The organism is Vibrio hyugaensis, from assembly GCF_002906655.1.
Classification (GTDB): Bacteria; Pseudomonadota; Gammaproteobacteria; order Enterobacterales; family Vibrionaceae; genus Vibrio; species Vibrio hyugaensis.
Genome location: NZ_CP025795.1, coordinates 1,844,015 through 1,959,357, shown reverse-complemented (window position 1 = coordinate 1,959,357; position 115,343 = coordinate 1,844,015). Strand labels below are relative to the sequence as shown.

Below are 115,343 nucleotides of genomic sequence, written 5' to 3'. Positions count from 1 at the left end.
CTTATGGCGGCTTGAGTGCTGGCTTTGGTATCAAAGCGCTCGTCTTGCTTATCGCTCACTTGCAAGCCAAAGCGCGTCGCTGTAGCAGGAATCAGTTGCCATAAACCGGCGGCATTGGCGTGTGAGACTGCTTTCGGGTTGTAGGATGATTCCAGCATGGGCACTAACACCAAGTTGGCGGGCAAAGACTTTTGCTTAAGCTGTTTGAAAATATGTTCGAGAAGCGGGCTAACGGAATCGAGACGTTGGGTAATTTGCGTTTGATATGGCGCGAGCACTTGATATTGTTGATTGATAGTGACTTCATGCGGCTTGGCCATCGTCATTGGAGACAAGCACATCACGCACAAAACAAAAAAGCCCACAGCAATCGACCGGGATGGCGGTAGACTCTGCAGGCAAGGCGAGAATCGTTGTTTAGAACGAACGCTCTTCATAAGTGTGTTGCACAGGTTGTTTGAGTTGACTGACTAACTCTTGGAACGCTGCAGAGCTTTGGCCATTGCTCTGATTGTCCTGTTGGCATTGTTTCACCAAGGATTCCAACAGCGTCCATTGTTTTCTCGCTTGCGTACCAATCTTGGCTGGCAAGGCATTGAAAATACGATTCACACTGGTCTCATTACAAGGCAATCCGAGCTTACGCATTAACTGGCTTCTTTCACTTGCAGAACGACCAAGCTGATTCAAAATCGGCATTTGTTTTTGAATGTTCTCGCTTAGTGCCTCACCATCGAACTTCAAATACAGTGCTTTTTGCTGCTGAATCAGCCCCAACAATTGCTGGTAGAGTTTGATGTCTTCCGAAATAGAACGAACAAACTGCTGAATATGCTGTGATGCCGCCGTTGCCATGCATGACTCCTAATGCGCTGCGTTACTCGTGACCGGTGTGAAATTGCATTACTGCTTTGGATAATGCTTTGGTATCTAGACTCAGTTCACCACGTGCTAATGCATTACGAATTTGCTCAACCTTTGCCATGTCTACGTCTGGCAGGGACTTCATTTCTGCTTGAGCGCGATCGATCGCAGCAGTGTTCGCTTGGAATGCTGGCTCGTTAATTTTGCTCTGTGCGATGGTGTCGATTGGCTTTTTACTCGCCTGCTGGAATTTAGTTTGTGGGACATGACCGCCCGCGACTTTGTCGATTTTCATGCTGTTGTCCTCAATCATCATGTTCTAAATCGAATAGGCGACTAGGGTGTGATGAACATTAAATATTTATTTTTTGTACTCGAAGTTCACCTGCGCTGACGAGTGCCTAAATCGAAAAATGATAACCTGAGTCCAAAATCAAAATTGGGTATGCACCTGATTGAGCCCCGTTACAACAGCGCGTATCACCTTGCCAGAACTGGTGTTTTCTACCTCAATCTGCTGACCTTTCTTACCTTGTTCTAAAGCGACCCCCTTGGTGCTGGCACTAAATCCATCTTTGCTGGCGATGATGATCACTTCGTTGCCTTTCTCGATCAGCGGTGGAGAGCTTAAGTTGGTTGGGTCAATGATTTGACCTGCTCGAATGCGGCGGGTGGTCACAAGTCCAATGGCTTGGTTTGCTTTCGTGTAGAAATCGTCTTGGCGTGAAATCGTGCGTGTTTCTGATTTTAAGTTTGAGGCTGAGAGGGTTTCGTTGCGGTCAATTGTGCTGGTGGCGACCAAAACAGGAAGTGTCACCGCCGATTTGATTGTGACATTGATGCGCCATGGAGAGCTCACCGCCTCACAACTGACAGCACGTTTTAAATTGCCAACAGGCAACGGGCGATTATCGCGTCCTGTGATTGCCAAAGGTGCGTCACAAACCGGTAGATGATTGGCAGAGCTTGGCACCCATATTTGATAATCGAGTTGGTAGTTTCCCCATTGACGTGAGTGTGCTACTTGCGCCACTTCTTGCTCAAACTGCTCGCCGACAATGGCTTTTAACTCGTCTGCGGTTAGGTTTTTCTCATTCGCTAAAGCACTGACTGAGCTTGCACTCAAAGCCAAACCGCAAAGCAGCATGATTGAGGAAAATCGACCTTTCCCCTTGGTTTGAATGGTTTCCGTAAACCGGAAGCGAGGCTTCCTTCCTTGTTTGTAATTCATTGATATATATAACTAAATTTTATGGCATGCATCTTGTTTTGATCTTGGCGTATTCGAGCCGACTTTAAGGAAAGATGCATGGCGATCACATTCGAAAATGCGTTAGGTGTACATCCAGAGGCACTCAATTTTCGCGTTCAGCGTACCAAAGTCCTCGCCAGTAACCTAGCAAATGTTGATACCCCAGGGTACTTGGCAAAGGACCTAAGTTTCACCACCGTGATGAACCAAATGTCAGCGGGCAGTGTGAACAAACCGGTGCCGAAGTTTCAGGTTGAGGCGCAATATTCGGTGCCTTACCAAAACAGCAAAGACGGCAACACTGTGGAATTGGGCGTTGAACAAGCCAAGTTCACACAAAATAACATGGACTTTCAAACTAGCCTGACGTTTCTCAACATGAAATTCAGTGGCTTGGCGAAAGTGATTGAGGGACGTTAAACATGTCATTTACTGATATCTATTCGATCACTGGCTCGGCGATGACGGCGCAAACCGTTCGCCTGAACACGGTAGCCAGTAACCTTGCCAACGCAGATGCGGTGTCTGCCAATCCGGATGATGCCTACAAAGCACTCAAACCTGTGTTTGCCACTGTGTATCAGAAAACGCAGATGGCGACGGAAAACGGTGTTTATCCGAATGCGGAAGTGCGCATTGTAGATGTGGTGCAAAACGCAGGTCAGGCAGAAAAGCGCTTCGAACCCAACAACCCGTTAGCGAACGACGAAGGCTACGTGTACTACCCAGACATTGATGTGGTGTCAGAGATGGCCGACATGATGTCCGCAACGCGCAGCTTTGAAACTAACGTGGAAGTGCTGACGAATGTGAAAAGCATGCAGCAAGGTCTGCTTCGACTAGGGCAGGGCAATTAATGAGTCTCGCACAATACACCGCGCTCTCTTCTGACGCACCAGTCGCAACTACCGCTAGTGGTGATACTGGCGGCATTTCAGCGAACCCATCGGATATGAACAGCGCAACGTCACTGCAAAACGAGTTTATCTCGCTCATGGTGGCGCAAATTCAAAACCAAGATCCACTTAACCCGCTTGATGGCACTGAGTATGTCAGCCAGCTAGCGCAATTTTCGCAAGTTCAAAGTACTGAAAACATGTCGATGCTGATGCAAAACAGCATGGTATTGCTCGACAACATGCAGGTGCTTTCAACGGCTGGTTTGGTTGGTCAAACCGTGTACGTCTCTTCAAACGAGTTTGAACTTGGTGAAGGCGTGCAAAGTGGCAAGGTCGAGCTTGAACACGGTTCGAACCAAGTGACATTAGTCGTCAAAGATGAGTTCGGCCAATCAACCAAAGTGCCTTTAGGTGCACACGGTGCGGGTGACGTCGAGTTCTCGATCAATCCAGAAGAGCTTGGTTTGAAACCGGGTAAATACACCGTTGCGGTGGAAGTTCAAGAAGGGCAAAAGAGCCCAAATGTTTTGCTGGCAGGCACGGTTGAGCAGGTACGAATTCCTAGCTCAGGTGGCGCAGCACTGGTCAATGTTCAAGGCGTTGGCAACGTCCCTTTCTATCAAATCACTCAGTTTGGTGCTTAACCAAATAAGGAAATCAGAGGTTATTTATGAGTTTTAACATCGCACTTAGTGGTCTGGACGCGACCAACACAGAGTTAAACACCATCAGCCACAACATTGCCAACGCATCAACGTACGGCTTTAAAGGTGGACGCACAGAATTTGCAGCGGTTTACAACGGTATGCAACCGGGCGGCGTAGAAGTGGCGTCGATTTCTCAGAACTTCGATAAAAATGGTTCGGTGACAGGCACAGGCCGTGCAATGGACTTGGCGATCAACGGCAGCGGCTTCTTCGTGACGAAAGATCACATGGGGCAGATGCTTTACACTCGCGCAGGTGTGTTTGGCACTGATAAGAACAACTTTGTGACCGCAAATAACGGTGCCAAGTTGCAAGGTTACAGCGTAGACAACAATGCGAACCTTCAAACTGGCTCTGTTGGTGATATCAAAGTTTCGACGTCTTCACTTAACGCAAAAGCGACCGACAATCTGGACTTTGTGGCGAACTTCGACGCAAGCGCAACGGCAGTCGACCAAGCGATTTACCCATTCGATTCTTCCGATCCAAACTCATTCAACTCTTCTTACACCACTAAGGTGTACGACTCACTTGGCAACTCGCACACAGTCACTCAGTACTTCACGAAGACATCAGATAACGAATGGCAAGTGAACGTGGAAGTCGACGGTGCACCAACGACGCCAGCAACGTCTCAAACGGTTCAGTTCAATACTGACGGCACGCTAGCTTCTCCAACAGGTTCTTTCAACGTTGCATTCCCAGCAGCGGGCGCAAACGCAATGAGCATTGATATCAGCTTGAACGGCAGCACTCAGTTTGGCGCTGCGTTTGGCGTGAGCACCAACAACCCGAACGGTTACACCTCTGGTGAGCTTGCGGGCGTTCGAGTGGAAGACAACGGCATGGTTTACGCGACTTACACCAATGGTCAGTCTCAGCTGCAAGGTCAGGTTGTGCTTGCGGATTTTGCTAACACGCAAGGTCTATCGAAAGTGAGCGGCACGGCTTGGACACAAAGCTTTAGCTCAGGCGCGCCAATTATGGGTGTTCCGGGTACGGGCACATTGGGTGACTTAACACCGGGTGCGCTAGAAGGCTCTAATGTTGACTTAACCAGCGAGTTGGTTGCGCTTATGACGGCGCAGCGTAACTACCAAGCGAATGCGAAAACCATTTCGACCAACGACAAGCTAACTCAAGCTCTGTTCAACGCGGTGTAATGGGAGAGTCGCATGGATAGCTTGTTATTTACTGCCACGTCGGGTGCGAGTCGAGTTCTCAAAGCTCAGCACGTACGTTCGAACAACTTATCGAACGCTGACACCGCAGGTTTCCGTGCCGATATGGAACGCGTTCGTAGCGTTGAGCTACAAGGTGCTGGCTTTGATGGCCGCACCATGGTGGTGACCAACTCAGCCGCAACGCGTTTTGATTCTGGCGACATCATGAAAACCGGTCGTCCTCTGGACGTGGCGATCATGGGCGAGGGCTACCTCACCGTCGAAACGCCAATTGGCAATGAAGCTTACACCCGAGCGGGCAACATCAAAGTCGATACCTTTGGCGCAATGAGCATCAATGGTTTCCCTGTTGTCGGTGAAAACGGACCAATCGTTGTGCCTGATTTTCAGAAGATTGAAATCAGTGAACGTGGCCGCGTTTCTGTGATTCCTCCGGGTGGTGGTGCAGAAGTGGAAGTGGGCACCTTGAAGATGGTGAAACCACCAATCAACCAACTGCAAAAAGAGAGCGACAGCTTGCTACATAGCGTAGATGGTGTGCCTTTCCCAGCGGATGAAACCGTGCAGCTTTCTCCAGAGCACATTGAGGGCAGTAACGTGTCTGCCATTGATGAGTTGCTGAGCGTGATGTCGTTGACACGTAACTTCGAAATGCAAGTCCGCATGATGAAAACCGCAGAAACCTTGGCGCAAGCCGGAAACAAATTGATGGCGGCGAGATAACCCCTTTATACCCAAGTAACCTCAAGATGCTAGGTTCAGCGAGAATGACTTGGTTTGTAGACGCGGCGGCGATTTAAAGGTCTAGTGGGCCTAAATCAAGAATCGGCAACAAAGTATACAAGCCAAGACAACTCGCCCTTCGGGAGCGTGTCATTGACCCGACTTCTGCGTCAAACAACTTGGAAAGAGCTGGCTATTACACTGCGTTGTTTTCCTTGATCTCGAATCAATGACAGCGCTCTGAATCCTGCATCTTGAAGTCACTTGGGTATATAAAGGAATTCTCGTCCAAAGGAGATAACCAATGCATTCAGCATTATGGGTAAGTAAAACGGGCATGGCAGCTCAAGATACCAAAATGACTGCCATCTCTAACAACCTAGCGAACGTTAACACGGTCGGCTTTAAGCGTGACCGCGTGGTGTTTGAAGACTTGTTTTACAGCATTCAGCGTCAGCCGGGCGCGCAAGTCGACCAAGTGAATGAACTGCCAAGCGGTGTTCAGCTTGGTTCCGGTGTTCGCGTAGTCGGTACGCAGAAAGTCTTCACTCAAGGCAACACACAAAATACCACTCAAGAGTTGGATTTAGCGGTGATGGGGCAAGGCTTCTTCCAAATCGAAAACTCTGACGGTCAGATCATGTACACGCGTAATGGTCAGTTCCACATCAACTCAGAGGGTTTGATGGTCAACAGCCAAGGTTTGCCACTAGAGCCACAAATTCAAATCCCAGACAACGCGATTTCGTTCTCTGTGGGTGTGGATGGCACGGTAACAACCACATCGGCTGACGACCCAACGCCGCAGCAACTGGGTCAAATCACGCTGGCGAAGTTCATCAACCCAGCCGGTCTAGAAGCCGTTGGCGGTAACTTGTTCCGTGAGACAGAAGCAAGTGGTCCTGCGGATGAATTAATTGCAGGCGAAGACGGTGCGGGCAGCATCAAACAGGGCGCTTTAGAAGGCTCAAACGTGCAGGTAGTGGAAGAGATGGTCGACATGATCATCACTCAACGCGCGTATGAGATGAACGCCAAAGTGGTTTCTGCCGCAGACGACATGCTGAAGTTTGTCGCGCAATCGATGTAAGTAAGAAATTGGTGATGATGAAGGAAAAAGCAATGAAATGGCTTTCGAAGAGTTGGGCAGTTGCCGTCGTGTTGCTGGTGGGATGTGCAGGGCGTCAGGAGTTTATTCCACCTGAGCCAAACACAGAGGAATACGCGCCGCCAGTGCTGGATTACACCTTGCCAGAAGCCAAATCCGGCAGCCTTTATCGTCACCAATACACCATGACGTTATTCCAAGACCGTCGCGCTTACCGCGTGGGCGATGTCTTGACTGTGCAGCTTTCTGAAGAGACCGAGTCCAGCAAGAAAGCGGGCACCCAGTTTGGTAAAAGCTCTACCGTCGACTTTGCTACGCCAACCATTGGCACCAAAACCATTGATGAGTTGGGGGTGAGTATTGATGGTAGCCGTAACTTCGATGGCAGTGCATCCAGCTCGCAAGGCAACAAGTTACAAGGGGCGATCACCGTGACGGTGCATGAGGTACTGCCAAATGGCGTGCTTCGCATTAGCGGTGAAAAGTGGCTCCGACTCAACCAAGGCGACGAGTTTATTCGCCTAACGGGCATTGTGCGTGTTGATGATATCAACCGCAGCAACCAAGTGTCTTCTCAACGTATTGCGGATGCTCGCATTACCTACGCTGGTCGTGGCGCATTAGCCGACAGCAACGCAGCCGGGTGGCTGACTCAGTTCTTCAACAGCCCATGGGTACCATTCTAATGAAGCCAATCAACGCATTCTTTACTTCTTTCCTATTGGCTCTGACCTTGGGACTTCCTGCCACTTCACAAGCTGAAGTGGAAATTCCGATCATGGACTTGGTGGATGTGCAGGGCATCCGAGAAAACCAATTGGTCGGTTACGGTTTAGTAGTGGGCTTGGCCGGTCAAGGCGACCGTAACCAAGTGAAATTCACCGCCCAATCGATAACCAACATGCTGCGCCAATTTGGTGTTCAGATTGATGACAGCATGAACCCAAAATTACGTAACGTTGCGTCCGTAAGTGTTACCGCATCCGTTGACCCAATGGCGGGACCGGGGCAGACATTGGATGTAGTGGTTTCTTCTATCGGTGATGCGAAAAGTTTACGTGGCGGCACGTTACTGCTGACGCCACTGCGCGGTATCGATGGTGAAGTGTATGCCATTGCTCAAGGTAGCGTGGTTGTTGGCGGTTTGTCAGCCGAAGGCAGAAGCGGCTCTAAAGTAGAAGTAAACACACCAACCGCGGGTCGCATTCCAAACGGAGCTACGTTAGAGCGAGAAATCGAAACCGACTTTAACCAACGCGATGAAATTACTCTGAACCTGCGTAAACCTAGCTTCACCACGGCGAAAAACATTGCCCGTGAAATCAACAATACCTTTGGTCCAAACGTAGCGAAAGCGATCAACAAAGCGCGTGTCGAAATGCGTGCACCAATGGACACCCAACAGCGTGTCACCATGATGTCGATGTTGGAAGAAATGAGCGTGGAAGAAGGTCGCAAACCAGCTCGAATCGTCTTCAACTCACGTACGGGTACGGTGGTAATTGGTAAGAACGTTAAGGTTGGTGAAGCGGCAGTAAGCCACGGCAACCTGACTGTTCGAATCTCCGAGTCTCAACAAGTCAGCCAACCGAACGCGTTTGCTGATGGTGAAACCAAAGTCGTGGATCAAACCCAAATCGAAGTAAACGAAGAGCAAGCGCAAATGGTGATTTGGCCTCCGGGTACGGAACTGAACACCATCGTCAATGCCGTAAACAGCTTGGGTGCAACGCCAACGGATCTGATGTCGATTCTGCAAGCATTGAACGAAGCGGGCGCGCTGAATGCTGAGCTTGTGGTGATTTAAGGAGTTAGCGATGAAGTTAGATACAAGCGGCGATCAAGCACAAATCAATACCATGATGTATCACGACAACAGCGCCCTAGCGAGCATCAAGAAAAGCCGCGATCAAGAAGGTGCTCTTGAAGTGGTTGCGGGTCAATTCGAGGCGATGTTCCTACAAATGGTGCTACGCCAAATGCGCAGCAGCAGTGATGTATTGGCCGACAAAGACAGCCCGTTTGCCAGCCAACAACAAGGCGTGTTTCGCGATATGTACGATGGGCAGTTAGCGATGGAGTTGGCGAAAAAACAGAACTCCGGCATCGCCAATATGCTGATCCAGCAACTTAGCCCTTCAATGCGCGAAGTGGCGTTCGACCAATCACGTAATGTGTCTCCGGCGAACGATGGAAAAGTGGTCAGCCTTGAACGCACGTCACAACTTGAAAACGATGAAATCGCGATGAAGACCGACGCAGTTAATCCCACGCTGCAAGCGGTCGCCTCTGTTAAACAAGTGCTCGGTGAAGCCGGAATGACGACCGCGTTTACTCAGCCGCTGATCAGGAAAATGGAGCTGTAAATGAACCTTGTTAATATCGCCCTTTCAGGCTTAAACGCGAACCGTGTGGCGTTGGATGTGACCGCGCAAAACGTGGCAAACATCAACACGCCGGGATACAGCCGACAACAAGCGCTAACCGCGTCTGTCGGTGACGGTAAGTACAACAAGCTCAGCCCAGGCATGGGCGTTGAAGTGACGAGCATTCGCCGTGTCACAGACCAGTTCTTGGTGAAGCAAACGTGGTCCACCAACAGTTTAGCGGCTTATTCAGCGGGTTATACCACCGCAATGAGCCAGCTCGAGAATACGCTTGGCGCGGATGGATTCAGTGTTTCTGCGGGGTTAGATTCCCTCAATGCTGCGCTTAATGATGCCACAGTAAAACCAGAATCAATCCCATACCGTCAGCAGATCATTAATGAATCGGAAGCGTTGGCGCGCCGATTCAATACGTTAACAGAGTCTCTTCACAATCAGCATAAAGACATGAGTGACCAGCGCACTGCGGCGTTGAACCATGCCAATAGCTTGATGGCGAACATTGCGGATGTGAACAAGCAGATCGTAGAGATGCAAGGCACGGGCGGCAATCCGGCTCAATTGATGGACACTCGCGATGTGTTGATTGGCGAGCTTTCTCAAATCGTTGAAATCAAAACTACCGACCAACCAGACGGCAGCATGCAGGTGACACTCGCTTCTGGTCAGCCTTTGGTAATGGGTTCGGATTACGGTCAGCTGACAGCGAAGCCAGACCCAAGCGACCCATATCTTGCGGATTTGAGTGTCGATTTCGCCTCGCAAAGCTTTGTCATTGACCATTCGGTAGGCGGCAAGTTGGGCGCGATTAACGATTATCAAACCGAAGTGCTAAAGCCAAACCAAGTCGCTTTGGATGACATGGCAAAAGCATTGGCGGATGAATACAACGCTGTGCTGGCGACAGGGCAAGATCTTAACGGCAATCCGGGCAAGCCATTGTTTAGCTACGATCCGGCAAACCCAGCAGCAAGCCTAACCATTACTGATATCAGCGCGGAAGAGTTGGCGTTCTCCAGTGATGGCACTCCGGGTAATGCAGATGTGTTGAATGACCTAATTCAACTGAGCAATAAGCCGGTTTCAGTTACTGGCTATGGCTCGCTGAGCTTAAACGATGCGTTCACCGCAATGGTTGGTGAAACGGCGATCAAAGCCCGCCAAGCAGAAGCGGATTATGAAGCTAAAGCAGCAATGAACAAACAAGCGCATGCCGCGCGCGACAACGTCAGTGCGGTGAACAGCGATGAAGAAGCGGCGAACCTGATGACATTTGCTAACGCACACAACGCCAACATGAAAGTCATTAGCACCGCTAACCAGCTTTTCGACTCTGTATTGCAGTTATTCTAAAAGGAACCCGAGATGCGAATCAGTGACAGTCAATTTAGCCAAATGATGCTGCAAAGCCTGCAAACCAACAATGCAGGTTTGGGGCATGTTCTTCAACAAATGGCCACGGGTGACCGACTAACCAAGCTTTCTGACGATCCTATGGCGTCGATTAAGCTGCTGAACCTTGAGCGTGAAAACAGCGCAATTGGCCAGTATCAGAGCAATATCGCTAATCTGAAAACCACACTTTCTGCTCAAGAAACCCACTTGGATTCGGTCAACGAGAGCTTGAAGAGTGTGCGTGATTTGGTGCTTTGGGGCGCGAACGGCACATTAACTGATGAAGACCGTAGCGGCATGATCATCGAGCTTAAAAGCTACCGTGATTCCATTGAATCCTCATTCAATGCTCAAGATGAAGAAGGCCACTACTTGTTTTCTGGTACTCAGACGGACACGCCTGCGGTGAGCAATGCTGGCGGTGCGTACCAAGTTGATGGAAATAGCGATAAACGCGTGGTAACCGTCGCAAAAGGCGTGACCATGGATTCCAACATGACGGCGAAAGAGATTCTGGAGCTTGGTGGTGGCGATAATGTTTTGAACCAAATCGATGCGTTGATTGCAGAATTTGAGAACCCGAGTCCGAATTTTCAAGCGGAAGTAGACGCTAGCTTATCTGCCATTGATGATACCTTGGCGAACGTACTGGGGGCGATGACAGAAATTGGTGGTCGCCATAATAACCTCGACCTAATGGACAGCGCACACGGTGAAAACAAGCTGTTCGTTGATAAGGTGACCAGTGACTTATCTGCATTGGATTACGGTGAGGCGTCAGTACGTTTGAGCAACTACATGGCCGCGTTACAAGCAACGCAAGCTAGCTACGTGAAGATCAACGATCTCAACCTGTTTGATCGTATTTAAGGAAGTTTTGTATGGTGATGAGCACAGTAGAGGTAAGACCCCATAGCATACGCTTAGGTGGGCAAGAACAAGCCTCTATCATGCCAACCCGCTCAGCGGATTCGAGCAGTGCGATTAAACCGCGTCCTACGCAAGTTCAGGCTGACACCGCGTCAGCCTATTCCGTTTCCGGTATTCAGCTTACTCAAGGTCAGCAACAAGCAACTGCGGTGCAAATTGCCTCTAAGTCGTTGCAAGTGATTGGTAAAGAGCTGACTCAAATCAAGCGAGGTTTGACCCAAGCTGTCAACCAAGGCGTGCAGAATGTTCCCGGTTTGCAAGAAGGGCTAGTACGTTCTAAAGCATCGATTCAACAAGTGGTTGAACAGGCGCGCTTTGACGGGCAGAAAGTGATTGATAATGAGCTGCACCTCAAACTGGATAAAGCGGATATTCGCCGTTTCTCCATTCCCGGTTTGAACGTGCATCGTTTGAGTGAGAAAGCCGAGCAAATCCGCTTAGATTTTCCGCAAGGTCAATCGGTGATGATCCAATTTGATGGTCAAGCCGATGGTGCGCGCACCGTGAAAATGCTCGACCGCAGTTTGATTGCGATGGGCATGCGAGCGTCACTGGCAGAAGACGGCACCATTTTGTTTGAAGCGCGCGATACGGCATATCAACAAATGCAGCAAAAGGTGCTAGTGACGGGCGAAGGTCATCGCTTTCCTGCAGGGCAAGCGAATGTTCTGAACCTAAAATCAGAACCGGATGGCATCGCTGAATTGAGCTTTGATTTAGGCTCTCGTGATGGCATCAAGCAAACCATCGCCAAAGTGAATCAACACATAAGGCAGGTGCAAACCAGCTTGGATGAAGCCAAAGCGTTTCACGGTGAGCTGAACTCGCAAATGCGTACTGTGCAGAGCCAATCCAAGCAGTTAAGTGTTGCTGATGTGAATGCGAAACTCGATGGCTTTATGGCCACTTCCGGTCAGTTCAGCTCGACGTTCCAAGCGCTGAATGCACAAGCGAATGTTCGTCGTCATACGGTTGTGGCGTTGTCGAAATAAGTCTTCAGTTGAAATAGCGCGTTAAGAACACTCCAAGATTCCCTTCTCAATTCACCAGTGGTTGCGTAACCCAGAAAAGAGTTGGGAATCACCTTTCTTTAAAATGTCGTGATACCTTTAATGAAAAGGTTGGCAATGCGTGTTCTTTGCGTTGTCAAATAAGCAAAATTTTCAGCGTTCTGACATACGAAATCTAACTTATTGAATGATATTAAGTAGATGAAAGAAAGGCGAAAGCGAAATGGGTAAAGACTACAACCTCTTACATGTATTGTTGGTATTGGCTGAAGAAAGGCAGACGGTGCTTGCCGCCAAGAAACTGAATTTGAGTCAGCCGACCATCAGTGTCATGCTGCGTAAATTAAGAGAACAGTTTGATGACCCTTTGTTTGTTCGCGACAAGAACACCCTAGAGCCAACACCTAAGTGCGAGAAAATACTACAAACCTTGCCGGCCGTATTGGATCAATTAGATTCCCTTTATCTAGAGAATACCCAATGGGATATCCACTCTGAAGAGGAAGAAATCGAGCTCTATTTTGCTCCGCCACTTATGACTCTACTTGGTGTGCCCCTGATCAAGCGATTAACGACGCTTACGCCGAATTTGACCGTACAATGTCAGCAATGGGATTTGGGGACAGCGACCAAGCTTGATACACATCGACGTAGTTGGGGGGTGACTTATCTTCCTTTAGAAACCAATAAGAGTTTGGTGCAGCGAGATTTAGGTGCGGATAGATTTGGCTTATTGATGCGTGCTGAGCACCCTCTAAAAAACAGTCTTGTTGAAGATATTGTGGAGTATCCCATTTGTATCTGTGCTATTCCGGGTAGCAATGCGGCGTCTCAAGCTGAGAAGGTATTGCACCAACACCGAATTGATAAAAACATTAATGCTCGAGTGGGTGACTTAAACCTGATGCTCCAATTGCTCGAACAAAGCGACTACATTGGTATTCTGCCACAACGGTTTTTAAGCGTACTTGGGGAAGAGTTCCGCTTTATGCCATTCCCTGAGCAGATTATTCCGAGTGGTCATCGCCGTCATATGGCGTTGTTTACCCACCAACGTCATCGTCGTCACCCTCTGACGGAATGGCTGGAGAACCAACTCAAACTGATATTGGAAGAAACCGAGTTTTAGGTGTATCTGCAATAAGTTAATCGCTTAACTCAATCCCTATTACGTTTCTTAATAGATGGTATAGAAAAAGGAAAAAACGAATTTAGATAAAGTGTGCTGAAAGAGGAGAAATCTTATGAAACACACTTTAGCCAAATGGGTGACGGGAACACTATTGGTATGTAGTTGTTCAACCTATACCTCTGTTTATGCCGCAGAAGCGACACCGACTCCGGTGGCAGAACAAATAAGCCAAGCACTGAATACCGAATCCTACACACTGGGAGTCAATGCTTACCTTTGGGGATCAACCCTAGTTCGACTTGAGCGCATTGCTCGCCAATATACTGATGTTTCTAAACCGCAAGCCTCAACAAGTTATCGAGCACCACTCAACCAATTTGGGCACGCGCGTCAGTTGCCTGGCCCTGCCGATACCGACATGCCGACAGCAAACCAAGACACACTCTATTCCAGTGCAATTCTTGATTTGAGCCAAGGCCCAATCGTACTTTCAGTACCAGAAGTCAAAGACCGCTACTACGTGATCGATCTGTTTGATATGTGGCACAACCTATTCAAATACGTGGGGACAAGGGCTACGGGTAGCCAATCTCATCAATACCTTATTGTGCCTCCGGGTTGGGAAAAGCCAAAAGATCTTCCCTACGATTTGACTGTGGTCGAAGCACCAACGACTAAAGTTTGGTTATGGGGACGCACACAAGTCTTTGGTGAACAAGACTATCCTGCGGTTCATGCGATTCAAGATGGTTACAAGTTAACGCCGCTTGCGGTCTATGAAGGAAAAGCGAAGCACGTTAAAACTAAAGCGTTGGCGAAACAGCCTGGTGATGAAGCCGATCCACTGCGCTTTTTTGTCGAGCTTGGGGAATACCTAAAAGCGAATCCAGTCGATGAACGTCAACGCGCGTTATTGGGACAGTTTGCCAAGATTGGTTTAACCAAAGATGGTTTTGATCGTGAGCGCTTAACACCTCAAGCGCAGCAAGCCTTAGCAAAAGCCATTAAGGACGGTGAAAATATCGTCAGTGCGCAGATTGGTAATCCAGCCAACGTCATCAACAAAAACGGTTGGAATTACTCGTTTGTTCTTGACCAATTTGGTGATGACAATGCGCTGCGTTCCATGATTGCACATCCTTATTTAGGTGGCCAAGGGGCTATTGAAGCGCTTTATCCATTAGCGTATACCGATGCCAAAGGTGCGCCGCTAACCGGTAAAAAGAACTACACCATGCACTTTGATCAAGCGCCGCCGGTTGGAGCTTTCTGGTCGGTCACGGTATATGACGCGAAAAGCAAAATGCTGATCGATAACTCCTTGAAACGTTATGCACTCAATAGCCAATCCCCTTTACAGAAAAATGAAGATGGGTCGTTTGACCTGATCTTTTCTCATCAAAAACCAACGGGTGCGAAGCAAAGCAACTGGCTTGCAACGCCTGAAAGTGGCTTCTACGTCATTACTCGTCTCTATATTCCATCAAAGCCGATTCTTGATATGAAGTGGACAGTTCCAGCCATCACCGCCGAATCATCAACACAATAATTGAAAGGTAGGGTAGTCGTACTATGAAAAAATCCTTGTTAGCGCTCGCAATTGCATCGAGCGCATCGTTAAACGTTATGGCGGCATCAGGCCAGCCGAATATAGTTACCATCATGGTTGATGATGTGAGCCCTGCAGACATTTCTGCTTACCACCGAGGCTTAGGCGCGATTGATACACCCAATATAGATCGCATTGCGAAGAGCGGTATGATGGTCAGTGATTATTACGCCCAAGGTAGTTCTACTGCTGGTCGTTCTGCTTTCATTACGGGTCAATATCCGATTCGAACTGGGTTAACGACAGTAGGTCAGCCGGGTTCAAATATTGGTATTCAGGATAAAACCCCCACTCTGGCGCAAATGCTCAAGGACAAGGGCTATTCAACCGTTGCGGTGGGGAAAGATCACATAGGTGATCGCAACAAGTTCCTACTGACTCGCCATGGCTTCGATGAGTTCTTTGGCTTTCTTTATCACTTGAATGTGATGGAAATGCCCGAACAACCAGAATTTCCCCAAGATCCTAATTTTGTTGGTCGACCACGTAATGTCATTCACTCTGTTGCAACGGATAAGTTCGATAACACTAAAGACCCACGTTGGGGCACGGTTGGTAAACAAAAGATTGAAGACAAAGGTCCGCTAACCAGTGAACGTATGAAGCATGTCGACGATGAGTTTGTTGATTTCGCCACAAACTGGATAGATGAGCATCAGGCAAACGCGCCGGATAAGCCATTCTTCATGTGGTTTAACCCATCTCGTATGCACCAACAAATTCACGTTAAAGACGAATATCTTGGCGCGAGTGGGCACACCGAATATTTCGATGCATTGAAAGAGTTGGATGATCAAGTTGGTGTGCTATTGGATAAACTGGATAAAGAAGGTTTAACCGATAACACCATTATCATGTTCACGGCGGATAACGGTATCAACTTGGATCATTGGCCGATGGCTGGCTCAGCACAATTTAAAGGTCAGAAGGGCACGACATGGGATGGCGCATTCCGTGTGCCAATGCTCGTCAGTTGGCCGGGCCATATCCCTGAAGGTCAATACACTGGCGAATTCATGACGTCGGAAGATTGGGTTCCAACTTTAATGGCGGCCGCGGGTGAAGATAATATCAAGCAAAAGCTATTGAACGGCACCAAAATCAACGGAACAAGTTTTAAAGCGCACCTTGATGGTTACAACCAGTTGGACATGCTGACCAAAGGGGAGAAGAGTCCACGTAAAGAGTTCTTCTACTTTAACGAGACAGATCTGAATGCGGTTCGAGTTGGTAAGTGGAAAGTGCATTTGAAGACCAAAACAGAGTGGGTTGAGCCTGCGAAAAATTGGCCTTTAGGTATCTTAATGGACATTAAAGCGGACCCATACGAGCGTACGCCGGAAACTCGTGGTTGGTTCTTGTGGATGAAAGAGCGCTCTTGGGCCGTACCAGTCATTCAGAAAGAGATGGTTAAATTCCAGAAATCGATGAAAGAATTCCCACCTGCGCAAAAGTCAGGTGGTATCGGTATGTCTGACCACAGCATTGTGGATAGCAAGAAGTAGCGACGTAGTGTAAAAGCGATAATAAAAGGGGAAGTGAGTGGTTCACTTCCCCTTTTTCTTATTCAATCAATATGTTTTTTTAACGGTGAACACGATCATCTTTAAAATCAATCACCTAAAACCAATTACCTAAAACTGACCATCTAAAAAGCCATGTTCACGAGTAAACCAAAGAATTGATTCTGGTTATCGAACTGGCCTTGCATGGTGTCTGTAGCAATATCAGGGTCGCCATAATCGACATAGCTGTAATAGCCGCTTAAGTCGATTGTTGGACTCCATTGGTAGTTCATCCCAATGCTGTATCTGTGTTGGCTATCGACCGGAAGGTCTGGTGACTGTATCGATGCATCATCAAGTGGCGAAGAGGCATAGCCAACACCCCCTTCGAGTCTTAATTTTGATGTGATTTGGTATCTCGCACCAACAGCCGCTGACCAAACGTCTTCAAAGTTTCGTGGAATTTGAGTGAATCGGTCATCGTTGATTTCAACATGAGTGGATTTATTCTTACTCCATTGTTCAAAGCCAAGGCTCCAAACCAAACTGAGTGGTGTCGTGATTTGATGTAAACCAGAAAGCTCGAGTTGGCGAGGGTTTAGGACTGTCACACCAGCTTGACCAGACATTGCGGGAATGTCTTTATAAATCGGCCCTGCAATATGATAACGGAATGCATCGGTATTGAGCTTACCGGTTAGGTCATGGTTCATCTCAGAACGATAGGCCAAGCCGAGGCGGTTATCTTCGTCAATCTGAAACATAGCACCTAAGTTATAGCCGAGTGTCCAAGAGTCCGTTTCTAAGTGTGCGTGATCAATGAGGAGATTTTGTTCATAAGTGGCGTAGTCTATTTGCAACCCCATCCCCACAGACCAGCGCGGATTAATTTGATAAGAGAGGCTTGGGTTAAACTGAAGCACGCTCAAGCGTAAATCGTTCAGCTCCATTTTCCCTGCGTAGTCAGTGCCATAATCTAGTGCACTGCCGCCTTGAGCAGAAAAGCTCATTCCAACATGAATTTTATCCGACAAAGGCTGTACATAATAAATAGAACCATAAGGCTGAAACCCGCCTGCGTCATTCGCACTCTGGCTGGAATCATTGTCGTCGTAGTTGATGTCAAGCGCCATCGCAGCCAGATTTATCGAAAGAGATGGAGTATCTAGATAAGACATGCCGGCAGGATTACTGAAAGCGACGGATGCATTCTCGGCGACAACAGCACCACCTGCGCCTGCGGTACTGACGGACATTTGGCTCATTTCAGAAACAAGCGTACCTGCTGCATCGGCTTGAAAGGCGAAGAGTAAGCCACTGGCAATAAGGGAGAGTGAAAAGGGTTTGTTCATTGAAAGCTCGTCCTCTTAAAACGACACTACCTCGCTTAACAGAGTATTCGCGAGGCAGTATCGTTAGAAAAAGTGGTTTTATTATTTTTGAGTTTTGGTCACTTGTGGCAGTGAATATTGGTTGTTAAGAACCTCTTTTGATGGCTCATACAAACGCATGTGTAAGTAAAAATCGCCCTCAGGTGCAGGTAGCCAGTTACATTGTTTATCGCTTGGCTTGTTATGTTGAATACAGACGGTGAGTGAGCCATCTTGGTTGTATTGCAGTTCGTCTTTTCTCAAGCTAGAGATGGAGTAGCGATCAATTGGGTTATCAACCATGAACAGATGTTTCGCATCGTACATTGTTAAAGACCAAAACGCGTTTGCCGGTGGACTGGCTGGCATGGTCATTCGGTATTCATTTTGACCATTGAGCTGCTTGTTATTGGAATCGGTATAGCGGTTTGGATACAAAGCACGTTCTGGTGTATTTAAACCAATCGCGCGGAAGTTAATGGTTGCGCGGCTAAGGTAATCGCTGCCATAGCGGCCACCTTCATACATCATCGACCAACCGTTGTTCTTAGTTCCAACAGAGCGGCTCGCCCATTTAACAATGTTTTGTGAGCTTTCTAGTGCACGCAATAAACCATGTTTTTGTGCGTCAGACAACGCGTTAGCATTAAAGGGTTTCTCGCCGCCAATGCCAATGTATTTGAATTGCTCAACGATAGCTTTGTCTTCCGGCAATGGGTTGTGACGCATTTCATTATCAATCGCGGCGTACCATGCAAGACCTACAGGGAGAGTTGGTGCAGGCATCCCCTTATTGGTTGGCGTCTGTTTTACTGCTTGGTGGGTTTGCCCCAGTTCGGTAAGAGGGTAATTAACGAACTTCGAATGAACCCCTTTTGCTGCTGCGAGGTCTTTTTCTCCCGCAACGGCGGTACGTTGGATATACCAAACATTGGGTGTGCGAGATTCTACAACCTTATCAATACCTTTTGGTACTTTGCCTTTCCAGCCTCTATTGACCAATAACACCTTGCTACCTTTTGTTCCAACGTTGCTGGATATCAAGTTGTCAATGGCTTCAGAGTAACTGTCCAGTAACTGAACGATGAAATAGCGATCGTCGGTTTCGGGGATTTCAAGCACCAAAGGACCCGTTTGATCTAAGTTAATTTGCGATTGTGAGTAAAGTGTGTCGTTGTTCACTGTTGGAACAAGTTTATCGTCAGGCCCCATGAGTCGATAGGTTTTGCCCATTTGGTTCATCGGCGCCATACCGTTGCTTAAAGGACGGTCGGTGTCTGTTGAGGTTTGTCTTACCATAGAGATTGCCAGTGGGCCTGCACCATATAACATGGCTTGCACACCGAGCGTGTAGGCGAGTTCTTCTTCAGCAGACGGTTTTATTTTCTCTTGTGGAGCGGCTTGTACGGAATAACTGCTAACGATCGCAAGCGTTAGTGGAAGCAATGGGAAAGATCGTTTCGATAGCATAGAACCTCTCTAATATTGAGTAGATTTAGGTTAAGTGGGATAAATAAAACCACGATATCAACCCCATCAAACAAACGAAAATTGAAAGAGTTAATACAAGGTATAGGGATTTATAATTCGGTTTGAGTAAGGGTGTTTTTTATACTGGCGAGGTTATGCCATTTAATAAGTGGTTACCGTTTTTCTTTGTGGGGTTTCGCCATGTCATCGTCATTGCCTTATAGCTTGTTCATTAAAGCCGAGGGAGGAAAATGCAATCTGGATTGCCACTACTGTTATTACTTAAAACATGAAGATCCCAATGCACCGACGATGGACCGTCAATTGTTAGAGACACTGATTCGTGACCATATTGATGCTCAACCTGAAGGAGCTCCGCAAGTCGATTTTGTTTGGCATGGAGGCGAGCCTTTGCTCAGTGGATTAGGGTTTTATCAAGAAGTCGTCGATTTACAAAAGCGCCACAATAAAGGCAAGAAAATCATCAATACATTGCAAACCAATGGCACCTTGATTAATGCGCGTTGGGCCGAGTTCTTCCATCAAAATAGCTTCATGCTCGGCATCAGTATTGACGGACCTAATTTGCTCAATGACATCGCTCGTATTGATAAGCAAGGAAAGTCTTCGTTTGAACGTACCATACGTGGCGTTAAACATCTCAAGCAGCAAAAGGTCGAATTTAACACGTTGACGGTAGTGAATAATAAGACCTATCAACACGGCAAAATGATCTACCAGTTTCTCAAAGAGAACGGCAGTGACTATCTGCAATTTCAACCGTGTATTGATCATGAACTGGATCGCCGAAGTGATCATGATTGGACATTAACTGGCAAACAGTGGGGACGTTTTCTTTGCGATGTGTTTGATGCGTGGCGCGAAGAAGACGTAGGTAAGGTTTACGTCCAGTTCTTCGAAAATTGTCTGATGGTATTAATGGGCTACCAAAGCCAAATGTGTCATCACAGTGCGACATGTGGTCAGCAATTAATGACCGAATCTAACGGTGATGTGTTTAGTTGTGATCACTTTGGCTATGATGACTACAAGCTTGGTCAACTGCAAGAAACCTCACTCCGTCAGATGGTAAACAGTGAAGCGCAGTTAGCCTTCGGACAAGCAAAGCAAGAAGCGCTTTCCAACCAATGCAAGCAGTGTGACTTTTTGCCGATGTGTGAAGGTGGTTGCCCGAAAAATCGTCTGCTTAAAACGCCTCAAAGTGAGCCGCATAATGTGTTATGCGAGGGGTATGAGATGTTCTTTCAGCATGCATTACCACACTTATTGCGAATGGTCGATGCAATGCAAAAAGGTCACTCACCCGCTTATTATCACTTGTTTTAAGATTGAATTCGCAACAAGTGCTTGTGATTCAATTCAAACGTTTCCCGAAAGCAATGATAACTGCAATCGGGAATCGCTACTTTGATTGAGCGTTTATTCAGTGTGCTCTTCGGGTTGTGCCTCGGTTGACTGGGCGAGTGAACGGTTCAGTTTCTGGAACAACCAACCCAGCGCAATCAATGAAGCCCCTAAGCCCAAGAAGCTGATGGCTCGCCAGAATCCGTCCAGCGAGCGAACATCCCATAAGAACACTTTAAGTGCGACACAAGCCAGTACAGCCAAACCGATGCGTTGAATCGTCATCGTTTTACGCGTTACACCTCCCCAGGTTAGCAAGCCACCAACAATCAATCCTGCAATCGAGTAGGTGAACAGCTCTGCCATGCCCGTTGGTTGGTCAAGCGTCATTGAGATGGGTTGCCAAAACTGACGAATCGACATGCCTAGCCACACTGCAGTCAGAGTAAGACCAAACCCAGCGACGAAGGTGTATGGAATCTGTAATGTGTTCCAACGTTTGTAAGTGGTAACAAGTAGGATAGCAGCAGGTAGCAACCAACCGAGTGACAGCATGTTAAACAGTGGCATAGCATCGGCAGAAACGTTGTTGACCATCAATGGCGACTCACCACTGTTGAGTAAGGCGATAAACAGAACAAAAGCACTCCACAATAAGTAACTGTATGCTTGATAAACGCGCTCTAATTGCTGTGCGAATTGGCTGCGATAGCTATAAACTAAGCCCATCACCAGCGCTTGGTTGGCAAACACAACGGCTGATGTGAAATCCATATCGCCGAGATAGCCATAATGCCCTGTTAACCAGTAGTTGGTTTGGGTAAATATCGCCATTAAGAACACGTGTAAAAATGCCCCTTCAAACCAATTTGCTAAGTCAGTATCTGAACGATGTAGAACTGTACGAGCGTAAGCAAGAATCACCAACGAAGGTAAATAGCTAATTAATACCCAAGCCCAATGCTGTGAATCAATAGGTTGCCACTCTGGAATGAGTGGTAATAAGGTTAGGCGCACCACCAAGATCCCCATCGCGACTTTGACTGCCCAACTTGCAGGGCGGAATAGATTGGATTGAGTTTGTAACGCCATCACCGCGACTTGAATCGAAATAGCAGTAGTGAGCCAAGTGCCACTCAGCCAAACGAAAGCCGTCCCTGCTATGATTGCGTGCATGATGGCAGAACATTCCAGCGCTAACGCTTTGAATCTTTGTCCAAGTAAAGCGTAGTAAATTGCAATCAGTGCAGTGAAGAATGTCCAGCCTAAAACGTGGCTGCTCATAAACTCGTATATGTAGAGCAGGGTAATTAACGTCATTGACGGTGCAAGTACAAGGAACAAAATACCGGTGAGCTTTGAATGATCGCCGGCAAGGGTTTGGCTCAGTGTTCTGAACGTAATGAGCACAATACTGATGCCAAACGCGATAAGCACAGGTGTTTTCCCCTCAGTCATGTAGATAGATTCTAGGGCGACAGACAGCAGCATGATCGCGGTAGAAGGCACCAAAATAGACGGTAAGTAGACTCTTAACGACCAGCTTTGGCGAATGGCAGGTAGCCAAATCATAGCGACAAAGAAGGTGTAGAAGTAAACCATCTGCATCGTTTCGATGGTAGACATGCGGGCCAGTGCTGATAACACCAATAACGTAATTGCAAGCGCAATGCCTGTTGGTGGATGCATCCATTTCCCTAGGCAATGACGATAACGCGGTTTGAGCATCCACCCCATTCTTGGAACCGCAAACAGCAGGTACAAGGTGAGTGACAGGAACATAGTTAGCCAAGAAAACAGCTGTTCAAGCGGCATGCTTTCAATCAGCAGCAACATCCACAAAATGTGCGGGATGGTAATCGATGGTGAAATCCAAGCGTGTCGGATTTTTTGCATTAACAGCGTTGCTGCGACGGAAATAGCCGTGATGTAGCCTGCGAGCAAGAAATAATTTGGTTCTGTGCCACTAATCCAAAGTGGGGCAGAGTAACCGCCAATTAAGCCAAGCACCGCCATTAAAGGCCCTTGGCGCAAGGACAGTGCCAAACTAGAGAAAGCTGCACCCGCTAAAATCAACAGCGATGCACTGGGCGATAAGAGCTGATAGAAGACAAACGCAAAGATCACCGTGCAGTAGATACCCGTTAAGCCCGTTCCGGTAATGGCGGCTGGGACATAAGTGAAGCCTTTTGCTCGCTTTGCTCGGTCTGGGCTTTTCTGTTCGCGGCGATGGAACCACTCCCCTGCCAGCACAGTAGCAAGGGAGATGGAGAACGTGATGGTGACACGCATGATTGGTGAGAATTCAATGTGGCTACCAATCACTTGCACGAGATAACCGCCGCCAATCAACATGGCGAGTGCACCCACCCAAACTAACCAGTTTTCTTGGATGTTCGTCAGTAGCTTGCTAGCTTGTTTCTCAAATACCGATTCGCTGCTCTGTGCCAGGCCCCCAATGTGGACTTCATCCAAGGAAGGTAAAGTCGGTTCTACTATCGGTGGTGGTGCTTCTTTGGCCGATTGTGCCACGACGATGGGTTCTGACACTGGTGATGGTTCAGACTTCGGAACGTTTTGCACCGCTGATGTGTTTGGCGCTTGAGGCGGTGATGCTTGATCTTGTTCAGAAGGTGTTGTTCTCTCAAACCAACGCGCGCGCAGTTCTGCCAGCTCTTTATGCAGGTGGGAAACCTCGTTTTCCAACTGCGATATTCGTCCGACCGCTTTTAATGTGATGAGTATGGCGACAATCGCCAAAATAACCGCCAATGAGGTAAACAACTGTTGCACTCCCTTCCTTGTTCCAGAATCCTTAACTTTGAGCAACTTAGCTAAGTTTAGTTCACTGTGTGACAAGCTAACGCGATATACAACAATGAAAGAGAAATTTGAGAAGGAGTCGCATATTTGGACGAATACTGGCAGTTTGCCTGCCATCTTATTCTTATTGTTGGGGAGTGTTATTGGACCGATTCTATAATGGTTTAATCCAGACAATATCCAGAAGTCGGTCCAGCAATTGTTTTTGCATGCATAGGAAGATGCTACTCGTCATCATTTGGAGGTTAGTTCGCGCCAATTCTGCGTCAACAGCAATTGCAAAGAAAATTAATAGCTGTTCCGGAATATCCTTAGCTTTATCTACAGTATGTCTTTGGGGACGATTCTTCTGATCTGTACTCTGAGCCTTTTTGTCAATGGCTCTTTGTCATCGGGGTTAAACTCTTTTGTGATTTGCCAAGCATTCTCTGGCTTGATTTCCTCAGCAAAGGATTTGTCCATTGATTGAGTAATCGCTTCTGAAGAAACTACAGTAATGCTTTCTGTGTTTAAGTTTGCACTTCTTGGGTCAAAATTATAAGTGCCTATAACCGCTATCTTGCCGTCTATCGTCATGCTTTTCGCATGGAGTGTGAAAATAGGCGTCTTTTTAAGTTTTTTATACATATGTTCGGTCATTACTTTCTGACGAATCTTAGCATCGGGCCTAAATTCATAAATTTCGACACCTGTTTCTAGTAGGGCTTCACGATCTCTTTGGTAGCCGCTAAATGCTTCCAGGTTATCATTAGAGGCAAGGCTGTTGGTTAGAATCTTTATACTCACGCCTGTATCTACCAAATGCTTAAGTAAGGCTCTGTCTTTTTCGGTGGTAACCAAATATGGGGATTGGATATAGAGCGTCTCTGTTGCGCTCTTAGCCAGTTCGGCAAGTCTTTTTTGAGTAGGACTACCACCACCTAAAAACGTACTTCGGTCGTTCTTTCCTGGATTATCTGAAAGGTATTCAACATTATCTAGCCAAAGAAACTTCCCATCTTGATACAGTTGTTTAAATGTAATTGGTACATTGGCTATCTCTTTTTGAATCTCAGGATGAAAGTTTTCGCTATCACAAGCATAGTCGTGCAATGGTTTGTAATCTGGCTTTTCTTGGTTCGATTTTTGACTAACAATCTCTTCAACAGGTACGCTAAGTTCATAATTCCAAAATTCCTCAAAAGATTGGTTAATGTTTGTTACTACCTTTCCTGCTAGAAATACATCACGATCGCGGAAGTTAAACTCGTGGTCGAATCCAAAATACTCGTCTGCAATATTTCGACCGCCAGTGATAGCAAGTTGGTTATCAACAACAAAAACCTTGTTATGCATTCTTTGATTGAAACTATGAAAGTCAAAAACAAGATTTCCGAGTTTTTGCATAATGTTTTTACCTAAATTAGCGTTCGGATTGTAGACCTTAATCTCAATATTTTCATGCGCAGCAAGAAAAACGAGTTCCTCACCATCGGCTTCAAGCATGATGTCGTCTACAAGAACACGTACTTTCACTCCTCGTTCCGCTGCCTTAACCAAATAGTCAGTAGCGATCAACCCAACATTGTCCACGGAGAATATGAAGTATTGAATATCAATGCTCTTTTCTGCTCGTTCAGTCAGCCATGCTCGTGACATCATCGCTTCCGCTCCTTGCTCTAGAACATAAACTCCTGTTTTTGAAGCGAGTTCTTGTTCAAAAGCATCAAGGTAGTGAGAAAGTGGACTTGGTTTCTGCCCAGAACTAACGCAATGACTTTGTTCTAACACAATTGGCTTAGCTGTGGTTACTTGAGGAATTATGAAGCTCAGTGCCAACCCAACACTTGCAATTGAAATTTGGATTGAATTTGTTTTTCTTTCAGTCATTTGGTCGAAAGCTCCGGCGATTCATTATCGTTCTTGTTCATTCAGTTTCTTGTCTTCTCTGGAGGGTACCTCAAACTACAGAGGAGATTCTTTGAATTTTTCATTGATGCACTCATAATTACGTTCTCCTTCAAATTTATTATTTTCCGATAGTACCGAGTTTTGTTCTTAGGCTTTATTTCTCGCGTGGTTGAGGTCATTTATTTGAGATAAGTTCCATTATTAACTTGAAAGAACAATGGCGGCTTGCTTGCTCTACACTATATTCATAATAGTTTTCAAAGTCTTAAATTGTGTTGAGCGTAAGCTCACCAGAATGACAACAAATTAGGTGATGATAAATGCAAGTGGGAAATGAAGCGCTGGTGCTGTCGGCGGTTGGGGTAATTGGTTTAGGTTGTCAGTGGTTAGCATGGCGAATGCGGTTGCCTGCTATTCTGTTCTTATTGTTGGCAGGGTTGATTGTTGGGCCATTTTTACAGTGGCTCAATCCAGATGATATTCTCGGAGATTTATTATTTCCTCTAATATCCCTCGCGGTGGCCGTGATCTTATTTGAGGGGAGTTTAACGCTTAATTTTAAAGAAATTAGGGGCGTTAGTGGGTCGGTTTGGAGCATTGTTTCTGTTGGTGCCATCATCTCTTGGGTGGCAACCAGTGTAGCGACGCATTACTTTCTGGATTTCTCATGGGAGCTCGCGATTCTGTTTGCCAGCTTAACCGTTGTAACTGGCCCTACTGTCATTGTGCCCTTGCTCAGAACGGTTCGACCAAACTCTAAACTTGCCAATATTCTGCGCTGGGAGGGGATCTTGATTGATCCATTAGGCGCACTGTTTGTCGTTATGGTTTACGAGTTCATCGTTTCCCACAATGCGGTAAATAGTGTTGAAGTTTTTGGTACGCTTATCACGGTGGGTTTGATTCTTGGCGTCGCTTCCGGCGCTGCAGTTGCAACCGCATTGAGACGAGCTTGGTTACCAGAATACCTTCAGCCCTTTGCTGTCTTGATGGTGGTACTTGGCGTTTTTTCAGTCTCCAATCAATTGGAATCGGAGGCGGGATTGCTTACTGTTACTGTGATGGGGATGTGGCTTGCAAACGCAAAAGGCATCAACATTCAACAAATTCTACATTTCAAAGAGCACCTGACCATTTTATTGATCACTGGTTTGTTCATCTTCTTAGCCGCGCGAATCAGTTTGGATGATTTTGCTGCGCTTGGTAGTGGAGCCTTGATGCTGTTTGTATTCATGCAGTTAGTCTCACGTCCTTTGTCGATCTTTCTATCGACCATACGCAGTAACTTATCATTCAAAGACAAGGTGTTTCTATCATGGGTAGCACCACGCGGTATTGTAGCTGCCTCTATTTCTTCATTATTCGCGATTAAACTGATTGAATACGGTATCAGTGAAGCCACTTTACTCGTGCCTATGACGTTTATGGTGATCATTGGTACGGTCGTATTGCAAAGTGCGACGGCACGGCCCGTAGCGCTGGCTCTCGGCGTCGCTGAGCCAGCCCCTCGTGGTTTCTTGTTGATTGGCGCAAACCGTGTCGCGCAAGAGATAGGTAAAGCGTTGGCGAGATACGATCGTCGCGTCCTACTCACCGATTCTAACTGGGATTACATTAGTCAAGTTCGTATGTCTGGGATGGATCACTACTATGGCAATCCAATTTCTAGCCATGCGGATGACAACCTCAATTTGATTGGTATTGGGCAGGTGGTGGCGCTTACGCCAGATCAGCACTTTAACATTATGGCTTGTATGCAATTTGTCGGCGAGTTCGGCGAAGATAAAGTACATTGTCTACAGAAAACCAAATCTAACGGCAGTGAGAAGCACTCGGTGGCGGAAGAGTATCATGGTAAGTTGCTTATGGGGGGAAATGTCAGTTACACCCAATTGGCGAGTTTGTTGAGTCGAGGTGCCGAAATCAAACACACCAAACTCAGTGAGAGTTTCACTTATCAAGATTACTTAGAGCACCATAAAGAGAATCTAGTGATTCCACTTTTCCATGTTGAAGAGAAAGGCAAAATTCAATTCTGTGATGATCCAGAACAGTTCGACCCTTCTATAACCAGTACGGTTGTCGCTCTGATTCAAACTGACGCCTCTGCTTCTGTATAACAGAGCTAGAATTGCCACTCTTGGCTATTGGAGTGGCAACATTTCCAATCGTTACTCAAGCTTAATAGAGCTGTAAGGTGTTGTGTTTGAAGCGCACCTTGCTCGTTTGCAGTTTTTGTCACAAAGCGAGACCCTGCAAGGCTCGATTTGGCAATTAATTGTTCAATTTACGAATTTTCGCATTGACGTTAATGACAAGGATCGCAATACTGCGCGACTGTTTTACTTTAGGGTGGCATTATGGCTCCGCAATCTAATCGCAAAGACTTACATCTTGATGCTGTTTTACATCATGACATGAGTATGAAAAGCAAAACGGCGGGCTTTGAGTCTGTCGAATTTGAGCATTGCGCATTGCCAGAGTGCGACTTTAACGCCATCGATCTTTCGAGTGTTTTTCTCGGTCATCCATTGACGCTGCCATTTTTGATAAGCTCAATGACGGGCGGCGCAAAAGATGCGGAAACCATTAACTGCCGTTTAGCAGAAGCGGCAAGTGAAATGGGCATCGCAATGGGTGTTGGTTCACAACGTGTTAGTTTAGAAGACAGCAAGCATTCTGGATTGGGTAAAACGATTCGAGAACTCGCCAAAGGTGTGCCTTTATATTCCAATTTAGGTGCGGCGCAACTTAGAGACAAACAACGTTTGGATAATGCTCAGCGTGCAGTCGATTTTATCCAAGCGGATGCCTTATTTGTGCATCTGAATCCGATGCAAGAAGCTTTTCAGCAGAAAGGTGACCATAATTGGATTGGTGTTCTAAAATCAATTGAACAGCTCAAACTGCGTATTGAAGTGCCGATGATCATCAAAGAAGTTGGTTTTGGTATCAGTGGTGTGGTGGCGAAGCAATTGGTCGACGTTGGTGTTGATGCGATTGATGTTGCTGGCGCTGGTGGTACAAGTTGGACAGCGGTAGAAGGCTACTGCCAAACCGACGACAAAATGCAGTGCGCCGCAGAACTCTTCCGTGATTGGGGTATTCCGACAGCCAAGTGCTTAGAACAAATTCGTGCTCAATATCCAGACTTACCTTTGATTGCTTCTGGTGGCGTGCATAACGGCTTAGAAGCAGCGAAAGCGATACACCTTGGCGCAAACTTGGTTGGGCAAGCAGGCGGGGTTCTAAAAGCAGCGACCATCAGCACACAATCTGTAGTAGAGCACTTCGAGCAAATGGCACTAGAGCTACGTTTAGCGTGCTTTGGTACCGGTTCGGTCAATCTTCAGGCGCTGACGAAAGCTCGCCGACTTTGAACCAAGTTACTAATGGTTTCCCTCTTTATCGATGCAGTTAGATTGAATTGGCAGAATTTCGTTTCTTTACGGAGTGTTAGTCGATAAATTGTCGCGGGCTTAACACGAGCAGTGATATTTTGGGTATAGTTCATTCATCAATTGAAAGTGGAACCTGAATTTATGAAAAAACTGGTAATGCTACTGCTAGCGGCAACAGCGCTAACCGCATGTTCTGACGAAGTAGGTACAGAAGCTTGGTGTAAAGATATGCGTGACAAGCCAAAGACAGAATGGACAACAGACAATGCGGTTGATTTCGCGAAGCACTGTGTTCTTCAAGATGGCATTGGTAGTGAGCAGTGGTGTAAAGATCTAAAAGAGAAGCCGAAAGGTGAATGGACGGCAAACGAAGCGACAGGTTTCGCTAAACACTGTGTGTTCTAAGTTGACCGAACGAGGAAAGAGAAAGCCGAGCATTACGCTCGGCTTTCTTGTATCTGAAGGTCATCAACACCAACACTAAAATCGATATCTACGTCGGTGACCTTTTGTAAAGTGAGCTCAACGGCATTCTTATAGGTTCTCTTGGTGACGTTCTTCTGTAGCAAGAGGTTATTTGGGTAAGTCGAAAAGTCGCCGTCTTCATGTTTTATCAAGGTATGAAACAAACGAATGTCTATGATCATCCCTTCAATTCCTGCGCCATCATCAATACGAATGTTATCGCCTACGCGGTAAGGGAAAACGAAGAAGATAAGAAAGCTGGCAGTGATATTGCTCAGAATTGACCACTGAGCAATAAAGCTCACGCCCAGCACGGTAAATACAGAAGAAAGGAAGATAGAAAAATTCCCGTAGCCAATACCACTCACGAGCAAAAACGTAGCAAATAAGAAGACGAACAACAAAATGTTCACCGTTCTGGTAATGAATAATATTCTTGGTGGTTTGACTTTTTTATTCCGCGCTAACGTAGTGAGTGCTTTCGTCGCGATCTTACTGAAGATTTGATAAGCCAAAATGAAAATCAGACCGAGCAGTATGTCGTAGTCACTCAGGATTTGTAGAAATTGTTCAGTCGATGACAGCATTACGTTCTCCTCTTTATAGGGCGAGTGTACGGTCAACCATCAGAAAAAGCGTCAAGTCTCTCTCAGCAAAAAATCATATCTCTCTCATGCCATTTTATAAGCCAAAGAAACCGTTTCTTTTGGTACGAATTTCTCACCTTTGGCGGTTTTTGTCTTATTTAAGATTATGAAATTAAAGTGTTTATTTGTTTTATATTTTCTTTATCTTTTTCTAAGTGCTTTGTGATGTGGTTATGAAACTGGTGAATACAATAGCCCTCCACTGATTAACTACAACCTTGGAGAAAATGATGACACTTATCGCGATTAAATTGCTTTACGTGTTCTACAAAGCAATGAAAAGACGCTACTCATAATCGCGTCATTAGGGAACAACTCACCCAAAGCACCTAAGAACGGAATACAGACTTCCCCATGTTAGAGAGGGGATTTGAGCGCAAGGTAGTGCCTGCTTAGGAGAGAGTGGATATTGAATAACTATTCTTTCGTACTTTGCACAGAGAACTTAAATAATGAATCTCGACTACTTTATCGCCTTCGGCACGTTACTCATGTTAGAACTCATTCTGGGTGTCGATAACATCGTCTTTATTACCATCATGACTGAGCGTCTTCCTGCTCATTTGCGCCAACGCGTACGTAATCTCGGTATCGGTTTAGCAGTGTTAAACCGCATTGCGCTGGTATTTTCGGTATCTTGGTTGCTGTCTTGGAAAGAACCGTTTGTCGAATACCAAGGGGTATCACTCTCTTGTAATGATCTTATCTTTATTGTTGGTGGTGCATTTCTGTTGTTTAAAGGCATCAAAGAGCTTTGGGCGTGGGTCGTGCCTATTGAAACTCCACCACATCAATTCTTTGCTGGGCAAGTTGGCACGGTAATATTGCAGATTATTGCGGTGGACGCGGTGTTTTCTCTCGATTCATTGATTATCGCGGCAAGCCTTACGCAGGACATTACCATTCTTGCTGGTGTGATCATCTCTTCAAGCGTGATTCTGATGTTGATGGCGAATAAAGTTCAGGCTGTGATTACTCGCCATCCTGGATTGAAAGTGCTCGCGCTGCTATTCCTCATTGTCTTAGGTGCGCTGCTGATTGTTGAAGGGTTGGGGCTGAACATCGATAAGCACTACGTTTACAGTGCGCTCGCGTTTGGTTTGCTGCTTGAGCTATGCCATATCTTAATCAGCCGACAACCTTCTTCTCGACGTGTGGCAGGACAGTACTTCTAAACTTTAATGCGAAGCTAACCACTATGGGTTAGCTTCGCTTTTTACGCTTTGCAATTCTTTAATCATGGTGTCCAAGTTGCTGTCAAAGAACAATGGACCCGCAAGTTTCAGTGCAATTGGCGACGACGTATTTTGTGTCGCTTGCAAATACAGTTCTTTTGCCCCGCTTGTGTGACCGCGAGCTTCTTCCGCTTTCGCTAGTAATAGATAAGTTAAGGACGTTTGCTGATTGTACGGAATCGACAACAGTATTTGTGATGCCTTATCCGGATTGTCTTCCGACAGCGCCAAGATTGCGTTGGCTTCACACACTCTTGGGTTATTCCCTCGCTTCAAAACTTCAGACAAGGAAGAGGAATATTCCTTGTTGAGTGCTTCAATCACTTGCTGCTTATTGGCTTCGTCTTTGGTAAACACCCTTAACACTTCACCGATGTAGCTTACCGAAATGGTGTAGGCATTATCTGGTGCGAGGGCTTTTGCTTGACGAAAATACGCCATCGCATTTTCATAGCCAGCGTTGTTGTACAAAGCGCCCGTCCCAGACATCAAAGCTTTTACTGCTTCTGGATCTTTAGGGAAGATTGACACATTGTGTTCCAACTCTTCTTCCGGCACCTCAATGTACATCGCGCGTAGCATGTCATCTATCATGGATGGGAAAGTTTGATGAAAACGTTCAAAGTTGGTCGAGTAACGACGATTCAAATGAGTCTGCCCCGATACGCGATTGTGATACTGGAACAACAAACGCAGCTTTTTACCATCGCTGCTCTTGCTGGTGGAGATGTTGAACTCTACGGCGGCGAGTTTTCTGTGTTCTTTAGATTTGACCACACGAATATTGCTGTAAAACCCTATGTGTTCCATGAGCTTAATGACGATACCGTACAGTTCTGGTCGTGCTTTCACATCCTCACTGACATTCAATACTGCATAACGAAATTCGTAATGGCTTAAGTGCCCGGTGTGAGAATCAGGGCTCGGCTTTGGGTCGTCTGCGCTAAACAGTAAAAATGCCGCCTGAATAACAACAATCAAAGAAAGTGCGCCAATTAAGATGGGTTGTTTGCTCTTTTTAGGGCGAGATTCAACGGCCTCTACTGCGGGTTTCGAGGCTTCAGTTTGTGACTCTTCCTCTTCAATTACCTGATCTTCAGGTTTCTGTATCGCGATTTTTTCCAGTTTTACTTCGCCATCAAATCGATACCCACGCTTTGGTACGGTGACGATGTAGCTGCATTCCTGTTGGCTGTGTTTTTTCAGCACTTTTCTGAGTTCAAATACCGCTTGGGTGACCACTTGATCGGTCAATACACTGCCGCCCCAGACTTGCTCGATAAGTTCATCGCGCGTGTGAGTCAGTCCTGGATTCAGACATAAGAACTCAAGCAACTTTGAGAGACGGTTATCAATCGTAATGCATGAGTCAGCAAACTGTATTTGCCCCTCATTGGGCACAAAACGCCACTCATCTACGATAAAACTGATGTTTTTGTCAGGCATTCACGCTCGCTCTTCTATTTTTTATTCATCTCATTGAGTAAATGTAGTCTCAATTGAATGATTTTGCTGACAATTTAAAGTGCGAGTCACGTGATTTTCTACACATTTCGTTATCGGAACGCCGATTTCCGCTCCCCACCTCGAATGCCTTCCTTTTCACATAGGAAATCAACACTGAATGGAAGAAAAGCTCCAATTAATTTGTTTGTTTTATCCTCTGTTTTTATGTTTAAGTTTATGTATTTATTGGTTTTATATTTTGTTTATATGCCAGTGATGAAGTTTTATTAACTGCTGAGTTTTACGTTATGTCACAGCGGCGAAAACACAGGATGATGCATCCCACACCGCAAGTGAGGGGCGAGCTTCTTAAAAGAGAAAAGGCGCAACGTTCCCTGAAGTCACTTGCAATAAGGAAATAAAAAATCGATGCATGAGCATCACGTACTGAAGGATTAGGGAATGTTAGTCAACCTTTTATATTGAGAGTTATTAAGAAATGAAACTGAACAAATTTATTCTTCCAATCGCTGCTATCTTCTTTGCTACACAAGCTGCTGCTAACCCATACATTGGTGCTAGCTACCTATATTCTGAATACCAAGTAAAGAACGAGAACACAGACTTTAGTGATCAAAACAGCGGTTACAACCTTTACATCGGTTACCAGTTTAATGACCTACTATCGATTGAAGGTGGATATGCAGATTTCATCGATACGCACAAAGACTTCGAGCACATCTACTCTGATGCTTGGCTAGCAAGTGCGAAACTAACACTACCAATCACTATTTTCGACGTTTACGGTCGTGTCGGTATGGGTCACTTCCAAACTAACCTTGGTGATTCAAACGACATCTACTACGGCGTAGGTGCAGGTGTGACATTGGGCCCAGCTCGCGTTGCACTTGAGTACACCATGTACGAAGCAAAAGTTGTTGAGAACAGCTACGCGCTAAGTGCAGAGTTCCGCTTCTAAAAAAAAGCAACGACTTGTCCTAGTTGTTTTCCACTGCGCTTATGGAAGAGTGCGGTGGTTTTCTTCGTTCCATTTTTGCAAACCTGACTTACTTGTCTTTATTTCGTCGTGTTGGACTGGCATGGTGATTCGGTAACTGACATTCCAATAAAGAGAAGGACTTAACAATGGAAGTACTCAAAGGCTCATGCCTGTGTGGCAAGGTGAAACTCGAAGTCGCGGATGAATTCAAATACATGGGCAATTGCCATTGCTCTGAATGCCGCAAATTTACCGGATCCGATTACTCATCAGCGGGTGGCGTTGCAATGGATAAACTGATTGTGATTGAGGGACCGGAACACATCCAAACCTATCAGAAGAGCGCCAATACCGAACTCTCATTCTGCCGTCACTGCGGCTCTAGTCTTTATTCGAAGAAGAACAACGGTATCGTCAATGTGCGCTTGGGTATTCTTGATGATGTGCCTTCCCATAAGCCAAGTTTCCATATTTTTGTTGCATCCAAAGCACCTTGGAATGACATTACTGATGACCTCAAGCAATTCGAAGCTGAACCCAAGCTATAAGCTGGTTTCAGGCTGAGCGCTGTACCACATCAGAAAGCGTTTAAAGTTGTGAGATAGAGCTACTCAAATGAGTGGCTTTTTGCTTTTGAGTGGTCGTAATATCCGACACTATACCCAAGTAACCTCGAGATGTTAGGTTCAGCGAGAATGACTTGGTTTGTAGACGCGGCGGCGATTTAAAGGTCTAGTGGGTCTAAATCAAGAATCGACAACAAAGTATACAAGCCAAGACCCTTACTATTTGCAAAGAGTGCCCTTCGGGAGCTTGTCATTGACTCGATCTCTGCTTCAAACAACTTGGAAAGAGCTCGCCATTCCACTGCGTTGTTTTCCTTGACCTCGAATCAATGACAACGCTCTGAACTCAGCATCTTGAAGTCACTTGGGTATATACAGTTGAATAACATCGACAGGTTTTGGGAGAACATCAGTGAGCGAAGAATACAACCAAGCCATCTCTAAGCATTACGCGGCGTATCGCCCGCCGCTGCATCAAGTCATCCTGCAAGCAAACTTAGGTGCGTTACCCCAGTTCCAATTGGGATTAGATATTGGCTGCGGTACGGGCGTATCGACACTAGCATTAGCCAAATATTGTCAGCAACTGCATGGCGTGGACCCAAGCACGTCAATGATTGGGCAAACTAAACCATCAGCAGGTATTGAGTATCATGTCGGCGATGGTGAGCATGTGCCACTGTTAGACAACAGTGTGGATGTGGTGACATTTGCTGGCTCACTTTCTTACGCAAAATCTGCGGCTTTGGTGACGGAGCTTCAACGCGTCTGCCAATCTGGCGCGCACGTTATGGTATATGATTTTGAAGTGCTGCTAGAAAAGCCCCTCAAGCTATTAGGCATAGAGATGGAACTGACGGAATCCAACTATGACCACGCGATCAACTTCAGTGATTGTGACGCTTTCCAAGCGATGAAGGTTTACAAGGAAACCGTAGAGCTAGAAGTCAGTGCTGAAGAGTTGGCGCATGTGCTGTTTTCTTCTTCAAAGCGTTACACCAAGTTAGTTGAAGCGTTCGCAGGGGGTGACCCGTTCGCAAACGCTGTTGAGGCTTTGAAGCAACTTAGCCAAAAACACGTTATTCAAGCCGATACCTATTTCGCGATGTACCAAGTTAACGCCTAGCTAAGCCTCAAAATAGTGAAGAGGTGAAGGTGATAAAGTCGTGATCTTCACCTCAATACCCTCATCCCCCTTGTTTCACTTCTTGTTATTGTGAATATTGAGACAACTGTTTCATCTGTAAGTTAATCCGAGTAAAAGTGAGAAAAGCCTCTAATTTTGATGGTCAATGCCTGTGATAGGCTCAATTCAATTTCGGGCAGTATTCGCACGCCTTCCAAAGTGAGTAATGTCATGCTGCCAAATTCCACTTTATTCGTTGTTACTGTAGGAATACATCATGTCTAAACCGTTAAATAAGGCGTTAAAAATTGAATCGGGTCGCTATCTGAATATGGATCACGTGGTGACGTTTGAACTCGCTCATGACGCCATAAAAATCACCTCGACGATTCAAGCTTTTTCGGCGGTTTACATTGGCATTGAAGGTCGAACTGACTATGCCGATTACTTTGTATCGGTGCAGGAGTTTCACCGAATCAAACGTGAACTGTGTGACTACATGGGTATTGATGAACCAAGTACATTAATTGACTGATCACTCAAAAATAACAACAAAACTGTGAGTGCAGTATGCGATGTTGAACCTTGTGGTCTAACGTTTACTCATCACTGGCTATGGTGGGCAATAACACAGTGGCGAAGATCGCGCGTTCACCAAATACAATAAGGGACGCTATGTCTGACAATTATTACCTGATGATTCAAGATTTTTTTAAGGTGTATGAGGCGCTTGATCGATACGTAATGAATCACTACGAAGAGGGAGCCGTGTGGGATACACAATTGGTTCGACTCGATATTGATCATGGTACTCAAGAGAGCTCTTACGATTTGGCTCAAGCAACAAAAATGCTTGCGCTAACGGAAGGGCAGGTCAAATCCTTCTTTGTGGTTTATAGTTTTTTAAGCCACAACCTTTATGACTTAATCGGCAACAGAGACTATGAAGATTGGAGCTCTGATGGTAATAACTTGCTGGTTGAATACTCTGATTTAACGATAGAAACGTTTAGCGCCGAACAAATCGCACCTCTTATGGTGCGTCGAGCGTATTTCGAATGGACTTATGAAGCGCTGCAACAATCTTACGACAAGCTAAACGAGTTCAGTCATACTCGTATCGCTTAATAATTAAAACAGCCAAGCCGCACAATGCGGCTTGGCTGTTTTTGGGATAATTACATTACTTTGAATTTATTAATTAAGGAGAGAAAGTCGATTTCAGACTGGAATGAATAGGACGAACCTTGTTTCTTTCCGTATTGATAAGCTTTTAACAAACTTACTAATGAGTCACTCTCATTGGTGAGAACTAAGGTGTCTAAATTCAATTGTTAGAGTGACTTCATATAACTCTTCGAAATAACTGTGCTTTTGATTTTTAAAGGTCTCGCGGCCTTTATTCATTTTTCTGTTTCCTCTTCTTACAACTCTTGAATTAAAATCTTAGGACTAATCACGTATTGTGCGTGTTAGCTATTCACTTGTTTTATAAGAATGAAAATGAAAAAGACGATCTCAACAATGGTATTGGCGATGGCTCTCGTAGGTTGTGATGATGCAACAAAAGCGATCGACCAAGCACAAGAAGCAGCAAATAAAGCGATTGATACGGTTCAAGAGCAGATGGAATCGGTAGAGGCTGCATTCAACCTCGATCAATTTGGCGATGCCGCGGAATCAGCAGAAGAGTTAGCCGCATCGGTTGAAGAAGCGATGAATGTCGATTTCAGTGATCCAGAAGCGCTTATCGAAGCAAAAGAACACATCGCTAACGCTTATGCTTGTTTGGTAGAAGCGTCGTCTGAATCGACGGTTGACAAGGTGATGGACAAAGTGATGTCGACCATCGGCAGCGAAGAAACCAAATCTCTGATTGAAGAAGGCATCGAGAAAGCACAAGCAGCCAAAGAGTGCGTGATGTAATTCACTGATAAATATAAGCCTGCGCATTTGCCGAAGGTTTTTTATGATTAGTTAGAGCCTGTTGATCTTTCGTGGTTAAATTTTGTTCGGATGGGGACGCCTAGTCAAAATCGTTTTAGGTGAGGCAAGGAGTGTGTCGCCTAGTCATTCTAAGCAAATACTCCTTAACAAAGCATAAAACGATTTTTGCGGGGGCGCCTAGCTCGAACCCTTTGGGCAGCGTTTGTTGGTCATTTCTACTGCGTTATCGACTTTTTATGTAGGCTAACTACACATCACAGCCTTGTATAAATACCCAACAATTCGCTGCAAAAATCAGCTCGAAAGGTCAACAGGCCCTAATAATGAACTCAAATTTTAAGGTTGGAGATCACATAGTTTTACTAATCACGCATGTTAGAGTTGATGCATATTCCGCTTTAAGTTAACTTACTGTTTTTATTAAAAATAGTTGGTTATGACATGACAAAGTTTACAGAATACAAAGTGGTTCACATTGTGGAAGGTGGTTGCGGTACTATCCTGCTTGGTGCGAGTGGTTTACCTGTACAAAAGATGGAAGCGGAACTTAACTCTTATGTTCAGGATGGTTGGCAAGTTGTCTTCCAAGTTGTTGAACAAAAACGCTTTATGCTATTTTGGAAACGTGAAGCGGTGATTATCACTCTTGGCCGATAAGTGTGCTGAAGGTTTTATCGCTTAAACTGATCCATCGCTACCAAGCGAGCGGTGGGTCAAAAAAATTGCTAAACATAGAGTGTAATTTTGAGCCTACGTGTTCAGAGTATACTAAGCAGTGCATTGTTAAATACGGTGCTATGAAGGGATGGCGGTTAGGTTTAGCAAGGATTCGAAGATGTAACCAACCTGATCTAATCGAGAAAATAGTTGATGAGGTGCCGTGATGCGCTTGTTAGAGCCGTTGGAAGAGCTAGAAAAAAAAGAAGAGTATCTTCGCCAACAAGTCAATACGTTACCAGATGAGCAGAGAAAGGCCTATTTCAAAGAGCTTAAACTAAGGCTCAAAGATCCTGATACTTACGCTGCTCTTAACTGGTTTTTTCTTGGTGGTGTACATCATTTTTATCTTGGTAAGTACCCGTTGTTTATTGCTGAACTCGTCCTTTTTGTACTAGGAGTCACAGGATTGTTTCTTGGTCATATGAGTGCGGGCCTCATTATCCTCCTCTTAGTTCTTTACGAGTTACCACACTTATTCTTCTCTCAGAAAATTGCTAGGCAACACAACTACGAAGTGTCGTGCGAGATTTACAATGAGGTTCGACGTTAGTGTTGTACATAAAAAGGGGATAATGCTACCCCCTTTATTATGCCATTATTTCAAAGAGTTATGATGCATAAGCTGCTCGTCGATGCCTTTGAGTTTCATTTCTTCCATGATGAAGTTCACTGTGTTCAACAAACGCTGCTCGCCTTTCGGGATCAGATAACCAAACTGGCCTTTAGTGAACGGATCTTCACAGCGAGCCGCTTCTAAACGCTCGTCCGTGACTTGGTAGAACAACCCTTCCGGAGTTTCTGTCACCATGACATCAACTTTGCCCGCCGCGACGGCTTTCGGTACGTCTAAGTTGTTTTCGTAGCGGGTGAAATGAGCTTGTTGCAGGTTTTTATCCGCAAAGGCTTCATTTGTACCGCCGATATTGACGCCGACTCTAACCGAAGGGTCGTTCACTTTTTCGAGCGTATTGAATTGCGCTGCTTTGCCTTTTGCAACCAAGAAACACTTACCAAATGTCATATAGCCTTGTGTTTGCTCTGCGTTCAGTTGGCGTTGCATTTTACGTGTGATGCCACCCATGGCGATGTCGTATTTGTCTTCATCAAGGTCATTGAGTAGATCTTTCCATGTGGTACGAACCAGCTTCAATTTGACGCCTAGTTGCTCCGCAATGTGGTTGGCGACATCAATGTCATAACCAGAATAGCTTTTGCCGTCATAGTAAGAAAACGGTTTGTAATCGCCCGTTGTTCCAACACGTAAGGTGCCTGATTTTTGTATGTCTTCCAGCTTATCGGCTTGGGCAATGCCGGAAAGTGCCAGTGCTACGGAAGCAAGTAAAAGTGTTGTTTTTTTTCATTGTCGTTGTTTGATGTGTTGTGTTTGTTTGAACACTCAAAGTAACAGGAAGTATCAGAAAAAGAGATCAAACCAATAAGAAAAAACACCATATTGAAGAAAAAAATAGCGACATTGAATGTGATTGCATTTGCTAGTTTATACGTATGAAAAGTAAACTTTTTCTTATGAATGGCAGAGTGTTATGAATCGAATTCACCCTAAGAAGTTATTGCGAAGCAAATGGACCGCGACGGAACCGGTAAACAAGGAAAAGCATTTCATCATCTCGGAAATGGAGTTTGACGAAGAGGGAAATGTGGTGAGATGCGTTATTGAAGCCGTGATGACGAAGCGAGAAAGAGAGCTCGATTGGCAAGAGTTAAAAGATACCCAGCATTGGCGCCAGGGATGGAAATAAGCAGGCGCGATAGCCAAAAACGAGATGGAGTTAGAAAAGTCATCAAAATCAATAGGCTCGCCTTAGAGACTTTGCTATTAATTGGCGGTTGATTTTATTCACTCATGTTCTGAGGAAACACCATGATCGATTTCGAAAACTCATCCATATTCAAACTCAAGCCGATTGAAACTTCAAAGGTGCGCGACGATTTCCACAAGTTCTTGATTGATGGAGAAAGTATTTTTGCTGGCTTCAAGACCGTGCGTGACCAAGTGGTGTTCACCAACAAGCGTGTTATTGCAGCCAATGTACAAGGGATTACAGGGTCAAAAGTTGATTACACTTCTCTGCCATACAGCAAAATTAACGCATTCTCGGTTGAAACGTCTGGCACACTTGATCTGGATTGTGAAATTGAATTGTTCCTAAGTGAAGTCGGGCGAGTGCGCTTTGAGATCAGGGGCTCTTTTGACCTCGTATCGTTTAACAAAATGATCAGCGAGCACGTACTCGCTTAGACAATGGTTTAAGCACTAACTCAGCCAAAGAAAAGGAGTCATAATGGCGACACAAAAACAAGGCAAGGAAGCATTAAGTAAACGCAGCAAGTCTCTGATATTTATCCTTGGTTTCTTTACTGGGGTTATTTTCTATCTAATGATCCGATGAATGTTAACGATAGATAACACGTTTTAAGGAAGCATTACATGCTTCCTTTTTTCATTCCTTTGATTTGTTATCTGAGCGAAATGTTGAAACCAGAAAGAGAGATAAATAGCCTCCTAAATTCAATTATTGATATGTGTACACTTGCTTAATGATTTGTTGCACGATATTTTCCCTATCAATGGATGAAAAATAGTGTTTTTCTCTAATTTGGAAAATGCGTTAATAATGAACATTATGTTTTTTGGCTGCTAGCGATATGAGGTGAGTTATCGATACCCAAGTTTACGATGTATTCTGTTCTGAACAAGCGCAAGGTAACCCTTGTGGCGTGGTGTTTTTGTCTCAGTGGTTAAGTGATTCAGAGATGTTGTCGATTGCACAAAGTGTCGCACAACCTGTCACCTCATTTCTTAGTCATATCGGTAACTGTTGGCACATTCGTTGGTTTTCCTTGACCAGCGAGATCAACTTATGTGGTCATGGCAGTATGGGGGCTGGTGCGGCCTTGATTGCTCGCCTAAAGCAGCGCTCTGTTAAGTTACACAGTGATTATGGCGACATTACTATCGTTAAGCATGGCTGCCAGTATCAAATGGCATTTCCATCATGGGAAGGTAAGCCAGTGCCGACGAGTTTGGATTTAAGCTTGTTAAACCTGGAGCTATCGGGAGTGCAGGCAGTCGATGTGTTTACTACTCGCGATCTTGTTGTGGTGTTGGAATCAGAACAGCAAGTGAAACGTTACCAACCAGATTTTACTTGCCTAAAACAAATCCGAGATTTCCATGCGGTGATGGTTACCGCTCAACGAGGCCCTAACGATTACGTATTGCGCTATTTTGCACCCAAAATTGGGATTGATGAGGATATTGCAACGGGCTCGGCACAATGCACGTTAGCGCCATATTGGTTTAAGAAGTTGGACGTCGACTCACTGAATGCTTCTCAGCTTTCAGAGAAGGGGGGCTTTTTCCAAATTGCGAAGCTAAGTGCAGATACGATCGTGATTTCTGCGTCGGTGCGAGTGCGAAAACTCTAGGCCGTGGGACTCACACCAAAAAGAAGAAATACAAAAAGCAGACGAACGCCAGTAGCGTTGCAGAGAGTACGGGATAAATGATGTAAGAGTCTTGCTTACTGGTGCGTTGGTAACAAAGCGAAACTAGCAAGATGTTATACACGACCAATAATAAGCTGATCATGGTGCCACTATTCAGATTAAGGCTTGGCAGTTGAGTTAGAAAGAATGCCAGCAACAGATAATCAAAAATGATCAACCAAAGAAAGGCTTTTTTGAGCGAATCTTTTTGGGTTTTATTGGGCGCGCGTACAGGCATATAGAACTCAACTAAACAGTGATAGCAACAATTATTAGCAATGCAAACAGCAATCGAGATGAAAGGTCACACCATGTATTTGTTGTGACCTTTTTTGATTTTAGAGGTCTTGAATTTTCGCTTTTGGCGTTTCTGAGTCCACCGAATAGCGAATCACTTCTTGCCTGATCACGGGTTGGTTAAATTCTGCTTTTTGCTTGGCTTTCTGTAGTTCACTGCCTTCTTGATTACCGAAGAAGGTCTCTAGCACTTGCGCGGCTGGCGTGGTCAGAATAAACAACTCGATACGACGGTTTTCACTCGAATCGGGCTCGTTAGGATTAAGTAACGCGCGATCCGACATGCCTGTCACTTGCATCACACGCTCATCCGGCATGCCACCCTCGACTAAGGTGTTTCTCGCGACATCCGCTCGTGAAGCCGAAAGCGCCCAGTTAGATTGCTTTCCAAAGCGTTTTTTAAACGGAGTAGAATCGGTGTGCCCACTGATGATGACTGGGTTACTGATGCGCTCAAACACTGGAGCTAAAGCAAGTAATAAGTCTTCAAAGAAAGGCGTCAACTCGGCGCCACCTCGGCTGAACATATGCTGTTTGTAATCATCTTGCAGCACAATACGCAACCCTTGCGGTGTAATGGTGACATTCACGTTACCTTGCGCGCTGATTTGACCTACGACTTCATCAATTACTTTAGCCAGTAGAGCAAGTTGCTCTTGGGTGTCGAAATTACCTGGGATAAGCGAGTCAATCTCTGGGCCATCGCCATCACCTTGGAAGAAGGAACTGACGACGTGGTTTGAGTTGTGTTTGCTTGGCACAGAAGAGTCCTGTGCCAAGTCGATAGGAGAGATACTTTGTGAGGTATCGAAAGGGTTACCGTAGCTCTTATCAAAAACGCTCGAACTATGAAGGTGCGCGACAATGGCTTTGCGCTCTTCCTTGTCGACCACTTGCATGACCCAAAGGACAAGAAACAGCGCCATCAACGCGATCATGAAGTCGGCAAACGCGACTTTCCACGCGCCACCATGAAACTCATCATGGTTATGTGCTTTCGCGCGTTTGAACACCACATGTTCTTGTTTTTGCATTATCCCTCCTGTTCAGCTAGCCACTTCTCCATTTGGTTGAAAGTTGGTTTGATGTCTAACTGAATGTGTTTACGGCCAGCGTCGATGGCGAGTAATGTTGGCTTCTTCGCGACATAAGCAACCAAGGTGGCGCGCACGCATTCAAAAGCCGTCATGTTTCGTCTGACTCGCTGAGCCATGGCATTACTGAGTGGATCTAAACAACAGTAACAACCAAAAATACCAATGAACGTACCAACGAGGGCAGCGGCAACGTGATAACCAATCAGCGCAATGGAACCATCAATGGCTTGCATGGTGATGATGATGCCACCGACTGCGGCAAGAATACCGAATCCGGGAAGTGCTTCTGCAGTGCGCTGCATTGAGCGTGAAGGCAGTAACATCTCGGTTTGAATGGCTTCGATTTCTTGTTCTAGCAGTCCCTCTAATTCATGAGGCGACATTTGTCCCATTGCCATTAAACGTAAATTGTCGGTAATGAACGAAATAAGGCGATGATCGTTGCTCACTTTTGGGTACGCGAGGAAGATCGAGCTTTGTTCCGGTGATTCAATGTGTGAATCTAGGAATTTAAAACCACGACTGCGTGCGGTTTCTAGCAGGTTATTCAGTAGTGCCATCAGCTCCATGTAGTACTCGTATTCCTGACGCGGGCCAGAAATCGTTGCACGTACTTGCTGACGCATTTCTTTTAACACTTGAGGCGGGTTACCGATGATCAGAGAGCCAGCTGCGGCTCCGATGATGATCAGAAACTCGGCCGGTTGCCAAATCGCACCAAGTTTACCTCCTGCCCACATGTATCCACCAAAGACACACAACAGGACGGTAATGGCTCCAAAAAACTTTTGCATCTTTGACTCCTAAGAGGACATTAATTGATTGAGTTGTTTAAGCGCTTGTTTGTGCAACTGACAGATGCGAGGTGGCGTCAGATCGAGCACGAGCGCGATTTCATGTAGGTTGAGTTCGTGTTGATAAAACAGAGTCAGTAGCAACTGGTCGCGCTTCGACATTTTGCTAAGTGCGCAATCTAAGCTACGACGAATATGTTCATGTTCCATCCCGTCGTATTGACCGCCGAAGTGGCTGTCTCCCCCTGTTTCCATTAATTGATCAAGGCTCTGCATTTCGCCCGCCAGCGCTGCATTTTGGCGGTTGTAGAAGTCTTGCTCATCAGTGCCGAGTGCTTTAATGATCTCGGCATCGGTAGGCATTCTGCCAAGTTCACGGGTTAGGTCACGTGTGACGTCGTTTAGTTCGTGTGCTTGTTGACGGGTCTTACGTGAGCGCCAATCTAAGCGGCGAAGCTCGTCTAAAATAGCGCCACGAACCCGACAAACGGCAAAAGCGGGGAAGTGTGTGTCATCCACATCCCCATAACGACGTCCTGCTTCGACGAGCGCAATTAGGCCAATTTGCTGCATGTCTTCAATGCTGCAATGCGAAGTAGCATGAACGCGCAGTTGGTTTACGACGCGTTTCACCATGATTTGATGGCGTTGCAGCAGTGCGTTTTCGTCAATCTGGCGAGACGGCGTATTCACTTCCTCCGTCGCGGTATAACTTTCCTGTAAGTTCATCTCCAACATAGTCGTGCTCCGTTATTGCACAACGTATTTGGTCAATAGAACATCATCGATATCACGCACGATGTCAGTTTTCGCAAACGCTAAGAGTAAGGTCTCTTTGACTTCGTTTTGCAGAATATCGATAGACCCCGCCTGCTGTAGCTCATCAAAGGTTTTATCGCTGAACAGCTTGAGCAATGAGTTTTGTACCATTGGCATGTAGTTATCGATGTTCTTAATGCGCTCTGGACGACGCGTTTCTACGGCCAGTTCCAGCATCACAAAGTGCGTCTGCTTTTTACCTTTGATAGTCAGCACCACTTTGTCCAATGGGTGAAAACTCGGTCCGTTGCTGGTAGGTTCTTCTGCTGTTAAGAACGCGAGTGGAGAATCCTCCAAAAAAGCGCTGACGCCTGATTCCGATGAGGCGGATTCTGAACTTTTATTTATGTACCAAATACCGCCAACCACCGTGGCGGCCGAAACGAGGGCACTGGTGATGATCATGGCGATAAACAGGGCGATCATTTGTTGTTTGGTCATAACCTTTTTCCTCGATGATTAATTAGGCTTGAGTGTTCAGCCAATGCTCTGAATAGTTTGTTGTTGTATTTGATTGAAAAGTGCCGGATTCACGAGCCGAAAAAATAGTGGTGTCTTCTTGTGGGCTCTCATGGTCATGACGGTCTTGACCTTGATCCGAACCGACATTGACATCCACATGAACAAAGTTCTGCTCTTGAAGCTCAGCACGTAAACGCTCGGACACTTGCATTAATGCTTCACGCGTAGCGGCTGTGTTGGCGTTAATTTGCACGCTCAAACGATCCCCTTCGACACGAACCAATAAATCCAACTTACCGAGATCTGGTGGGTCTAAGCGTATTTTGGCTTCTTGCAAGTTTTGCTGCGCTTGTAAGGTCACACGGTCGTGTAAAACCTGCATCATTTGCTCACCCCATTTACCGGAACTGGTATCAACACGTACGGCAGCCCACTCCGCACCTTGAGCTTGAGTGGCTGCTAATGGTGAGGTTGGGTTCGAATGCGGCGCTGTTGGTGTTTGCGCTTGTGGGTTGGTCGCTAACACTTGTCCTTGAGCTGGTTGATTAAGCAGAGTTTGCAAGTCCGAAGCCGATACCTTTAGTGCGCTCGTTGCGATGGCTTTAGGGGAGCTTTGGTTCTCCTGCACTGTGGTGTTAAGCATTGGGTTTACTTGGTTTCCGACATTTGTGCTTTGAGACGCCTTACCTGCCGATACTTGCGCAAGTTGATTTGTTTCGCCTTGCTTAACCGCGGTTTTGCTCATTCCTTGGATTAGGGCTTGCGCTTGAGTGGCGAGATCCATGGTGGCAGGAACCGCAATCAACAATGCTTCAGCTGAGGTCACTTCAGCGTTGAGTTCAGGTGTTTCAGCTTTTGGCTGGGTAACTTGCGTCGGTAAGGCTTGCGCATTTAAACGAAACCCCGCAACAACAAGAGGTGCGTTGGTTTGGTGCTGTTGGTTTACCGCGGTTGAACTGGGGTGCGAAAAGCCTTGCTCTGAACGCGCTTGTGAGATTTTCCCTGCTGACGACTGAGAAGGCGCACTTGCAGGCATTGAATTGGTTACCATCATTGCGTGAGCTCCATTGTCATCGCGAGCTGATAAGCCATCGCTCGTTCTTGTTGATCATTCACCTTGCTCATCTCTTGTTTTAATTCGCAGGTGGCTTTTTCTAGAGCGGTGAAAGCGCACGCATGCACCGCTTTTGCCCGCTGAATTTCAGGAGCGAGTTTTGGATCTTTAAGATACGGCTTATGACTGATCAGCAGTTCACGCAACTGTAGGTCGTAGCGTTTCAGTGCTGGCCAATCGGCCGTTTTTGTGGCGATTTGGATCAGTTTTGATAAGTGGCGAAATCGCTCTGGCGACACTTTATGCTTGCTGTCCAAAATTCACCCATCCTTCTCGAATGTTGCCCATTACTCGCTCGACATTGTCTAAACGGGTTGCGTCGTTTTGCACGCTGGTGTAATACAGCTCAACTTGGCAGAAGTCATACAGTTGGCGTAGGTTCTCTGCAATTTCGCCGCCATTTTCTTCATCTAGGGCACTGCTTAAACCAATTAAGATGTTCATGCATTTGTTGATGCCTGTGCCTTTTTCTGCCAGACGATTGGCCGCGAGATGGCCTCGAACACGTTCAACTTCATCAAGCAGACCATCAATTAACATCACCACCAGTTGGTGTGGGTTGGCGGATGCGGCTTGCGCATCCAGATCGACTTGTTGGTATGAGTCGTAGCCAGAATCCATGAGCATAATTATTTCTCCTAAAGGCTTAACCAAACATCGACATGGTTTGGTTCATTTGCGTCATTAAGGTGTTCATTTGGGTAAATTGGGAGAGGTAGCGGTTGTACGACATCTCGTATTTACGCTCTAGCGTAGTTTGCTTGTCCTCGATGCGGTCTAAGTTGGCTTGCAGGGCGTCTTTACGTGAATTAAAGGTGCCAGATGAGAATTTTAGGAAAGGTTCCGCCATATCATCGAGCGAATCCAACAAGGCTCCGTCGCCATTAAACATCGCCTCTAATCCAGCACTGTTGTTCTTCTGTGCTTCGGTAAACTTATCTTGGTCCACTTTCATTTTTCCGCTGCGGTCAAGGGTGATGCCGATTTCATTCAGTCGCATTCCACCATGTTCTCCGCGCACCAAATTAGTTAACTGGCTTTCAATTGAGCGTAGCGTTGGGTCACTGGCGAGCACGCCACGAGCTTTGTCTTCACCGCCGATTTGAGTGTATTCATCAAGCGTCGAAACCAGAGAGTTGTAGGCTTCAACAAACTTATTGAGTTGTTCTTTTGTGCCTTCGCTGTCAGCGCCAATCCCCAGCCCTACTGCCGCTTCACCTGAGGTTTGTGCTTTCGTGACCGTGATGTCGACGCCATCAATCACGCCTTCAAAGGTGTTACTTGCGTTAGTCAACTGAAGTCCAGTGCCTTCCGCGCCGAGCCAAATCACGGCATCTTGTGGTTTACTGATTTCAGTTGTGTTGGTAAAGGCATCTTCAAACCAAGCTTGCCCCGTGCCAGAGGCGTTTACATTGATGGTGTTCGTAACGCCTGTTTCAGTGCTCGACAACATGAAATGCGTTTGACCGTTTGAGCGCACTAATGTGGCGTTGACACCGGGATTGTCAGCATTGTTATTGATAGCACTGACCAAATCAGTCACGGTTGCTTTGCCATCCCCATCGGTATCAACAGTTGATAGATCCAACGTCATGGTTTCGCCATCAATGGTGAATTCCAATGTGCCTGTGGTCGGTATTTCTGTTGTGGCATCCAAATTTGCTGGCATGCCTGTAGAGAGCTGATGTGAGGTCGCGACTTGCTCAACGAAAATTTGGTAGTTGCCCGACATGGCGTTGGCATCGGCGTTAGCCGAGAAGTACCCATCTTGAGAGAGCGTCGCCGTGTTCTTGATTATGCTACTGGTACTGCTGTTCATCTCATTGACGGCTGTGCGGAAATCACGCAGCGCGCTTTCTACTTTTCCTAGTGCTGTCAGTTGAGCTTGGTATTTATCCGCTTGAAACTGGTAGCGTTGTTGAAATGGCTGAACATCTAACGTGGCGAACTGGGTTGCCATGGTGATTGGATCTAATGAACTCATGAGGTCGCTCCCTCTCTCATCTGTATTTGGCGTCTTGTGCCAGTAATAAATGAACAATCGCAAGATGCGTGCCTGTTATTTATTTTTATATATAACAGTATCTTGCAGTGGTTTTTGCTATTTGAGAGGAAGCGCTTTTTCCACCTTGATGGTTCCGCTTTCCCCTTGGTAATTCCCGGGGTTTCCCAAAGAGAAAAGGCGACCAGAATAAGCAAATGATTTAATTAAATAGGAGAGGAATGACTTGCTATGCTGCTGTACGCATAGTGAGCAGATTTCGGTGTTTACTGCTAAAGGATTCAGATTTTTCTGACCCTGTCGGAAGGTGAAGTTTTGTTATCTTATGCCCCTGCAATTTTTGTGGTTGCTTACGTCTGGCTATTTCCCCCAATTAAAAATTAAAAGAACGACAGTAATGAATGAATTTGTTTTACGACTGATGAAGTGTGCACGTGCTTACGAGGCATTTATTGGAACCAAACTGCGCAGTAAACAGAACATTAATGCCGAGGAGTTGGCAAGCATCCGTATTGAAGCGGTTTCTCGTTTCCCTGAGTTAAAAAGCTACCAACGTGACCGTGGTGTTGAATCGGCTGAATTGGAGCTGTTTAATAAGGTGCTACATAACACCATGCTCAAAGCGGGTTTTCGTGTCCCAACTGCGAACCAAACCCGTGATGCTAGCGGTATCTATATTCGTCGCTAAGTGTTTGGCATCATTAAGAACAAAAAAAACCTCCCAAATACTGGGAGGTTTGACTTTCGGACGGATTAAATCAACAGCCTTATTGGGGGCTACTGAGCTTAATCGTTGATTAACGAAGTAGCGACATTGCCATACCTGGCAATTGGTTCGTTTGAGAAAGAACCGTTGTGCCTGCTTGCATTAGCATTTGGTTCTTCGTCATGTTTGAAGATTCAACGGCAAAATCAGCGTCAGTGATACGGCCTTTCGCAGCTGACGTATTTTCAACCATGTTGCCTAGGTTTGTCATCGTGTGCTCAAGACGGTTGATGTTCGCACCTAATGCTGAACGTGCAGTACCGATTTGACCTAGAAGACCTGCATCACCGGTCGCGCCAGTCAGTGCTGTCATTGCAGTTTGAGCATTTGCTTCAGATGTTAGGTCGCCAACTGCTAGTGCACCAGATGTGCCGATTGAAGCGTTGATTGCTTGCACTTGCGTTGATACGTCAACTTCAAGTTGTTCGCCTGCTTGAGTACCAATTTGGAAGTTAACAGCTGCTGCACCAAATGTACCAGCATCTTGTAGAAGCTTGTTACCACCAAAACTCGTTGAGTCCATGATGTTCGCGAGCTCTTCACCTAGCTGCTGGTATTCCTCGTTTAGTGCCGTGCGGTCGTTTGCCGATACAGAACCGTTCGAAGCCTGTGTTGCTAGGTCGTTCATGCGGTATACGATGTTTGTCATTTCATCCATCGCGCCTTCCGCAGTTTGCATCATTGAAATGCCGTCTTGCGAGTTACGCATTGCAACGCTCATGCCGCGAGTTTGAGACTCAAGACGGGTAGCAATTTGTAGACCTGCTGCATCGTCTGCTGCTGAGTTGATACGGTAACCCGTGCTCAAACGTTCCATAGACGTGTTAAGTAGGTTACTTGTATTGTTCAGCGTGTTCTGAGTTACAAGCGATGCGAAGTTAGTATGCATAGATAAAGCCATCTTGGTCTCCTTAGTTTTTCACTATTCTTTCAGGCTTCGGGATTCTCCCTTGCTCACTAACTAGAGGCGGTCGATTCGTTTTAATGATTAATTGGAAATTTAAAAATTTTATCGAAAAGCGCTAATTTGATGGTTTTTAGTGACTTACATTCCAGAATATTGACTGTTTAAGGTTAATTAGACAGAAAAAAGGGCGAATTCTTGTCTCGGAATTCGCCCTTTTGCTTTTGGGTGGTTTATTCATCATCAAACGATTTAAACGACAATGAGGTGGGAATATCACTGAAATAGCCGAAGTAATAACTCGCACCAAGTAATCGATAGCGGTTGAGTTCACTTTGACTTGCGACTCTCCCGGCAACCCAAGAAATGTGGTTACCCCTTAAAAATCGCGCAATGGGTAGAAATGCATGTTGCTCTTGTTTGTTTTCCATCGTCACGGACAGTTTGATCATATCAGGGTCAAATTCGGTGATGCGCTCGAAGTGTGTTTGATGTGTCGAGACTTCAAACCATAAGGCAAAGGCGTTCTCTTTCAATTGTTCTACCAAAGGAGTCACTCTATCGTGCAGACATAAGGTCTCATCGGCTTGAAGGGAAGGGATAACATGTTGAAAGGCCGCATTATGGAACAGAATCATCTGATTCAAGAAGTGCGCACCAGACTGCCAGAGCAGGGCATCAATGCGGATGGGAACCACCACATTGCTGATTAAATCAGGGTGAAACGTTTCGAGTTGGAATTGAGTCTGTCTTAGAGCTAAGTACAAGCTGTACAGATCTAAGCAATATTGCATTTGCTCTGATAACTGAAACTGATAGACACTCTGCTCGCCGCGTAGGCCAAAGCGCAACGTAAGGTGTTGGTATTCCACCTCGCCAGTTTTAGTTTCACGGATGGCCTGACAGGCGTGTTGAATGTCGTTGTGCTTGAGTGCATCAAACACCAGTTGGTCGTCGTCCGTGACAATGTGTTGCAGCGCAAGGCCACATAAATAATCGTACATCGCTTTCGTTGATATGAGATTAACCAAGGTTTCCTACCACGTTGATCTGTTTATTTTCTGGGATTTCATTGTAGGACAATACCGCGAGTCCTTGAGTAAAGGTACGAGCATAACGAGCCAACAATGGGCGTAACTGAGGCATCACTAATAAGATTGGTGGTAAGCCCTGTTGCTTGAGTTGTTGACGAATTAAAGGCAAGTTTTGTTGGAACTGACCAAGAATGTTCGGTTCTATCGGGAAACTGTCTAGCATCACGGTGCCCGCAGCTTGTGCTTGTTGCAGAGAGGTCATCAACATTTGCTCTAACTCGTCTGAAAGCGCATAGACATTGAGCTCGTTCTTTTGTCCTGCGACCAAGTTCACCAAGGTACGTTTTAGTGCGCAGCGTACATCTGCCGCGAGTAAAATTGGGTCTTTAGTGTTCTCAGAAGACTCCAACATGGTGTTAGCAATGGTACGAATGTCCTTTAGAGGCACTTGATCAAGCAGAAGCTGACGGTAAACCTTAAGCTGCTGTGCTGGGGTCAGTGCAGCGGCTAAGGCCTCGGCTAATTTAGGTGCTTGTGCCGTGAGTCGTTGAGTCATAGCTTCAACATCGTCATGGGTAAACAATTCAGCCAAATTGGTTTTCATGATTTTGCTGATGTGCGTGGCGATGACAGTACCATCGTCAACGACTTGATAACCCATATTCAGTGCTTTGGCTTTATCTTGATGTTCAATCCAAACTGCAGGCAGTTGGTAGGCAGGGTCGCTGCCCAAAATACCGTCGACTTCACCGTAGGTTTCCCCCACGGCGATCGCCATTAAACGTTCTGGCTCAATCAAGCCTTGCTCAATTACTTCGCCATTTAGCGCGATGGTGTACTGGTTTGGTTTTAGGCTGAGGTTGTCGCGGATACGAACTTCTGGTAGCAGAAAACCCACTTGCTCAGACAGGTTTCGGCGTACACCGCGAATACGCTGTGCCAAAGGGGCGCCTTGTTCTTTGTTTACCAAGTGCACCAAACGGTAACCGAGCGCCAAAGATAGGGTATGGACGTGTGGAATATCATCCCAAGTCAGTGCGGCTTCTTCTTCCTGCATCGCTTGAGAAAGGGCTTCGACTTGTTCTATTTGTGGGTCTTGAACCGGTTGTTTGCTTTGTCGCCAGCCTGCAAACGCCAATACGGCAGCAAAGGTGAAGAAGGCGAGGTGAGGCATTCCCGGAACTAAACCAATCACGGTCATGATTACCGCAACGGTGAATAGAGTAGCAGGTGTTGCTAGAAGCTGCTTGTGCATGGTTTCCGACATGCCGTTATCGCTGTCGTTAATGCGAGTAACGATAATGGCGGCTGCGGTTGCCAGTAATAGCGATGGGATCTGTGCAACTAAGCCGTCACCGATGGTTAGCAGTGCGTAAGTCTTAAAGGCTTCTGATGCTGGTAAACCGTGTTCGAACACACCAATGCTGATACCACCAATGATGTTGATGAACAAGATCAGCAAACCTGCGACCGCATCACCACGAACAAATTTAGACGCACCATCCATAGAACCGTGGAAGTCGGCTTCGTTTGCCACTTCTTTACGACGTTGACGGGCGGTTTCTTGGTCAATCAAGCCAGCGTTTAAATCGGCATCGATGGCCATCTGTTTACCCGGAAGAGCATCCAAGGTAAAACGTGCCGATACTTCGGAAATACGCTCACCACCTTTGGTGATCACGACAAAGTTTATGATCATCAAAATGATGAACACCACCATACCGACTACGTAGTTTCCGCCGATCACCACTTCACCAAAGGCTTGGATGACTTTACCTGCGGCATCACTGCCGTTATGGCCTTCTAACAAGACGATACGGGTAGATGCGACGTTTAACGTAAGGCGAAGTAGCGTGGCGACCAAAAGAATGGTTGGAAAAATCGAAAAGTCGAGCGGTCGCTTCGCCGTGGTGCTGACCAGCAATACCAAGATCGCTAAGACAATATTGAAGGTAAACAGCGCATCCAACAATAGTGGCGGTAGCGGCAATATGACCATTGCCAACACCATCAACAAGACGATTGGAATACCAATGTAGCCTTTGGTGGAGGATTGAAGTTGTTTTAACCGGTTAAGCATACTTTCGTGTCCTTGGGTAAACGCGGGTTAATCAGTGCTGCAAATGCTTTGGAATTGAAAAATGAGGCAAAGGCGTCGGCGCTTGTCCGTCGCCTTTACGAAAGGCTTTCAATTGCAAAACATACGTAAGAATGTGTGCAACGGCGATAAATAGCTGGCTCGGAATAGCTTGCTCAATCGCGGTTGTGTGATAAATCGAACGAGTCAGTGGCGGCGAGTTGATGATCTCGACTTTGTTCTCGCGTGCGATGCGTTGGATGTGCATGGCCGTTTCATCGACGCCTTTTGCGACCACAAATGGGGCGTCTGAAAGTGAAGGTTCGTATTTCAATGCGACTGCGTAGTGGGTTGGGTTGGTGATGATCACATCTGCAGTGGGCACCATCTTGTCGATTTTACGTCGCGCGAACTGTTGTTGAATCTGACGAATACGCTGTTTGACCTCTGGGCGGCCTTCGTTATTTTTGAACTCTTCTTTGAGCTCCTGCTTCGTCATGCGCAGTTCTTTTAGGTGCTCCCAACGTTGGTAGGGAATATCAATCACACCAAACAGAAGTAAGGCAAACCCCATCAATAATAAGCCTTCAAACAGTATCGACATGACCATTGAAAAGCCTTGGCTAAGCGGCAAATTTTGCATACCAAGTAAAGGCTGGAGGTGATTATCTAAGTAGCCATAGAGAATGCCAAAGATGACCGCGACCTTGAATGTCGATTTCACCAGTTCTACAACTGAGCGGGTTGAGAAAATACGTTTGATGCCCGAAATAGGATTGAGTTTGGAGAGCTTTGGTAACACATTGGCTGGTCGGAACATCCAACCTCCCAAGATCATGCTGCTGCCAAATGTCACGATAATGATGACTGTGAAGAGGGGCAATAGCATTTCAATGATGACCGCCAAACTCTGCCCAAGTTGCTCTACCATTTGTTTTGGATTGTCTAAATCAGCACGGGTTAAGGCCATGTTGTAACGGAATATACCTGTCATGCTTTCCCAAATACTGCTGAGCTGAGAGTAAAAGTACAAGGCGACCGCTAAGAAAATCACGGCGGTGGTGAATTCTTTTGCACGAGGAATTTGTCCTTCCTGGCGAGCTTTTTTGACTTTCTGGGGGGAGGCTTTTTCGGTTTTGTCTTGTGATGACTGATCGTTCATGCGCCCCCCAACATAAAGTTATTCAAGTGGCGAATGGTGTCATGCACTAATGCGGTGTAACGGCTAGGGACACCAGAAACGGATATCAAGACGCTGAACAAACCTAGCAGCATAGTCATAGGGAAGCCCAGAGCGTAAACGTTTAATGAAGGCGCGGCGCGATTCATCACACCAAAGCTAATGTTTGCAAGCAGCATGGATACAATGGCAGGTAGAGCCAAAGCAAGTGAAGAAGCGAACATCCAGCCGAAAATACTGACCACGCCTTTCAGCGAGAGTGCGGTTAACCCAGAGCCAACGGGCCAGACGACAAAGCTTTGTATGACGATGTCGATAACCAACAAGTGCCCCTCCAGAGCAAGAAATAATAAGGTCGAGAAGATTAAGAACATACGACCAAGAATTGCCACGGAAAGGCCGTTGACCGGGTCATTCATCATTGCCATGCCTAAGCCCATTTGCAAAGAAACGATTTGACCAAGCATGGTAAAAACATTGAATAGCATGTGCAGAATAAGGCCAAACATCAGCCCCCATATCGCTTGTTCGAATGCAAGGAACAAGGAAGTCATAGAAAACAGTTCGACTGCTGGCATGGGTGGCATCAGTGGTGCGGTGATCACCACGATAGAGAAGGCGAGTAAGCTACGGACCCAAACTGGAATCAACGCATCGCCAAAGAATGGCATGGAAATAAAGACCGCACCGATGCGAAAAAACGGCCACCAAAGTTGACCGAGAATCACAGACAGTTCCGCAAACGTGATCGCCATTAGCCGATCATTCCCGGAATGTTATGGAACAAGAAATCAAACAGCTCCATGATTTTTCGTAGCATCCAATGCCCTGCAAAAATCACCATCAACAGGGTGACCAGTAGACGTGGCAAAAAACTTAAGGTTTGTTCGTTGATTTGGGTTGCGGCTTGAAATACCGCAATGCCAAGACCGACGATCAATCCCGGAACGACTAAGACTGCTACCATTAAAATGATCAGCCATACTGCGTCAGAAAACAGTGTAACGGTTAACTCAGGTGTCATATTGCCTCCTGCTAACCGAAACTGGCGGAAAGCGTGCCAACCGTCATTGCCCAGCCATCGACAAGAACAAATATCACCAACTTAAATGGCAATGAAATGATCAGAGGTGAAAGCATCATCATACCCATTGCCATCAATACACTGGCGACCACAAGGTCAATGATCAAAAACGGAATGAACAGCATGAAGCCAATTTGGAAGGCGGTTTTCAGTTCACTGATGACAAACGCAGGGAGTACAACGGCGAAAGAAATATCCTCGACGTTTTGGTCGATGGGTTCATTGGCAATGCGTAGCATCTGCTCTAACGAACTTTGATGCGTTTGCGCCAGCATGAAGTTTCTGACCGGTTTTTCTGCAACGGAGAACGCCTGTATCAAGGTAATTTCACCGTTGTCGTAAGGTTGGAAGGCATTATCGTAGATGTCAGTCCAAACCGGACGCATGATGAGCAGAGTGAGTGTCAATGCAATGCCAACCAGTACGCGGTTCGGTGGGCTTTGTTGCAGGCCCAAGGCTTGGCGTAAGATCGCCAAAACAACAATGATTCGCGTGAAGCTGGTGGCCATCAAAACAAAGGCTGGTAAGAAACTGAGTGCGGTCATGAGCAACAGAATCTGGAGCTTAACGCTGTATTCTTGTTGCGTGTCCCCATCGGACACCGACAAAATGGTCAAGCCGTTATCTGCCGCCATGGCTGGGAAGGCAAACAACAGCACGCCAACCAACCCCAATACTAGCAACGGCAAACCACGCTGCCAAACACTCAGACAATTCATTACGCAACCCACCGGAATTTAGCGTCCAACACCGCTCAACGCTGAGTCGTGTACATCAATAAGACGAAGACCATATTTGTCGTTAATGACCACGACTTCCGCTTGTCCCATCAGAGACCCGTTTACTTTTACATCTAAAGGCTCGCCATTGAGTTTATCCAATTCGATCACGGTTCCTTCGCCCGCTTTCATCAAATCCCCCAATGGGATTTCTTTGCTAGCGACTTCCAAGGTCACAGTGACGGGAATGCTTTTGAAAAAGCTTAAATCGCGCTCAGCGGCAGGCTCCGGTTTGAAGGCTTGCTCCGTTTCAAAGTCCTCTAACTGAAAGTCGTCAAAATTTAATTCATCGGCGTCGAATGCTTGGTTCTCTTGCGCTTCGCTCATCGCTGCGATTCCTTATCTGGGTTAAAAATCAATACAAGCTGACCGTCTTGTTCTGCAACACGACCAGTGAAAAGAGGTTGATTACCGATGCTGACTGGTACGGTATTGAGCAGCTCGATAGGCAGAATATCGTTAGGCTGTAAGCCCGCTACGTCACTGAGCGCCATGGTCTTTTTGCTCAGTACGACATTGAGGCGAACAGGCGTCGTTTCCAATGAACGACAAAACGGTTGATAGAGATCAGCATCGCTATGAAGCTCAAGCTGCTCAATTAAGGTTTGGATTAATGTGCTATCGAGTTTGAGATGAATGGAACCTTGGTAGTCTTCGAATGTGATCGCAAGCTCCGCATGCAAACCAATTCCGCGCGGCGTTTCGTACTCGCAGGTTTGCCACATCTCTTGGGGGGCAAGCCAGTTGGTAATGATACGGCTGATGCGTTCTTGAAGGCGAAGATCACTGGCCGTCAACGTGGTCGAGGCGCGGTCGTTGCTTGCGCCATAAAAGCGGTCGGCGAGCTTGACTAAGGTATGGGCATCACTGTGGATAAAGACCATGCCACCCTCTTGATGCAGATAGCTCGATGTTTGGTCTTTATCCAACAAGGTTGGTGAGAAGCGATGTAGCTCTACCGAAGTTAAGGTCGCCTCAATTTTGTTGGAGCTGAGCCAATTTTGTAACTCGTTGGTCAGGCTAGTACAAGATTCTGAAATTAAAATTTCGAGCTTTTCACGAATGATATGAATTGGCTTGCCTAGCAGTTCTACATCAAGCAATTTGATGTCAGAAATAGGCTCATTAACTCTACTTTCCATTTATATTTTACCGTGCCTTAACAAACGAAACTGTTTTAACTTAATTGCGCACAGCATACACAGACTTTTTTAGATTCTTTTAGTTTCAACTTTAAAGATTGTGACTTTAGTTCATATGTTGATTTGAATCGAAGCATAGGCACTTTTAATAAAAATTAAAAAACGGTAGTTTGAACTAATAAATCAGTTATTAATAATTATAACAAATAGTGAGCTAATTCGTTGTTATTTCAACCAAGTGCAGTCGTTGGTTGTAGAATAAGTTTTAGAGCTTGAGTTTTTTAACTCTTTGTTTTTATGGTGTTAAGTTCGTTTTTTAAAGCATTTCTCTAAGCTTTTTTGAACGTTTAATGACCATTTTTTATATTTCAGAATAGGGAATTAATATGATTACCTATGCCGAATCTTCTAATTCAATGGCATGTTTAATTAAATCATCTAAGTCAGAGGTATGTAAGATATACCAAGGTGGAAGGTGCTTAATTATATTTTTAAAAATAGTTTTTTTGTTTGCTCTCTCATCAACTAATTTCACATTGGCTGGTGAAAGTGTCACAATACCTATGGACATTTCCACTTGGTCATATAAGGGTGATAAATTTGAATGCAACTTAGTGCATTCAACTGTTCCACAGGGGAAGTTTTATTTCCGTGCAGAGCCAAATAACCGAGTTCTCTTTATTGCTGATGTTCAAGATAACAACAATAAATGGGAAAAGGCTGTGTTAGGAAGTCAGAGTGCTCCGTGGCATAAAGAGCTTTATAGGAAGGAAAAGGCATCGCATACGTTTGCGCAGCCTACTCACCGATTTGAGTTCTTAACTGGTGCAGATTCGCTCATTCTTGAAATGGCATCAGGCAATTGGGTTACGCTGTCACTAAGTGGAAGCAATCCTTCCGCCATAGATAGTGTCACGTTGCCAACCATTCAAATCCAACATGCACTAGCGTCTTTCAATCAATGTCGAGAACAGTTACCTAAGCTGTCGTTTTCTCAAGCTCGAGATCTGATTCTTCCTTTTCAGTTTGGCCAACAGGCACTGAACTCATCTCAAAAAAACACATTAGCCGCTTTGCATAGTTATGTTGTTGTTGATGAGCGCGTCACTAAAATCTTAGTTGACGGTTATACCGACAATGTTGGTGCTCAATTAATTAATCTGAAGATTTCACGCCAACGAGCTCAACAGGTCGCAGATGAGCTCGTTGCAAATGGCATTGCTCCTCACTTGATTGAAGTTCGTGCGCACGGAGCTCGCTACCCAATTGCAAGCAATAACACCCAAGCAGGGCAGGCTAAGAACCGCCGCGTGACGTTGCGCTTAGTTCGAGATAACGAGCGTGTGATTACCAAAAACGAGTTTGCTAACAACAACTCAGAAGTAAAACAACAACCCCAACAAGAGAAGGTAAAGGTTCAATGATGACGAAAACGGATATTTTGTTGGTTGAGCCAAATGAACGTCTTGCTCAGCCGGTACTGGATGTACTGGATGTACTGGGGAGCGCAGGGTATACCGCTAGGCACAGTCGTACTGGGCGAAGTGCATTGCTGGAAGAGCGAGCGAGCATCACCTTAGTGAGCTCAACCTTGCCGGATATGTGTGTACGCGAGTTTGTTGCTTGTCATCAGAAACAGCGTAATTCGGGTGTCGTGATTGCGATTGTAGATCAAGACCAAGGTATTTTGGCCGCAGAGACTATGAAGTCCGGTGCGACCGATTACTTGCTTCGTCCTTTTGAGACCAATCAGTTACTCAATTTGCTTAAGCGTGTTGAGGCTCTGGGTAAACCTTTGGCGAACATTGTTGCAGAGTCATGGCGCAGTAAACAAGTTTTACAACTGGCTCATCGTGCAGCTTGCACCAACGCCAGTGTATTGATCACTGGCGAGTCGGGAACGGGTAAAGAAGTGCTGGCTCGTTATGTCCATGAGCAATCTTCTCGTCTTGATGGGCCTTTTATTGCGGTGAACTGTGCTGCGATTCCGGAATCCATGCTGGAAGCCGTGCTGTTTGGCCACGTTAAAGGGGCGTTTACGGGGGCGACCAATTCCCAAAGCGGTAAGTTTGAAGAAGCCAACGGTGGCACTATTTTATTAGATGAGATTGGTGAGATGTCACCTGCGGTACAGGCGAAGTTGTTACGTGTATTACAAGAGCGTGAAGTGGAACGTGTTGGTAGCCACAAAGCCATTCAACTCGATATTCGAGTGATTGCTGCGACCAACAAAGACTTGCGTGAAGAAGTGCAGAAAGGCACGTTCCGCGAAGATCTCTACTACCGCTTAGATGTTTTGCCTCTGCACTGGCCACCGCTTCGTGAACGCAAAGAAGATATTTTACCGATCAGCCAATTCTTTATTGGGAAATATCAAGATGGCAGTCGCTGTCACCTTTCTCAAGATGCGATTGCTGCCCTAAGCCAATATCACTGGCCGGGCAATATTCGTGAACTCGAAAACGTCATTCAACGCGCTTTGGTCATGCGTCACGGTGATTACATCACTGCGCATGATCTGATGCTACCAATTGAATTGCTGACGCCAGTCCCTTGCACAGAGCCAACCTCAAGTTTTGGTCATGTTGAAGCGAAGAAGCAAGCTGAGTTCCAGTTCATCCTCGATAAATTACGTCAGTTTGGTGGAAACCGAACCAAAACCGCAAATGCCTTGGGTGTGTCTACCCGAGCGTTACGTTACAAGCTTGCAGCAATGCGCGAACACGGTATTGATTTACAGTCGGCGCTTGGCTCGGCTGCCTAAAAGGAGAAATGTAGATGGCAAGTCAACCTACCAATGCGGTCTCAGCAGAGCAATTAATGCTGTCGAAAATGGAGGCGATGCGAACGCATGTTCAGCCGCCAGAATTTGTAGTGAGTGCTAACCCTTTGGATCAGCAATCTTTGAATGCACCATTGTCTTTCTCGCAAGCAATGACCAGCGTTTTGGACACGGTTAACCAACACCAATCGGTCGCCAGTCAAAAAATGACAGCCGTTGAGACGGGTAAAAGTGATGATTTAGTAGGGGCAATGGTCGCCAGTCAGAAGGCGAGTCTCTCTTTCAATGCTTTGATGCAAGTGCGCAACAAAGTAGTGATGTCGTTTGAAGATATAATGAAGATGCCGGTGTAATCCATGTCAGAACTTACCACTCAAGTGGCCGGAAATTCTGCGATGCATTCCGGCACGACACAGACGCTTTCATCAAATAATGGGATGGATGATGTCACAAATAAAATCAAACAGTTGTGGTCTAGCAGCCAACGCAATCTGGTGTTGTCTGCGGTTTTAGCCGCGATTGTTGCTGCGATTATCGTGGTCGCGTTATGGAGCTCTTCCCAAAGTTTCCGTCCGCTTTACAGCCAGCAAGAGCGCTTTGATATCGGTGAGATTGTGTCGGTACTGGAAAGCGAAGGCATCAGCTACCGCATGCAAGAGCAAAATGGACAAGTATTAGTGCCAGAAGGTGAAGTCGCTCGTATCCGCATGTTGTTGGCATCAAAAGGTGTTAAAGCGAAACTGCCTACGGGTTTAGATTCGCTAAAAGAAGACAGCTCTCTTGGCACCAGTCAGTTTATGGAAACAGCGCGTTATCGTCATGGTTTAGAGGGTGAGTTAGTACGCACTATCATGTCGCTTAATGCAGTCGCGAATGCGCGTGTGCACTTAGCGATTCCTCGTCAAACCTTGTTTGTCCGCCAGAATACAGAAAACCCTTCTGCATCAGTTATGTTAGAACTGAAACCAGGTGAAGATCTCAAGCCAGAACAAGTGGAAGCCATCATCAATTTGGTGGTGGGTAGTGTGACGGCAATGAAGGCAGAATTTGTCTCGGTGATTGACCAATATGGCCGACTATTGAGTGCAGACGTTGCCTCTGCAGAAGCGGGTAAAGTTAACGCTAAATACCTTGAATACCAAAAGAGTGTCGAGAAGCAAATCATCCAGCGTGCTTCAGACATGCTAACGCCGATTGTTGGCCCAAGTAACTTCCGCGTGCAAGTTGCAGCCGATATGGACTTTAGTCAAGTCGAAGAGACGCAAGAGATCCTCGATAATGCGCCAGTGGTTCGCAATGAACACACCATTCAAAATAACTCAATTGATCAAATTGCTTTGGGCATCCCTGGCTCACTAAGCAATCAACCTCCGGTTACGGGTGAAACGCCAACTAACGATAGCCAAAACACTAACGCGCGCTCAGAGATCAATCGTCAATATGCGGTTGGCAGCAGTGTTCGTCGTACTCAATATCAGCAGGGGCAAATTGACAAGCTAAGTGTGTCAGTCCTCTTGAATTCACAAGCATCACCAGATGGTGTGGCATGGAGCGAAGCGGACAAGTCCCAAATCTCAACAATGATCATGGACGCTGTCGGCATTTCTGCGACTCGTGGCGACAGTTTGAGTTTGATGAGCTTCAACTTCACACCAATCGAGATTGATGCGCCGCCAGCACTGCCTTGGTGGCAAGACCCAACCGTACAGCAACCCTTGCGTTATGTGATTGGTGGGATGTTGGGATTAGCGATGATCTTTTTTGTGCTTCGTCCTTTGATCATGCACTTAACTGGAGCTGATAAACCGTCACAGGAACTGGAGTTTGCTGAACCACAGGAAGAGCCGCAATACGACAATCTGCAAACGCGTGAAGAGCGTGAACGTGAAGAAGTATTGAATCGCCGACTGTCCGAGAAAGGGATTGCCGTCTCCTCTGGTTTGGACGTCAACAGCGACATGTTACCGCCAGCCGGCTCTCCACTAGAAATCCAATTGAAACACCTACAGCTTATTGCTAATGAAGAGCCTGAGCGTGTAGCCGAAATTCTGAAACAATGGGTAAACATCAATGAACACAGCTCAGTCAACGTCAAAGCAGACGCTTAGTTATGTAGAACAAACCGCGCTCGTGCTGCTGGGCATGGGCGAGGATGCCGCAGCAAAAGTGTTGCAGCATTTCAGCCGTGATGAGACCCAGCGAGTGACACGTGCGATGGCAAAGTTAAATGGCATCAAAAGTGATTCTGCTCGCGGTGTGATTCAGCATTTTTTTGAAGATTTTCGCGAGCACAGCGGCATTCGTGGCGCATCGAAAGAATACTTGTCGAACACTTTACGCAAAGCTTTAGGTAACGATTTGGCAAAAGGTCTGCTGAACAACCTGTATGGCGATGAAATTCGCAACAACATGCAGCGCTTACAATGGGTAGAGGCCGAGACATTAGCGCGATTCATTGTTAACGAACACCCGCAAATGCAGGCGATTTTCTTGGCGTATTTACCAGCAGACAGTTCGTCGGCTGTTTTGAAGCATCTGCCGCAGGATTACCATGATGAAATCGTGTTCCGTATTGCTCAGTTGCAAGATATTGACCATCAGGTTGCGAACGATTTGCACGAATTGGTGGAACGTTGTATCGAGAAAGTGTCTGCAAGCCAAAGCACCCCGTTGTCGGGCGTGAAACAAGCTGCCGACATCATTAACCGATTTGAAGGCGACCGCGCGTCCTTGATGGAAATGCTTAAGTTGCATGACGAGAATGTGGTAAACGAAATCGAAGAGAATATGTTTGATTTCATGGTGCTGGGCCGTCAGCGCGAAGAAACCATGGATGCGTTGGTGCAACAGATCCCATTGGAACTGTGGGCGGTGGCATTGAAAGGTGCCGATATCCTACTGCAACAGGCGATCAAGCGTTCTATGCCGCAACGTATGGTGAAAGCGTTGGAAGACGATATGGAACTGCGTGGAGCCGTCGTGTTGAGCCGAGTACAGCGCGCGCGTCAGGATATTATGCAGATGGTGCGCGAGTTGGATGAAGCGGGTGAAATTCAACTGCTACTCTACGAAGAGCCAACAGTGGAGTAAGACCATGGCAGAAAAAGCAAATAACACCATGCGATTACCACCAAGTGGATACCGCTTACATCGTTTTCCTCCTTTGGCGCAACCTGTGAACATCGAAGACGATTTCGCGATGGAGAACCAAGGCTGGCAAGATACTCAAGCCGACGTTCAACAACAGTTGGAAGCGGGGTTTCAGCAAGGTTTGCAGCAAGGGCATGACGAGGGCATTCGCCAAGGTATTGAGCAAGGCAAGCAACAAGGTCTGCTTGATGGCCAAAAAGAAGGCTTTCAAAAAGGATTTGTGTCTGGAGAGCAATCTGGCAAGCAAGGTTTTGTGGAAGCGGCAAAACCCGTTCATGAGTTGTTCCAAGCATTATCTCGTTGGCAAAGCGATAAGGAACAACAGCAACGCCATATGATCTGTGAATTAGTGCAGAAGGTCGCACAGCAAGTTATTCGTGCTGAACTGACTCTGATGCCACAACAGATTTTGGCTTTGGTGGATGAAACCTTATCCGCTATGCCGGGCAAAGCAGAAAGCGTGATTGTACATCTGAATCCACAAGACCTAGAGCGAATCACGCAAATCAATGCTGACTTGCCAACCGCTTGGAAGCTTGTCGCAAACGCGGAGTTACCCGTTGGTGGGTGTCAGTTAGTGACTGAGGATGCAGAAGCCGATGCGAGCTGTGACTCTCGCTTACAAGCTTGTATGGATAACGTGAAACAACACTTGCTGGATGAAGCCGTATTGCCACAGGTTGATGCTGCACATGAGTAGTACTTCCAGCCACGAGTTGTTGAACGAACGCTTGAGTGATGCACTCGCATCGCTCGATTCGATTCCGGTTGCACGAGTGACAGGGCGACTAATCAAAGTTAACGGCTTAATGCTGCAAGCCGTGGGTTGTCGATTCAAGCTTGAACAACGCTGCTTAGTGGAAACCGCAGAAGGCGACATGATTGAAGCGCAAGTCGTCGGCTTTGATCATACAGTTGCTTACTTGATGCCGATTCGTCGTCTAGGTGGTTTGTTTGCGGGAGCAAAAGTGATCCCGCTGGATGGCGATAGTACCGTTCAACTCAGCTTACAATGGCTTGGTCGAGTAGTGAATGGTCTAGGTGAACCTTTCGATGATGGTGCGCCGCTTAAAGGGGGAGATCGTGTTTCACTTGAACCAAAACCGATTAACCCACTTAAGCGACGCCCTGTCGATACCCCGCTGGATGTTGGTGTTCGTGCCATTAATGGTTTATTAACCGTTGGCAAAGGGCAGCGTATTGGTTTAATGGCGGGCAGTGGTGTCGGTAAAAGTGTCTTGATGGGGATGATCACTCAAAACACCGAAGCTGATGTTATTGTTGTCGGCTTAATTGGCGAACGTGGTCGAGAGGTTCGAGAGTTCATCGAACGTAACTTAACACCAGAGGCCCGTCAGAAAGCGGTCATTATCGCCGCGCCAGCCGATGAATCCCCTTTGATGCGTTTGCGCGCGACTCTGCTTTGTCACCGTGTGGCGGAGTATTTCCGTGACCAAGGTAAAGACGTGTTGTTACTGATGGATTCTTTAACACGTTATGCAATGGCGCAGCGTGAGATAGCGCTGTCTTTAGGGGAGCCGCCAGCGTCACGTGGTTATCCGCCTTCAGTGTTCAGCGTGTTACCACAGCTGTTGGAACGTGCAGGTAACAGTGAAAATCCACATGGTAGTTTGACGGCGATTTATACGGTATTGGCGGAAGGGGATGACCAACAAGATCCTGTTGTGGATTCCGCACGTGCGATTCTTGATGGGCATGTGGTGCTTTCACGTCAACTCGCAGAACAAGGGCATTATCCAGCGATCGACATTAACGCATCGATAAGCCGCTGCATGAACGCCTGTACCCATGAAGCGCACAGCACGATAGCGAACAACTTCCGTCAAATGTACTCCAATTATCTTCAAGTTAAAGAACTCTTGCCACTTGGCGGATATCAACCAGGACAAGATCCGGAACTGGATCAGTCGGTTTCTATGTATCCGCATCTTAGAGCGTACTTACAGCAGTCGGCAAATGAGTCTATCGATTACCCAACCAGTTTGACCGCATTGGCACAAATGTTCCAAAGTGAGCAGCAATGAGGTAGCAAATGGAGTCAAAGCTAAAAGCCGTCGGCAAGTTGCGCCAAATGGAAGAAAAGCAACGGGATAGAGTAGGGCAGCAATTAGATGTGATGCGTCAGCGTCACTCTCATCTTGCCGTTCAGTTAGAACAGCTTTCCGCTCTTAAAGTTCATGCGGGACAATCGGCGTTGACAACGCCAGTGCTCAATAGTGCCACCTTGATGAACTTAAATCGTGTCGACCAGATGCTACAAAAGATGTTGCGTCACCATGAGCAAGAACAAGCGGTAATGCAGGCTGAGTGTGCTTCGGTACAAAAGCATCTTGAACACAAACATGCTCGAGTTCAAGGGTTAGACAAAGTCCTCGAACGCTGGCGCAGCAAGCAGAACTACGAAAAATCGAAGAAAGAGCAAAAGCTGATTGAAGATATCATTAACTCTCGCTTAAAGCGCAAAATCTTATAGACGAAATCTGATAGCGTGAAGCGTCATAATGTGACCGCTTCCGACCTTGTAAGGTGTTGTCTCTGTTCTTCGATTTCAAACAATGTATTCAAATAAGCATTCATAGGTAAGGGCTTCGCGACACCATACCCTTGTGCGAAGTCGATGCCTAAGTCTCGTAGAATCAGGCTGTGTGCGGGAGTTTCGACAAATTCAGCGACGGTTTCTAAGTGCATCTCTTTAGCTACAGTCGCAATCGAACTGACGATCAAACGATCGGTCTCGCTCTCTGTGATTTCACGAACGAATGCTCCCTCGATCTTCAAGATATCCAGCGGTAGACGACGCAAGTAAGCAAAGCTTGCGTAACCGGTGCCAAAGTCATCAATTGCGATTTTACAACCGAGTTTACGTAAAAGATTCAAGGTCTCGATAGCTTGTTGTTCATTGATCAACGCTGACGATTCGGTGATCTCAAAACAAATCTTATCTAAAGGAATATCGAAGCTGTTTGCACTCTCAATGATACGAGAAGCAAGGTTTTCCGCGCTCAGCGTTTTTGCCGTAAGGTTAATCGCACAATGTCCGATCGTATCCCAGTTTTTGACTTTGTCGCTCAGCATACGGAAGGTATTCAGAATCACCCAATGATCGAGTTTGATTTCTAATCCGAATTGATTGATCAAAGGAAAAAATGCTGAAGGTGGCAGTACTTTTCCATCTTGCTCTTTTAGGCGAAGCAGCACTTCAAAACTTTGTTTACTCTCTTCGGGGCCTGAAAGTCGCATGTATGGTTGGCAGAACAGTTCGAACTGTTCTCGTTTAAACACTTGCTGAATGTGGTTCAACTTGTCGACGCGGTCCATTTCAAAAGATTGCACGTTGACCCAATGAATGCTGCTGCCGCTCTGTGGTGGTTGATCGCACAGAATTGATACGACCTTTTCAATATCTTGCCCTTGGTTAACGACCGAGCAATAAACGGTTGGCGAGACCAAGGCGACAGACGTTCCACGCCAGTAAAACTGGAAGCTCTCTAAATATTCCACGACTTCTTGAAGCTCTTGTTCTGCAACATCGGAATAGTGAGTGAAACTCAGCAACCCTGTGGAAAAAGGCGGACGATAGCAACGATTGATGCTTTCATTTCGCGAATATAAAAACTCGCTTAATTGCATGATGAGTTGTGATTTCCCCTCATGACCTAAGTCCGTCAGCATCGACAACGTTGGTGTTAGGTCGAGATAAATCAGCAATGAATAAGACTGATGGCTAATGTCTTCTTTTAATTGAGCGATGTTCGACAGGCCTGTATACGGGTCAATCCTTTCTGAGCGGATTTGTCGTTGAGTCATCTCGAAGAGCTTCACTGAGTAACCGCCTAACAAATACGCGAGCGTGGTCAATACTGCAATGATGACAAGCAGACCATAAAACTGGTCAGCATAAATTCGGTCGGCATTGTAGTGACTGATGCCGTCATGAATCACCAACAGAATGAATGGAGAGCCCACAAACAGCGGTCGAATTAATCCGTGTTTGGCTAATCCAATTACGACCAGTAAAACCGCAAAGAAGCTTAACGAGTTGAGCATAAATGAGGATGAAGAAAGAGCGGCGGCAATAAATAAAATGACGCAGCTTGCCAACCAAGCTAAATACTCCCGGCAGCGAGAGTTGGACACCCTAAGCCTTTTATCGAGTGCGAGATAAGATTGAGTGTCTGTATCGGTAATAAGGCTGACCATTACATACAAAATCGGGGTGACGAGTAATTGGGTCAAGTAGTTGCCAAGTGTAGCGTAAAACAAAAAGTCAGCACTCAAAAAGCGCCCGTCAACGAAGGTATTCACCAGCATCATTTTTATGGTATTTGCGAACGGGAACAAGCAGCCTACGATGACAAAAAATAAACTGATCCGTTGTGCGGCTGGTTGATGAAGTGAGCGGTTATTGAGGTAGTGGAACAAACTCGAAAAAACAAAAGGCAATAGAGGGACGGTGAGAGCGTAGAGTAAGGCATGTTCTAGACTACGTCCCGTTCCGATATAGTAAGCCAATAAACTCAGAATAATGGCAGGCAGTGCACGCCATTGATAGCGCAAGCAGCTGACGATCATCACGGAACTGACAACAGAGATAAGCTGAAACGCATCTTTCTGGATAACAAACATTTGCGAGAGGGCAAAACCAGCAAAGATGGACAACGTGACGCCGAGAGTCAGGAACAGCATCGCACTCATATGGCGACTCGATGCGGCATTATTCATTAGTTTGATCTGAAAATAGTTGGGTAGCCGATAATAACAGGATTATCGGCATCAAATGAACTGGAATATACGCACTTTTAGAGTTTTTATTCTACAAAGTGTAACTATGGGTGAAGCTACGTGCTACAAGGGCTGGCGGCGACGTAACCATACGAATAAGCTGCCAAGCGTCAGTAGGCCAAAACCGACAGAGCCACCATCACTGCCATTATCACCGAAGTCATTGCTGGTGGTGTCTTCTGGGTCAAACCCAGAGTCGCCTTGACTGTGATAATCTTCCCTTGCCGCTAAAGCAGCGTCGTAATTTGTCTTCGCCCCAGCACTGGTTTGGGCTTCTATCCAAGGGGTGTAATTGAGCACTTCAGTAAACACGCTTGGAATGGCAGGGGACTCACAGACCGATGAACCATAGCTGACAATGCCGATTTGTCGGTATTCACCGCTACTATCTTGATAGGTCAGTGGGCCGCCAGAGTCGCCGCTACATATCCCAGTGTAAGTTTGGTTAGGGAAACCGTTTGCACACATGCTCTCTTGCGAGTTAAAGCCCGACACAAGCGAGGCACATTGTGAATCGGTGAGAGGCTGAATTTCTGCCCAGCGCAAATAATTGGGACCCGTTGCGTCATTGGTTGAGGTTTGACCAAGACCAAAGATCTGGAAAACAGAACGATTGCTGTAGTCACCAAAATCTTGTGGCAAAGTAATGGATTGGACATTGTCTGTAATTGGTCGGGTAAGCTCTAAGATTGCAATGTCGTTAATCCATAAATTGCTTGCGTTATAATTGGGGTGAATGGTGATCGAGCGGACGTCTTTGAATTCTTCAACAAACACATCATTCATGGTTGGGTTTTTGACTAAAACTCGAAGATCATCGATTGTCCAACCATCGGTAAACACATCGGACTCTACACAGTGTGCAGCGGTCATGATGTATCTATCATTGACGATGGTACCACCACAGATGTTGGCGAACTGACTCGAGCCAGTGCGGTGTAATATCAGGCGAGCAAAGAAAGGGAGTTGATTGGCAGTGGCTTGTTGGCCGCCAATAATAAACGTTTTTAAATCAGGGTCATTCGCACTGACTACGCGTTCTGCGGAGCTTGTCATTGGCACAATGAGAAAAACGCCACTTAATAAGACATGATACAACCTCATAAAGCCATCCTTGGATTTCAAAAGTACTTCTTTTACTTTATACCAATTCCTACATTAATCTATTCACTTAGGAAACGAATAAATTTCATAACGCCTATAGGTTACTCAATAGATTGCATTTGATTTAGCTAAACTCCTGCCGTAGCCAAGATCTTAATAGGTGAAACGCTTCATGTTTGAGCTTATGCGGTGGGTATACGAAGTAAAACTGTTGGTAGGGATTAGTGATTGGCTCTCCCAATTCCACCAATTGTCCATACTTAATGTCGTCTTTTACAAAAAGGCGGTGTGTCACCAGTAACCCTAAGCGTCGCGTAGTCGCTTGGACGGCTTGAATTGACATGTTGAACGTCACTATTTTTTTGTTGTTAGGACGCTTAATGCCTGTTTCTTCCTGCCACACTTGCCAATCGTGTTTGCGACGATCATTCGTTACTTCAATGATGGGATAAGTAGCAAGCAGATGTTGGATGTCTTGACTTGCCGCGTGTTTAAGTAATTCTGGACTGCACACTAGCACCAATTCGTCTTCGCTGAGCTTTTCACAATAATAATCTTGCCATTCTTGTGGGCTGCCATGGACGACTGCGGCATCGATGCCTTCTTGCTCTAAACTGAACTGCCCAATAAGGTTGGACAAACGGACGTCTAATTGTGGTGCGAAATCTTGCAAGCTCGACATGCGTGGGATCCACCAGTGCAACGCAAGCGAGTTGACCATATTGAGCGTTATCCGCTTGGAATTTTGGTCATGAATCAAGGCTTCGGTGGCATCAACAATTTGCTCGAGCGCTGGCGCTACCTTTCGGTAGTATTTTTTCCCCTCGCTATTCAGGCGAACTTGACGACCAACACGATCGAACAAAGGTTTGTTGACTTGGTTTTCCAAAGACTTAATTGCTTGGCTGACTGCCGAATGGCTAACACTAAGCAGTTGTGCGGCTTCTGTCATGCTGCCTGTTTCTGATACCGCAACAAAAGCGTAGATTGATTTTAACGGTACTAACTTGCGCATTCGGTCCTTCACCTTTCGAATCCTGACAATGGTTTTTAAATCAATTCAATCTGTAAGTTTTTCTTACATTAGCGTTTAAAAATACTCGCTATTTCTCCCTAATGTCTTTGCCTAAAATACGCCTTGAATTAAGGAGTATCCAATGAAAGTAGAAAATAAACCTGTTGTCTTCATGTTAATGTCTACATTAAGCTTATCTGTTACTGGCTTGTTAGCAAAGCAGCTCAGCGATGATTTGTCGGTAACCATGTTCAGCTTTTTACGCTTCTTCACCCCGGCTCTCATTCTGTTGGTGATGCTTCGTTTCAACAATCTGACTTTACCGACTGCCAGTACGCTTAAACCTATTTTGCTTCGCGCTTTTTGTATTGGGCTATGCCAGCTGTGCTTTATTGCCTCGTTACAAACGTTAACTCTTGTTGAAGGCGTGGTCCTTTTCGCTACTGGGCCACTGTTTATGCCAATCGTCGAGAAGCTATTTATGCGCGGTCAGATACGAATGTCGACCATAATGGCACTTGTTATAGCATTTACTGGTGTCATTCTGTTGGCAGGCGCTGATGGTGAGTTTACATGGCGAGTCGACCTGTTATTGGGCTTGGCGGGTGGCTTGTTTAACTCGGGTTCGCAGCTGACACTTTATAAAGCCAGTAAGAGCGGCATGTCGCCACTAGAAATCAACTTTTGGACGTTCGGTTGTGCTGCTTTACTGATATTACCGCTGGTGCTCTTCAACGATGCAAATGTTTTATTGCACTCGCTTTCATTACAGGCGTTTGAGGTACCGAATACAGTGCTTGTCTTTTTGATGTCTCTTTTGATCATCAATACACAGGTATTTCGTTCGAAAGCGTATCAATTGGCTAGTAGTGGTTCGCAGCTCGCACCGCTGATATTCACCAATCTCCTGTTTACTGCAGTATGGCAATGGGCGTTTTTCGATGACCAAATGAGCCACAGCCAAATTATGGGCATAAGTCTGATTGTGCTTGCGACGGTATTGAATACCTGTTGGGTTAAGTTCTCGACTACGCTAGCTGTTCAAAAAGAATCCGGCAGATTGTCTAAACGTGTTCATTAGGGAATGTTAAATTAAAGCATCTAACAATCATTTTTTTATTCTTAATAAATAGAGTTACTTTCACTATATTTTTACTTAGCAAATTATTTTTATTTGCACAACCTCACCTAGCGTGCACCATATAATACCGTTACTAAAAGCAGAGTGTGTTAGCATGAAGATCTTACTATCAGAAACGCTGCTAACCTGATTCATTACCACATTGGTGTAATATTCACGCTTTACCTAAACCTATTGAATTTGAGTTTCAAATCAGATAACGAATAAATAATATGAGTTACTGCATGAAATGTTATTGGAGATAATTTGAATGCGATAGGTCGATAATAAATATAAATACATTCTTGACGGTGAGGTTATGAGTTACAATTTTGAAAGGGAACTTGCTTCTTGGCTAGAGGAGCGAGGCATTTCTAGAAAAGAGTTGATTGCGATATTACAGCAGTCATATTACGATGACTTTAAAGGTTTAGATTCAATTACGCTCAGTCGGTGGCTGACTGGTAAAGTTGTCCCACCCCTGTACAAGCAGTTTTTGATTGCCAAATCTCTTGAACAAGATCTTGCAGATATCATTATTACGATTGATGAGAATGAGCAAAAGAGCCCATCTCGTTACTCGGCAGTGCTGACTAACCTTATTAAGGGATTTGATTTTTCTTTGACCGCACTGTCTTATACTCGCGTATCAGAGACAATTACCAGTGAAATAAAATCTCACACTTATTATGAACATATCGAATTGTTCCATGATTTCTACGACAATGTGTCAGCATTACGTGGCTTTATTGACGATCTATATGCCATGAAAAATGATATCAAGTACAATGGTATCCTATTAAAAAACAGTCAGGGTGAAGTCGTTGGACATTGGGCATTCATTTTAGACTTGGAGAAGTTAGATAACCTCCGTTCTTTCATCTCTATTCCAGAAAGTGAATTAAAACGTAGCTGTTTAGTAAAGCTAGGTTACGCTATGAACTCCACTCACTTCTTTGAATTGGTTGTTCAAGCAATTTGTTATTATTTAGTGGAACAATATAAGTCTAAAGATTATGCCTATATTTTTATTGCCGGATATCCAATTTTTGAATTTGCAAAAAAGATATTTAATGCTGAAGAGGTGAAATATTATCCACCAACAGATAGTACACAGAAAATTGGCTTGTATCTTGTTAAGCTTGATATTATTCGATCGATTGCGAACCCTATTTTAATACCAAAAATCAAAAAGAAACTTCGTTGTTTAAAGTTGTGTGACCATGTAGATTGTAACTTGTGTAGTATCAAGAACTCTCGTCAGGATTAAGCCTCCTCAAAGACTCACATAATGGGTGGTATACAAGAACCCCTGTAACCCCCAGAATGGGACGTCGTTTTGAGTGATTTGCTTGCGTTCCATTTTCGTTTCAACTCGCTCAATGATTAATTTTGTGCGAGTTCTCTTACTTAGCTTAAGCACTCTGCTATAGAAATTGGTTTCAGCAGAGTGCTCTACCTTTATGAAGTGATAAAAACCAGATAATAATTCTTGTTCTCTGAAATCAGATTCCAAGTCGTAATCATCTGCTGCCAACAATACTTTTTGTTTTTGCAGAAACTCAAATCCTTTCTTTATGGAAGCGCAATCTTTACATGAGTCTCTCTCCGTAATTTCAATAACTAAGTTCGCTTTTAGTGCTTCTAGGCTGTTTTTAAGAATGACGATGTCACACAACAAATATTTATCGCAAAGATTACTACGCTCTAAGTTAATGAATAAATATTTTCCCTTAAAGTCGAGCGAGTGACGAGTAATGTACTTGTCTAACCGTGCAATTAAGGCTCGGCTCATATGAGGGTATTTGATTTCTCGATTGTACACTTCGTTTGCGGTTTTTTTGGACAGGTTGCTAGGATTGATAAGGACCTCATAACCTAGATTTTTCCCAACGGCATCCACAATTTCTTGCAGTTTGTAATTGATGTCAGTTAGGTTGATGCCGTTGTTTTTCTTGTTTAAGTAATCTTCAATCAAAAAACACATGTTTCCACTATTCCATTTTCTTGAACATGATGTCGATGAACTCCATCTCTTCAGCAGAGATAAGTGGTGTCTCATCGAGCAGCGCTTTCCTTCTAAACTCAATTACGCTTTTGATTTCACGTAATTGCTCCGGCTTCATTTCATTTATGCGTTGCTTTATGTATTGAAGTTCGCCGTTTTCTAAGCCATTCATGTTTTGTCCGTTGTTAGTGCTTTGCTTCATGGTTGTCTCAATCTGTAAGCCCAGTTTAATCGAAAGGGTCAAATATTGAGTTGGCAGGATTGTATTAAAAATGCACTAACTGCTAAACGTCATCCTGATGGGGCTTTTGTATGCCAAGTTGTACCGTTGATGTCGAGCTTCGCAAATATCCTGACAGTTATTGTTGAATTGGTTGATTTTTGATCAGAATGAACTAGCGTCAAGAAAGGTGCAGAGGGAGAAAACATGCTGACTTTAAATTATCACGTCGAGATTGCAGCCACGCCGCAGCGCGTATGGAGCGTGCTGACGGATATCGAATTGTACAAACGATGGGCACAAGCTTTTTCACCGCAATCTCAATTTGATGGTGACTGGGAAGAGGGAGGGGATATTACGTTTTACGACCCAGACATGGGGGGACTCGGGCAGTAGTGGACACTGTTTTGCCACTGCATAAACTTGAGTTTCATCATGTTGCCATCTTTAACCCAGACAATAGGCAGCAATTAGACGCTGACTTGGCTTCTAAGTGGATCGGATCACGAGAGATCTACCAGATCGATATGCTGCAAGATCGCTTGTTGCTCAGTATCACCATTTCTACCCATAGTGATTTTGTGTCGATGTTCAATCATGGTTGGGAGAAAGCATTGCCGCTGATTAAAACTATCTGTGAGGAATAAGATTAGATTTCGTCCCAATATTGGGCTGACGACCGCTTCCCTGTGGGTATACAATAGCCGCCAATTTGCGCACCAAGAGAGTTGATGATGGAATTTAAGGTTGATACCCACACGCATACGTACGCCAGCGGTCACGCATACAGTACGTTGATTGAAAACGCAAAATCGGCAAAAGAGAATGGGCTCGATATGTTCTGTACTACCGATCATGCTGAATCAATGCCGGGTGCGCCTCATTACTGGTTCTTCTCTAACCAGAAAATTCTGCCGCGTTTTCTTGAAGGTGTTGCCATCATTCGCGGCGTTGAATCCAATATTATGAACACCAAAGGTGATATCGACATTCCAGATAGTGTCGATCGAAATTTGGATTGGGTAATTGCGAGCTTTCATGAACCAGTGTTCCGCCCTGCTGACAAAGCTATACACACCGAAGCGCTGTTGAACATCATCAAAAACGGTCGTGTTGATGCGCTAGGCCACTTGGGTAATCCAAACTTTGACTTCGATTTTGAAGCGGTGCTGAAGTGCGCCAAAGAGCACAATGTCGCAATTGAGATCAATAACACCACGCTGAAAGGTAACAGCCGTGTTGGCAGCGTAGACCGTTGCCATGAGATTGCACAAATCGGTAAAGAGCTCGGTGTCTTCTTCACCACAGGCAGTGATGCGCACTTTTGCCACGATGTGGGTAACTTGAGCTTGGTTGGTGAGTTAATGGACAAAGTCGGCATCGACAGTAGCAAGGTTATCACCCACTCAGCACAGCAATTCTTAGCCTTCTTAGAGCTGCGTGGCCGTATGCCAATTGCAGAGTATGACGAGATTCGCAACGCATAAACTTGATTACATTTTTGGTTATGCAAGTGTTAAGGGATTGCTTTACACTGCTCGCATTAAAAAGCCGACTCAGAATTCGGCATTCAATGGAGAAGTGAAGATGTTACGTCCTTTAGTGTTGGGGTGTGTGATTGCGTTTGGCTCAACGTACGCAATGGCAGAAGCCGTCGATTTAAAACAAAACATGAAGCAGATGAAGATGGAATTCAAACAGGCGGCAGAAGCGTCTGATGTTGAAACCATGAAATTTGCGATTGATAGCTTGCAAGCGATCGTTGAACAATCTAAGCGTGGTAATTACCCACCAGAGAAGTTCGATATCTACCTAGAAGGCTTTAACAAGCTGACGGTAACGTTAGATAAGATTGAAGCGGATCTTGATGCGGGCAAGCTAGAAGAGGCGAAAAACCAACTGCGTGAAATCGATAGTCTTCGTGAAGAGTACCACGACAAACGCAACCCAAGTATTTGGAGCAAACTGTTTAGCTAACCGTTTATCCAAATTGAAGAAATGACCATCAGCCTGCCATTTCGGCGGGCTTTTTTGTGCCTGTCAATCGAGGTATTCAAGAAAACCTGTGAGGTAGCAGCCACTTATTGATCCTGTTTTTGAGCTACTACTCAGAATTGGTTACGCTATGTGAAATTTGTTAAGTTACCGTTATGCGTAGATTAATTCCTTTTTACCGCTCCATGCTATTCGCTAGCGCTCTAAGTTGGGTACTAGTGACGCTGATGCCTGTTATCAATGCTCATGGTAACAGCATGGGTGTGTGGGCGACGTTATGTACGCTTAACGGCTTTGAATTGGTTCAGATAGAAGAGGGCGACAATTCTGTCAGCCATAAAGGCAAGCCTTGTCCTTTTAGCCACTTCTCGACTTTTCATCACGATACACTTCCAACGACACCGATACTTTCAAGACTGAGCTCGGTGATTTCTGACAGCTACACTTATTTGGCTCTAAGTGTGCGATTTGAAACGCCAGTTCCTCGTGCTCCCCCAATTTCCTTTTTCTCATAACAAAAACAATTACAAGTAAATAAAGCCAACAACACTGCCACTTCGAGCAGTGGTACTCCCGAATCTTCGTCAAATAGCGCCGCATACAAATGCGTATGTGCAGGATTCTTTTGGCTGAATTTGGGCGTTTAACTATGAAAAAAGGAAAATACATATGTTGAGAAACTCGGCAAAGCCTCAACTCAAGGAAGCCTCGCGCGCAAAATCCATCTACTTTATGACGTGGCGATGGCACTTCTACGCAGGACTGTTCGTCATTCCATTTATGCTCATGCTTTCCCTTACAGGGTTAGTGATGCTGTTTGATGATGAAATCGAACTTGCTCTGTATGAGACGACATTACAAGTTTCGCCACAAGAGCAAACCGTACCTATCTCCGCACAACTAGGATCAGTAAAGCAGGCGTATCCTGATTATAATGTCACCCAATTTGTGCCTGCAAAAACATCAGACGTCGCCAATCGATTCTCAATTCAAAAGCAAGATGGTCGTTCATTGATTGTTGCGGTGAACCCTTACACCGGAGACGTGCAAGGTACTATCAATCGCGGTGACAGTATTTATGAGTTGATGAACAGCATCCACGGTACCTTGCTCATCGGTGATTTGGGCGATCGTTTGATAGAAATCGCAGCGAGCCTTGGTATTTTACTCTTGGTTTCTGGTTTGTACTTATGGCTACCAAGAGATAATGCAAGCCGCGCTGGCTTTCTGAAAATCCGCTTTGGCAACGGCACTCGTATTTTGATGCGTGATCTGCATGCGAACTTGGGTGGTGTGTTGTCGATCGTGCTGCTGTTCTTTTTGATCTCCGGCCTGTCTTGGGCAGGAGTTTGGGGCGCAAAAATGATGCAGGCGTGGAATACCTTCCCGACCTATTACTCGTGGGGTGAAAAGCCTGAATCGACATTGACGCATAAAGGCCTTAATCATGGCGCTGCAGAAGAAATGCCATGGAACTTAGAGCTAGCAGCGGTGCCAGAGTCGAAAGACAAACCAGCGCATGACCATGCGAATATGGAGCAAGAAGTGGGTTATGCGGGCAACCATCAAGCGATGTCGATTGACGATATTATCCTCAAGGCAGAATTGATGGGCTTCACTGGATATAAACTCTTCTTACCACGTTCAGAGACGGGCGTTTATACGGTTGCTGCCAACTCGATGGGCGGTGATATTTCCGATCCAAGACAAGATCGCACTAGTCACTTTGACCAATATTCCGGTCGCTTGTTGGTGGACGTGACATGGCAAGATTACAGTCTGTTTGCCAAGTTCATGGCGGCGGGCGTGTCACTGCACCAAGGTGATGTCAGTGTGCTTAACAAAGTGCTCAACGTGGTGTTCTGTTTGGCGTTCATTTTAATCTCAATCACAGGTGTGGTGATGTGGTGGATTCGTCGCCCTAGCCGCAGTGCAGCATTGGGTGCGCCACCTAAGTTTCAGCAAGACGGCATTTGGAAGCTTGGTTTGGCAACGTTAGTCGTACTGTGCCTGGCGTTCCCGATGGGCGGTTTGGCGATTGTTACGGTTCTCGCACTCGATTGGCTGTTGTTCAAGCGCGTCGAGAAGCTGAAAACGGCGTTGAATTAGTAACAGGTAAAGAGTGGAATAGTAAAAGAGCCAGCGAAGTGCTGGCTCTTCTTATTTCTGGTAAATCTCCAGTGGCAAGCCATCTGGGTCTTGGAAGAAGGTAAATGCTTTGCCTGTGAATTCGTCAATACGAATTGGCTCAACTTCAACGTCATTCGATTCTAGGTAGGCTTTCACCTGTTCAACATCATTAACCAAAAACGCGAGATGTCGCAGGCCTTGTGCTTCAGGAAAGCTCGGTCTCTCTGGTGCGCCCGGAAAGCTAAACAGTTCCACTTGGCTGCCGTCAGGTAAGGCGAGGTCAAGCTTGTATGAGTCTCTGGCTTCACGATAATTTTCAGCAAGGATTTTGAACCCCAACACTTCAGTGTAAAAGCGTTTTGACCTTGGGTAGTCGCTGCAAATGATCGCGACGTGATGAATGGCATTAAACATGGTTAGCCTCTTCAAACATGGCTCGTATCCTCAAGCATGGTTAGTGTCCTCGGAGACTAAATGCTCCTTAACGAAGTCGATAAACACGCGCAGACGAGCAGGCATGTATTTGGTTTGTGCATACTGCATCGCGATAGCGCCATGGTAGTTACTCTTGATCATCCAATCCGGCAATACCTCCACCACTTCTCCTTGCTCTAACGCGTCTTTGATCACGAAGTCATGGAAGATCCCAATTCCCAAGCCAGACTTAACCCCGTTCAAGCGCATTTGAGAGTGGTTGACAGCGTAGCGTCCACTTACTGCAATCGAATGAAAGGCTTCCTCTTTAAAGAACGACCAGATGTTGTCTTTGTCGTTCTCGGCAAGGTAAATACAATCGTGCTGCTCAAGTTCAGTCGGATGCTCAGGCATACCGTGTTTGGTTAGGTAATCTGGAGAGGCACATAAAACGAGATTGGTCTTGCTGAGCTCTTTGAGTACCAGATTCTCATCGGGTTTGTCAGTGAGCTTAAACGCGACATCAATACCTTGGCGGAAAAGATCAATCTCACCATCTGCTGCACGCAGCTTAAGCTGAATATTTGGATAACGTTCTAGGAATGGCAACACAAACGGTTGAAGCACCGAATTAAGAAATGCTTCAGGAGCTGCCACTGTGAGTGCGCCTGTGGGCTCGGCATGATCTTCCGCAGATAGCTCAACGGCTTGCTGCGCGGCATTCACCATTGCGATGCTTTGGTCGTAAACCTTTTGCCCAGCTTGAGTGATGATCAACTTACGAGTCGTGCGCTCAAACAGTTTGACCGAGAGGGCTTGCTCTAATCGGGTGATCAACTTACTTAAAGCCGATGGCGTCACGCCGAGTTGTTTGGCTGCAGCGGTAAAACTGCCTTCGTTTACCACTAAGATAAACGAAGCAAGATCAGGAAGTAGGGCAATGAGTTTTGGATTAACCATAATTGTTCAGTTCTGCGCAGCGGAATAACGATATTGTCTGGTACGGTTTCACGAGGTTCAAGTGTCACCGTCTCGCTTTAACGATATTTTGCCAAAAATGCATTGAGTGCAGGCAAGCCAGATTCACCAGTATGGTATTGCTGCCAACAGCGATAAATGGCCGTTTCGTGGTCTGCAATCAACTCGATAGCTTCTTGCTCAGCGATTGAATACTGCTGTGAAGCTTTCACTTCTTCATGCCACTCTCGATACTTGACCTCATAAGGCTCCACCCATTTCAGAAGAGTCGCCACCAACTCTTGCCATGGTAAACCAATCCATTTGCTTGCATCAGCAAAGCCTTTATCCAGCATCTCTTGGTGTCGATTTTCGATATCCATGCCATTTGTCAGCAGTACAGGTTTGAGCTTTTCTGCGGTGATCTCTTCCACTTCAATCAAGGTTTGCCACAGTGTTTGTTGTTCACTTTGGGCGCAATGGCTCAAGTAGTGGTTGAAAAAAGCGATGCCGTAGATTTCGCCATAGTAGGCAGACAGAACGTTATGAATCATGGTGAGAATCGTGATTTAAACAGAGAATACCGCATTGTAGGAGGGGATAGCGCGAAGTGTAAATACAAAAGTGCTGTTGACAGAATTCGAACAGAACTTGTGAGAATTTTATGAGAATTCGATGAAGTTGCTGATAGATTTGCTCGTCATTCTTAGAGGCAAGAACGCAAAACGTTCGAAACGTAATGCTTAACCTACTCAAGTCACGAACAAAGAAGTAAAGCCGTACACATGGGCTTGGGTAGTTCAACCCTCATTAAAGGATGGAATCACAATGAAAAAACGTACCCAACTCGGACTCGTCATGACTTCAGTCGCTATGGCACTAGGCTCTGCATCAGTGAATGCGGCGGAATTGGAAATCACCGTGACAAACGCAACCAAAGGCATCTACTTTACGCCACTTATTGTTGCCGCACATGGCTCTGACCTTCAAATGTTCAGAACGGGTCAAGCAGCAACGCCAGAACTAGAAGCAATGGCAGAAGGCGGCGACATCTCTGGTCTTGCTAGTGTGATTGGTAACGCTGGTGGTGCGGTGGTTGAGAATCCTGCTGGTGGTATTTTGAATCCGGGTGTTGCAACCACCTTCACCTTGGACAGTGGCGACCACGGTTATCTCTCTCTGAGCGCGATGTTGCTGCCAACCAATGATGGTTTCGTTGGTCTAGATAGCTGGAAGATTCCAACTGAAGCGGGCACATACCGAGCAACACTAAGAAGTTACGATGCCGGCACAGAAGCGAACGATGAACTTGCCTCTAGCATGCCAAACCCACCTTTCATTACCTTTGGTACTGGCGGCACAGGCATTGAAGCAACAGTAACTAACGACAAAGTTCACGTGCATCCGGGTAACCTTGGTGATAGCGACCCAACTGGCGGCATCAGTGACCTAGACAGCAGCAGCCATCGTTGGTTAAACCCAGTCGCAACCATCACCATCGTTGTGAAGTAAGGGGGATGTATGAAATACAGAATCTTACTAGTAGCAGCTTCAGTCGGCTTGCTCGCCGGTTGTCCAAGCGATGATGATAATGACGTAGTGAAATCGTACCGTTACACCGTCAACGTGGCGAACTTGACTGCGAATCAACCTATGTCTCCGCTCGCGGTACTTACTCACAATGGTGACTACCAACTGTTTGAAATTGGACAAGCTGCATCTGTTGAACTTGAGCATCTTGCCGAAGGCGGTAGTAATGCAGAGCTGATTGAATTGATGAACAGCAATGACAGTGTTTACCAAGGTATTTCGGGTAATGGATTGGTGTTGCCGGGGGCATCGGACGAAGTCACCATCACGGTTGACCCTAGTCGTTACGGTTACTTGTCTGTGGCGTCTATGTTTGTGAATACCAACGATGCCTTTGTTGGCGAAACTGGGCTATCGCTCAAATCGCTCGCAGTGGGTGAAAGTTATGAAATGAGCATGAACGTTTGGGATTCCGGTACAGAACTGAACGATGAGTTTGCCGCAACCATACCAGGCCCAGCGGGTGGCGGAGAGGGCTTCAATGCCGCTCGTAATGACAGCAATGACGTCGTTGCATTCCATGTGGGTGTTGTTAGCCAAGATGATGGATTAGCAAACTCAGCACTTTCTGCGAACCATCGTTTCTTGAACCCTGGTGCGAAAGTCACCATCACTCGGGTCGAGTAATACAGGCTCCGATGACGTCTCCTTTCCAAAGCGCTTGTAGCCAAGTGCTTTAACCCTCATGGCGTCATCGGTGCCTTTTTTGAAAGAAATGCGGGCTTGTTCCGGTCATGTGCAAAGTGAGGATACTCAACCGCAGGGAAAGGACCATGGAACAGCAGGCAATCAATTTAGTCGCGAACATTTTGCTGGTGGAAGACGATGATGATTTGGCAGAACTGGTTCAAATGCATCTCAAGTTTCAAGGACATCAAGTGTCGCGGGTAACGAATGTCGCCGAAGCCAAAGCGCAATACCAGCAACAACCTTTTGATTTACTCATTCTTGACCGAGGTTTGCCAGACGGTGACGGCTTAGATATCTGCCATTATTTACGTCAGCAACAAGATTGGAGCCCAGTACTCATCTTGACGGCCAGAGACGGTGAAATGGACAAGGTTGACGGTTTAGAAGCGGGCGTTGATGACTACATCACTAAGCCATTTAGCGTATTAGAATTCCAAGCGCGAGTACGAAACGTATTACGACGGGTGAGTCAAACCGTCGAAGTACAATCTGAAAGAACCAATCTCGAAGACTGCATGGATTTTGGTCCTTTAAGAATTATCCCTGAATTGCATCAAGTCTCGCTCAATGACAAAGATGTCACCCTAACTGCAACTGAGTTCACTCTATTGCAGTTTCTTGCGACTCGACCGGGTAGAGTTTATAGCAAAGATGAACTGCTCGATCATGTGTGGAATACCAGTCACTCGGGCTACCATCACACAGTGTGTAGCACCGTAAATCGCCTACGCAGTAAGTTGTCTTTGTCTGACTCTGAGCATCACTTTATTCAAACGGTCTGGGGCGTGGGGTACAAGTTTCAGCCACGACAATAACTTTTCTCTTCCAGTCATTAGTGCTGTTTAAGGAGGCGATAGGATGAGCTTCAAATCTCGCTTAGTGGTATTTACTAGCTTGTGGTTTTGCCTCGCGGCAGTGGTGATTGCACTGACTTACAATTGGCAAAAAGAAACCATTGAGTTACGCACTAAGCAAAGCCTACACAAAGAGCTAGCTAGCCACATGCGTGATGATAATCCGCTGATGATCGGTACGGATTACAATCCTAAAGCGCTCAAGTCTATCTTTCATACACTGATGCTGATCGGCCCTGATTTTGAAATCTACTTCCTCGATAGCCAAGGCAATATCACCACCCATGCAGCACCGGAAGGGGCGGAGATCATGGGGGCGGTGGATCTCAATCCCATTAAGCAATTCTTAAATGACCAACCCTTTCCTATTTTGGGCGAAGACCCACGTAATCGTGGTGAACACAAAGTCTTTTCTGTCGCGGCGATAGAAGAATTGGGCTCTACGGTCGGCTATCTCTATGTGGTGATTGGTAGTACCCGACATGACGCCATTGCCAATGCTCAAGTCGATACCCCTTACATAGCACTTGCAGGATTAGTGCTGGTGTCGATTTTAGGTTTTGCATTGGGTGCGTATGTACTGGTAAAACGCAGCTTACTGAATCCCATTGAGCGCGTAACTAATCAACTTCAACAACAAGCAGAACATGATTTCCGTTTGCAGCCGGATTTCACTCACCAAGTTCCGGAGTTAGTGCCGATTGCACGTTCTTATCAAATGATGGCAAAGCATATCCAGCAACAGTTTTTGCAGTTGGAGTATCAATCGTCGCATCGTCGTCAAAGCTTGTTGCAGCTCAGTCATGATTTAAAAACGCCGTTATCGAGTGTGCTCGGCTATTTGGAAACGTGGCGTTTGCAACATCCGGAATCCGATCCTTTGATTGATGTCGCTTTCCGAAACTGTGAGAAGCTCTCAACTCAATTGCATTCTTTGCTGGATGCCGCGCGCAAAGAAGCACCAATGCCGAATTATGAATATCGCCCTGTCGAGCTTAGCGCTTTAATGGCCGAATGTGCTGAGACAATGCAAAGCCAGTTTTCACGAAAAGAGGTAGAACTCAAAGTTGAAGTGGAAGATAAGATTAAAACCGTCGGCGATAAAGGGTTGCTAGAGCGTTTAGTGCTTAACTTATTGGAGAATGCACTCCGTCACAGCCCAATTGGTTCAGCAGTGCATTGCCAAGCCCATTTGAGTGAAGATAAGACTCGAATTCATTTTACCTTCATTAACCATATCGAAAAGAATGCTGAAGGTGGCTCTTTAGGCATCGGCACGAAGATCGTGCAGTCTATTTTGATGCTTCACCATAGCTATTTAGAAACCAACGCCACGCCATCTCAGTACCAACAAAAATTCACGCTTCGAGCGGTTTAATCTCGGAATATATAGCGTCTATCCCTCTTCCTAGGCGCTTTATCCTCTTTTTCTTATTTGTCGTTCTGTTAATAAATAGCTCTATTGCTTAATAATTCGCCATGGTTGTTATTCCAACAAATGAATGATAATCCTGCTGAATTAAATTTATTATGTTACATATTTAACGTGCTATATCTTGATATTAACCTTGTTGTCTAAATTACGATATAAAATATCACAAATGGCATTTTTATCGTAATTATATATTATAAAATGCGATTTACTTTATATTGGAAATAAGTGTTTTAATGAATATACAAGTATGTGTCTGTTTGCTTATAAAAAAGGGGGGAAGTTGTTGCTTATATCATCATATGGAATGAAAAAGTGGAACTAGAGTCACTTAATGGCAGCTGAAAAATCTAAACTATCTGGTGATGAGGTAATAATGTTTTAGTAACAGATAGTTACGGATTCATAATTAATAATATGGCTAAACTTCCGACAAGGATCGAAAAGATGAGCGACAAGGAATCTATTCAGACTAATCGCAGCCGCCGCAATTTCTTAAAAGGTGCAACTGGTGCAGTTGTGGCTGGCGTCAGTGCTTCCGCGTTTTCTGGTGCTGTACAAGCAAAGGAACAGAATATCGACTGGAGCAGGCTAGGTAAAAAGAACGATAAACGCTTTTGGCGTAAAGTTCAAAAGCAGTTCGTATTGGATAAGCGAACGACTTACATGAACGTGGGGACTACAGGCTCGATGCCAAAATCAGTTCTAGAAGGTTACGAGCACAACAACAAGTTGGTAGCAAAGTATCCTTGGGATATGAAGAATAAATTTGGTAGCTTCCCTTACGTATCAGAGATGATTAAAGACATTGCTCCTGGCTTTGGGGCAAATGCGGACGAGATTGTACTAAGCCGAAATACGACAGATGGCTTATGTTCTATTATTAACGGCCTGCATTTTGAACCGGGTGATGTAATCCTAACGACTCACCATGAACACGTTGCTGCAACGTCACCAATGAACGTGGCAAAACATCGCTTCGGTGTGGACGTGGTAGAAATTCAACTGCCGGTTTTCACCGGTACAGAAAACGTGACGGAAGAAGATTACATTCAAGCCTTCCGCGATGCGATTGAAACCCACCACAATGTTCGTCTTATCGTGTTCTCTCATATTACCTACAAAACCGGTACGACTCTCCCTGCTAAAGCTATCTGTTCTCTAGCAAAGCAACACAGTATCCCAACCTTAGTTGACGGCGCGCACACTGTTGGCATGTTCGATCTAGATTTTCACGATATGGATTGTGATTTTTATGCAGGATCTGGCCATAAATGGCAGTGTGGTCCAGGCGCGACAGGTATCTTGTATGTACGTGATGACGGTAACCGTTTGAATGAGTATTGGAGTGACCGTGATAACCCATTATGGTTGATAAACTCGTCGCTTTCTCATGCTGATTACCTAGGTAAGCAGCTGCAAATGCAATACATTGGTAACGATAACTACCCAGCAAAACAAGCACTTGCTGATAGCTGTAAAATGTGGGATGAGATCGGCCGTGACCGTATTGAAGAACGCATTTTAGAATTGAGTGACCAATGTAAGACACTGCTTAGTGAAGCGTTACCTTATGCGAAGATGTACTCACCAAACGTGGAAGGCTTAACCAGCGGTCTGACTACCTTTAACCCTTTTGATGATGTGACTGATGAGGAGCGCCTAACATTGTTCCGTGATCGCCTTCGTGAGGAGTATGGCTACATCATTCGTACGACAAGCTTCAAGTTGTACAAAGACGATTCGTTTGAAACGCACGCACTGCGTATCTCTACTCATTTATTCCACGATGACGGAGATGTAGAAGGTCTAGTCGAAGCGATTGCAGACCTTTACTACTCATTCTAACGCTGTTGTTATGCACCAAAGCGCCCTTGATTGGGCGCTTTATGAAAGAGAGGGATATTCACCATGTCAGTGAAAACAATTAAGCAAACCATGGCCAGTCTTGCTATTGGTGTGGCGATGTTGCTATCGACTCAGACCTCTGCTGGTGATTTGCAAGATATCAAGGACAGTGGCGTGTTGCGTCATATTGGTGTGCCTTATGCCAACTTTGTTTCCTACATCGATCAAGGTGAAATGCAAACATTGACGGGGTTGGATGTTGATATCGTTAAAGGCTTTGCTAAGTCTCTAGGCGTACGTTACCAATACATCCCTGCTCAGTGGAACAATGTGGTTGGTAAACTGACAGGCCAGCAAGTCGCATACAAAGATGCGCAATTGATGCTGGGTGAAAAGATGCCGATTGAAGGTGACCTTATTGCCAATGGTGTTACCATTCTTGAGTGGCGAAAAGAGGTCATTGACTTTTCAAATGATTATTTTCCTTCCGCAGTATGGCTGGTGGCTCGGACCGACTCCAACCTAACACCAATTACACCAACGGGTTTAGTGGAAAACGATATCAAAAAGGTGAAAGCGCTCATCAATGGACGTGAAGTATTAGCAATGGAGCACTCGTGTCTGGACCCAAACCTCTACAACCTCTACGATACGGGGGCCAAGGTTATCCTGCCTGATGGTCAACGTCGATTGAATGAGATGGTGCCAGCCATCATGAAAAACGATGCAGAAAGTACGCTGCTTGATGTCGCTGATACACTGATTGCATTAGAAAAATGGCCTGGGGAAATCAAAGTCATCGGCCCTATATCAGAAAACCAAAAAATGGCGGTTGCCTTCCGTAAAGACTCTCCTGAATTAAGAGCCGCATTTAACCAATACTTAAATTCAATTAAGCAAGATGGGACATACCAGGCCTTGGTTGAGAAATACTACCCATCTATTTACTATTTTTATAATGACTACTTCTTAGAAGATAGTAAGAAAGATATATGAGAAAGTCTGTAAAAAAAATATCAAGTCAAAAGATCATCACCGTCAGTGCGATATTGGTATCGCTCTATTTGGCGATGATTATTACGGTAACAAGTTTAGGTCAACATAAATTAAAAGATTCACAGCACCGAGAACTCGATCTAAAGGTTAAAAGTTATGCAGGTACCCTTGATAATTTATTTACGATTGCCAGCGAAGATATAGACCATTTATCGACCGATAAAACGGTGCAAACCTTTTTCGCCAACCTTGCATCAGGTATGTCGATGGAGTATGGCTTAGGCGCAAGTTTGATCAATTTAAAACGCAAACTGCAAGAAAAGTCAGGAACCAAAATCGTCAATAATCAAGTGATCTACAACCAGCTAACTTTGATAGGTCTTGATGGCTCGACCATTGTCACAACAGGCCAAAAATCCGATCATCGTGTTGATACTTCGCGTTTACTGAATGATCACGATCACAGTGAAGAAGTCAGAGCGGTGCGTGAAGATGGCAAAGTACTGATCCAGGTGATCAAGCAAGTCATGTTCTCAGGTAAGCCTGTCGGCTATTTGATTGCTGATATCAACGAGAAGGTGGTGATTTCCCAACTGACCAATCAGGAGCATGAGGACAGTTACAGTCGCATGGTACTGAAAATCAATAATGTAGAAATGGAAGTGTGGGATTCCATCAGCCGTAAGTTGGAACAGGAAAACATCACCGAGCCAGAAGTGCTAGCTCAAGAGCTAAAAGAAAAAATCTATTTCGAAGTGCCAATGGAACATCATCATTTCAAATTGATGGCTTGGTTTGAGTCTCTCAGTGAACGCGACATCTATACTTCTCGAATTTTTATTTCCGGATTAAGTATTCTCGCTATTCTGATTGTGTTTGGTCTGTTGTATGCGTTCAACCTCAACAACACTCGTGTCGAACTGAAGATCAAACTGGAAGAAGAGAAGAAACGCAAAGATTTCTTATCTCAGCAAAACCAACGCCTAACTAGTGAGATTGAGCGTCGTAAATCATCCGAAATGGAACTGGCGTATCAAGCCAAGCACGATGCATTAACCGGTTTACCAAATCGAGTTTATGGTTCTGAGCGTCTTGGATTGGAGCTGTCACGCGCTGAACGCACAGGCTCTAGCGTACTGGTGATGTTCATCGACCTTGACCATTTCAAACAAATCAATGACTCGATGGGACACTTTGTTGGTGATGAGATCCTCAAACTGAGTGCTGAGCGGCTTCATCAGGCGGTGCGGAAAAGCGATTTGTTGGCACGAATTGGCGGTGATGAGTTCTTATTGGTGATTCCAGACTTAGACAACGCCGACAGTGCTAAGCGCTTTGCCGCAACTGTATTGTCTGTGTTTAACGAGCCGTTTGTTTGGCAAAATCATGAATTCTTCTTGTCCGCAAGCGTGGGTATGTCTGTCTATCCAGAAGATGGCAATAACTCAGAGCAGTTACTCGCGTGTGCTGACATGGCGATGTACCGCGTGAAGCAAGATGGCCGCAACGCATTTTGTTTCTATGACCACAATATGAACCAAGATCTCCAACGTTTCTTAGACTTGGAAAGCCGTTTGCGTCACGCGATTTCTCACGATTTATTAGAGCTTTACTACCAACCGATCATCGATCTCAATAGTGGCGCGATTGTGGGAGCAGAAGCCTTGATGCGTTGGAATGACGAGAAGTTCGGTTTCGTGAATCCAGAAGAGTTTATCTCGATTGCCGAGAAGAATGGTTTGATTCACCAACTGGGTGACTTTGCGATTCGTCAAGCGTCTCAACAAGCGGCACAGTGGCAGACTATTTCGCCTTTGTTTGTGTCTGTGAATTTCTCGAGCGTGCAATTTCGTTACTGCGATCGTTTATTGGAACAAATCAAACAGCACCTCAAAGAGTCTGGGTTACCAGCCGAGATGTTTGATGTAGAAGTAACGGAAAGCCTTTTGTTCAACCACAGCAACGAGCTGATGGGGATGTTGGACGAGTTGCGCTCACTTGGCGCAAAGCTGACAATTGATGATTTTGGTACCGGTTATTCCGCATTAAGCTACTTGCAGAAGTTCCCGTTTGATCGCCTCAAAATCGACCGTAGCTTCTTGCAGAACATGTTTGAGAATGAGTCCGACCGTGAGCTTGTGAACGTGATTATTGCGATGGCGAAAGCGCTGAATCTGAAGATTGTCGCAGAAGGCATCGAAGAACAGCGTCATGTGGATTACCTGAAAAACCTAAACTGTGAGTTCGGACAAGGTTTCCACTATAGCCGACCATTACCTGCTAAGGACTTTGAAGCACTTTTAGCTAAGCCGACTTGGCTATAATCCCTTTCATTACAACCTCATTGAAAAGCATTAACTGGATTCGTGCCTCGGATTCATTAATGCTTTTCCACCTTGAGGGATAATCGTTTTTCCTTCCTTGAATTACACTACACTTAATTGATAAGTAAGTGCCTGTGACCCCTGTCACATAAAGGCTCAACCTAATTCTAATCGAGTAAAAACTCGACAAAATAAACAGGAAGGAATTGCGAATGTCTTCTGCATTTTACCAACAGATTGAACAGCAAATTGAAGAAGTGAAGGCGGAAGGTCTTTACAAAGCAGAGCGTATTATCACGTCTCAACAGCAAGCGGCTGTTAAAATCTCTACTGGTGAAGAAGTACTAAACTTCTGTGCGAACAACTACCTTGGTCTTGCTAACCACCCAGCACTTATCGAAGCGGGTAAAGCAGGCATGGACGAGCACGGTTTTGGTATGGCTTCAGTACGTTTCATCTGTGGTACTCAAGACATCCACAAAGAGCTTGAGCAGAAGCTTTCTAAGTTCCTAGGTAAAGAAGACACGATTCTTTACACATCATGTTTCGACGCAAACGCGGGCCTATTTGAAACGATTCTAGGCAAAGAAGACGCAATCATATCTGACTCTCTAAACCACGCGTCAATTATCGACGGTGTTCGTCTATGTAAAGCGATGCGTTTCCGCTACTCAAATAACAATATGGAAGAACTAGAGCAACAACTGATCGCTGCGAAAGAAGCGGGTGCTCGCCACATTCTTATCGTAACTGACGGCGTGTTCTCAATGGACGGCGTAGTGGCAAACCTTCCAGCTATCTGTGACCTAGCAGAGAAGTACGGCGCATTGACGATGGTTGATGACTCTCACGCTGTTGGCTTCATGGGGAAAACAGGTGCAGGTACGCACGAGCACCACAACGTGGTTGACCGTATCGACATCATCACTGGTACGCTAGGTAAAGCAATGGGCGGCGCTTCAGGCGGTTACACGTCTGGTAAAGCGGAAGTGATTGACTGGCTACGTCAGCGTTCTCGTCCATACCTATTCTCTAACTCTGTTGCACCAGCAATCGTAAGCGCTTCTATTCGCGTTCTAGACCTACTAGAAGAGAGCGGTGACCTACGTGACCGCCTATGGGAAAACGCAGCACACTTCCGTACTCGTATGGAAGACGCAGGCTTCACAATGGGTGGTGCTGACCACGCAATCATTCCAATCATGCTTGGCGACGCAAAAGTAGCAGCAGAATTCGCAGAGCGCGCTCTAGAGAAAGGCATCTACGTAATCGGCTTCTCATTCCCTGTTGTACCAAAAGGTCAAGCGCGTATCCGTACTCAAATGTCTGCGGCGCACTCTCGTGAGCAACTAGACCGTGCAATCGACGCGTTTATCCAAGTTGGTAAGGACATGGGCATCATCTAAGTTTCGTTTCCCCTTCCTAGCCTCCTCCTAAGCATAGGGGAGGGATTAGATAGGAAGGAGAAAGAGCTTACGTTTAAAGATAAAAAGGCTTTCCCAACTCTTCAGAGTCGGCTCATGGGCAAAGCCTTTATTTCTTCTTTAAACGCATTAGATGAAAGAATTTTTTGTCACGCATAGAGCGGGGCAATGTTTGGTGAATACTATGAAAATTAAAGCATTATCAAAGCTAAAGCCTGAACAAGGCATCTGGATGACTGAGGTTGATAAACCTGAAGTTGGCCATAACGACATTCTGATCAAAATTAAGAAAACCGCTATCTGTGGTACAGACGTACACATCTACAACTGGGACGAATGGTCACAAAAGACAATTCCAGTACCTATGGTTGTCGGTCACGAATACGTGGGCGAAGTGGTTGCGATTGGCCAGGAAGTTCGTGGCTTTGAAATCGGTGACCGCGTATCTGGCGAAGGTCACATCACGTGTGGTCACTGTCGTAACTGTCGTGGCGGCCGTACTCACCTATGTCGTAACACGATTGGTGTGGGCGTTAACCGTGAGGGTGCATTCGCAGAATACCTAGTGATCCCAGCGTTCAATGCGTTCAAGATCCCTGAAGGCATCTCTGACGATCTAGCGTCTATCTTTGACCCGTTTGGTAACGCAGTACACACCGCGCTTTCTTTCGACCTAGTAGGCGAAGATGTACTGATCACTGGTGCTGGCCCAATCGGCATCATGGCAGCGGCAGTAGCGAAACACGTTGGTGCTCGTCATGTAGTGATCACAGACGTGAACGAATACCGCCTAGAACTTGCTCGTAAGATGGGCGTAACGCGCGCAGTAAACGTTGCTGAAGAGAAGTTAGAAGACGTAATGTCTGAGCTAGGCATGACAGAAGGTTTCGACGTAGGCCTAGAAATGTCTGGTAACCCAGCAGCATTCAACTCTATGCTAACGACTATGAACCACGGTGGTCGCATTGCACTGCTAGGTATTCCACCATCAGACATGGGTATCGACTGGAACCAAGTTATCTTCAAAGGCTTGGTGATCAAAGGTATTTACGGTCGTGAAATGTTCGAAACTTGGTACAAGATGGCTTCACTGATCCAATCTGGTTTGGATCTATCGCCAATCATCACGCACCACTACAAGATTGATGACTTCCAAGAAGGCTTCGACGTAATGCGCAGCGGTATGTCAGGCAAGGTTATTCTTGATTGGGAATAAGGGAAGTAGGGTTAGGTAGGAGTTGTATGATTTGAGTGAGTTCTTAATGTGAATGTTGGTTATTCAAACGAATGAATTAGTAAATATGAATTGCTACATGTAACTCTTTTTGACCTATCAAAGTGTCCCATAGTTTATGGGACACTTTTGTATCTAACACTATGTAATTTTTAACTAATGTTAGAGAGTTTTCACTGTACCGCATTTTCCACACTGCTCTTCCTTAATATTATTCTTTACTGATTTCGGTACGTATTACACTGACTTCTACGACCACATTGAATTTCAATGTGTTGGAAGAGTCGGCTAGTGTTCCTCTTTTACTGACCCATGCCAAACAAAACGACTTTCACCGTTTTGGTCAGAATCTTAAGGTCGACCATTAGCGATTGGTTTTTGATGTAGTGAACATCATAACGGTGTTTCCATTTCGCATCTTCCAATGATTCACCGTAAGGGTAGGAAACCTGAGCCAACCCAGTGATGCCAACGTGTGCTGCGTGGCGGAAACGGTAGTAAGGTATCTCTTTCTCCAAATCCTGGATGAACACTTCACGTTCTGGACGTGCGCCAACCATCGACATTTCACCTTTGAGGACGTTGATCAGTTGAGGTAGTTCGTCGATGCGCGTTTTACGAATAAACTTACCGACACGAGTGACTCGCATATCGTTTTTACTCGCCCATTGCGCGCCGTTCTTTTCTGCATCCATACCCATTGAGCGGAACTTAATGACCTTAAATGGTTTGTTGTAGCGTCCTACACGTTCCTGCTTAAAGAAAACGTCACCCTCTGATTCCAATTTGATTGCAGCCGCTGTTATTAACCCGATAGGGATGGCGATTGGAGCAAGTAAAGCGACCATCATTAAATCTAAGAGTCGTTTCTGCAATTCGTAGTGTTTTTTGCGTAGGATAGAAAACGATTTATGTTGCAAGAAGTAATCAGGGTGTAGCAGCTCTAACTCAATGTAACCGACTTTCTTTGATAGATACTCTGAAAGTGGTTCAATCGTCGCGCCGTATTTTGTCGCTTTGATTAGTAAATCATGAGTCTCTTTACTTAATTGCGAACTCATGAAATGGCAAATCTGTTGATTCCGGAAAATATCTAAGTCAGTTTTGTTAATCGAGTAATTTAATTTGTGTTTATCTAGAATTTGAATAACTAGATTTTCGTATTCTGATGGACAGTAGACGTTAATAATGTTTTTCATTGCACATACCAAAAGAAAAGGGCGCTAGACAGCACCCTTTTAAAATAAAACAATTAAATTTTATTTAATGTTCGAGGAAGTTTTTAAAATCGGAACCAATCGAATGGTGCCGCAACGCATATTTGAAAAATGCTTTGGCATATCCTAGTTTGTCACCACAATCATGGGATTCACCAGTCATGTGATACGCTTCTACGGCTTCGATTTCGATAAGTGCGTCAATTGCGTCGGTCAATTGGATTTCGCCACCTGTGCCGACTTGGGTTTGCTCTAGCAGATCCCAAATTCGATGGGAGAGAACATAGCGGCCAACGATTGCAAGGTTAGATGGGGCAACCGATGGATCTGGCTTCTCGACCATAGCCTTAATTTTTGACGACTCACTAGGCTTCAACAACTCGCCGCCAATGTCAGCGATCCCGTACTTGAATGTTTCTTCCATTGGTACAGGCTCAACCAAGATTTGCGACGCATTGAAACGGTTAAAGCGCTCGATCATTCCTGCAAGATTCTCTGTGGCTTGGTCTGCTGTGTATTCATCTAGAATCACATCAGGAAGCACCACAACAAAATCATCATCACCTATCATAGGTTTAGCACACAGAACCGCATGGCCTAAACCCAACGCTTTACCTTGTCGAACGTGCATAATGGTGACATCAGGCGGGCAGATAGAACGGATTTCGTCTAACTGTTGACGCTTGACACGTTGCTCAAGTGTGGTTTCTAACTCGAATGATGTATCGAAATGGTTTTCGATAGCGTTTTTAGAAGAGTGGGTAACAAGTACGATTTCTTTTATACCGGCTGCGACACACTCGTTTACGATGTACTGAATTAGCGGCTTATCAACTAACGGTAACATCTCTTTAGGAATGGCTTTCGTTGCGGGCAACATGCGAGTGCCAAGGCCTGCGACTGGAATTACTGCTTTCATGCTTTTGATTTCTTAACGCCGTAATAAAAATAGTTCACAAAGTTATATAGACTTGTTTTTAAATCTAATTTTTCTACTTCACGGTATAAACGCCATTGGAATTTTGCCGCAGTTAGTTTATTTGATGAAACACTGTTTTCCTGAACGGCTAAGTAATCAGCTAGAACTTCATTATAACAGTGAGCATACTCAACTTGCTTTAAAATACGCAACCATAAACCCATATCTTGACGCTTTGAAATGTTAGGCATGAATACCTTACCAATTCGTTGTGTGTCGTAGATAGCGGTTAAGCACCCGATACTATTTGATTTCAAAATGTCTTTGTAGGTTAGTTTGCTTTTAGGGAAAAACGCTCCTAATAATGTACCGTTTGCATGATATCGGTTATACGGTGTGTAACTCAATTCAACGTTATTATCCAGCATGAACTGAATTTGTTTTTCTAACTTTGTTTCATGCCAAAGGTCATCACTATCAAGAAAAGCGATAAATCGCCCTTTTGCTATGGAGATACCTGTATTTCTTGCAACGGCAGCACCACCGTTCCAGCTACTCCTAATTAACTTTATCCGTGGTTCATTTGAGATGAATCGTTCAATAATTTCTAATGAACCATCTGTAGAACAATCATCAACAATGATCATTTCCCAATTTTGGTAAGTTTGATTCATTACAGACTTTATAGTCTTTTTAATTGTGTTCTGGCAATTAAAAGACGGTGTGATAATAGATACTAACATTCACGACGACATCAAAAAGGGTGCAGTTCAGCACCCTATGAAATTATTAATCGTTACCGAACAAGTCACGTGTGTAAACTTTGTTCTCAACGTCAGATAAAACTTCATCCATGCGGTTAGAGACGATGACATCCGTAATCACCTTAAATTTTTCTAAGTCGGTCATTACTTCAGAACCAAAAAATTCACTTTCTTGTAGAACAGGTTCGAATACTACGACTTTCACGCCCTTAGCTTTAATGCGCTTCATTACACCCTGAATCGAGGACGCGCGGAAATTATCTGAGCCCGATTTCATGACTAGTCGGTAGATACCTACAACTTTCGGGTTCTTGCTTAGAATCGATTCTGCTACGAAATCTTTACGAGTTCGGTTAGCGTCTACGATTGCACTGATCATGTTGTTTGGTACATCCTGATAGTTAGCTAGAAGCTGCTTTGTGTCCTTTGGTAGACAGTAACCACCATAACCAAAACTAGGGTTGCAGTAGTGATTTCCAATGCGAGGGTCTAACGTTACCCCCTCAATGATTTGACGTGAGTCTAATCCGTGTTTTTCTGCGTATGTATCTAGCTCGTTAAAGTAAGCAACACGCATCGCTAGGTAAGTGTTGGAAAACAGCTTGATTGCTTCAGCTTCCGTTGAATCCGTAAACAGTGTTTCTACTTCCGGCTTATTTGAGCCTTGCTTTAATAGGTTAGCGAACTGTTCTGCACGTTCTGAACGCTCACCGATAACAATACGAGACGGGTATAGATTATCGTATAAAGCTCGTCCCTCGCGTAGGAATTCAGGACTAAATATAACGTTATCTGTTCCTAACTCTTTTTTAACTCGTTCAGTGAACCCTACTGGAACCGTAGACTTTATTACCATTACTGCATTCGGGTTAGCTTCTAAAACCTCATTGATTACTTTTTCAACCGTAGAGGTATCGAAGTAGTTAGTCATTGGGTCGTAATCGGTTGGGGTAGCGATAACAACAAAGTCAGCGTCTTTATAAGCAAGTTCTTTATCGGTTGTTGCTACCAGATTTAGTTTTTTTTTAACTAAGTAATCCGCAATTTCTTTATCTTCGATTGGGGATACTTTAGCGTTGATAAGTAGAACTTTGTTGAGGTCAACCTCTAGTGCGGTTACTTGGTTATGCTGTGCTAGTAGCACAGCATTTGATAGACCAACGTATCCAGTTCCAACGATTGTTATTTTCATGATCTATTTCTGTACTTTAACTTCGATATTTTGAACCAAAATTTAATTATCGGTAATGAAGTTTTGGCAACAGTCATTACAAATTTTCTTTTATTCGATAATGACAACCTAGGTCTTTTTAGGACATGAGATGTTGAGATTAACGATTCGAACAATTCACAACTTTTATTTTCGCACTTAATTACTAGACCAATTCGGTAAAGATAGTTCATACCCACGTATTGGTCGAACGAATCGTGTAGGTTTTCACTGATTTTTTCTCTTGTTTTGTCAAACAGAGAAATTGATCGAATTCTTTCTGAACTAACTATAGATGTAGCAGACGTTCCAGTAATAGTATAAACGAACATAGGTTTGTTTATATATTTTATCTTGTGTGAATTGGACATAACCTCAATTTGAAAGTTTATGTCCTCTGAATACTTATATCCAACGTCAAACGTTATGTTATTCTGTATTAATACGGATTTCTTAACACAGAATGAACAAATGCATTGATAAACTGTCTTTGACAAAAACAGTTTAATAAACTCATCACCTACAAACTCGGAGTTTTCAATTCTGTAGTTTGTATAATCCGAAACAGAACCATTTTTTTCAACAAGGTATCCCCATGATATTAAGTCGTATCCATCCTCAATACGTTTTTTTAATTCGCAGAATAAGTTTTTATTAAATCGATCATCTGCATCAAGGAAAATTACATATTCAAAGAATGAATTTAATATTCCTGTATTACGAGCTTTCGATACCCCCCCGTTTTTTTGCTTGATGTATTTCAAGTTATCGTATTTTGATACAACTTCTATTAGATTATCCGAAGACCCATCATCAACGATTATTATCTCAAAATCTAATTTTGTTGTCTGTTCAAAAATTGAATTAATTGCAGTTTCGACAAACTTAGATGCGTTATAGCATGGTATAACTACACTAATCATGACTTATGCCCTTGTTACAACTACTTTAAGCGATAATGCAATAAAGATCACCGCAGATAGTAGGAATTTTTCATTATCTTTGTCGTGATTGACTAACGTGTTTACTAATAGGCAGACCATTATTATGTCGAAAACGTATAGTATTCTCTGACTTATAACAACAAAGTCGAAGGTTATAGAAAAAACGAAATAACCAAACGTTACCAATGATGTGAAAAATCTAGTAGATTTGTCATTTACTTCAGAATACATGTTTAACACACATAACCCAAGTAACGATAGAATTGTTATAAGACCGAATTCTGACTGTCTACCAAACAAATCAGAATCACTATATCTAGAAACCCTGTCGCCAACGTTACCTAAATCGATCACCCCATTTGAAACCGTAATTATTGCTGAAACTATTTCCTTACCAAATCCGATGTTCATCATAACGGGCATTAGCGCTATTATTGTCCATCTTGTTTTTGTTGACATACTTTCAATAAACGATCTGAACACAGGCAACGCAAGAAACATCAATGCCGATGAATGGAATAAGGATGACACAAGTACCCATGATAAGTATTTCTTGTGGTCATTGACATACAAACTATTCGTTGCAAAGAGAACGAACACGATTGATACCCCTTGTCTAACTTGATTGAAAGTTAGTTGGTAGCAGGTAAACGTGAACAAAAAGAATATTAATGACATTGCAGCGACGTAGTAGTTATTCGTTATGGATTTATACGAATGAAACACTCCAATCAAAAAGAACAAGGTCATTGCAGTTGAAAAAATTTCGAATGAAGCACCGAAATGTTTGAACAAGTACATTATGTTGTTGTAACCAACCTCAACATAAGTTACCACCTGAAGTGGTAACATGTACATCGAGAACTGATCAACGTTTCCATAAATTGATATGTATGTTTCTGTATCAGCACCAACATTACGAAACCCGCTTATTAGTGAATAAGTTATGATTATGAATGGCATTAACACTGCGTACACAGTCAAACTATGACGTGTAAAACTAAAGATACCAACAATTATTAACAGTGCTAGTAGTAGTTGTATTGTTAATGGCATTATAATAAATCCATGATAACGCTAGCTGATAACGAGCACGGGTTTGTTACTGGTGAAAATACAGTGCTAATGTATCTTTTTTGTATTTCTGCCTCGTTTTCACTGATTTTATTTAGTAGTTCACTTGAAAATTCATCAAAACTATTGAACGTTCGACCATGCTTGTGCATTGTTGTTGATTCATTTGATAGATCTTGATTTGAATGGAACACGAATGTTCTTTGATTCATTGACATGTACTCTAGGGCATGACTACTAACATCACCAATATACACGTCAACAACTGGTTCATATGACATATTCATGGAACGACTGCCACCCAAATCAATGTGAATGTTGTCCGTTTTGTATTGACTTAAAATAGATTCATCTATTTTCTTTACCAGCATTGGATGAGGTGAGAATATCAAATTGAAATCACTGTTATTTTTGAACCAGTCTAGCAACTCGATTCCGTGGTCATCCCAAGAACGTGCTCCAATTTTATTATTGAAATGTGGGTTGTATAATACCGTTCTGTTTTCGTTTCCGAATAATTCTATTTTACTAACTTTCTTGTCATTACTTTTGCAGCTATGTAGTTTGACAGAGCCAACCTCTACGATTTTCCCATTAAACCCAGAACCGACAGCATTAGTTGTTGTTTCACCACATGAAAGTATTAGGTCTACTCCATCAGTATCAACACTATTCATAAATGAATTAGCAACTGCACCATGTAACGCCCATACGACTTTACAGTTTGGGTTAAATTCCTTTATCCGTTTCCCAACAATCAAATCCGTGCAGATAAAAACGTCTGCGTTTTTAATAACATCTGCTGATTTTAACAATAGATAGTTGTCAACAGTTTTAATTCGTTTCAGTTTTATGTTTATGAATCTTGCTAATTGTTCGATTCCACTGAACGGTTTGTATTTCTGGTTTTTGATGAAAACATTATTCATTTCAAATAATGAAACATCACTACAAGAGTCGTGATGAATGACTGTCGTTCTTGAATTATTCATCATTGATAGTTCTTTTACTATCCCGTACACATGATAATGGTGTGCAATATTATTAGCGCATTGTACTACTATGTTTTTCATTTTTTATCTTAGATATGAACATTATTATTCGATAAGCTGTCGCTATGGTATTGCTGAAAGTTAATGTTATCGCTATTGTGATTGCAGTGATTTCTATGTCGAATAATAGGATTGAAGATAGCATTACAATTTGTAATGCACCTCCTATAACAACGCTGAGGTTAGCGTGTTTCTCTTGACCAATAGGCAATAGTGCGGGGTAACCAAATAGCATCCCAATAATACTAATTGATAACGAAACTAGTAAGATATCAAGAACCTGTTTTGATTCACTAAACCAAGAACCGAACATGATGCTAATAATTTCATCACCGAACATAAAACCAAATAAAATGCCAGTCCATGCGATAATTACAGTAATAACAACAATCTTGTAGAACAATTTATAATTTTTTGTTCTATTCATGTATGGAGTTAATGGGGCTATTATTGGCATCATTGCACTGTTTCCAGCCGAATGAAGACGTTCTGCTGCACTGTATAGTGCAATCTGGTTCATGCCACCGAACGCACCTAAAAACATAGTGCTACCAGACGAATAAATTACTACTCCAGACTTTGCAAGGAAAAAACTTAAACTATCTTTTCCAGTCTGTAATGAGTTTTTTAATTTACTTCGAACTGGTTTTATCTTGTATCTTGACATGATGATAAGATGTGATGCAGTTATTATTGCTAGTTCATTTATCAACATAATGTATGCATAGATTGTGTAATCACTAGCATTCTTGATTAAAACAAAGACTGCTATTAACGATAACGTTCGTGATGCTGTTATTATCCTAGCTAGCACATGATTTTTTTCTATTCCAGAAAACAACCAAGACGGATTAATGGCACTAACTATTATTGTGGATAATGTTATTAGTGAATACTCAGTATGTTTGTACAGTTCAGTATTGAAATGGACTATCGAAAACGCAATCAATACAACAAAAATTAATAATAATTTTATCACCCAAGATTGATACAGATAAGAACCTATTTTCCTCTTAGACCTCCGTCTGTCTGTAATCTTTTTCGCAAGTGAAATGTCAAATCCAAAATCTGTAATAACTTTCATCACCATAACTATTGACAATGAAAACATCACTAAACCGAATAATTCAGTACCTAATGTTCGAGTAAGGTAGGGGAACTGTAAAAGCGGTAAAACGTAGTTAAAGACTTGAGCAGTTGCTAACCCTATGACGTTTTTCTTTAAACTCACTTCGATTCATACCCATAGTTATACTCATACCCATAACCCACAGCTCGCTTAATCATGCCGTTAAGCACAAAACCCTTGATGTTCACCCCATTTTGTTCAAAGCGTTCCTTTGCCGCTTCTACTTCTTTCAGCGATGTTTGTTCAAACCGACCCACCATTAATGAAGTCCCACACAATTGGCCGACAATCGCTGCGTCCGTCACCGCAAGAATAGGAGGGGTGTCGATGATCACGTGATCGTAATTTTCTTGAACTAGTCCTACTAATTCAGAGAAAAGAGGGTTCATTAAAAGTTCTGACGGGTTCGGCGGTGTAGTGCCACGTGTAATAACATGGAACTTTTCAGTGACTCTCTGAATTGCATCCTCGATATCAAAACAACTTTTCGACAACAAATCAGATAAGCCGATTTCGTTGTCTAAACCGCAATATTTATCGGATGTGCCACGTCGCATATCTGAGTCAATAAGAAGCACCTTTTTGCCTGACTCAGAAATGACTTTTGCTAGGTTTGCTGATACGAAAGATTTACCGACACCAGGTGATGAGCCCGTAATCATAACCACGTTATTTTTCGCTTCGAACATGGCAAAGTGCAAAGCGGTACGCAGAGAGCGGATCGCCTCCACAGAAAGATCGGTCGGGTTAGATTTCGCAATCAGCTTTTTACCTTTTCGCTTTTCTAACTTACTTTGCTCTTCAGAAAGCGGAATTGTTGCGTAGACGGGCATTGAGATTTGATCTAGCTCTTCAGGGGAGGTAATCCCTTTGTTCATGATAGAGCGAACCAAAGCAATACCAGATCCGAACAAGAAACCAAACAGAGCAGATGCTAAAGCTATTAACGCTTTCTTAGGTTTCACTGCTTGATCAATTGAGTTTGCCTCATCGACCAAACGAACGTTACCCACTGTTGATGCTTGAACTACTGACAGTTCTTGTACTTTGTTCAGCATCGATAAATAGATGGATTGGTTCACCTCAACATCACGTGTTAGTCGTAAAACTTCACGTTGTGTTTTTGGTAGCTTTTGAACCATTTGATTAAAGCGCTCACGCTCAGATAGTAACGTTTGACGCTTCTCGATAAGGGCAACGTAAGACGGGTGTGATTGGGTAAAACGTTGTGAGATTTCAGATTCCTTGAACGTCAGTTCATTTAACTGCTGTTCAATACCCACAATCACATCAAGCGTTGATTTTGCTTCCAGTCCCAAATCTACCGAGTCGTTTTCAAGTCGATATGCATTCAACTTGTTTTCAGCAATCGTTAATGTTTCTTTAACGGTTGGCATGTGCTTTTGCAAAAACGCTAGAGAGTTCTTCGCTTCTTGAGCATTACGTTCAATGTTTTGATTCACATAACTGTTGCTGATGGTATCAAGCACATTTTCGAGATGGGCTTTGTTATGGCCAGTAACAGATAAAGAAAGCATCCCCGTTTGTTTACCAAGCTCAGAAACGCTGAATGACTGTTTCAAATCGTTGATGGCCTGACGGCGGGTGACTTTCGTTACTGCGAACTCACCATCAACTGAAGCGCTCTCAATCTTCATTGAGATATCTGCATCAGTGTTAGTCATTGCTTCACCAACTCGGCCAGCCAGAATTAACTGGTCGAACTCGTTGTAAAGAGAGGCAACGTTACGCTCAATGACTAAATGGTAGTTGCCTACTGGTGCATCGAATGTAGAGAGGTTCGCGAACTTGTTTACACCGCTTAAACGGTCAATACCTGCACCGATAACAGGCAAGGTTTTAGGCGTGACTACGGTGGTTAAACCGAGTTTGTCCACTGTATCACCTAGTACCATGCGAGATTTTAGTAGTTCGATTTCTGTTGAACTGCGTCCCTCTGTCGCGAACATTTCTGACATTTCACCAAGTGCAGCCATCCCGCTTGCTTTTTCTTCTACTTGAATCAATGCATCAGCTTTATAAACAGGGATAGACAAAATCGCATAACCAACACCGATAGACGCACAAAGTAAGGTGCTAGCCGCGATAGATTTTTTAGAATCTAGAATAATACCGACCAACTTATTAAGGTCGATAATTTCAGGGGTTTTCTGTGTGCTCATTACATTAACTCATGTTGATTTATAGCTAACCATTACGCTTTCCATTTGTTTATGAAAAACGTAACAGTTAACCGACTGGTTTATATTTCCAATCGATTAAGCACTTTTAAAACAAACACCTAAGTGTTCGTTTTATTCGTTCCAAATTTTTAAAGAGCGATATTACTTTTGAATACTCATTGAATATTCAAAAGTAATAGGACAAGCGTGTACCGTCCCTAAACGTGTTAGGTAAAATTTAAGACGATACACAACTCGCTTTTATTTGAGTTTTTCAGCCCACTTAGAGCACGACTGATCAATTAGGTCGTAAACGTGTCTGAACATTTCTTCACTTTTTTTATGTGGGTCATTAATTGAATTCGTCATTTCAACCCACTGACTCAAAAGCATTGTTTTCCCATGGGCAGTAGGGCAAATGTCCGTAATTAACCCGATGTGCTTTAATTCCATAGCCAAAATCAAATCGGCCTCCAAACACATCGCTTTTGTTAATTGCTGCGCTTTGTGATGGGTTAAATCAACGCCACGTTCACTCGCGACTTTAATTGCTGTTTCATTTGCCGGTTTTCCATTTAAGCGTGAGCTATCAACTGAGATTCCTGCAGAGGAGATTGCCTTTCCCGGTAGCATCTTTTTTAAAACCGCTTCACCGTAAGGAGAGCGACAGATGTTGCCAATACACACAACGACGACGTTATTGAACATTCAAATCACCAATTGCGAACTCGCAACGCACCTTCTGTGAGCTCATTGAACCCAGAAACCGTTGGTAGCAATTGCTTGATTAAGCGGTTCCAACGAGTGATTGGCGCATCTGTGACATAAACTGTGTCATAAGGTTGCAATTCAAATTCAGTCCCCAGAACAAAACTTGCTGCATCACTCAAATCCAACTGGTAGATATCAGCAACCACATCTTGAGTCGTACTTTTACGAAGAACAAAAATACCCGTAGAAGACGCGGAAAGTTCGTTAATGCCACCGACAGAACTCAATGCTTCTGTTAGCGATAAACCTGCACGATCAATTTTGACCACATCAGGTTTTAACACTTCACCCATAACAAACACTTTTTGTGCATCGTCACGTGGTACGTGAATAATGTCGTTATCCTGTAAAAGGTGGTTCTGTGTAAGGTCACCTTTTTGCATCAGATCGTGTAAAGAGATGCGGGTTTCTTTTCCGTCACGAGTTAGCGTAACGTTTCGCCAATCTGCGTCATCGTCTAAACCACCTGATTTGTTGACTGCATCTAACACGGTTAAAGGCACGTTCGTTATTGCTAGGTAGTTCGGCTTTTTGATTTCACCCGTTACGTATACCTTTTGAGATCGGAATGACGCGACGTTTACGTCTACCTGTGGTTTCTCAATGTAATGCGCTAGTCGTTTTGCTATCAGGTCTCGAACTTCAGAAACGCTTTTACCCACGACTTGAACCTTACCAATATAAGGATAAAAAACTGTGCCGTCAGAATGTACCCAATTACCAGAATCACTCGCTGAGCGGTAAGAACCTGCTGGTGTCGTAAGCTCTGGATGGTCGTACACGGTGACGTTTAAAATATCACCCACTCCGATCTTGTATTCGTAGTTAGCAATTTGCGCTCGTAATGTTTGACTCGTGGTCGGAAGAACCACTGAATCACCATTAAATGAATTCACATTTTGTGGTGTTAACGGGAACAAATTGTATTTCAATTCACTTTCAATATTTTCACTCGCAATAACCGTTTTATTACCTGTTTCTAAATGGGAACCAGTAACAGAGCAACCCGAAAGGATTGATACCGCTATCAGAGACAAAGCAAATTTATTCATGTCGTTCTTAACGCTCAATTTTTAAAGGTGTGGAACTATCAACTCATATAAATAGGGCAATGATACTTTCTAGATACCTGTCCAATTTGCAGCTGTAGCGCTTTGCTTACTTAACAGTAGTGGACATTCGCAAACCTCATCACATAGTTAATCTGTGCTCAGAACTTTTGCGCGTGAGTCGTCTATCTGCATGTTTAAGTTGTTTGGGTATAAGCAAGAAAAAATCACAATCTGCTCTAAATCGAAGTTTGGTTTTCTAGTACCACCTAAGATTTCTGTGGCGGATTTTAGAGCGCTTGCTTCATGTAAAGGTAGTTACATCACCTTTATATAAGCTTTGTTATGTCTTATTTATCGCTTTTGATTTTTTTATATCTATGTTGTTGATAAATAAAGATCTAAAGGTGGTGGTATTCAGAATTACATTCACTTATAAACGGTGTAATCATAGAGTTTATACGAACTGAAGAATGACTTTGATTGCGGTATGTAAGTCAGATTAAGCGGTGTGTATTGAGAGTTTTCTTTGTGGGGAGGGGAGGAATTGCTCATCATTTGTTATACAGGACAAGAGGCCTCTCAATTGAGTTACTTCAGGTAGGGGCTTCTCGTTGTGTTGTTCTTCTATGGCTAAAGTGCCCTTGCGACACTCACTCAGGTGTACTTAAAAAGAAGAGAATGTTGAAAAAGTTTAGGATGTACATTTACTCCGTTTAGAGCCTTTTTTGATGTCCTGGCTTACCGTCTACAACGTATTTGAAGTATTGTTTTTGAATATTATGGTGCAGTTGAAATATAAGAGCGACATGGTACTCCTACGCTAAATTCTCAATAAGGGTCTAGGACGTGTCGTTATTTGTATAAGGGGGGGAGACTGATGAGATACAAACAAAGTTGCTTTGAGTTGTTTTATATTAGATTGTGCTAACAAATGAGTAACCCCAGAGTTTTGGCTCTGGGGTTACTCATTAGTAAAAGCATCGAAGTGAAGCGTTTTCCATCGCTAATTTTTCTCTACCACTGAAGAACAGCGCACATTTGTTATCAATCGAAAATATTCGATTATGGCTGATCGCAATAGAGTTGTTATCTCCTAATGAAATAAACGAATTGCCATGCACTTCAGATTCTACATAAGTGTTGGTATGAGACACTGTCTTTGCATGAGAGTCGTCCACTTTAGAGTAGATAATACGAGTCGTAAATTCTTGTTTAAACAGAGTAGAGTATATAGCCCACCGATAGCCTTCGGCTTCTATTCTGCCGTAAACTTTGATTTCAGAGTTCAGTGTAATAAATATCGATGCAATGTTGGCCAGTATTAGAAGTACTATAGTAATCGTTCTATTGGCATCTAAGTAGTTGAGTGTTCTTAGTATAGTGGCATTCATTGTTATCAATCACTAGAGAAATATTATTTTCATCAATTTGCTTTACGTTAGGGTATGGTGTGGCGAAAAAAGCGCTCATAAATTGATGTGAGTAGTAGCTAGCTTCGATAGCCGAGCTTAAGTTAAACATGGTCAATACAATGAGCACTGGCACAATGAGTTTTAGCTTCAGATCTACTGGCTTCGCTTCAACGTAATTTATTGTTTTTGGTTTCGCTGAATTTTCGAAAGCGACTTTCTCTTCAACTTCTCGCTGTTCATCCAGTAACGTAAAATTGAGCGAGTAGCCCACACCAGGCTCGTTCACCAAAATGTCCTTATTGTTGTCTTCAAGAACGATTCTGGTTCGGTTGACTAGTTGAGGGAGGCTTTCTGGAGACGTCGGCTTTGATTCCCAAACATAATTAATGATTTCATGTCTTCGTAAAACTTTGGGGTGAGCATTGTACAAACTTAGCAAAAGGAGATGTTGCTTTGGGGTCAATGTTAACGGCGTTTTTTCCAGATCGTTTGTATCGTTGTTGGTTCTATACAAGAATCGAGATTTTGCATCCCAGTGAAATTCTCCAACAAGAATGTGTTTATTGCATTTCATTTGGTGATTGTTCAAAAGTAAAGGGGTAGTGACAAAGTTAGGCTTAGAAAGTGATAAGTCTCATTTTCCTTGGGCGTATTTGTCAAAGAAACAGATTTTGTTGCCGTTGATTATAGTCCCTAGTTAATTATTAATTGTAGTTACATTTTTGTGTTGTTGCTGAAAGTTCATTAGTGAAGAGCTTTCTTTTATCTCATTGATAAATATAGGTATAACGCGAAATTACATTTTGTTTTTATGGTTATATTTTATGATTACATTTTGTAATTTTAGGTGTCTGAAGCATAACCTGATATGCGAATCAGCTACTGAAAGTATGTTGGTTTAATTGTGTAGTGTTATTGCAAAGATAAGCTGTACTAATTCAGAACTAACACTCTTTAAAGATGCGAACCTTTGCGCACTCTAATCGTCGACTTATCAATTACATAAATGTTGAGATCATTTCCAAATTTAGCAAGTAAACATAGATTGCATCGCGCGAGCTAATTCAATTCAGTCATTCGTTTGTTAATAATGCATGCGATGAACATACGCATATGAAAGTGTTCATTACTCGATCATGAATACAAAAGGAAATGAAAATGAGAAAGTCACTGACAGCACTTGGTTTAGCATTAGTATTCGCAGGCACAGCAAACGCAGCAAACTGGGGATATGAGGGTGAGCATGGTCCTGCTAATTGGGGGGAGTTCGCTTCTGAGTGTGCAAAAGGCCAAAATCAAAGTCCAATCAATATTGAATCGACGACGGAAGCGAAGTTAGAAAAACTGAATTTTGACTACGAAGGTAAGGTGATTTCACTACTGAATAATGGCCACACTTTACAGACCAGTTTAGAAGGCAAAAACACGCTAACGATTGATGGTAAAGAGTTTACGCTAAAACAGTTCCACTTCCATACGCCTTCTGAAAACCATGTTGATGGCAAAGAATACCCATTAGAAGCACACTTTGTACACGCTGATAAGGCTGGTCATCTCGCGGTCGTTGCGGTGTTCTTTGAGCTGGGTGACGCGAACCCAGAGCTGGCTAAGTTACTACAAAATATTCCTAGCAAAGACCAAGACGTGGCGATTAAAGTCCCGTTTGATTCGGAAGCACTTATCCCAAGTGATAAAGAATACTACCGCTTTAATGGTTCTTTGACGACGCCACCATGCTCTGAAGGTGTACGTTGGTTGGTGATTAAAGAGACACAAACCATTTCATCTGAACAAGTAAAAGAGTTTGCGAAAGCAATGGGTCACAACAATCGTCCAATTCAGCCTTTGAACGCACGTATGATCCTGGCGCAATAATAACGGTTAAAGCTGCTATCAATGAAAAAGCCCGCTGAATGAACGAGCGGGCTTTGTCGTTTGTCCAGCTTGAATTTAAAAGCCGCTGTCGTCTTGCACTTGGGCTTTTGCCATTTGAATAGGGTCTAGCTTGAGCGTTTGTGTAGGGAAGGCGATGTCTGCTTCGTGCTTCTTAATGATTGCCATGACTTCTAACAGGACATCTTGCTTCACTTCGTGGTAACGCACCCAGTTCACCGTTTTGGTGAAGGTATAGATGAAGAAGTTCAGTGAAGACGCGCCAAACGCATCAAAGTTTACGATTAACGTTTGGCGTGTATCGATGTCTTTGTGGTTTTTGAGCATATCGCGAACCGCATCAATGATCGCCGGCACTTTGTCTGCGTCGTCGTAACGTAAGCCAATGGTCTCGAAGATTCGGCGGTTCAACATGCGCGATGGGTTTTCTACCACGATGTTGCTAAATACAGAGTTTGGGACATACAGGGGGCGCTTGTCGAAGGTTCGAATGCTCGTCATACGCCAGCCAATGCGTTCTACCGTGCCTTCAATTTGGCGGTCAGGAGAGCGGATCCAATCGCCAACTTTGAATGGGCGGTCGAAGTAAATCATCAAACCACCAAAGAAGTTCGACAATAAATCTTTTGCTGCCAAACCGACAATCAAACCACCAACACCACCAAAGGTCAGTAAACCAGACAAGCTAAGTCCAAACGCTTGCATTACCGTTAGAACTCCGATGATGATAAAGAACAGGCGCGCGACTTTCGCTACGGCTTGTACGGTGGTTTCGTCACGAGTTTTCTGTTCGAGAACGTAGTCTTCCACGTTAGTGATAAGACGCATTACAATCCAAACTAGAATACTGATCACGAGGATAAGTTTAAGTGTACTCAACCAGTTGAACTCATTTCCTAGCTCACTCTGTAATACGATCCCGATAGAAACCGTGGCAGGCCAACACCAAATTAAGGTGCTGATCGGTGTCTTCAGCGCTTCTAGCAATAAATCGTCCCAATGAAATGGGGTTTTCTCAAACAGTATTGCGAGGCGAGAATATAAAACACGCCATGCAACCCAAGCGAGAAAGCTGGCAATAGTGATGAATAACACACTGCTACTCCAGTCTTGATGGTTGGCCATGACGTAATGTTGAAGTTCTGTAAACCACTGCGGCATAGTTGAATTTTCTTTTTATATAACAATGAGTGAAAGGTAGCAGAGTTTACATGTTCGCCCTAGAACAAATGATGCATGTTGCATGATGTGTTTTCGTTGATAAGAAAGAGGGAGAAGTCCGTTCCCTGTTTAGAGTTGCATTAATGACTTATATGTAATTACAAGGGCATGAATCCTAATGCTAAATGTAATTGATGTGTTATTCCCTTTATCAGGTGTGATGAAACTCGAAGTTTGAAAGAGAACCGCTATCATTCGAACCGTCAATTGTAGGTTCTTTGACTCATCGCTAACATTTATCAAGCTCAAATATGAGACTTTATGGTTACTTTGATATACGGAGATGAATCATGGAATTCACAGAGCTAGATAGAAATGCGCTCTACGACATTTGGATGTCGCAAAAAGCAAAAATGCACCTTACCCAAATGGAGATGGCAAAACGTCTAGGTTTAAGTCTGCATGAATTCTCTTCTCTGTTACGCGGCAATGCTCCGTTAACATTAGGGTTTGTTAAACAACTATGCGAGCAATTACATGTTCGCCCTGGTCAAGTCATCCCATCAATGACAGAGCGCGATGTATCAGGTTCGGGCTCGGTTTACCTGCAAAATCGAGTGACTGTCGATGGCGATATCTGCAATGTTTTTATTGAAGGTAATCAAGTTGTGATTGAGTACGAACATCACGTCCGCTAATTCGAATTCCTAAACGCAAAAGCGAGCTCATTGAGCTCGCTTTTGTATTAATGGGTAGAGCGTTTTTGTGTCTATGCCATCTTAACCAAAGAATCACGCGATAGGTCCGCAATAGTCTTCGCTCCCGTTAGCGTCATTGCTACGCGCATTTCTTTGTCATAAAGGTCGAGCAAGTTCTCAACACCAGTACCACCTTGTGCTGCGAGCGCGTAAACAAAAGAGCGACCAAGCAGAGTACAGTCTGCACCAAGCGCCAACATACGAACCACATCCAGGCCGGTACGGATACCTGAATCGACAAAAATCTTCAGGTCACCTTTAACTGCATCAGCGATGCTTGGCAGTGCTTTGGCTGTTGAAAGCACACCATCAAGCTGACGACCACCGTGGTTAGACACTACAATACCATCGGCACCGAAACGAACGGCGTCTTTCGCGTCTTCCTCATCCAGAATGCCCTTGATGACCATTGGGCCATCCCAAAAATCTCGAATCCACTCGAGATCTTTCCAAGAGATCGAAGGATCGAAGTTTGCACCTAGCCAGCCAATGTAATCTTCCAGTTTCGTCGGTTCGCCACGGTAAGTGGAGATATTACCTAAGTCGTGTGGCTTGCCTAATACACCAACATCAAGAGCCCAGCTTGGATGAAGCATAGATTGGAATACACGGCGCATGGCTGCATTTGGGCCACTCATGCCAGAGTGCATGTCACGGTATCGTGCGCCAGGAACGGGCATATCCACAGTGAAGACCAGTGTCGTCACGCCTGCTGCTTTTGCGCGTTCCAATACGTTCTTCATAAAACCACGGTCTTTTAGAACATACAGTTGGAACCACATTGGGCGCTCAATCGCAGGTGCCACTTCTTCAATTGGACAAACGGATACGGTCGACATGGTGAAAGGAATGCCTTTCTTTTCTGCCGCTTTTGCTGCTTGAACCTCACCACGTCGCGCGTACATGCCGGTCAGGCCAACAGGAGCTAGAGCGATTGGCATTGCCAACTTCTCGCCGAAGATTTCTGTTTCTAGGCTTAGATCGCTCATATCACGCAGAACACGCTGACGCAGTGCAACGTCACCTAAGTCATCGGTGTTGCGCTTTAATGTGCGCTCGTCGTATGAACCGCCATCAATGTAATGGAAAAGGAATGGAGGCAGCTTGGCTTTCGCAGCAGCGCGGTAATCTGTAGAAGCAGAGATAATCATATTCGTGTGTCCTGGCTGTTATTCTAAGATTGCGTCCTGAGTCAATGAGCACCTGCTCTGTCAGTGTTTCACTGGCTGCCATCCTTTCGGCAGTCGACATCAGAATAGAGTATAGATAAGTGATTGAGCTGTGAGGCATTCCATACACGGAACAATCACTTATCTGTACTGAAAAAGACTGGCACACCGGTCGGGGGATTGATGCAGCAAGCCACACCAAAAATGTCGGGGTAGTAGTGCTGACCGCTGTGCCAGAGAAAGTGCAGGGCGGGGAAACCCTGCGTAAGTGTTACTTCATTAAGGCGTCGGTCAGTTGGAATCCGTAAATCAGAATCAAACCGATGATGCCTGTCACAACAAGGTAGTAGAATGTTGGGATGATGGTTTTACGCAGTGTTGCACCTTCTCGTCCTAGCAGACCAACCGTTGCAGAGGCCGCCACTACGTTATGGATGGCAATCATGTTACCGGCAGCAGCGCCAACCGCTTGAAGGGCAACCACAATGGCACTTGAGATAGTCAGTGTCTGCGCTACTTCGAACTGGAACTGGCTGAACATCATGTTCGACACGGTATTAGAGCCGGCGATGAATGCACCAAGGGCACCAACGGTAGCGCTCAACGCCGGGAATGCTGAGCCAACGAGGTCTGCTGCAAAGTTCGCCGTCGTTACAGGCATACTTGCTAGCTCGGCGCCGTTGACACCTGAGTTAATAAAGATACGAACCATAGGGATGGTGAACACAAGAACGAAACCTGCACCGATTAGTGTCTTGCTTGATTCGCCAAACGCTTTGCCTAGTGACTTAGCTCCACCACCTTGCAGAAGAACCGCAAGTAACGCTACGAAGACTAAGATGCCACCCGGAAGGTAGAAAGGTTGAATTGCCGTGCTAATACCCGTTTCGCCAAGAATATTGCTAAACGATAGGCTTACGCTCTTAAGCAGGCCTTTGAGCTCAGGGCTTACGCGGCTTGCCACTAGGATAACCGCTAGCATCACGTATGGTGCCCAAGCCTTTGTTAGGCTCATTGGCTTGCCAGGGTTGTCATTAAGATTGATCTTTAGAGAACCTAGCCATTCTGCTGGCCACTTATCTTCGCTCTCGAAGTCCCATTTGGTTTTTGGTACTAGGAAGCCTTTTTTCGCCGCAGTAACCACAATGGCTAGACCAACTAGACCACCAATCAGTGATGGGAACTCTGCGCCTAGGAACACGCCAGTAAGTGCGTAAGGAACGGTAAAGGCTACGCCTGCAAATAACGCGAACGGCAGAATGTCTAGACCTTCGCTCCAGCTCTTGTTCTTACCGAAGAAGCGCGTCAACATCATTGCCATGAGTACTGGAATCATGGTGCCAACCGTTGCGTGAATCATTGCTACGCTCGCGGTGATTTGTTGTAGGTACGCGTCCCATGTTGAGCCATGAGCAATTAGCGCTTCACCGATATTGTGCGTATCTAAACCTTTGTTCACGCCGACGATGATTGGTGTACCAACCGCACCGAACGATACTGGCGTTGATTGGATCATCATGCCCATAAGTACAGCAGCAAGTGCAGGAAAACCGATAGCAACCAGTAGCGGAGCGGCGATAGCGGCAGGGGTACCGAAGCCAGATGCGCCTTCAATAAAGGAGCCAAAACACCAAGCAATGATGATGGCTTGTACGCGACGATCGGCTGAAATATCAGTAAACCCATTGCGAATAGTGGTGATCGCGCCAGTGTGTTTTAAAGTGTTGAGCAAGAAGATGGCACCAAACACGATCCATAGAACAGAGACAGTAATACCTAATCCTTGGAAGACAGACGCCAGTACGCGAGTCGCTGACATATCCCAAAACATTAGGGCGATAGCGACGGTTATTCCGAACGCAACGGGCATGGCTTTTTTCGCAGGCCAGTTGAGACCAACCAACAATATGGCGGCGACAACAATTGGCGAAAACGCCACAAGGGCAAGTAGGGTTTCACTCATTGGTACATCCTCGTACGCTGACTTCTCGAACGGCTTTATGCTGTAGAGATGATTTTTGTTGTAATGGTTTTGTTAATTTGGCGTGAATTTACCCCTTTATTTTTTATAGATATAGGGAAATAATGAAATTAATTTATTCCAAAAGTGACATAATCGATGCGTGCAGATGACCTAATCCTGTTTTCTCAGGTGATAGAAATGGGCAGCTTTAGTAAGGTGGCGGAAGAAAATAACCTTACAAATTCAGTAGTTAGTAAGAGGATTGCTCGTCTAGAGGAAGAAATTGGTGCTCAGCTATTATATCGAACAACACGTAAATTGACGCTGACTGAAGCAGGAAAGGTTTTGTTACACAGTGCTAAAAATGTGAAGCAAGCCACTCAAGAGGCTATGGATGCAGTTTCAGGCTTTGGTGAGAATGTTAGTGGTCATATCAAAATGTCGGTACCGACTATCTCGGGTGATTTGATTTTGGCGGACGCTGTCGCTGAGTTTTGTAATATGCACCCTGGCTTAACGGTCGACATGTCATTGGATAATCGTTTTGTGGATTTGGTGGAGTGTGGATATGACTTAGTGATTCGCACTGGTTATCTCGAAGATTCTAGCCTGATTGCGCGACATATTTTGGACTCGCAATGGGTGGTTTGTGCCTCGCCCTCTTACATCGCCAAGAATGGCAAACCGATTGAGCCTATCGACCTAACCGCACACAACTGTTTGCAATACGCCTATCAAACTACCGGTGCTACCGATTGGCAGTTCAAAGGTAAACAGGGTGACTACATCGTCAAAGTGTCGGGTAGCTTTTCTACGGATAACGCTACTGCACTAAGAAAAGCAGCCTTAGGTGGGCATGGTATCGCCTACGTACCACGTTGCTTGGTTTATCACGACATTCGCAGTGGTGAGCTGGTGGATATTTTCCCTGAATTAGTCGGTAAAAAGCTGGGTATCTACGCAGTTTATCCATTTACTCGTCAACCACCGAACAAAGTAAAACTCTTGATTGAGCACATTCGAGAACGATACCTCACTATTTCGCATTACTTTTAATTGGTTCATAAATACGAGAAATGTTTCAATCTATTGGTTGAAATTCGGTATTTGAACCCTAAGGTAGGTATTGAGAGTAAATCTCAAAAAAATAATAAAACAAAACACTTAACTTCAAACGGAGTAACACGGACGTTATGCATTACCCAAAAACTCGTAAAGATTCTGTCGTCGACACTTATTTTGGTCACGACATTGCAGACCCATATCGCTGGTTAGAGGATGACCTTAGCCAAGAAACCGCAGAGTGGGTTTCAGGACAAAACTCAGTGACCTTTGATTACCTAGGTCAGATTCCTTTTCGCCAACAAATTCGTGATTTAGTGGCGAACAGTCAGAACTACGAAAAGTACTCTCAACCCTTTGTTCACGGTGAATATACCTACTTCTATAAAAATGATGGTTTGCAGAACCAGAGTGTTTTATACCGTCGAAAAGGGGATGAAGAGGCGGAAGTCTTCCTAGATCCAAATACGTTTTCAGAAGAAGGGACAACGTCGCTTGGTGAAGTGAAATTCTCTAAAGACGATACGCTTGTTGCGTATTCCATTTCTGAGGGTGGCAGCGATTGGCGCAAGATTTTTGTCATTGATGTGGAAACGAAAGAGCAGCTTGAGCCTGAAATTGTCGACGCTAAGTTCACGACAATTTCTTGGCTTGGTAATAAAGGCTTTTACTACGCGAGCTATGACAAACCAAAGGGCAGTGAGCTTTCGGCGCGTACTGAGCAGCACAAGCTTTACTACCATGCGTTAGGCACGCCGCAGACAGAAGATAAAGTCGTCTTTGGGGCATCGGACTCACAAAAGCATCGCTATGTTTCTGGTGTGACAACCAAAGATGATCGCTTCCTTATTATTACAGGTGCAGAATCTACGTCGGGTAACCGAATGTTTTATGTCGATCTGGCTTCAGAAGAACAAGACGTTATCACACTTCGAGATACAACCGATGGTGATACACATCTGATTGATAACCAAGGTGATACCCTTATCTTCTACACCAACCTAGATGCGCCTAACGGCAAAGTGGTTGGCTACAACACTCAAACCCAGCAATGGAACGAGATCATCGCCGAGCAAGAGCAGCCGCTTGATATCAGCAAAGGCGGTGGTTATTTATTCGCGACTTACATGGTCGATGTTTTGTCTAACGTTCAGCAGTTTACTTATCAAGGTGAGTTAGTGCGTGACGTTACTTTACCTGACCAAGGCACTGTGTATGGTCTGCAAGGGAAAGCAGAAGATAAGACACTTTACTACTCTTTTACCAATTACGTGACGCCACCAACCATTTTCTCTTTTGATGTAGAAAGTGGCGAGTCTGCGCTTTATCAAGAATCGAAAGCACCGTTCGACCGTAAAGAATACGAATCTCAGCAAGTGTTCTACACCTCGAAAGACGGGACGAAAGTGCCGATGATTATCTCGTATAAGAAAGGCACGAAGCTAGATGGTACAGCGCCAACCATGCTGTATGGCTATGGTGGTTTCAATATCAGTTTGACGCCGATGTTCTCAGGAAATGTCGCCAACTGGTTAGAACTGGGTGGTATCTACGCGGTGGCAAACATGCGTGGTGGCGGTGAATACGGCAAAGCTTGGCACAATGCAGGTACTCAGCAACAAAAGCAAAACGTATTTGATGACTTTATTGCCGCGGCGGAATACCTGATTGAGCACGATTATACCAGCTCAGAGCGCCTTGCGATTCGTGGTGGCTCAAATGGCGGATTGCTAGTTGGTGCGTGTATGACTCAACGTCCGGAACTGTTTAAAGTTGCGATTCCTGCCGTTGGTGTGCTGGACATGCTTCGTTATCACACTTTTACCTCTGGTGAAGGCTGGAAGTACGATTTTGGTACCTCTGAGCAAAGTGAAGCGATGTTTAAATACATCCTAGACTATTCGCCTGTGCATAATGTGAAAGAGGGCGTAGCGTACCCAGCAACGCTCGTAACGACCGCGGATCATGATGACCGAGTCGTTCCCGCTCACTCATACAAGTTCATTGCAGAGCTGCAAGATAAGCATCAGGGAGACAATCCGGTGCTGATTCGTATTGATGTGGATGCAGGTCATGGTGCGGGTATGCCGCTACGTAAACAAATTGACTTGACCACCGATGTTTACGCGTTCGCGTTGTATAACATGGGCATTGAAACACTCGATATTTAGTACGACTCACCGACTCGATACAATAAAAAATGCCGCGACATCCATCGCGGCATTTTTCATGGTTGGGGGAACTCAATATATCAATTAGGGTGACTAAGCCTAACTTTGAACC

Annotated in this window: 112 protein-coding genes and 1 pseudogene (1 of these 113 cut by a window edge); 61 read left to right on the top strand and 52 right to left on the bottom strand. The window is 44.8% G+C overall.

Annotated elements, in window-relative coordinates; translation table 11 throughout:
* The 4 genes from C1S74_RS25770 to flgA all read right to left on the bottom strand — a co-directional run.
* Positions 1-371: the 5' portion of a lytic transglycosylase domain-containing protein gene (locus C1S74_RS25770; protein WP_045398948.1), read on the bottom strand. It extends 307 nt beyond the left edge of the window; 371 of the gene's 678 nt are visible here — the first part of the coding sequence; the start codon lies at positions 369-371; its stop codon lies beyond the left edge, outside the window.
* Between the two features lie 46 nt (positions 372-417).
* On the bottom strand, positions 418-855 hold the full coding sequence (flgN, locus tag C1S74_RS25765) for a flagellar export chaperone FlgN (protein ID WP_009705036.1): 438 nt from the start codon (positions 853-855) through the stop codon (positions 418-420).
* Positions 856-877: 22 nt separating this feature from the next.
* Entirely contained in the window at positions 878-1,159 is a 282-nt protein-coding gene (gene flgM / locus C1S74_RS25760) for a flagellar biosynthesis anti-sigma factor FlgM (protein ID WP_045398946.1), read from the bottom strand.
* Positions 1,160-1,297: 138 nt separating this feature from the next.
* Complete coding sequence (gene flgA / locus C1S74_RS25755; protein ID WP_082039032.1) at positions 1,298-2,095, bottom strand: flagellar basal body P-ring formation chaperone FlgA; 798 nt, start codon at positions 2,093-2,095, stop codon at positions 1,298-1,300.
* A gap of 78 nt (positions 2,096-2,173) precedes the next feature.
* On the opposite strand from flgA, the gene flgB reads away from it, so the two are divergent.
* The 15 genes from flgB (at position 2,174) to C1S74_RS25675 (ending at position 16,705) form a co-directional block, all read left to right on the top strand.
* Positions 2,174-2,536 (top strand): flagellar basal body rod protein FlgB, encoded by a 363-nt coding sequence (gene flgB / locus C1S74_RS25750; protein ID WP_005432433.1) that lies wholly within the window; start codon positions 2,174-2,176, stop codon positions 2,534-2,536.
* A 2-nt stretch (positions 2,537-2,538) separates the two neighbouring features.
* Positions 2,539-2,973 carry a flagellar basal body rod protein FlgC gene (gene flgC / locus C1S74_RS25745; protein ID WP_005432431.1) on the top strand — a complete coding sequence of 145 codons (435 nt, stop codon included), beginning with the start codon at positions 2,539-2,541 and terminating at the stop codon, positions 2,971-2,973.
* The gene (gene flgD, locus C1S74_RS25740; protein ID WP_005535962.1) at positions 2,973-3,659 is read left to right on the top strand and encodes a flagellar hook assembly protein FlgD; all 687 of its coding nucleotides are present in this window, start codon (positions 2,973-2,975) and stop codon (positions 3,657-3,659) included. The genes flgC and flgD overlap by 1 nt, the downstream gene beginning before the upstream one ends.
* Before the next feature lie 26 nt (positions 3,660-3,685).
* Complete coding sequence (gene flgE / locus C1S74_RS25735; protein ID WP_045398801.1) at positions 3,686-4,885, top strand: flagellar hook protein FlgE; 1,200 nt, start codon at positions 3,686-3,688, stop codon at positions 4,883-4,885.
* A gap of 12 nt (positions 4,886-4,897) precedes the next feature.
* Positions 4,898-5,629 carry a flagellar basal-body rod protein FlgF gene (gene flgF / locus C1S74_RS25730; RefSeq protein ID WP_005435899.1) on the top strand — a complete coding sequence of 244 codons (732 nt, stop codon included), beginning with the start codon at positions 4,898-4,900 and terminating at the stop codon, positions 5,627-5,629.
* A 304-nt stretch (positions 5,630-5,933) separates the two neighbouring features.
* Complete coding sequence (flgG, locus tag C1S74_RS25720; RefSeq protein ID WP_045398800.1) at positions 5,934-6,719, top strand: flagellar basal-body rod protein FlgG; 786 nt, start codon at positions 5,934-5,936, stop codon at positions 6,717-6,719.
* 32 nt (positions 6,720-6,751) lie between these two features.
* On the top strand, positions 6,752-7,423 hold the full coding sequence (gene flgH / locus C1S74_RS25715) for a flagellar basal body L-ring protein FlgH (RefSeq protein WP_005435900.1): 672 nt from the start codon (positions 6,752-6,754) through the stop codon (positions 7,421-7,423).
* Entirely contained in the window at positions 7,423-8,544 is a 1,122-nt protein-coding gene (locus C1S74_RS25710) for a flagellar basal body P-ring protein FlgI (RefSeq protein ID WP_038895878.1), read from the top strand. Before flgH ends, C1S74_RS25710 begins: the two co-directional genes overlap by 1 nt.
* Before the next feature lie 10 nt (positions 8,545-8,554).
* Positions 8,555-9,103 carry a rod-binding protein gene (locus C1S74_RS25705; protein WP_045398799.1) on the top strand — a complete coding sequence of 183 codons (549 nt, stop codon included), beginning with the start codon at positions 8,555-8,557 and terminating at the stop codon, positions 9,101-9,103.
* Positions 9,104-10,477 (top strand): flagellar hook-associated protein FlgK, encoded by a 1,374-nt coding sequence (gene flgK / locus C1S74_RS25700; RefSeq protein ID WP_039987115.1) that lies wholly within the window; start codon positions 9,104-9,106, stop codon positions 10,475-10,477. It begins immediately after the preceding gene.
* A gap of 12 nt (positions 10,478-10,489) precedes the next feature.
* Positions 10,490-11,389 (top strand): flagellar hook-associated protein FlgL, encoded by a 900-nt coding sequence (gene flgL / locus C1S74_RS25695; RefSeq protein ID WP_005432410.1) that lies wholly within the window; start codon positions 10,490-10,492, stop codon positions 11,387-11,389.
* An 11-nt stretch (positions 11,390-11,400) separates the two neighbouring features.
* Complete coding sequence (locus C1S74_RS25690; protein ID WP_045398798.1) at positions 11,401-12,441, top strand: flagellin; 1,041 nt, start codon at positions 11,401-11,403, stop codon at positions 12,439-12,441.
* A 241-nt stretch (positions 12,442-12,682) separates the two neighbouring features.
* Positions 12,683-13,588 carry a LysR family transcriptional regulator gene (locus tag C1S74_RS25685; RefSeq protein ID WP_045398796.1) on the top strand — a complete coding sequence of 302 codons (906 nt, stop codon included), beginning with the start codon at positions 12,683-12,685 and terminating at the stop codon, positions 13,586-13,588.
* A gap of 115 nt (positions 13,589-13,703) precedes the next feature.
* Positions 13,704-15,140, top strand: a complete 1,437-nt coding sequence (locus C1S74_RS25680; RefSeq protein WP_045398794.1) for a DUF1254 domain-containing protein — start codon at positions 13,704-13,706, stop codon at positions 15,138-15,140.
* A gap of 23 nt (positions 15,141-15,163) precedes the next feature.
* Complete coding sequence (locus C1S74_RS25675) at positions 15,164-16,705, top strand: sulfatase-like hydrolase/transferase (RefSeq protein WP_045398793.1); 1,542 nt, start codon at positions 15,164-15,166, stop codon at positions 16,703-16,705.
* Positions 16,706-16,848: 143 nt separating this feature from the next.
* Here C1S74_RS25675 and C1S74_RS25670 read toward each other — a convergent pair whose 3' ends face one another.
* Positions 16,849-18,057, bottom strand: coding sequence for an OmpP1/FadL family transporter (locus C1S74_RS25670; RefSeq protein ID WP_045398792.1), 1,209 nt, complete (start codon positions 18,055-18,057; stop codon positions 16,849-16,851).
* An 81-nt stretch (positions 18,058-18,138) separates the two neighbouring features.
* The gene (locus tag C1S74_RS25665) at positions 18,139-19,545 is read right to left on the bottom strand and encodes a DUF1254 domain-containing protein (protein ID WP_045398791.1); all 1,407 of its coding nucleotides are present in this window, start codon (positions 19,543-19,545) and stop codon (positions 18,139-18,141) included.
* 201 nt (positions 19,546-19,746) lie between these two features.
* On the opposite strand from C1S74_RS25665, the gene C1S74_RS25660 reads away from it, so the two are divergent.
* Positions 19,747-20,892: an anaerobic sulfatase maturase gene (locus C1S74_RS25660; RefSeq protein ID WP_045398790.1), complete on the top strand. Its 1,146-nt coding sequence runs from the start codon at positions 19,747-19,749 to the stop codon at positions 20,890-20,892.
* A gap of 93 nt (positions 20,893-20,985) precedes the next feature.
* Here C1S74_RS25660 and C1S74_RS25655 read toward each other — a convergent pair whose 3' ends face one another.
* Together C1S74_RS25655 and C1S74_RS25650 are read right to left on the bottom strand one after the other, a co-directional pair.
* The gene (locus C1S74_RS25655; protein WP_045398789.1) at positions 20,986-23,703 is read right to left on the bottom strand and encodes a DUF2339 domain-containing protein; all 2,718 of its coding nucleotides are present in this window, start codon (positions 23,701-23,703) and stop codon (positions 20,986-20,988) included.
* 351 nt (positions 23,704-24,054) lie between these two features.
* Positions 24,055-25,602 carry a phospholipase D family protein gene (locus tag C1S74_RS25650; protein ID WP_045398788.1) on the bottom strand — a complete coding sequence of 516 codons (1,548 nt, stop codon included), beginning with the start codon at positions 25,600-25,602 and terminating at the stop codon, positions 24,055-24,057.
* 341 nt (positions 25,603-25,943) lie between these two features.
* Here C1S74_RS25650 and C1S74_RS25645 point away from each other — a divergent pair, with 341 nt between their 5' ends.
* From C1S74_RS25645 to C1S74_RS25630, 3 genes are all read left to right on the top strand, one after another.
* Complete coding sequence (locus tag C1S74_RS25645; RefSeq protein ID WP_045398787.1) at positions 25,944-27,743, top strand: cation:proton antiporter; 1,800 nt, start codon at positions 25,944-25,946, stop codon at positions 27,741-27,743.
* A gap of 240 nt (positions 27,744-27,983) precedes the next feature.
* The gene (gene fni, locus C1S74_RS25635; RefSeq protein WP_045398785.1) at positions 27,984-29,003 is read left to right on the top strand and encodes a type 2 isopentenyl-diphosphate Delta-isomerase; all 1,020 of its coding nucleotides are present in this window, start codon (positions 27,984-27,986) and stop codon (positions 29,001-29,003) included.
* 162 nt (positions 29,004-29,165) lie between these two features.
* Positions 29,166-29,429 (top strand): DUF3012 domain-containing protein, encoded by a 264-nt coding sequence (locus tag C1S74_RS25630; protein ID WP_045398784.1) that lies wholly within the window; start codon positions 29,166-29,168, stop codon positions 29,427-29,429.
* A gap of 32 nt (positions 29,430-29,461) precedes the next feature.
* On the opposite strand, the gene C1S74_RS25625 is transcribed toward C1S74_RS25630, so the two are convergent.
* The gene (locus C1S74_RS25625) at positions 29,462-30,076 is read right to left on the bottom strand and encodes a mechanosensitive ion channel domain-containing protein (protein WP_045398783.1); all 615 of its coding nucleotides are present in this window, start codon (positions 30,074-30,076) and stop codon (positions 29,462-29,464) included.
* Between the two features lie 512 nt (positions 30,077-30,588).
* Between C1S74_RS25625 and C1S74_RS25620 the strand changes: the two genes are divergently transcribed.
* Positions 30,589-31,311, top strand: a complete 723-nt coding sequence (locus tag C1S74_RS25620; protein WP_009705022.1) for a TerC family protein — start codon at positions 30,589-30,591, stop codon at positions 31,309-31,311.
* 21 nt (positions 31,312-31,332) lie between these two features.
* Here the strand turns inward: C1S74_RS25620 and C1S74_RS25615 are convergent, their stop codons facing one another.
* Positions 31,333-32,817 (bottom strand): winged helix-turn-helix domain-containing protein, encoded by a 1,485-nt coding sequence (locus tag C1S74_RS25615; protein ID WP_045398782.1) that lies wholly within the window; start codon positions 32,815-32,817, stop codon positions 31,333-31,335.
* 499 nt (positions 32,818-33,316) lie between these two features.
* On the opposite strand from C1S74_RS25615, the gene C1S74_RS25610 reads away from it, so the two are divergent.
* The 9 genes from C1S74_RS25610 to C1S74_RS25565 all read left to right on the top strand — a co-directional run bounded on the left by C1S74_RS25610 (position 33,317) and on the right by C1S74_RS25565 (position 38,726).
* Positions 33,317-33,796 carry a porin gene (locus C1S74_RS25610; RefSeq protein WP_038868315.1) on the top strand — a complete coding sequence of 160 codons (480 nt, stop codon included), beginning with the start codon at positions 33,317-33,319 and terminating at the stop codon, positions 33,794-33,796.
* A gap of 167 nt (positions 33,797-33,963) precedes the next feature.
* Entirely contained in the window at positions 33,964-34,365 is a 402-nt protein-coding gene (locus C1S74_RS25605) for a GFA family protein (RefSeq protein WP_045398781.1), read from the top strand.
* A gap of 430 nt (positions 34,366-34,795) precedes the next feature.
* Positions 34,796-35,509 carry a class I SAM-dependent methyltransferase gene (locus tag C1S74_RS25600; protein WP_045398780.1) on the top strand — a complete coding sequence of 238 codons (714 nt, stop codon included), beginning with the start codon at positions 34,796-34,798 and terminating at the stop codon, positions 35,507-35,509.
* 277 nt (positions 35,510-35,786) lie between these two features.
* On the top strand, positions 35,787-36,044 hold the full coding sequence (locus C1S74_RS25595) for a hypothetical protein (RefSeq protein WP_045398779.1): 258 nt from the start codon (positions 35,787-35,789) through the stop codon (positions 36,042-36,044).
* Positions 36,045-36,184: 140 nt separating this feature from the next.
* The gene (locus C1S74_RS25590; RefSeq protein ID WP_045398778.1) at positions 36,185-36,637 is read left to right on the top strand and encodes a hypothetical protein; all 453 of its coding nucleotides are present in this window, start codon (positions 36,185-36,187) and stop codon (positions 36,635-36,637) included.
* A 375-nt stretch (positions 36,638-37,012) separates the two neighbouring features.
* Positions 37,013-37,435 (top strand): hypothetical protein, encoded by a 423-nt coding sequence (locus C1S74_RS25585; protein ID WP_045398777.1) that lies wholly within the window; start codon positions 37,013-37,015, stop codon positions 37,433-37,435.
* 462 nt (positions 37,436-37,897) lie between these two features.
* Entirely contained in the window at positions 37,898-38,113 is a 216-nt protein-coding gene (locus C1S74_RS25575) for a DUF4177 domain-containing protein (protein WP_045398776.1), read from the top strand.
* A gap of 2 nt (positions 38,114-38,115) precedes the next feature.
* Positions 38,116-38,340: a membrane protein insertion efficiency factor YidD gene (gene yidD, locus C1S74_RS25570; RefSeq protein WP_082037673.1), complete on the top strand. Its 225-nt coding sequence runs from the start codon at positions 38,116-38,118 to the stop codon at positions 38,338-38,340.
* On the top strand, positions 38,340-38,726 hold the full coding sequence (locus C1S74_RS25565; protein ID WP_045398774.1) for a TM2 domain-containing protein: 387 nt from the start codon (positions 38,340-38,342) through the stop codon (positions 38,724-38,726). The genes yidD and C1S74_RS25565 overlap by 1 nt, the downstream gene beginning before the upstream one ends.
* A gap of 45 nt (positions 38,727-38,771) precedes the next feature.
* Here the strand turns inward: C1S74_RS25565 and C1S74_RS25560 are convergent, their stop codons facing one another.
* Positions 38,772-39,500: a transporter substrate-binding domain-containing protein gene (locus C1S74_RS25560; RefSeq protein ID WP_103415398.1), complete on the bottom strand. Its 729-nt coding sequence runs from the start codon at positions 39,498-39,500 to the stop codon at positions 38,772-38,774.
* A gap of 220 nt (positions 39,501-39,720) precedes the next feature.
* Between C1S74_RS25560 and C1S74_RS25555 the strand changes: the two genes are divergently transcribed.
* The 3 genes from C1S74_RS25555 to C1S74_RS25545 all read left to right on the top strand — a co-directional run bounded on the left by C1S74_RS25555 (position 39,721) and on the right by C1S74_RS25545 (position 41,626).
* Positions 39,721-39,936 carry a TIGR02450 family Trp-rich protein gene (locus tag C1S74_RS25555; RefSeq protein ID WP_045398772.1) on the top strand — a complete coding sequence of 72 codons (216 nt, stop codon included), beginning with the start codon at positions 39,721-39,723 and terminating at the stop codon, positions 39,934-39,936.
* A 122-nt stretch (positions 39,937-40,058) separates the two neighbouring features.
* Entirely contained in the window at positions 40,059-40,436 is a 378-nt protein-coding gene (locus C1S74_RS25550; RefSeq protein WP_045398771.1) for a PH domain-containing protein, read from the top strand.
* A gap of 419 nt (positions 40,437-40,855) precedes the next feature.
* Complete coding sequence (locus C1S74_RS25545; RefSeq protein ID WP_045398770.1) at positions 40,856-41,626, top strand: PhzF family phenazine biosynthesis protein; 771 nt, start codon at positions 40,856-40,858, stop codon at positions 41,624-41,626.
* A 10-nt stretch (positions 41,627-41,636) separates the two neighbouring features.
* On the opposite strand, the gene C1S74_RS25540 is transcribed toward C1S74_RS25545, so the two are convergent.
* The 9 genes from C1S74_RS25540 to fliD all read right to left on the bottom strand — a co-directional run bounded on the left by C1S74_RS25540 (position 41,637) and on the right by fliD (position 48,253).
* Positions 41,637-41,924, bottom strand: coding sequence for a hypothetical protein (locus C1S74_RS25540; RefSeq protein WP_038868338.1), 288 nt, complete (start codon positions 41,922-41,924; stop codon positions 41,637-41,639).
* Between the two features lie 100 nt (positions 41,925-42,024).
* On the bottom strand, positions 42,025-43,017 hold the full coding sequence (locus C1S74_RS25535) for a flagellar motor protein MotB (RefSeq protein WP_045398769.1): 993 nt from the start codon (positions 43,015-43,017) through the stop codon (positions 42,025-42,027).
* On the bottom strand, positions 43,017-43,874 hold the full coding sequence (motA, locus tag C1S74_RS25530) for a flagellar motor stator protein MotA (RefSeq protein ID WP_038876444.1): 858 nt from the start codon (positions 43,872-43,874) through the stop codon (positions 43,017-43,019). The genes C1S74_RS25535 and motA overlap by 1 nt, the downstream gene beginning before the upstream one ends.
* Before the next feature lie 9 nt (positions 43,875-43,883).
* Positions 43,884-44,612, bottom strand: a complete 729-nt coding sequence (locus C1S74_RS25525; RefSeq protein WP_038876441.1) for a FliA/WhiG family RNA polymerase sigma factor — start codon at positions 44,610-44,612, stop codon at positions 43,884-43,886.
* A gap of 12 nt (positions 44,613-44,624) precedes the next feature.
* Complete coding sequence (locus C1S74_RS25520; protein ID WP_038868346.1) at positions 44,625-45,134, bottom strand: flagellar basal body-associated FliL family protein; 510 nt, start codon at positions 45,132-45,134, stop codon at positions 44,625-44,627.
* 22 nt (positions 45,135-45,156) lie between these two features.
* Positions 45,157-46,209, bottom strand: a complete 1,053-nt coding sequence (locus C1S74_RS25515) for a flagellar hook-length control protein FliK (RefSeq protein ID WP_045398768.1) — start codon at positions 46,207-46,209, stop codon at positions 45,157-45,159.
* Positions 46,206-46,526: a hypothetical protein gene (locus C1S74_RS25510; protein ID WP_045398767.1), complete on the bottom strand. Its 321-nt coding sequence runs from the start codon at positions 46,524-46,526 to the stop codon at positions 46,206-46,208. Before C1S74_RS25510 ends, C1S74_RS25515 begins: the two co-directional genes overlap by 4 nt.
* Positions 46,510-46,896, bottom strand: coding sequence for a flagellar export chaperone FliS (fliS, locus tag C1S74_RS25505; RefSeq protein WP_038876432.1), 387 nt, complete (start codon positions 46,894-46,896; stop codon positions 46,510-46,512). Before fliS ends, C1S74_RS25510 begins: the two co-directional genes overlap by 17 nt.
* Positions 46,897-46,915: 19 nt before the next feature.
* Entirely contained in the window at positions 46,916-48,253 is a 1,338-nt protein-coding gene (fliD, locus tag C1S74_RS25500) for a flagellar filament capping protein FliD (protein ID WP_045398766.1), read from the bottom strand.
* A 415-nt stretch (positions 48,254-48,668) separates the two neighbouring features.
* Between fliD and C1S74_RS25495 the strand changes: the two genes are divergently transcribed.
* A complete protein-coding gene (locus C1S74_RS25495; RefSeq protein ID WP_038868358.1) occupies positions 48,669-48,959 on the top strand; it encodes a hypothetical protein in 291 nt (96 codons plus the stop codon).
* Positions 48,960-49,068: 109 nt separating this feature from the next.
* On the opposite strand, the gene lafA is transcribed toward C1S74_RS25495, so the two are convergent.
* The 9 genes from lafA to C1S74_RS25450 all read right to left on the bottom strand — a co-directional run bounded on the left by lafA (position 49,069) and on the right by C1S74_RS25450 (position 57,237).
* A complete protein-coding gene (gene lafA / locus C1S74_RS25490; RefSeq protein WP_038868362.1) occupies positions 49,069-49,938 on the bottom strand; it encodes a lateral flagellin LafA in 870 nt (289 codons plus the stop codon).
* 236 nt (positions 49,939-50,174) lie between these two features.
* Complete coding sequence (locus C1S74_RS25485) at positions 50,175-50,945, bottom strand: EAL domain-containing protein (RefSeq protein WP_045398765.1); 771 nt, start codon at positions 50,943-50,945, stop codon at positions 50,175-50,177.
* A 19-nt stretch (positions 50,946-50,964) separates the two neighbouring features.
* A complete protein-coding gene (gene flhA, locus C1S74_RS25480; RefSeq protein ID WP_038868367.1) occupies positions 50,965-53,055 on the bottom strand; it encodes a flagellar biosynthesis protein FlhA in 2,091 nt (696 codons plus the stop codon).
* A 31-nt stretch (positions 53,056-53,086) separates the two neighbouring features.
* Entirely contained in the window at positions 53,087-54,214 is a 1,128-nt protein-coding gene (flhB, locus tag C1S74_RS25475; RefSeq protein ID WP_045398764.1) for a flagellar biosynthesis protein FlhB, read from the bottom strand.
* Positions 54,211-54,987, bottom strand: coding sequence for a flagellar biosynthetic protein FliR (fliR, locus tag C1S74_RS25470; RefSeq protein WP_038868371.1), 777 nt, complete (start codon positions 54,985-54,987; stop codon positions 54,211-54,213). The genes flhB and fliR overlap by 4 nt, the downstream gene beginning before the upstream one ends.
* Positions 54,987-55,256: a flagellar biosynthesis protein FliQ gene (gene fliQ / locus C1S74_RS25465; RefSeq protein ID WP_038868373.1), complete on the bottom strand. Its 270-nt coding sequence runs from the start codon at positions 55,254-55,256 to the stop codon at positions 54,987-54,989. Before fliQ ends, fliR begins: the two co-directional genes overlap by 1 nt.
* Before the next feature lie 11 nt (positions 55,257-55,267).
* Positions 55,268-56,035: a flagellar type III secretion system pore protein FliP gene (fliP, locus tag C1S74_RS25460; RefSeq protein ID WP_045398763.1), complete on the bottom strand. Its 768-nt coding sequence runs from the start codon at positions 56,033-56,035 to the stop codon at positions 55,268-55,270.
* 18 nt (positions 56,036-56,053) lie between these two features.
* Positions 56,054-56,422 carry a flagellar motor switch protein FliN gene (fliN, locus tag C1S74_RS25455; protein ID WP_038868377.1) on the bottom strand — a complete coding sequence of 123 codons (369 nt, stop codon included), beginning with the start codon at positions 56,420-56,422 and terminating at the stop codon, positions 56,054-56,056.
* Complete coding sequence (locus C1S74_RS25450) at positions 56,419-57,237, bottom strand: FliM/FliN family flagellar motor switch protein (protein WP_045398762.1); 819 nt, start codon at positions 57,235-57,237, stop codon at positions 56,419-56,421. Before C1S74_RS25450 ends, fliN begins: the two co-directional genes overlap by 4 nt.
* 386 nt (positions 57,238-57,623) lie before the next feature.
* On the opposite strand from C1S74_RS25450, the gene C1S74_RS25445 reads away from it, so the two are divergent.
* Genes C1S74_RS25445 through fliJ form a run of 8 tightly spaced genes read left to right on the top strand, consistent with a single transcriptional unit; the run spans position 57,624 to position 65,663 of the window.
* Entirely contained in the window at positions 57,624-58,661 is a 1,038-nt protein-coding gene (locus C1S74_RS25445; RefSeq protein WP_045398761.1) for a MotY family protein, read from the top strand.
* Positions 58,661-60,001 carry a sigma-54-dependent transcriptional regulator gene (locus C1S74_RS25440; RefSeq protein WP_045398945.1) on the top strand — a complete coding sequence of 447 codons (1,341 nt, stop codon included), beginning with the start codon at positions 58,661-58,663 and terminating at the stop codon, positions 59,999-60,001. Before C1S74_RS25445 ends, C1S74_RS25440 begins: the two co-directional genes overlap by 1 nt.
* A gap of 14 nt (positions 60,002-60,015) precedes the next feature.
* Positions 60,016-60,372 carry a flagellar hook-basal body complex protein FliE gene (fliE, locus tag C1S74_RS25435; protein ID WP_038868386.1) on the top strand — a complete coding sequence of 119 codons (357 nt, stop codon included), beginning with the start codon at positions 60,016-60,018 and terminating at the stop codon, positions 60,370-60,372.
* A 3-nt stretch (positions 60,373-60,375) separates the two neighbouring features.
* Positions 60,376-62,127, top strand: a complete 1,752-nt coding sequence (fliF, locus tag C1S74_RS25430) for a flagellar basal-body MS-ring/collar protein FliF (RefSeq protein WP_045398760.1) — start codon at positions 60,376-60,378, stop codon at positions 62,125-62,127.
* Positions 62,090-63,109, top strand: a complete 1,020-nt coding sequence (locus tag C1S74_RS25425; RefSeq protein WP_038868389.1) for a flagellar motor switch protein FliG — start codon at positions 62,090-62,092, stop codon at positions 63,107-63,109. Before fliF ends, C1S74_RS25425 begins: the two co-directional genes overlap by 38 nt.
* A gap of 4 nt (positions 63,110-63,113) precedes the next feature.
* Positions 63,114-63,869 (top strand): flagellar assembly protein FliH, encoded by a 756-nt coding sequence (fliH, locus tag C1S74_RS25420; protein ID WP_045398759.1) that lies wholly within the window; start codon positions 63,114-63,116, stop codon positions 63,867-63,869.
* Positions 63,862-65,214: a flagellar protein export ATPase FliI gene (fliI, locus tag C1S74_RS25415; RefSeq protein WP_045398758.1), complete on the top strand. Its 1,353-nt coding sequence runs from the start codon at positions 63,862-63,864 to the stop codon at positions 65,212-65,214. The genes fliH and fliI overlap by 8 nt, the downstream gene beginning before the upstream one ends.
* An 8-nt stretch (positions 65,215-65,222) precedes the next feature.
* Positions 65,223-65,663, top strand: coding sequence for a flagellar export protein FliJ (gene fliJ / locus C1S74_RS25410; protein WP_045398757.1), 441 nt, complete (start codon positions 65,223-65,225; stop codon positions 65,661-65,663).
* 23 nt (positions 65,664-65,686) lie between these two features.
* On the opposite strand, the gene C1S74_RS25405 is transcribed toward fliJ, so the two are convergent.
* From C1S74_RS25405 to C1S74_RS25395, 3 genes are all read right to left on the bottom strand, one after another.
* Positions 65,687-67,912 (bottom strand): EAL domain-containing protein, encoded by a 2,226-nt coding sequence (locus tag C1S74_RS25405; protein WP_045398756.1) that lies wholly within the window; start codon positions 67,910-67,912, stop codon positions 65,687-65,689.
* A 123-nt stretch (positions 67,913-68,035) separates the two neighbouring features.
* Complete coding sequence (locus C1S74_RS25400; RefSeq protein WP_045398755.1) at positions 68,036-69,076, bottom strand: S1 family peptidase; 1,041 nt, start codon at positions 69,074-69,076, stop codon at positions 68,036-68,038.
* Positions 69,077-69,200: 124 nt separating this feature from the next.
* Positions 69,201-70,091 carry a LysR substrate-binding domain-containing protein gene (locus tag C1S74_RS25395; RefSeq protein ID WP_045398754.1) on the bottom strand — a complete coding sequence of 297 codons (891 nt, stop codon included), beginning with the start codon at positions 70,089-70,091 and terminating at the stop codon, positions 69,201-69,203.
* Positions 70,092-70,233: 142 nt separating this feature from the next.
* Here C1S74_RS25395 and C1S74_RS25390 point away from each other — a divergent pair, with 142 nt between their 5' ends.
* Together C1S74_RS25390 and C1S74_RS25385 are read left to right on the top strand one after the other, a co-directional pair.
* On the top strand, positions 70,234-71,172 hold the full coding sequence (locus C1S74_RS25390) for a DMT family transporter (protein ID WP_045398753.1): 939 nt from the start codon (positions 70,234-70,236) through the stop codon (positions 71,170-71,172).
* A 358-nt stretch (positions 71,173-71,530) separates the two neighbouring features.
* Positions 71,531-72,481 carry a hypothetical protein gene (locus C1S74_RS25385; protein WP_045398752.1) on the top strand — a complete coding sequence of 317 codons (951 nt, stop codon included), beginning with the start codon at positions 71,531-71,533 and terminating at the stop codon, positions 72,479-72,481.
* Between the two features lie 6 nt (positions 72,482-72,487).
* Here the strand turns inward: C1S74_RS25385 and C1S74_RS25380 are convergent, their stop codons facing one another.
* Together C1S74_RS25380 and C1S74_RS25375 are read right to left on the bottom strand one after the other, a co-directional pair.
* Positions 72,488-73,198: an EAL domain-containing protein gene (locus C1S74_RS25380; protein ID WP_045398751.1), complete on the bottom strand. Its 711-nt coding sequence runs from the start codon at positions 73,196-73,198 to the stop codon at positions 72,488-72,490.
* A 7-nt stretch (positions 73,199-73,205) separates the two neighbouring features.
* On the bottom strand, positions 73,206-73,421 hold the full coding sequence (locus tag C1S74_RS25375; protein ID WP_231565511.1) for a hypothetical protein: 216 nt from the start codon (positions 73,419-73,421) through the stop codon (positions 73,206-73,208).
* A gap of 225 nt (positions 73,422-73,646) precedes the next feature.
* Here C1S74_RS25375 and C1S74_RS25370 point away from each other — a divergent pair.
* The 5 genes and pseudogenes from C1S74_RS25370 to C1S74_RS25350 all read left to right on the top strand — a co-directional run bounded on the left by C1S74_RS25370 (position 73,647) and on the right by C1S74_RS25350 (position 77,543).
* Positions 73,647-74,086, top strand: a pseudogene (locus tag C1S74_RS25370) (SRPBCC family protein).
* Between the two features lie 87 nt (positions 74,087-74,173).
* Positions 74,174-74,926, top strand: a complete 753-nt coding sequence (locus C1S74_RS25365) for a phosphatase (RefSeq protein WP_045398750.1) — start codon at positions 74,174-74,176, stop codon at positions 74,924-74,926.
* 100 nt (positions 74,927-75,026) lie between these two features.
* Positions 75,027-75,416 carry a cytochrome b562 gene (locus tag C1S74_RS25360; protein ID WP_045398943.1) on the top strand — a complete coding sequence of 130 codons (390 nt, stop codon included), beginning with the start codon at positions 75,027-75,029 and terminating at the stop codon, positions 75,414-75,416.
* A gap of 173 nt (positions 75,417-75,589) precedes the next feature.
* Positions 75,590-75,949 carry a hypothetical protein gene (locus C1S74_RS25355; protein ID WP_082037672.1) on the top strand — a complete coding sequence of 120 codons (360 nt, stop codon included), beginning with the start codon at positions 75,590-75,592 and terminating at the stop codon, positions 75,947-75,949.
* Positions 75,950-76,103: 154 nt separating this feature from the next.
* Positions 76,104-77,543 carry a PepSY-associated TM helix domain-containing protein gene (locus C1S74_RS25350; RefSeq protein ID WP_045398749.1) on the top strand — a complete coding sequence of 480 codons (1,440 nt, stop codon included), beginning with the start codon at positions 76,104-76,106 and terminating at the stop codon, positions 77,541-77,543.
* 51 nt (positions 77,544-77,594) lie between these two features.
* Here the strand turns inward: C1S74_RS25350 and gloA2 are convergent, their stop codons facing one another.
* From gloA2 to C1S74_RS25335, 3 genes are all read right to left on the bottom strand, one after another.
* Entirely contained in the window at positions 77,595-77,978 is a 384-nt protein-coding gene (gene gloA2, locus C1S74_RS25345; RefSeq protein ID WP_045398748.1) for an SMU1112c/YaeR family gloxylase I-like metalloprotein, read from the bottom strand.
* 30 nt (positions 77,979-78,008) lie between these two features.
* Positions 78,009-78,938, bottom strand: a complete 930-nt coding sequence (locus tag C1S74_RS25340) for a LysR family transcriptional regulator (RefSeq protein WP_045398747.1) — start codon at positions 78,936-78,938, stop codon at positions 78,009-78,011.
* Positions 78,939-79,015: 77 nt separating this feature from the next.
* Positions 79,016-79,489 (bottom strand): hypothetical protein, encoded by a 474-nt coding sequence (locus C1S74_RS25335; RefSeq protein WP_045398746.1) that lies wholly within the window; start codon positions 79,487-79,489, stop codon positions 79,016-79,018.
* Positions 79,490-79,763: 274 nt separating this feature from the next.
* Here C1S74_RS25335 and C1S74_RS25330 point away from each other — a divergent pair, with 274 nt between their 5' ends.
* The 9 genes from C1S74_RS25330 (at position 79,764) to tdh (ending at position 91,309) form a co-directional block, all read left to right on the top strand.
* Positions 79,764-80,447 (top strand): spondin domain-containing protein, encoded by a 684-nt coding sequence (locus C1S74_RS25330; protein ID WP_045398745.1) that lies wholly within the window; start codon positions 79,764-79,766, stop codon positions 80,445-80,447.
* 9 nt (positions 80,448-80,456) lie between these two features.
* Positions 80,457-81,152 carry a spondin domain-containing protein gene (locus C1S74_RS25325; RefSeq protein WP_045398744.1) on the top strand — a complete coding sequence of 232 codons (696 nt, stop codon included), beginning with the start codon at positions 80,457-80,459 and terminating at the stop codon, positions 81,150-81,152.
* Between the two features lie 146 nt (positions 81,153-81,298).
* Positions 81,299-82,030, top strand: a complete 732-nt coding sequence (locus tag C1S74_RS25320) for a response regulator transcription factor (RefSeq protein WP_045398743.1) — start codon at positions 81,299-81,301, stop codon at positions 82,028-82,030.
* Positions 82,031-82,073: 43 nt separating this feature from the next.
* The gene (locus C1S74_RS25315; protein WP_045398742.1) at positions 82,074-83,447 is read left to right on the top strand and encodes a sensor histidine kinase; all 1,374 of its coding nucleotides are present in this window, start codon (positions 82,074-82,076) and stop codon (positions 83,445-83,447) included.
* A gap of 501 nt (positions 83,448-83,948) precedes the next feature.
* Complete coding sequence (locus C1S74_RS25310; RefSeq protein WP_045398741.1) at positions 83,949-85,349, top strand: aminotransferase class V-fold PLP-dependent enzyme; 1,401 nt, start codon at positions 83,949-83,951, stop codon at positions 85,347-85,349.
* Positions 85,350-85,412: 63 nt separating this feature from the next.
* Positions 85,413-86,345 (top strand): transporter substrate-binding domain-containing protein, encoded by a 933-nt coding sequence (locus C1S74_RS25305; protein ID WP_045398740.1) that lies wholly within the window; start codon positions 85,413-85,415, stop codon positions 86,343-86,345.
* Positions 86,342-88,669: a putative bifunctional diguanylate cyclase/phosphodiesterase gene (locus tag C1S74_RS25300; protein WP_045398739.1), complete on the top strand. Its 2,328-nt coding sequence runs from the start codon at positions 86,342-86,344 to the stop codon at positions 88,667-88,669. The genes C1S74_RS25305 and C1S74_RS25300 overlap by 4 nt, the downstream gene beginning before the upstream one ends.
* Before the next feature lie 212 nt (positions 88,670-88,881).
* On the top strand, positions 88,882-90,075 hold the full coding sequence (locus tag C1S74_RS25295) for a glycine C-acetyltransferase (protein WP_045398738.1): 1,194 nt from the start codon (positions 88,882-88,884) through the stop codon (positions 90,073-90,075).
* 202 nt (positions 90,076-90,277) lie between these two features.
* Positions 90,278-91,309 carry an L-threonine 3-dehydrogenase gene (tdh, locus tag C1S74_RS25290; protein WP_038891494.1) on the top strand — a complete coding sequence of 344 codons (1,032 nt, stop codon included), beginning with the start codon at positions 90,278-90,280 and terminating at the stop codon, positions 91,307-91,309.
* 320 nt (positions 91,310-91,629) lie between these two features.
* Here tdh and C1S74_RS25285 read toward each other — a convergent pair whose 3' ends face one another.
* The 12 genes from C1S74_RS25285 to C1S74_RS27020 form a co-directional block, all read right to left on the bottom strand.
* Positions 91,630-92,526 carry a sugar transferase gene (locus C1S74_RS25285; protein ID WP_052437297.1) on the bottom strand — a complete coding sequence of 299 codons (897 nt, stop codon included), beginning with the start codon at positions 92,524-92,526 and terminating at the stop codon, positions 91,630-91,632.
* 64 nt (positions 92,527-92,590) lie between these two features.
* Positions 92,591-93,463 (bottom strand): UTP--glucose-1-phosphate uridylyltransferase GalU, encoded by an 873-nt coding sequence (galU, locus tag C1S74_RS25280; protein WP_045398737.1) that lies wholly within the window; start codon positions 93,461-93,463, stop codon positions 92,591-92,593.
* Complete coding sequence (locus tag C1S74_RS25275; RefSeq protein WP_045398736.1) at positions 93,460-94,206, bottom strand: glycosyltransferase family 2 protein; 747 nt, start codon at positions 94,204-94,206, stop codon at positions 93,460-93,462. The genes galU and C1S74_RS25275 overlap by 4 nt, the downstream gene beginning before the upstream one ends.
* 46 nt (positions 94,207-94,252) lie before the next feature.
* Positions 94,253-95,419, bottom strand: a complete 1,167-nt coding sequence (locus tag C1S74_RS25270) for a nucleotide sugar dehydrogenase (RefSeq protein WP_045398735.1) — start codon at positions 95,417-95,419, stop codon at positions 94,253-94,255.
* On the bottom strand, positions 95,416-96,360 hold the full coding sequence (locus C1S74_RS25265; RefSeq protein WP_045398734.1) for a glycosyltransferase family 2 protein: 945 nt from the start codon (positions 96,358-96,360) through the stop codon (positions 95,416-95,418). Before C1S74_RS25265 ends, C1S74_RS25270 begins: the two co-directional genes overlap by 4 nt.
* Positions 96,361-96,363: 3 nt before the next feature.
* Positions 96,364-97,344 (bottom strand): EpsG family protein, encoded by a 981-nt coding sequence (locus C1S74_RS25260; protein ID WP_158652394.1) that lies wholly within the window; start codon positions 97,342-97,344, stop codon positions 96,364-96,366.
* 92 nt (positions 97,345-97,436) lie between these two features.
* Entirely contained in the window at positions 97,437-98,450 is a 1,014-nt protein-coding gene (locus tag C1S74_RS25255) for a hypothetical protein (protein WP_045398732.1), read from the bottom strand.
* A 49-nt stretch (positions 98,451-98,499) separates the two neighbouring features.
* On the bottom strand, positions 98,500-99,738 hold the full coding sequence (locus tag C1S74_RS25250; RefSeq protein ID WP_045398731.1) for an oligosaccharide flippase family protein: 1,239 nt from the start codon (positions 99,736-99,738) through the stop codon (positions 98,500-98,502).
* Positions 99,735-101,819, bottom strand: a complete 2,085-nt coding sequence (locus C1S74_RS25245; RefSeq protein WP_045398729.1) for a polysaccharide biosynthesis tyrosine autokinase — start codon at positions 101,817-101,819, stop codon at positions 99,735-99,737. Before C1S74_RS25245 ends, C1S74_RS25250 begins: the two co-directional genes overlap by 4 nt.
* Positions 101,820-102,080: 261 nt before the next feature.
* Positions 102,081-102,527: a low molecular weight protein-tyrosine-phosphatase gene (locus tag C1S74_RS25240; protein WP_045398728.1), complete on the bottom strand. Its 447-nt coding sequence runs from the start codon at positions 102,525-102,527 to the stop codon at positions 102,081-102,083.
* Positions 102,528-102,532: 5 nt separating this feature from the next.
* Entirely contained in the window at positions 102,533-103,642 is a 1,110-nt protein-coding gene (locus tag C1S74_RS25235; RefSeq protein WP_045398726.1) for a polysaccharide export protein, read from the bottom strand.
* A gap of 1,344 nt (positions 103,643-104,986) precedes the next feature.
* Positions 104,987-105,628: a winged helix-turn-helix domain-containing protein gene (locus C1S74_RS27020; protein ID WP_045398724.1), complete on the bottom strand. Its 642-nt coding sequence runs from the start codon at positions 105,626-105,628 to the stop codon at positions 104,987-104,989.
* 584 nt (positions 105,629-106,212) lie between these two features.
* On the opposite strand from C1S74_RS27020, the gene C1S74_RS25225 reads away from it, so the two are divergent.
* Positions 106,213-106,929, top strand: coding sequence for a carbonic anhydrase (locus C1S74_RS25225; protein ID WP_045398722.1), 717 nt, complete (start codon positions 106,213-106,215; stop codon positions 106,927-106,929).
* A gap of 75 nt (positions 106,930-107,004) precedes the next feature.
* Here the strand turns inward: C1S74_RS25225 and C1S74_RS25220 are convergent, their stop codons facing one another.
* Complete coding sequence (locus C1S74_RS25220) at positions 107,005-108,108, bottom strand: mechanosensitive ion channel family protein (RefSeq protein WP_045398721.1); 1,104 nt, start codon at positions 108,106-108,108, stop codon at positions 107,005-107,007.
* Positions 108,109-108,458: 350 nt separating this feature from the next.
* On the opposite strand from C1S74_RS25220, the gene C1S74_RS25215 reads away from it, so the two are divergent.
* Positions 108,459-108,806, top strand: coding sequence for a helix-turn-helix domain-containing protein (locus C1S74_RS25215; RefSeq protein ID WP_045398719.1), 348 nt, complete (start codon positions 108,459-108,461; stop codon positions 108,804-108,806).
* A gap of 71 nt (positions 108,807-108,877) precedes the next feature.
* Here C1S74_RS25215 and lldD read toward each other — a convergent pair whose 3' ends face one another.
* Positions 108,878-110,017, bottom strand: a complete 1,140-nt coding sequence (lldD, locus tag C1S74_RS25210) for an FMN-dependent L-lactate dehydrogenase LldD (protein WP_045398717.1) — start codon at positions 110,015-110,017, stop codon at positions 108,878-108,880.
* Positions 110,018-110,306: 289 nt separating this feature from the next.
* Positions 110,307-111,998 carry an L-lactate permease gene (locus C1S74_RS25205; protein ID WP_045398716.1) on the bottom strand — a complete coding sequence of 564 codons (1,692 nt, stop codon included), beginning with the start codon at positions 111,996-111,998 and terminating at the stop codon, positions 110,307-110,309.
* 156 nt (positions 111,999-112,154) lie between these two features.
* On the opposite strand from C1S74_RS25205, the gene C1S74_RS25200 reads away from it, so the two are divergent.
* On the top strand, positions 112,155-113,054 hold the full coding sequence (locus tag C1S74_RS25200; protein WP_038868452.1) for a LysR family transcriptional regulator: 900 nt from the start codon (positions 112,155-112,157) through the stop codon (positions 113,052-113,054).
* 137 nt (positions 113,055-113,191) lie between these two features.
* Complete coding sequence (locus C1S74_RS25195; protein WP_045398713.1) at positions 113,192-115,231, top strand: prolyl oligopeptidase family serine peptidase; 2,040 nt, start codon at positions 113,192-113,194, stop codon at positions 115,229-115,231.
* The last annotated feature ends 112 nt before the right edge of the window (positions 115,232-115,343 follow it).

Coding starts and splice junctions, on each gene's coding strand:
- C1S74_RS25575 (WP_045398776.1), top strand. CDS start 37,898: ATGACAAAGTTTACAGAATACAAAGTGGTTCACATTGTGGAAGGTGGT.
- fliD (WP_045398766.1), bottom strand. CDS start 48,253: ATGAGTTCATTAGATCCAATCACCATGGCAACCCAGTTCGCCACGTTA.
- C1S74_RS25355 (WP_082037672.1), top strand. CDS start 75,590: ATGCGTAGATTAATTCCTTTTTACCGCTCCATGCTATTCGCTAGCGCT.
- C1S74_RS25630 (WP_045398784.1), top strand. CDS start 29,166: ATGAAAAAACTGGTAATGCTACTGCTAGCGGCAACAGCGCTAACCGCA.
- C1S74_RS25550 (WP_045398771.1), top strand. CDS start 40,059: ATGATCGATTTCGAAAACTCATCCATATTCAAACTCAAGCCGATTGAA.
- C1S74_RS25445 (WP_045398761.1), top strand. CDS start 57,624: ATGATTACCTATGCCGAATCTTCTAATTCAATGGCATGTTTAATTAAA.
- C1S74_RS25595 (WP_045398779.1), top strand. CDS start 35,787: ATGTCTAAACCGTTAAATAAGGCGTTAAAAATTGAATCGGGTCGCTAT.
- C1S74_RS25590 (WP_045398778.1), top strand. CDS start 36,185: ATGTCTGACAATTATTACCTGATGATTCAAGATTTTTTTAAGGTGTAT.
- C1S74_RS25365 (WP_045398750.1), top strand. CDS start 74,174: ATGGAATTTAAGGTTGATACCCACACGCATACGTACGCCAGCGGTCAC.
- C1S74_RS25395 (WP_045398754.1), bottom strand. CDS start 70,091: ATGCGCAAGTTAGTACCGTTAAAATCAATCTACGCTTTTGTTGCGGTA.
- C1S74_RS25495 (WP_038868358.1), top strand. CDS start 48,669: ATGAATGAATTTGTTTTACGACTGATGAAGTGTGCACGTGCTTACGAG.
- C1S74_RS25360 (WP_045398943.1), top strand. CDS start 75,027: ATGTTACGTCCTTTAGTGTTGGGGTGTGTGATTGCGTTTGGCTCAACG.
- C1S74_RS25690 (WP_045398798.1), top strand. CDS start 11,401: ATGGTGATGAGCACAGTAGAGGTAAGACCCCATAGCATACGCTTAGGT.
- C1S74_RS25305 (WP_045398740.1), top strand. CDS start 85,413: ATGTCAGTGAAAACAATTAAGCAAACCATGGCCAGTCTTGCTATTGGT.
- C1S74_RS25385 (WP_045398752.1), top strand. CDS start 71,531: ATGAGTTACAATTTTGAAAGGGAACTTGCTTCTTGGCTAGAGGAGCGA.
- C1S74_RS25315 (WP_045398742.1), top strand. CDS start 82,074: ATGAGCTTCAAATCTCGCTTAGTGGTATTTACTAGCTTGTGGTTTTGC.
- lafA (WP_038868362.1), bottom strand. CDS start 49,938: ATGGCTTTATCTATGCATACTAACTTCGCATCGCTTGTAACTCAGAAC.
- flhA (WP_038868367.1), bottom strand. CDS start 53,055: ATGCTTAACCGGTTAAAACAACTTCAATCCTCCACCAAAGGCTACATT.
- C1S74_RS25285 (WP_052437297.1), bottom strand. CDS start 92,526: ATGAAAAACATTATTAACGTCTACTGTCCATCAGAATACGAAAATCTA.
- flgD (WP_005535962.1), top strand. CDS start 2,973: ATGAGTCTCGCACAATACACCGCGCTCTCTTCTGACGCACCAGTCGCA.
- fliE (WP_038868386.1), top strand. CDS start 60,016: ATGGCAAGTCAACCTACCAATGCGGTCTCAGCAGAGCAATTAATGCTG.
- C1S74_RS25405 (WP_045398756.1), bottom strand. CDS start 67,912: ATGAATAATGCCGCATCGAGTCGCCATATGAGTGCGATGCTGTTCCTG.
- C1S74_RS25625 (WP_045398783.1), bottom strand. CDS start 30,076: ATGCTGTCATCGACTGAACAATTTCTACAAATCCTGAGTGACTACGAC.
- C1S74_RS25680 (WP_045398794.1), top strand. CDS start 13,704: ATGAAACACACTTTAGCCAAATGGGTGACGGGAACACTATTGGTATGT.
- C1S74_RS25200 (WP_038868452.1), top strand. CDS start 112,155: ATGCGTGCAGATGACCTAATCCTGTTTTCTCAGGTGATAGAAATGGGC.
- C1S74_RS25515 (WP_045398768.1), bottom strand. CDS start 46,209: ATGATGGTAACCAATTCAATGCCTGCAAGTGCGCCTTCTCAGTCGTCA.
- C1S74_RS25260 (WP_158652394.1), bottom strand. CDS start 97,344: ATGCCATTCATAATCATAACTTATTCACTAATAAGCGGGTTTCGTAAT.
- fliS (WP_038876432.1), bottom strand. CDS start 46,896: ATGCTCATGGATTCTGGCTACGACTCATACCAACAAGTCGATCTGGAT.
- flgM (WP_045398946.1), bottom strand. CDS start 1,159: ATGAAAATCGACAAAGTCGCGGGCGGTCATGTCCCACAAACTAAATTC.
- flgB (WP_005432433.1), top strand. CDS start 2,174: ATGGCGATCACATTCGAAAATGCGTTAGGTGTACATCCAGAGGCACTC.
- C1S74_RS25390 (WP_045398753.1), top strand. CDS start 70,234: ATGAAAGTAGAAAATAAACCTGTTGTCTTCATGTTAATGTCTACATTA.
- flgK (WP_039987115.1), top strand. CDS start 9,104: ATGAACCTTGTTAATATCGCCCTTTCAGGCTTAAACGCGAACCGTGTG.
- C1S74_RS25220 (WP_045398721.1), bottom strand. CDS start 108,108: ATGCCGCAGTGGTTTACAGAACTTCAACATTACGTCATGGCCAACCAT.
- flgG (WP_045398800.1), top strand. CDS start 5,934: ATGCATTCAGCATTATGGGTAAGTAAAACGGGCATGGCAGCTCAAGAT.
- C1S74_RS25255 (WP_045398732.1), bottom strand. CDS start 98,450: ATGATGAATAATTCAAGAACGACAGTCATTCATCACGACTCTTGTAGT.
- C1S74_RS25645 (WP_045398787.1), top strand. CDS start 25,944: ATGCAAGTGGGAAATGAAGCGCTGGTGCTGTCGGCGGTTGGGGTAATT.
- lldD (WP_045398717.1), bottom strand. CDS start 110,017: ATGATTATCTCTGCTTCTACAGATTACCGCGCTGCTGCGAAAGCCAAG.
- C1S74_RS25540 (WP_038868338.1), bottom strand. CDS start 41,924: ATGCCTGTACGCGCGCCCAATAAAACCCAAAAAGATTCGCTCAAAAAA.
- C1S74_RS25205 (WP_045398716.1), bottom strand. CDS start 111,998: ATGAGTGAAACCCTACTTGCCCTTGTGGCGTTTTCGCCAATTGTTGTC.
- C1S74_RS25440 (WP_045398945.1), top strand. CDS start 58,661: ATGACGAAAACGGATATTTTGTTGGTTGAGCCAAATGAACGTCTTGCT.
- C1S74_RS25235 (WP_045398726.1), bottom strand. CDS start 103,642: ATGAATAAATTTGCTTTGTCTCTGATAGCGGTATCAATCCTTTCGGGT.
- C1S74_RS25710 (WP_038895878.1), top strand. CDS start 7,423: ATGAAGCCAATCAACGCATTCTTTACTTCTTTCCTATTGGCTCTGACC.
- C1S74_RS25300 (WP_045398739.1), top strand. CDS start 86,342: ATGAGAAAGTCTGTAAAAAAAATATCAAGTCAAAAGATCATCACCGTC.
- fliF (WP_045398760.1), top strand. CDS start 60,376: ATGTCAGAACTTACCACTCAAGTGGCCGGAAATTCTGCGATGCATTCC.
- C1S74_RS25605 (WP_045398781.1), top strand. CDS start 33,964: ATGGAAGTACTCAAAGGCTCATGCCTGTGTGGCAAGGTGAAACTCGAA.
- C1S74_RS25215 (WP_045398719.1), top strand. CDS start 108,459: ATGGAATTCACAGAGCTAGATAGAAATGCGCTCTACGACATTTGGATG.
- flgE (WP_045398801.1), top strand. CDS start 3,686: ATGAGTTTTAACATCGCACTTAGTGGTCTGGACGCGACCAACACAGAG.
- C1S74_RS25245 (WP_045398729.1), bottom strand. CDS start 101,819: ATGAGCACACAGAAAACCCCTGAAATTATCGACCTTAATAAGTTGGTC.
- C1S74_RS25330 (WP_045398745.1), top strand. CDS start 79,764: ATGAAAAAACGTACCCAACTCGGACTCGTCATGACTTCAGTCGCTATG.
- C1S74_RS25450 (WP_045398762.1), bottom strand. CDS start 57,237: ATGGAAAGTAGAGTTAATGAGCCTATTTCTGACATCAAATTGCTTGAT.
- fliI (WP_045398758.1), top strand. CDS start 63,862: ATGAGTAGTACTTCCAGCCACGAGTTGTTGAACGAACGCTTGAGTGAT.
- tdh (WP_038891494.1), top strand. CDS start 90,278: ATGAAAATTAAAGCATTATCAAAGCTAAAGCCTGAACAAGGCATCTGG.
- C1S74_RS25485 (WP_045398765.1), bottom strand. CDS start 50,945: ATGTACGATTATTTATGTGGCCTTGCGCTGCAACACATTGTCACGGAC.
- C1S74_RS27020 (WP_045398724.1), bottom strand. CDS start 105,628: ATGAAATGCAATAAACACATTCTTGTTGGAGAATTTCACTGGGATGCA.
- fliN (WP_038868377.1), bottom strand. CDS start 56,422: ATGAGCGAAGCGCAAGAGAACCAAGCATTCGACGCCGATGAATTAAAT.
- C1S74_RS25525 (WP_038876441.1), bottom strand. CDS start 44,612: ATGTTGGAGATGAACTTACAGGAAAGTTATACCGCGACGGAGGAAGTG.
- flgA (WP_082039032.1), bottom strand. CDS start 2,095: ATGAATTACAAACAAGGAAGGAAGCCTCGCTTCCGGTTTACGGAAACC.
- C1S74_RS25310 (WP_045398741.1), top strand. CDS start 83,949: ATGAGCGACAAGGAATCTATTCAGACTAATCGCAGCCGCCGCAATTTC.
- C1S74_RS25425 (WP_038868389.1), top strand. CDS start 62,090: ATGAACACAGCTCAGTCAACGTCAAAGCAGACGCTTAGTTATGTAGAA.
- C1S74_RS25565 (WP_045398774.1), top strand. CDS start 38,340: ATGCGCTTGTTAGAGCCGTTGGAAGAGCTAGAAAAAAAAGAAGAGTAT.
- C1S74_RS25340 (WP_045398747.1), bottom strand. CDS start 78,938: ATGGTTAATCCAAAACTCATTGCCCTACTTCCTGATCTTGCTTCGTTT.
- flhB (WP_045398764.1), bottom strand. CDS start 54,214: ATGAACGATCAGTCATCACAAGACAAAACCGAAAAAGCCTCCCCCCAG.
- C1S74_RS25335 (WP_045398746.1), bottom strand. CDS start 79,489: ATGATTCATAACGTTCTGTCTGCCTACTATGGCGAAATCTACGGCATC.
- C1S74_RS25265 (WP_045398734.1), bottom strand. CDS start 96,360: ATGATTAGTGTAGTTATACCATGCTATAACGCATCTAAGTTTGTCGAA.
- C1S74_RS25535 (WP_045398769.1), bottom strand. CDS start 43,017: ATGCAAAAACAAGAACATGTGGTGTTCAAACGCGCGAAAGCACATAAC.
- flgL (WP_005432410.1), top strand. CDS start 10,490: ATGCGAATCAGTGACAGTCAATTTAGCCAAATGATGCTGCAAAGCCTG.
- C1S74_RS25375 (WP_231565511.1), bottom strand. CDS start 73,421: ATGAAGCAAAGCACTAACAACGGACAAAACATGAATGGCTTAGAAAAC.
- fliJ (WP_045398757.1), top strand. CDS start 65,223: ATGGAGTCAAAGCTAAAAGCCGTCGGCAAGTTGCGCCAAATGGAAGAA.
- C1S74_RS25650 (WP_045398788.1), bottom strand. CDS start 25,602: ATGACTGAAAGAAAAACAAATTCAATCCAAATTTCAATTGCAAGTGTT.
- fliH (WP_045398759.1), top strand. CDS start 63,114: ATGGCAGAAAAAGCAAATAACACCATGCGATTACCACCAAGTGGATAC.
- C1S74_RS25585 (WP_045398777.1), top strand. CDS start 37,013: ATGAAAAAGACGATCTCAACAATGGTATTGGCGATGGCTCTCGTAGGT.
- C1S74_RS25400 (WP_045398755.1), bottom strand. CDS start 69,076: ATGAGGTTGTATCATGTCTTATTAAGTGGCGTTTTTCTCATTGTGCCA.
- gloA2 (WP_045398748.1), bottom strand. CDS start 77,978: ATGTTTAATGCCATTCATCACGTCGCGATCATTTGCAGCGACTACCCA.
- C1S74_RS25270 (WP_045398735.1), bottom strand. CDS start 95,419: ATGAAAATAACAATCGTTGGAACTGGATACGTTGGTCTATCAAATGCT.
- C1S74_RS25380 (WP_045398751.1), bottom strand. CDS start 73,198: ATGTGTTTTTTGATTGAAGATTACTTAAACAAGAAAAACAACGGCATC.
- motA (WP_038876444.1), bottom strand. CDS start 43,874: ATGCAAAAGTTTTTTGGAGCCATTACCGTCCTGTTGTGTGTCTTTGGT.
- C1S74_RS25675 (WP_045398793.1), top strand. CDS start 15,164: ATGAAAAAATCCTTGTTAGCGCTCGCAATTGCATCGAGCGCATCGTTA.
- C1S74_RS25620 (WP_009705022.1), top strand. CDS start 30,589: ATGAATCTCGACTACTTTATCGCCTTCGGCACGTTACTCATGTTAGAA.
- C1S74_RS25615 (WP_045398782.1), bottom strand. CDS start 32,817: ATGCCTGACAAAAACATCAGTTTTATCGTAGATGAGTGGCGTTTTGTG.
- C1S74_RS25225 (WP_045398722.1), top strand. CDS start 106,213: ATGAGAAAGTCACTGACAGCACTTGGTTTAGCATTAGTATTCGCAGGC.
- C1S74_RS25610 (WP_038868315.1), top strand. CDS start 33,317: ATGAAACTGAACAAATTTATTCTTCCAATCGCTGCTATCTTCTTTGCT.
- C1S74_RS25295 (WP_045398738.1), top strand. CDS start 88,882: ATGTCTTCTGCATTTTACCAACAGATTGAACAGCAAATTGAAGAAGTG.
- C1S74_RS25195 (WP_045398713.1), top strand. CDS start 113,192: ATGCATTACCCAAAAACTCGTAAAGATTCTGTCGTCGACACTTATTTT.
- flgN (WP_009705036.1), bottom strand. CDS start 855: ATGGCAACGGCGGCATCACAGCATATTCAGCAGTTTGTTCGTTCTATT.
- flgF (WP_005435899.1), top strand. CDS start 4,898: ATGGATAGCTTGTTATTTACTGCCACGTCGGGTGCGAGTCGAGTTCTC.
- fliQ (WP_038868373.1), bottom strand. CDS start 55,256: ATGACACCTGAGTTAACCGTTACACTGTTTTCTGACGCAGTATGGCTG.
- flgH (WP_005435900.1), top strand. CDS start 6,752: ATGAAATGGCTTTCGAAGAGTTGGGCAGTTGCCGTCGTGTTGCTGGTG.
- C1S74_RS25325 (WP_045398744.1), top strand. CDS start 80,457: ATGAAATACAGAATCTTACTAGTAGCAGCTTCAGTCGGCTTGCTCGCC.
- fliP (WP_045398763.1), bottom strand. CDS start 56,035: ATGAATTGTCTGAGTGTTTGGCAGCGTGGTTTGCCGTTGCTAGTATTG.
- galU (WP_045398737.1), bottom strand. CDS start 93,463: ATGAAAGCAGTAATTCCAGTCGCAGGCCTTGGCACTCGCATGTTGCCC.
- C1S74_RS25555 (WP_045398772.1), top strand. CDS start 39,721: ATGAATCGAATTCACCCTAAGAAGTTATTGCGAAGCAAATGGACCGCG.
- C1S74_RS25670 (WP_045398792.1), bottom strand. CDS start 18,057: ATGAACAAACCCTTTTCACTCTCCCTTATTGCCAGTGGCTTACTCTTC.
- C1S74_RS25665 (WP_045398791.1), bottom strand. CDS start 19,545: ATGCTATCGAAACGATCTTTCCCATTGCTTCCACTAACGCTTGCGATC.
- C1S74_RS25685 (WP_045398796.1), top strand. CDS start 12,683: ATGGGTAAAGACTACAACCTCTTACATGTATTGTTGGTATTGGCTGAA.
- flgC (WP_005432431.1), top strand. CDS start 2,539: ATGTCATTTACTGATATCTATTCGATCACTGGCTCGGCGATGACGGCG.
- C1S74_RS25705 (WP_045398799.1), top strand. CDS start 8,555: ATGAAGTTAGATACAAGCGGCGATCAAGCACAAATCAATACCATGATG.
- C1S74_RS25660 (WP_045398790.1), top strand. CDS start 19,747: ATGTCATCGTCATTGCCTTATAGCTTGTTCATTAAAGCCGAGGGAGGA.
- C1S74_RS25520 (WP_038868346.1), bottom strand. CDS start 45,134: ATGACCAAACAACAAATGATCGCCCTGTTTATCGCCATGATCATCACC.
- C1S74_RS25240 (WP_045398728.1), bottom strand. CDS start 102,527: ATGTTCAATAACGTCGTCGTTGTGTGTATTGGCAACATCTGTCGCTCT.
- C1S74_RS25350 (WP_045398749.1), top strand. CDS start 76,104: ATGTTGAGAAACTCGGCAAAGCCTCAACTCAAGGAAGCCTCGCGCGCA.
- fni (WP_045398785.1), top strand. CDS start 27,984: ATGGCTCCGCAATCTAATCGCAAAGACTTACATCTTGATGCTGTTTTA.
- C1S74_RS25320 (WP_045398743.1), top strand. CDS start 81,299: ATGGAACAGCAGGCAATCAATTTAGTCGCGAACATTTTGCTGGTGGAA.
- fliR (WP_038868371.1), bottom strand. CDS start 54,987: ATGGCGATCACGTTTGCGGAACTGTCTGTGATTCTCGGTCAACTTTGG.
- C1S74_RS25275 (WP_045398736.1), bottom strand. CDS start 94,206: ATGTTAGTATCTATTATCACACCGTCTTTTAATTGCCAGAACACAATT.